This is a genomic window from Microbacterium sp. AG157 (genome assembly GCF_003385695.1).
Lineage (GTDB): Bacteria > Actinomycetota > Actinomycetes > Actinomycetales > Microbacteriaceae > Microbacterium > Microbacterium testaceum.
Window position 1 is genome coordinate 57672 of record NZ_QRDK01000004.1, and the last position, 115343, is coordinate 173014.

105 protein-coding genes, 5 tRNA genes and 1 other RNA gene (2 of these 111 cut by a window edge) are annotated in these 115343 nt (G+C 69.2%); 43 read left to right on the forward strand and 68 right to left on the reverse strand.

Annotated features, from left to right (window positions below):
- The 3 genes from DEU35_RS12990 to DEU35_RS13000 all read left to right on the forward strand — a co-directional run.
- A protein-coding gene (locus DEU35_RS12990; RefSeq protein WP_103209535.1) for a TetR/AcrR family transcriptional regulator crosses the window boundary here: on the forward strand, positions 1-559 show its 3' portion. 74 nt of this gene lie to the left of the window's left edge; 559 of the gene's 633 nt are visible here — the last part of the coding sequence; its start codon lies off the left edge, out of view; it ends in the stop codon at positions 557-559.
- 144 nt (positions 560-703) lie between these two features.
- A complete protein-coding gene (locus DEU35_RS12995) occupies positions 704-1597 on the forward strand; it encodes a shikimate dehydrogenase (RefSeq protein ID WP_116239763.1) in 894 nt (297 codons plus the stop codon).
- A 13-nt stretch (positions 1598-1610) separates the two neighbouring features.
- A complete protein-coding gene (locus tag DEU35_RS13000) occupies positions 1611-2930 on the forward strand; it encodes an MFS transporter (RefSeq protein ID WP_103209530.1) in 1320 nt (439 codons plus the stop codon).
- 233 nt (positions 2931-3163) lie between these two features.
- Here DEU35_RS13000 and DEU35_RS13005 read toward each other — a convergent pair whose 3' ends face one another.
- From DEU35_RS13005 to DEU35_RS13055, 11 genes are all read right to left on the reverse strand, one after another.
- The gene (locus tag DEU35_RS13005; protein ID WP_116239764.1) at positions 3164-3700 is read right to left on the reverse strand and encodes a GNAT family N-acetyltransferase; all 537 of its coding nucleotides are present in this window, start codon (positions 3698-3700) and stop codon (positions 3164-3166) included.
- Entirely contained in the window at positions 3697-4773 is a 1077-nt protein-coding gene (aroB, locus tag DEU35_RS13010) for a 3-dehydroquinate synthase (RefSeq protein WP_103209525.1), read from the reverse strand. The genes DEU35_RS13005 and aroB overlap by 4 nt, the downstream gene beginning before the upstream one ends.
- Positions 4770-5312 carry a shikimate kinase gene (locus DEU35_RS13015; RefSeq protein WP_103209522.1) on the reverse strand — a complete coding sequence of 181 codons (543 nt, stop codon included), beginning with the start codon at positions 5310-5312 and terminating at the stop codon, positions 4770-4772. Before DEU35_RS13015 ends, aroB begins: the two co-directional genes overlap by 4 nt.
- Positions 5299-6525 (reverse strand): chorismate synthase, encoded by a 1227-nt coding sequence (gene aroC / locus DEU35_RS13020; protein WP_116239765.1) that lies wholly within the window; start codon positions 6523-6525, stop codon positions 5299-5301. Before aroC ends, DEU35_RS13015 begins: the two co-directional genes overlap by 14 nt.
- Before the next feature lie 4 nt (positions 6526-6529).
- The gene (locus DEU35_RS13025) at positions 6530-7363 is read right to left on the reverse strand and encodes a shikimate dehydrogenase (protein WP_116239766.1); all 834 of its coding nucleotides are present in this window, start codon (positions 7361-7363) and stop codon (positions 6530-6532) included.
- Positions 7357-9339 carry an endolytic transglycosylase MltG gene (gene mltG, locus DEU35_RS13030; RefSeq protein WP_116239767.1) on the reverse strand — a complete coding sequence of 661 codons (1983 nt, stop codon included), beginning with the start codon at positions 9337-9339 and terminating at the stop codon, positions 7357-7359. Before mltG ends, DEU35_RS13025 begins: the two co-directional genes overlap by 7 nt.
- A gap of 1 nt (position 9340) precedes the next feature.
- On the reverse strand, positions 9341-9814 hold the full coding sequence (ruvX, locus tag DEU35_RS13035; RefSeq protein WP_103209511.1) for a Holliday junction resolvase RuvX: 474 nt from the start codon (positions 9812-9814) through the stop codon (positions 9341-9343).
- Entirely contained in the window at positions 9811-12480 is a 2670-nt protein-coding gene (alaS, locus tag DEU35_RS13040) for an alanine--tRNA ligase (RefSeq protein ID WP_116239768.1), read from the reverse strand. The genes ruvX and alaS overlap by 4 nt, the downstream gene beginning before the upstream one ends.
- 61 nt (positions 12481-12541) lie before the next feature.
- The gene (locus tag DEU35_RS13045) at positions 12542-12865 is read right to left on the reverse strand and encodes an ATPase (RefSeq protein ID WP_103209507.1); all 324 of its coding nucleotides are present in this window, start codon (positions 12863-12865) and stop codon (positions 12542-12544) included.
- 192 nt (positions 12866-13057) lie between these two features.
- Positions 13058-13687, reverse strand: a complete 630-nt coding sequence (gene rpsD, locus DEU35_RS13050) for a 30S ribosomal protein S4 (RefSeq protein WP_056231683.1) — start codon at positions 13685-13687, stop codon at positions 13058-13060.
- 184 nt (positions 13688-13871) lie between these two features.
- On the reverse strand, positions 13872-15263 hold the full coding sequence (locus tag DEU35_RS13055) for a replication-associated recombination protein A (RefSeq protein WP_116239769.1): 1392 nt from the start codon (positions 15261-15263) through the stop codon (positions 13872-13874).
- Between the two features lie 81 nt (positions 15264-15344).
- Here DEU35_RS13055 and DEU35_RS13060 point away from each other — a divergent pair, with 81 nt between their 5' ends.
- The 3 genes from DEU35_RS13060 to DEU35_RS13070 all read left to right on the forward strand — a co-directional run bounded on the left by DEU35_RS13060 (position 15345) and on the right by DEU35_RS13070 (position 18084).
- The gene (locus tag DEU35_RS13060; RefSeq protein ID WP_246078124.1) at positions 15345-15662 is read left to right on the forward strand and encodes a dioxygenase; all 318 of its coding nucleotides are present in this window, start codon (positions 15345-15347) and stop codon (positions 15660-15662) included.
- A gap of 132 nt (positions 15663-15794) precedes the next feature.
- Positions 15795-17447, forward strand: a complete 1653-nt coding sequence (locus tag DEU35_RS13065) for a DUF349 domain-containing protein (RefSeq protein ID WP_309545568.1) — start codon at positions 15795-15797, stop codon at positions 17445-17447.
- 64 nt (positions 17448-17511) lie between these two features.
- A complete protein-coding gene (locus tag DEU35_RS13070) occupies positions 17512-18084 on the forward strand; it encodes a hypothetical protein (RefSeq protein WP_116239770.1) in 573 nt (190 codons plus the stop codon).
- On the opposite strand, the gene DEU35_RS13075 is transcribed toward DEU35_RS13070, so the two are convergent.
- The 10 genes from DEU35_RS13075 to pdxS form a co-directional block, all read right to left on the reverse strand.
- Positions 18063-20312, reverse strand: coding sequence for a bifunctional (p)ppGpp synthetase/guanosine-3',5'-bis(diphosphate) 3'-pyrophosphohydrolase (locus DEU35_RS13075; RefSeq protein WP_103209499.1), 2250 nt, complete (start codon positions 20310-20312; stop codon positions 18063-18065). The two genes, DEU35_RS13070 and DEU35_RS13075, sit on opposite strands and share 22 nt — an antisense overlap.
- 100 nt (positions 20313-20412) lie before the next feature.
- On the reverse strand, positions 20413-21399 hold the full coding sequence (gene secF, locus DEU35_RS13080; RefSeq protein ID WP_116239771.1) for a protein translocase subunit SecF: 987 nt from the start codon (positions 21397-21399) through the stop codon (positions 20413-20415).
- Positions 21399-23108, reverse strand: coding sequence for a protein translocase subunit SecD (gene secD, locus DEU35_RS13085; protein ID WP_103209494.1), 1710 nt, complete (start codon positions 23106-23108; stop codon positions 21399-21401). The genes secF and secD overlap by 1 nt, the downstream gene beginning before the upstream one ends.
- A 48-nt stretch (positions 23109-23156) precedes the next feature.
- Positions 23157-23600, reverse strand: coding sequence for a preprotein translocase subunit YajC (gene yajC, locus DEU35_RS13090; protein ID WP_103209492.1), 444 nt, complete (start codon positions 23598-23600; stop codon positions 23157-23159).
- Between the two features lie 80 nt (positions 23601-23680).
- Entirely contained in the window at positions 23681-24727 is a 1047-nt protein-coding gene (ruvB, locus tag DEU35_RS13095; protein WP_103209489.1) for a Holliday junction branch migration DNA helicase RuvB, read from the reverse strand.
- Complete coding sequence (gene ruvA / locus DEU35_RS13100; protein WP_116239772.1) at positions 24720-25340, reverse strand: Holliday junction branch migration protein RuvA; 621 nt, start codon at positions 25338-25340, stop codon at positions 24720-24722. Before ruvA ends, ruvB begins: the two co-directional genes overlap by 8 nt.
- A gap of 9 nt (positions 25341-25349) precedes the next feature.
- On the reverse strand, positions 25350-25952 hold the full coding sequence (gene ruvC / locus DEU35_RS13105) for a crossover junction endodeoxyribonuclease RuvC (RefSeq protein WP_103209483.1): 603 nt from the start codon (positions 25950-25952) through the stop codon (positions 25350-25352).
- Positions 25953-26000: 48 nt separating this feature from the next.
- The gene (locus tag DEU35_RS13110; protein ID WP_103209481.1) at positions 26001-26759 is read right to left on the reverse strand and encodes a YebC/PmpR family DNA-binding transcriptional regulator; all 759 of its coding nucleotides are present in this window, start codon (positions 26757-26759) and stop codon (positions 26001-26003) included.
- Between the two features lie 187 nt (positions 26760-26946).
- Positions 26947-27558 carry a pyridoxal 5'-phosphate synthase glutaminase subunit PdxT gene (pdxT, locus tag DEU35_RS13115; RefSeq protein WP_103209478.1) on the reverse strand — a complete coding sequence of 204 codons (612 nt, stop codon included), beginning with the start codon at positions 27556-27558 and terminating at the stop codon, positions 26947-26949.
- Positions 27548-28432 carry a pyridoxal 5'-phosphate synthase lyase subunit PdxS gene (gene pdxS / locus DEU35_RS13120; protein WP_180993459.1) on the reverse strand — a complete coding sequence of 295 codons (885 nt, stop codon included), beginning with the start codon at positions 28430-28432 and terminating at the stop codon, positions 27548-27550. The genes pdxT and pdxS overlap by 11 nt, the downstream gene beginning before the upstream one ends.
- 116 nt (positions 28433-28548) lie before the next feature.
- Here pdxS and DEU35_RS13125 point away from each other — a divergent pair, with 116 nt between their 5' ends.
- The gene (locus DEU35_RS13125; protein ID WP_116239773.1) at positions 28549-29889 is read left to right on the forward strand and encodes an aminotransferase class I/II-fold pyridoxal phosphate-dependent enzyme; all 1341 of its coding nucleotides are present in this window, start codon (positions 28549-28551) and stop codon (positions 29887-29889) included.
- Positions 29886-30737, forward strand: a complete 852-nt coding sequence (gene pdxY, locus DEU35_RS13130; RefSeq protein WP_103209469.1) for a pyridoxal kinase PdxY — start codon at positions 29886-29888, stop codon at positions 30735-30737. Before DEU35_RS13125 ends, pdxY begins: the two co-directional genes overlap by 4 nt.
- 24 nt (positions 30738-30761) lie before the next feature.
- Here the strand turns inward: pdxY and DEU35_RS13135 are convergent, their stop codons facing one another.
- The 3 genes from DEU35_RS13135 to thrS all read right to left on the reverse strand — a co-directional run bounded on the left by DEU35_RS13135 (position 30762) and on the right by thrS (position 34029).
- Positions 30762-31367, reverse strand: coding sequence for a hypothetical protein (locus tag DEU35_RS13135; RefSeq protein WP_116239774.1), 606 nt, complete (start codon positions 31365-31367; stop codon positions 30762-30764).
- Positions 31368-31423: 56 nt separating this feature from the next.
- The gene (locus DEU35_RS13140) at positions 31424-31936 is read right to left on the reverse strand and encodes an HIT domain-containing protein (RefSeq protein ID WP_103209978.1); all 513 of its coding nucleotides are present in this window, start codon (positions 31934-31936) and stop codon (positions 31424-31426) included.
- Positions 31937-32043: 107 nt separating this feature from the next.
- On the reverse strand, positions 32044-34029 hold the full coding sequence (thrS, locus tag DEU35_RS13145) for a threonine--tRNA ligase (protein WP_116239775.1): 1986 nt from the start codon (positions 34027-34029) through the stop codon (positions 32044-32046).
- Between the two features lie 82 nt (positions 34030-34111).
- Here thrS and DEU35_RS13150 point away from each other — a divergent pair, with 82 nt between their 5' ends.
- Entirely contained in the window at positions 34112-35263 is a 1152-nt protein-coding gene (locus DEU35_RS13150; RefSeq protein ID WP_103209462.1) for an SLC13 family permease, read from the forward strand.
- A 4-nt stretch (positions 35264-35267) separates the two neighbouring features.
- Here the strand turns inward: DEU35_RS13150 and DEU35_RS13155 are convergent, their stop codons facing one another.
- From DEU35_RS13155 to DEU35_RS13180, 6 genes are all read right to left on the reverse strand, one after another.
- Entirely contained in the window at positions 35268-35660 is a 393-nt protein-coding gene (locus DEU35_RS13155) for a TIGR03618 family F420-dependent PPOX class oxidoreductase (RefSeq protein WP_103209460.1), read from the reverse strand.
- Between the two features lie 40 nt (positions 35661-35700).
- Positions 35701-36084, reverse strand: coding sequence for an ATP-dependent DNA ligase (locus DEU35_RS13160; RefSeq protein ID WP_103209457.1), 384 nt, complete (start codon positions 36082-36084; stop codon positions 35701-35703).
- A 187-nt stretch (positions 36085-36271) separates the two neighbouring features.
- Positions 36272-38071, reverse strand: a complete 1800-nt coding sequence (locus tag DEU35_RS13165) for a PPOX class F420-dependent oxidoreductase (RefSeq protein WP_116239776.1) — start codon at positions 38069-38071, stop codon at positions 36272-36274.
- 504 nt (positions 38072-38575) lie between these two features.
- Positions 38576-38650, reverse strand: a tRNA-Val gene (locus DEU35_RS13170).
- Between the two features lie 27 nt (positions 38651-38677).
- Positions 38678-38748: transfer RNA gene (locus DEU35_RS13175), tRNA-Cys, on the reverse strand.
- Between the two features lie 66 nt (positions 38749-38814).
- A tRNA-Gly gene (locus DEU35_RS13180) sits at positions 38815-38887 on the reverse strand.
- A 152-nt stretch (positions 38888-39039) separates the two neighbouring features.
- On the opposite strand from DEU35_RS13180, the gene DEU35_RS13185 reads away from it, so the two are divergent.
- Positions 39040-39112, forward strand: a tRNA-Val gene (locus DEU35_RS13185).
- A gap of 371 nt (positions 39113-39483) precedes the next feature.
- Here DEU35_RS13185 and DEU35_RS13190 read toward each other — a convergent pair.
- From DEU35_RS13190 to zapE, 6 genes are all read right to left on the reverse strand, one after another.
- Positions 39484-40740, reverse strand: a complete 1257-nt coding sequence (locus DEU35_RS13190) for a hypothetical protein (protein ID WP_116239777.1) — start codon at positions 40738-40740, stop codon at positions 39484-39486.
- Positions 40740-41060, reverse strand: coding sequence for a type VII secretion target (locus tag DEU35_RS13195; RefSeq protein WP_103209447.1), 321 nt, complete (start codon positions 41058-41060; stop codon positions 40740-40742). Before DEU35_RS13195 ends, DEU35_RS13190 begins: the two co-directional genes overlap by 1 nt.
- Complete coding sequence (locus DEU35_RS13200; RefSeq protein WP_103209445.1) at positions 41050-41430, reverse strand: YbaB/EbfC family nucleoid-associated protein; 381 nt, start codon at positions 41428-41430, stop codon at positions 41050-41052. The genes DEU35_RS13195 and DEU35_RS13200 overlap by 11 nt, the downstream gene beginning before the upstream one ends.
- A 127-nt stretch (positions 41431-41557) precedes the next feature.
- The gene (locus DEU35_RS13205; RefSeq protein ID WP_103209442.1) at positions 41558-42082 is read right to left on the reverse strand and encodes a type II toxin-antitoxin system PemK/MazF family toxin; all 525 of its coding nucleotides are present in this window, start codon (positions 42080-42082) and stop codon (positions 41558-41560) included.
- Between the two features lie 73 nt (positions 42083-42155).
- Positions 42156-43430 carry an ammonium transporter gene (locus DEU35_RS13210; protein WP_094734472.1) on the reverse strand — a complete coding sequence of 425 codons (1275 nt, stop codon included), beginning with the start codon at positions 43428-43430 and terminating at the stop codon, positions 42156-42158.
- A gap of 165 nt (positions 43431-43595) precedes the next feature.
- Positions 43596-44633 carry a cell division protein ZapE gene (gene zapE, locus DEU35_RS13215; protein ID WP_116239778.1) on the reverse strand — a complete coding sequence of 346 codons (1038 nt, stop codon included), beginning with the start codon at positions 44631-44633 and terminating at the stop codon, positions 43596-43598.
- Between the two features lie 118 nt (positions 44634-44751).
- Between zapE and DEU35_RS13220 the strand changes: the two genes are divergently transcribed.
- Both DEU35_RS13220 and DEU35_RS13225 read left to right on the forward strand, forming a co-directional pair.
- Entirely contained in the window at positions 44752-45654 is a 903-nt protein-coding gene (locus DEU35_RS13220) for a sulfurtransferase (RefSeq protein ID WP_116239779.1), read from the forward strand.
- A 34-nt stretch (positions 45655-45688) separates the two neighbouring features.
- A complete protein-coding gene (locus DEU35_RS13225; RefSeq protein ID WP_103209434.1) occupies positions 45689-46129 on the forward strand; it encodes a SufE family protein in 441 nt (146 codons plus the stop codon).
- Positions 46130-46163: 34 nt separating this feature from the next.
- Here the strand turns inward: DEU35_RS13225 and DEU35_RS13230 are convergent, their stop codons facing one another.
- Positions 46164-47369: a S9 family peptidase gene (locus tag DEU35_RS13230; RefSeq protein ID WP_103209432.1), complete on the reverse strand. Its 1206-nt coding sequence runs from the start codon at positions 47367-47369 to the stop codon at positions 46164-46166.
- 25 nt (positions 47370-47394) lie between these two features.
- On the opposite strand from DEU35_RS13230, the gene DEU35_RS13235 reads away from it, so the two are divergent.
- The 4 genes from DEU35_RS13235 (at position 47395) to DEU35_RS13250 (ending at position 52589) form a co-directional block, all read left to right on the forward strand.
- A complete protein-coding gene (locus tag DEU35_RS13235) occupies positions 47395-47985 on the forward strand; it encodes a DUF3000 domain-containing protein (RefSeq protein WP_170210645.1) in 591 nt (196 codons plus the stop codon).
- Positions 47978-49174, forward strand: a complete 1197-nt coding sequence (locus DEU35_RS13240) for an HRDC domain-containing protein (RefSeq protein WP_116239780.1) — start codon at positions 47978-47980, stop codon at positions 49172-49174. The genes DEU35_RS13235 and DEU35_RS13240 overlap by 8 nt, the downstream gene beginning before the upstream one ends.
- 71 nt (positions 49175-49245) lie before the next feature.
- On the forward strand, positions 49246-50454 hold the full coding sequence (locus DEU35_RS13245) for a thiolase family protein (RefSeq protein WP_103209424.1): 1209 nt from the start codon (positions 49246-49248) through the stop codon (positions 50452-50454).
- On the forward strand, positions 50451-52589 hold the full coding sequence (locus DEU35_RS13250) for a 3-hydroxyacyl-CoA dehydrogenase NAD-binding domain-containing protein (protein WP_116239781.1): 2139 nt from the start codon (positions 50451-50453) through the stop codon (positions 52587-52589). The genes DEU35_RS13245 and DEU35_RS13250 overlap by 4 nt, the downstream gene beginning before the upstream one ends.
- A 333-nt stretch (positions 52590-52922) precedes the next feature.
- Here DEU35_RS13250 and dxs read toward each other — a convergent pair whose 3' ends face one another.
- The 5 genes from dxs to dut form a co-directional block, all read right to left on the reverse strand.
- A complete protein-coding gene (gene dxs / locus DEU35_RS13255; RefSeq protein WP_103209419.1) occupies positions 52923-54872 on the reverse strand; it encodes a 1-deoxy-D-xylulose-5-phosphate synthase in 1950 nt (649 codons plus the stop codon).
- A 167-nt stretch (positions 54873-55039) separates the two neighbouring features.
- On the reverse strand, positions 55040-57880 hold the full coding sequence (gene acnA, locus DEU35_RS13260) for an aconitate hydratase AcnA (RefSeq protein WP_116240060.1): 2841 nt from the start codon (positions 57878-57880) through the stop codon (positions 55040-55042).
- Positions 57881-58013: 133 nt separating this feature from the next.
- Entirely contained in the window at positions 58014-58769 is a 756-nt protein-coding gene (locus DEU35_RS13265; protein WP_103209416.1) for a DUF3159 domain-containing protein, read from the reverse strand.
- Positions 58766-59410 carry a DUF3710 domain-containing protein gene (locus tag DEU35_RS13270; RefSeq protein ID WP_103209413.1) on the reverse strand — a complete coding sequence of 215 codons (645 nt, stop codon included), beginning with the start codon at positions 59408-59410 and terminating at the stop codon, positions 58766-58768. The genes DEU35_RS13265 and DEU35_RS13270 overlap by 4 nt, the downstream gene beginning before the upstream one ends.
- Positions 59407-59862 (reverse strand): dUTP diphosphatase, encoded by a 456-nt coding sequence (dut, locus tag DEU35_RS13275; protein WP_180993458.1) that lies wholly within the window; start codon positions 59860-59862, stop codon positions 59407-59409. Before dut ends, DEU35_RS13270 begins: the two co-directional genes overlap by 4 nt.
- Positions 59863-59874: 12 nt before the next feature.
- Between dut and DEU35_RS13280 the strand changes: the two genes are divergently transcribed.
- On the forward strand, positions 59875-60366 hold the full coding sequence (locus tag DEU35_RS13280; RefSeq protein ID WP_116239782.1) for a DUF3093 domain-containing protein: 492 nt from the start codon (positions 59875-59877) through the stop codon (positions 60364-60366).
- Here DEU35_RS13280 and DEU35_RS13285 read toward each other — a convergent pair.
- Positions 60341-60634 (reverse strand): DUF4193 domain-containing protein, encoded by a 294-nt coding sequence (locus DEU35_RS13285; protein WP_055837222.1) that lies wholly within the window; start codon positions 60632-60634, stop codon positions 60341-60343. The two genes, DEU35_RS13280 and DEU35_RS13285, sit on opposite strands and share 26 nt — an antisense overlap.
- 221 nt (positions 60635-60855) lie before the next feature.
- Between DEU35_RS13285 and sepH the strand changes: the two genes are divergently transcribed.
- Positions 60856-61884: a septation protein SepH gene (gene sepH, locus DEU35_RS13290; protein WP_116239783.1), complete on the forward strand. Its 1029-nt coding sequence runs from the start codon at positions 60856-60858 to the stop codon at positions 61882-61884.
- Between the two features lie 98 nt (positions 61885-61982).
- On the opposite strand, the gene DEU35_RS13295 is transcribed toward sepH, so the two are convergent.
- A complete protein-coding gene (locus tag DEU35_RS13295; protein ID WP_116239784.1) occupies positions 61983-63110 on the reverse strand; it encodes an alkaline phosphatase family protein in 1128 nt (375 codons plus the stop codon).
- A 71-nt stretch (positions 63111-63181) separates the two neighbouring features.
- Between DEU35_RS13295 and DEU35_RS13300 the strand changes: the two genes are divergently transcribed.
- A complete protein-coding gene (locus tag DEU35_RS13300) occupies positions 63182-65635 on the forward strand; it encodes a DNA topoisomerase (ATP-hydrolyzing) subunit A (protein ID WP_116239785.1) in 2454 nt (817 codons plus the stop codon).
- Between the two features lie 156 nt (positions 65636-65791).
- Here the strand turns inward: DEU35_RS13300 and DEU35_RS13305 are convergent, their stop codons facing one another.
- On the reverse strand, positions 65792-67864 hold the full coding sequence (locus DEU35_RS13305) for a type IIA DNA topoisomerase subunit B (protein WP_103209970.1): 2073 nt from the start codon (positions 67862-67864) through the stop codon (positions 65792-65794).
- A 162-nt stretch (positions 67865-68026) separates the two neighbouring features.
- Here DEU35_RS13305 and DEU35_RS13310 point away from each other — a divergent pair, with 162 nt between their 5' ends.
- Entirely contained in the window at positions 68027-68248 is a 222-nt protein-coding gene (locus tag DEU35_RS13310) for a hypothetical protein (RefSeq protein WP_103209401.1), read from the forward strand.
- Positions 68249-68305: 57 nt separating this feature from the next.
- Here the strand turns inward: DEU35_RS13310 and DEU35_RS13315 are convergent, their stop codons facing one another.
- Entirely contained in the window at positions 68306-69349 is a 1044-nt protein-coding gene (locus tag DEU35_RS13315; protein ID WP_116239786.1) for an alanine racemase, read from the reverse strand.
- Complete coding sequence (locus DEU35_RS13320; RefSeq protein ID WP_116239787.1) at positions 69346-69996, reverse strand: alanine racemase C-terminal domain-containing protein; 651 nt, start codon at positions 69994-69996, stop codon at positions 69346-69348. Before DEU35_RS13320 ends, DEU35_RS13315 begins: the two co-directional genes overlap by 4 nt.
- 44 nt (positions 69997-70040) lie before the next feature.
- On the opposite strand from DEU35_RS13320, the gene DEU35_RS13325 reads away from it, so the two are divergent.
- Complete coding sequence (locus DEU35_RS13325) at positions 70041-71063, forward strand: sugar-transfer associated ATP-grasp domain-containing protein (RefSeq protein ID WP_103209395.1); 1023 nt, start codon at positions 70041-70043, stop codon at positions 71061-71063.
- 232 nt (positions 71064-71295) lie between these two features.
- Here the strand turns inward: DEU35_RS13325 and DEU35_RS13330 are convergent, their stop codons facing one another.
- The 3 genes from DEU35_RS13330 to DEU35_RS13340 all read right to left on the reverse strand — a co-directional run bounded on the left by DEU35_RS13330 (position 71296) and on the right by DEU35_RS13340 (position 74500).
- Positions 71296-71994: a coenzyme F420-0:L-glutamate ligase gene (locus DEU35_RS13330; RefSeq protein WP_103209393.1), complete on the reverse strand. Its 699-nt coding sequence runs from the start codon at positions 71992-71994 to the stop codon at positions 71296-71298.
- The gene (locus tag DEU35_RS13335; protein WP_103209391.1) at positions 71991-73313 is read right to left on the reverse strand and encodes an RNA polymerase sigma factor; all 1323 of its coding nucleotides are present in this window, start codon (positions 73311-73313) and stop codon (positions 71991-71993) included. Before DEU35_RS13335 ends, DEU35_RS13330 begins: the two co-directional genes overlap by 4 nt.
- A 260-nt stretch (positions 73314-73573) precedes the next feature.
- On the reverse strand, positions 73574-74500 hold the full coding sequence (locus tag DEU35_RS13340) for a proteasome assembly chaperone family protein (protein WP_103209388.1): 927 nt from the start codon (positions 74498-74500) through the stop codon (positions 73574-73576).
- 84 nt (positions 74501-74584) lie between these two features.
- Between DEU35_RS13340 and DEU35_RS13345 the strand changes: the two genes are divergently transcribed.
- From DEU35_RS13345 to sucB, 3 genes are read left to right on the forward strand one after another with little or no spacing between them, the layout of a single operon-like run.
- Positions 74585-76051 (forward strand): leucyl aminopeptidase, encoded by a 1467-nt coding sequence (locus DEU35_RS13345; protein WP_116240061.1) that lies wholly within the window; start codon positions 74585-74587, stop codon positions 76049-76051.
- Complete coding sequence (gene lpdA, locus DEU35_RS13350; RefSeq protein WP_116239788.1) at positions 76048-77421, forward strand: dihydrolipoyl dehydrogenase; 1374 nt, start codon at positions 76048-76050, stop codon at positions 77419-77421. Before DEU35_RS13345 ends, lpdA begins: the two co-directional genes overlap by 4 nt.
- A 53-nt stretch (positions 77422-77474) precedes the next feature.
- A complete protein-coding gene (gene sucB, locus DEU35_RS13355; protein WP_116239789.1) occupies positions 77475-79196 on the forward strand; it encodes a 2-oxoglutarate dehydrogenase, E2 component, dihydrolipoamide succinyltransferase in 1722 nt (573 codons plus the stop codon).
- A gap of 17 nt (positions 79197-79213) precedes the next feature.
- Here sucB and DEU35_RS13360 read toward each other — a convergent pair whose 3' ends face one another.
- A complete protein-coding gene (locus DEU35_RS13360) occupies positions 79214-80221 on the reverse strand; it encodes a hypothetical protein (protein WP_116239790.1) in 1008 nt (335 codons plus the stop codon).
- 117 nt (positions 80222-80338) lie between these two features.
- Between DEU35_RS13360 and DEU35_RS13365 the strand changes: the two genes are divergently transcribed.
- A complete protein-coding gene (locus DEU35_RS13365; RefSeq protein WP_103209378.1) occupies positions 80339-81049 on the forward strand; it encodes a DUF4191 domain-containing protein in 711 nt (236 codons plus the stop codon).
- A gap of 56 nt (positions 81050-81105) precedes the next feature.
- On the opposite strand, the gene DEU35_RS13370 is transcribed toward DEU35_RS13365, so the two are convergent.
- A complete protein-coding gene (locus tag DEU35_RS13370) occupies positions 81106-81534 on the reverse strand; it encodes an RDD family protein (protein ID WP_258873562.1) in 429 nt (142 codons plus the stop codon).
- Between the two features lie 133 nt (positions 81535-81667).
- Here DEU35_RS13370 and glnA (DEU35_RS13375) point away from each other — a divergent pair, with 133 nt between their 5' ends.
- Positions 81668-83092 carry a type I glutamate--ammonia ligase gene (glnA, locus tag DEU35_RS13375; protein WP_103209374.1) on the forward strand — a complete coding sequence of 475 codons (1425 nt, stop codon included), beginning with the start codon at positions 81668-81670 and terminating at the stop codon, positions 83090-83092.
- Between the two features lie 95 nt (positions 83093-83187).
- On the opposite strand, the gene DEU35_RS13380 is transcribed toward glnA (DEU35_RS13375), so the two are convergent.
- The 3 genes from DEU35_RS13380 to DEU35_RS13390 are packed head-to-tail and all read right to left on the reverse strand — an operon-like array spanning position 83188 to position 84701.
- A complete protein-coding gene (locus DEU35_RS13380; protein WP_116239792.1) occupies positions 83188-83499 on the reverse strand; it encodes a DUF2277 domain-containing protein in 312 nt (103 codons plus the stop codon).
- Positions 83500-83526: 27 nt separating this feature from the next.
- Positions 83527-83862, reverse strand: coding sequence for a hypothetical protein (locus DEU35_RS13385; RefSeq protein WP_116239793.1), 336 nt, complete (start codon positions 83860-83862; stop codon positions 83527-83529).
- Complete coding sequence (locus DEU35_RS13390) at positions 83859-84701, reverse strand: GNAT family N-acetyltransferase (protein WP_116239794.1); 843 nt, start codon at positions 84699-84701, stop codon at positions 83859-83861. Before DEU35_RS13390 ends, DEU35_RS13385 begins: the two co-directional genes overlap by 4 nt.
- Before the next feature lie 88 nt (positions 84702-84789).
- On the opposite strand from DEU35_RS13390, the gene DEU35_RS13395 reads away from it, so the two are divergent.
- The gene (locus DEU35_RS13395; protein WP_116239795.1) at positions 84790-86490 is read left to right on the forward strand and encodes a long-chain-fatty-acid--CoA ligase; all 1701 of its coding nucleotides are present in this window, start codon (positions 84790-84792) and stop codon (positions 86488-86490) included.
- 46 nt (positions 86491-86536) lie between these two features.
- Here DEU35_RS13395 and DEU35_RS13400 read toward each other — a convergent pair whose 3' ends face one another.
- Genes DEU35_RS13400 through DEU35_RS13410 form a run of 3 tightly spaced genes read right to left on the reverse strand, consistent with a single transcriptional unit; the run spans position 86537 to position 91107 of the window.
- Positions 86537-89527, reverse strand: a complete 2991-nt coding sequence (locus DEU35_RS13400; protein WP_103209363.1) for a bifunctional [glutamine synthetase] adenylyltransferase/[glutamine synthetase]-adenylyl-L-tyrosine phosphorylase — start codon at positions 89525-89527, stop codon at positions 86537-86539.
- Between the two features lie 10 nt (positions 89528-89537).
- Positions 89538-90878: a type I glutamate--ammonia ligase gene (gene glnA / locus DEU35_RS13405; protein WP_103209965.1), complete on the reverse strand. Its 1341-nt coding sequence runs from the start codon at positions 90876-90878 to the stop codon at positions 89538-89540.
- A 25-nt stretch (positions 90879-90903) separates the two neighbouring features.
- Positions 90904-91107 (reverse strand): SPOR domain-containing protein, encoded by a 204-nt coding sequence (locus DEU35_RS13410; protein ID WP_174799662.1) that lies wholly within the window; start codon positions 91105-91107, stop codon positions 90904-90906.
- Between the two features lie 96 nt (positions 91108-91203).
- On the opposite strand from DEU35_RS13410, the gene ppgK reads away from it, so the two are divergent.
- Complete coding sequence (gene ppgK, locus DEU35_RS13415) at positions 91204-91989, forward strand: polyphosphate--glucose phosphotransferase (protein ID WP_116239796.1); 786 nt, start codon at positions 91204-91206, stop codon at positions 91987-91989.
- Positions 91990-91992: 3 nt separating this feature from the next.
- On the opposite strand, the gene DEU35_RS13420 is transcribed toward ppgK, so the two are convergent.
- The 4 genes from DEU35_RS13420 to DEU35_RS13435 all read right to left on the reverse strand — a co-directional run bounded on the left by DEU35_RS13420 (position 91993) and on the right by DEU35_RS13435 (position 95328).
- A complete protein-coding gene (locus DEU35_RS13420) occupies positions 91993-92283 on the reverse strand; it encodes a hypothetical protein (RefSeq protein WP_116239797.1) in 291 nt (96 codons plus the stop codon).
- 192 nt (positions 92284-92475) lie between these two features.
- An RNA gene (gene rnpB, locus DEU35_RS13425) (RNase P RNA component class A) lies at positions 92476-92843 on the reverse strand.
- 37 nt (positions 92844-92880) lie between these two features.
- Entirely contained in the window at positions 92881-94587 is a 1707-nt protein-coding gene (locus DEU35_RS13430; RefSeq protein ID WP_116239798.1) for a bifunctional 3'-5' exonuclease/DNA polymerase, read from the reverse strand.
- Positions 94588-94599: 12 nt separating this feature from the next.
- Positions 94600-95328, reverse strand: a complete 729-nt coding sequence (locus DEU35_RS13435) for a zinc ribbon domain-containing protein (RefSeq protein WP_116240062.1) — start codon at positions 95326-95328, stop codon at positions 94600-94602.
- Between the two features lie 263 nt (positions 95329-95591).
- Here DEU35_RS13435 and DEU35_RS13440 point away from each other — a divergent pair.
- Positions 95592-95664 (forward strand) — tRNA-Val (locus tag DEU35_RS13440).
- Positions 95665-95667: 3 nt separating this feature from the next.
- On the opposite strand, the gene DEU35_RS13445 is transcribed toward DEU35_RS13440, so the two are convergent.
- Positions 95668-96363, reverse strand: coding sequence for a DUF1345 domain-containing protein (locus tag DEU35_RS13445; protein WP_116239799.1), 696 nt, complete (start codon positions 96361-96363; stop codon positions 95668-95670).
- 250 nt (positions 96364-96613) lie between these two features.
- Here DEU35_RS13445 and aceE point away from each other — a divergent pair, with 250 nt between their 5' ends.
- The 6 genes from aceE to DEU35_RS13475 all read left to right on the forward strand — a co-directional run bounded on the left by aceE (position 96614) and on the right by DEU35_RS13475 (position 104265).
- Positions 96614-99340 (forward strand): pyruvate dehydrogenase (acetyl-transferring), homodimeric type, encoded by a 2727-nt coding sequence (gene aceE, locus DEU35_RS13450; RefSeq protein WP_116239800.1) that lies wholly within the window; start codon positions 96614-96616, stop codon positions 99338-99340.
- A 127-nt stretch (positions 99341-99467) separates the two neighbouring features.
- A complete protein-coding gene (locus DEU35_RS13455; protein WP_246078308.1) occupies positions 99468-100637 on the forward strand; it encodes a CdaR family transcriptional regulator in 1170 nt (389 codons plus the stop codon).
- 82 nt (positions 100638-100719) lie between these two features.
- Positions 100720-101640, forward strand: coding sequence for an ACP S-malonyltransferase (locus DEU35_RS13460; protein WP_116239801.1), 921 nt, complete (start codon positions 100720-100722; stop codon positions 101638-101640).
- Positions 101637-102641, forward strand: coding sequence for a beta-ketoacyl-ACP synthase III (locus DEU35_RS13465; protein WP_103209335.1), 1005 nt, complete (start codon positions 101637-101639; stop codon positions 102639-102641). Before DEU35_RS13460 ends, DEU35_RS13465 begins: the two co-directional genes overlap by 4 nt.
- A 68-nt stretch (positions 102642-102709) precedes the next feature.
- Positions 102710-102958, forward strand: a complete 249-nt coding sequence (locus DEU35_RS13470) for an acyl carrier protein (protein WP_022880558.1) — start codon at positions 102710-102712, stop codon at positions 102956-102958.
- 68 nt (positions 102959-103026) lie between these two features.
- A complete protein-coding gene (locus tag DEU35_RS13475; protein WP_116239802.1) occupies positions 103027-104265 on the forward strand; it encodes a beta-ketoacyl synthase in 1239 nt (412 codons plus the stop codon).
- 154 nt (positions 104266-104419) lie between these two features.
- Here the strand turns inward: DEU35_RS13475 and DEU35_RS13480 are convergent, their stop codons facing one another.
- From DEU35_RS13480 to DEU35_RS13490, 3 genes are all read right to left on the reverse strand, one after another.
- Complete coding sequence (locus tag DEU35_RS13480) at positions 104420-104923, reverse strand: DUF3145 domain-containing protein (protein ID WP_103209333.1); 504 nt, start codon at positions 104921-104923, stop codon at positions 104420-104422.
- Between the two features lie 159 nt (positions 104924-105082).
- Positions 105083-105952 carry a hemagglutinin gene (locus DEU35_RS13485; protein ID WP_103209331.1) on the reverse strand — a complete coding sequence of 290 codons (870 nt, stop codon included), beginning with the start codon at positions 105950-105952 and terminating at the stop codon, positions 105083-105085.
- Positions 105953-106029: 77 nt separating this feature from the next.
- Positions 106030-106566 carry a hypothetical protein gene (locus DEU35_RS13490; RefSeq protein WP_116239804.1) on the reverse strand — a complete coding sequence of 179 codons (537 nt, stop codon included), beginning with the start codon at positions 106564-106566 and terminating at the stop codon, positions 106030-106032.
- 142 nt (positions 106567-106708) lie between these two features.
- On the opposite strand from DEU35_RS13490, the gene DEU35_RS13495 reads away from it, so the two are divergent.
- Positions 106709-107383: a response regulator transcription factor gene (locus DEU35_RS13495; protein WP_116239805.1), complete on the forward strand. Its 675-nt coding sequence runs from the start codon at positions 106709-106711 to the stop codon at positions 107381-107383.
- Positions 107384-107385: 2 nt separating this feature from the next.
- Positions 107386-108807, forward strand: a complete 1422-nt coding sequence (locus DEU35_RS13500) for a HAMP domain-containing sensor histidine kinase (RefSeq protein WP_116239806.1) — start codon at positions 107386-107388, stop codon at positions 108805-108807.
- A gap of 23 nt (positions 108808-108830) precedes the next feature.
- Here DEU35_RS13500 and DEU35_RS13505 read toward each other — a convergent pair whose 3' ends face one another.
- Together DEU35_RS13505 and DEU35_RS13510 are read right to left on the reverse strand one after the other, a co-directional pair.
- Positions 108831-109172: an ATP-dependent DNA ligase gene (locus DEU35_RS13505; protein WP_174799694.1), complete on the reverse strand. Its 342-nt coding sequence runs from the start codon at positions 109170-109172 to the stop codon at positions 108831-108833.
- 135 nt (positions 109173-109307) lie between these two features.
- Entirely contained in the window at positions 109308-109925 is a 618-nt protein-coding gene (locus DEU35_RS13510) for a TetR/AcrR family transcriptional regulator (protein WP_116239807.1), read from the reverse strand.
- Between the two features lie 110 nt (positions 109926-110035).
- Here DEU35_RS13510 and DEU35_RS13515 point away from each other — a divergent pair, with 110 nt between their 5' ends.
- From DEU35_RS13515 to DEU35_RS13540, 6 genes are all read left to right on the forward strand, one after another.
- Positions 110036-110632 carry a DUF6230 family protein gene (locus tag DEU35_RS13515; RefSeq protein ID WP_103209317.1) on the forward strand — a complete coding sequence of 199 codons (597 nt, stop codon included), beginning with the start codon at positions 110036-110038 and terminating at the stop codon, positions 110630-110632.
- 11 nt (positions 110633-110643) lie between these two features.
- Entirely contained in the window at positions 110644-111078 is a 435-nt protein-coding gene (locus tag DEU35_RS13520) for a DUF6114 domain-containing protein (RefSeq protein WP_220340856.1), read from the forward strand.
- Positions 111075-111821, forward strand: a complete 747-nt coding sequence (locus tag DEU35_RS13525; protein WP_116239808.1) for a hypothetical protein — start codon at positions 111075-111077, stop codon at positions 111819-111821. The genes DEU35_RS13520 and DEU35_RS13525 overlap by 4 nt, the downstream gene beginning before the upstream one ends.
- A 170-nt stretch (positions 111822-111991) precedes the next feature.
- A complete protein-coding gene (locus DEU35_RS13530; protein WP_116239809.1) occupies positions 111992-113395 on the forward strand; it encodes a hemolysin family protein in 1404 nt (467 codons plus the stop codon).
- Positions 113392-114414: a CNNM domain-containing protein gene (locus DEU35_RS13535; RefSeq protein WP_116239810.1), complete on the forward strand. Its 1023-nt coding sequence runs from the start codon at positions 113392-113394 to the stop codon at positions 114412-114414. The genes DEU35_RS13530 and DEU35_RS13535 overlap by 4 nt, the downstream gene beginning before the upstream one ends.
- Before the next feature lie 146 nt (positions 114415-114560).
- Positions 114561-115343, forward strand: partial view of an SDR family oxidoreductase gene (locus DEU35_RS13540; RefSeq protein WP_116239811.1) — the 5' portion only. Its footprint extends 36 nt past the window's final position; the window shows 783 of its 819 coding nt (coding positions 1-783); its start codon is at positions 114561-114563; its stop codon lies beyond the right edge, outside the window.

The following is a 115343-nucleotide window of genomic DNA, read 5'->3' on the forward strand; positions in this document are numbered from 1 at the left end:
AGACGGCTACTCGGGTGCCCGCGTCGATGAGATCGCGGCCCGCACGCGCACCACCAAGCGCATGATCTACTACTACTTCGGCAGCAAGGACGGTCTGTATCGGGCCGTGCTCGAACAGGCCTACCGCGGCATCCGCGAGGCTGAGCGCGCGATCGACGTCGACCACGCCGACCCGGTGGATGCCATCCGCGCCCTCGCCGAGCTCACCTACGACCACCACGTCGGCCACGATGCTTTCATCCGCCTCGTCGCTATCGAGAACATCCACCGCGGGGCCTTCATTCGCCAGATCGAGGGGCTGCGGACCCTGTCGCAGCCCGCGAAGGGGCTGCTCGACGAGATCCTCGAGCGCGGGCGCGCGGCGGGGATCTTCCGGACCGACGTCGACGCGATCGACGTGCACCTCGTCATCAGCTCGTACTGCGTGTTCCAGGTCGCTAATCAGTACACCTTCGGGCACCTCTTCGATGTCGACCTCGCCTCGCCCCACCGGCGGACGCACCTGCGCGCGGTCATCGGCGACGTCGTGGTCGGGTGGCTGACGGCACCGTCGCGCTGAGGCGGTCCGGGTCTCTCGCCCCGCGCGCCGACCGCGGACAGCGGCAACGGCACCGGAATCGATCGTTGACACCGTCGGCGAGGCATGATTTCCTCTGAACGTACCGGTTAGTACATAATCGCCTCGCGGACACGAAGGAGTCCCGTGAACGACGCGCACCCGTATCTCGTCGGCCTCATCGGCACGGGGGTCCTGCCCTCGCTGACGCCGCCGATGCACATGGCTGAGGCTCGCGCCCTCGGAATCACGTACGTGTATCGCCCCCTCGACCTCACCGCCCTGGGGATCGCCCCCGACCGCATCGGCGACCTCCTCGCCTGGGCCGAGCGACTCGGGTACGACGCCGTCAACGTCACGCACCCCTGTAAGCAGAGCGTGCTCGCCCACCTCGACCGCGTCGATCCGGTCGCCGCCGCTCTCGGCGCCGTCAACACGGTCTTGTTCACACCCGCCGGCCGTGTGGGCTACAACACCGACACGACGGGCTTCGCCGCGGCCTTCGGTGACGGACTCCCCGGTGCCGGTACCCGACACGTCGTCCAGCTCGGCGCCGGAGGGGCTGGCTCGGCAGTCGCCGACGCCCTGTTGCGTCTCGGAACCACTCGCTTGAGCATCGTCGACCTCGACCCGGTTCGCGCGACGGCTCTCGCGGACGACCTGGGCCGGCGTCATCCGCTCGCCGCCGTCGATACGGCCTCTGCGGCCGATCTGCCCGCGGTACTCGCCGACGCGGACGGGCTCGTGCACTGCACCCCGGTCGGCATGGCGGAACACCCGGGCCTCCCCCTCGACGCCGACCTGTTGCGCCCCGAGCTGTGGGTCGCCGACATCGTGTACCGCCCGCTCGACACCGAACTTCTCGTCACCGCACGCGAGCGCGGGTGCCGCACCCTGAGCGGCGGACGCATGGCGGTCCACCAGGCCGTCGCCGCCTTCGCCCTCATCACCGGGACGCGACCCGATCCCGACCGTATGACCGCTCACTTCCTCGACCTCGTCGCCGCCGACTCCCCCGTCGATCCGGCCCTCGCCCGCTAAGGAGCACTCGTCCATGACCACCACCGCAACGACGCGGAAGACTCCCGTGAGGGCGGCCACGGCCAGCTTCATGGGAAGCGCCGTGGAGTACTACGACTTCTTCCTGTTCGGCTCCGCCGCCGCCCTCATCTTCCCGACGGTGTTCTTCCCCTCGGGCGACCAGGCGGCGCTGGTGATGTCGTTCGCGACCTTCGGGTTCGCCTACATCGCCCGCCCGTTCGGCGCGATCATCCTCGGCCACTTCGGCGACCGCATCGGACGCCAGAAGGTGTTGATGTTCACCCTGCTGCTGATGGGGCTGTCGACCTTCGTCATCGGCTGTCTCCCCGGGTTCGCGCAGATCGGCTGGTTCGCCCCCGTGCTGCTGGTGCTCTGCCGTCTCGCCCAGGGTCTCTCCGCCGCCGGCGAGCAAGCGGGAGCGTCGTCTCTCACCCTCGAGCACGCTCCGGATTCGCGGCGTTCGTTCTTCACCTCGTGGACGCTGACCGGCACCCAGGGCGGCCAGATCCTCGCGGCGTTGATCTTCATCCCGGTGGTCGCCCTGCCCGATGACATCAAGTTCTCGTGGGGCTGGCGCGTGCCGTTCTGGCTGAGCGCCGTCGTCGTGATCGTGGCGTTCTTCATCCGACGGAGCCTGCACGAGACGCCCGAGTTCGAGCAGGCCAAGGCCGACGGTCAGATCGCCCGCATGCCGCTGGTGCCGCTGCTGAAGAATCACTGGCGCGACGTGTTGCGAGTGATCTGCTGCGCGTTCATCGCCGCGGTGTCGACCGTCTTCGGCACCCTCGCGATCGCCTACGGCAAGGAGGAGGGTCTCGACGCGAGCGTCACGCTGTGGCTCGTCGTCGTGGCCAACGTGGTCGCACTGTTCACGCAGCCGCTGTTCGGCACCCTCGCCGACCGCATCGGCCGCAAGCCCGTCTTCATCTACGGGGCGCTGTCGTCGGCGGCCTTCATGCCGTTCTACATGCTGTCGATGGGCGCCGGGAACAACCTGGTCACTTTCGGTCTCGCGATCCTCACGTTCTCGTGCGGATACGCCGCGGCCAACGCCGTGTGGCCCTCGTTCTACGGCGAGATGTTCAGCGTCCGGGTCCGCTTCTCGGGCATGGCGATCGGCACCCAGCTCGGCTTCCTCATGGCCGGCTTCGCCCCGAGCATCGTCGCCGCCCTCGGCGGCGGATCAGCCGGCGGCTGGGTCGTCATCAGCCTCTTCACCGCCGTCATCGCCGTGATCGCCTCGGTGAGTGCCCTCACCGCCCGCGAGACGAAGGACGTCCCGACCGATCAGCTCGGTCTCGCCGCTGAGCGCCGCGTCGCCTCGACGGTCTGACCGACACGCGCACGCCCCGTCTTCTCCGGAGGGCGGGGCGTGCGCGGGTGATCTCGAAAGGCCGCGCTCGACGTCGGATTCGAGACGGAATCAGGACCGGATGCCACCGCCTCGGCAGTCGCGCGCCTCGTCGATCCGGAGATTCGCAAGGGGTTCGAAGACGGGGGCGGGGTGGCCCGATCACAGCGCGGTAATCCGACGTGCGCGCGGCCGTCCGCGCAGCGGAATGCGCGTCAGAGCGTGCGAAGCGACCGACTCATGGCGAGTTCGGCGCCGATGGGACCGGTGAAGGTCTCGCCCGTCGGAGCGAAGCCCGCGCGCCGGTACACGGCCTGGGCACGGGCATTGTCGACGTGCACGTCGAGAGACAGGGTCTCGAAGCCCTGGCCGGCGCTCCAGTGCGCGGCGGCGTCGAGGAGGGCGTCGATCGCCCCGCTCCCCCGCGCCTCGGGGGCGACGTAGACGCCGACGACGTCGGCGCGCCCCGTACCCAGCCGCCGCCCCGTGTGGTCGACATCTCCCACACGGCGCACCAGCACGGTCACCGATCCGACCCACGCGTCGCCGTCCTCGGCCACGAACATCGCCGCGGCCGATCCCGTGGCGCCGCCCGCCGCACGCTCGTCCCAGAAGGCCGGATCGCGATCCTGCTCCTCCTCGTAGCTGGTGAGGAAGGCGATGGATGCCACCGGGTCGCTGACCGCACGTAGTCGCAGCTCGCGCACGCGGCCGCCCTCATCCGCGCGCACGCGGCGCACGGCGATGCTCACGCACCGACCTCCTGGTATGCCGCGAACAGCAGCGATTCATCGGGCGCCTGCAGCACGGTGGGACGCGCGAGATCGTCGAGCACGATGAAGCGCAGCATGCTGCCGCGGCTCTTCTTGTCGCGCTGCATCGTCGCCTTGAGGGTCTGGAACGCCCCGGCCCGGTACGTCGTCGGAAGCCCGAGCGACTCCAGCACCGTGCGGTGGCGCTGAGCGACGTCATCCGAGAGCCGACCGGCGAGGCGCGACAGCTCGGCCGCGAACACCATGCCGACCGAGATCGCCGCGCCGTGACGCCAGCGGTACCGCTCGGCGTGCTCGATCGCGTGTCCGAGGGTGTGCCCGTAGTTCAGCACTTCCCTCAACCCCGCCTCGCGCAGGTCTTCGCCGACCACGCGCGCCTTCATGTCGATCGCGAGTTCGACGCAGCGACGGAAGCCGTCCCCGCGGGGGTTCACGATCCCCTCGGGATCGGCCTCGATCAGATCGAGGATCTCCGGATGCCAGATGAAGCCCGCCTTGACCACCTCGGCGAAGCCGGCGGTCGCTTCGTTCTTCGACAGCGTATCGAGCAGGTCGAGATCGCACACCACGGCGACCGGCGGCCAGAATGCACCGACGAGGTTCTTGCCCTCGGCGGTATTGATGCCGGTCTTGCCGCCCACCGCGGCGTCCACCATTCCCAGCACGGTTGTCGGAACCTGCACGAGAGCGACGCCGCGGAGCCACGTCGCGGCGACGAAACCGGCCAGATCGGTCACCGCTCCCCCGCCGAAGCCGACGACGACGTCGGTGCGGGTGAAGTCCGCCTGCCCCATGACCTGCCAGCAGAACGCCGCCACCTCGACGCGCTTTCCGGCCTCGGCGTCCGGGATCTCGGCCAGCAGCACCTGACGATCGCCCATGAGCTGGGCGCGAAGCTCCTCGGCCTGCTTCGCGAGCGTCGGCGGGTGGACCACCAGCACCTTCTGCGCGCCCGCGGGCAGCGTCTCGCCGAGCGAGGACAGAAGGCCCCGTCCGATCGTGATGTCGTAGCCGGGCTCGCCGGCGACGCTGATGGTGGTGGTGTCGGTCATGCCGTCTCTCCGGCCGGCACACGGCGTGCCCAGGCCACGATGTCGTCGACGACTCGCGCGAGCGGGCCCGACGAGGTGTCGAAAGCGATGTCGGCGGTCTGCTCGTAGACGGGCCGCCGTTCTTCGAAGATGCGCTGCCACCGTGCGGCGGGGTCTTCTCCCCCGAGCAACGGCCGTTCATCGCCGTGGATCCGGGATGCCACGACGTGCGGCGCCACGGTCAGCAGCACGACGCGGTGCGCGCGCAGACGTTCGCGCGTCAGCGGGTCGAGGACCGCTCCCCCGCCGAGCGCGACCACGCCGCCGCGACCCAGGGCCTCGACGACCGCCTCGCGCTCGAGGGCGCGGAAGTGCGGCTCTCCGTGGGCGACGAACAGCGCCGGGATCGGGCCGTGGTCGCGGACGACGAGCTTGTCGGTATCGGTGAAGGGCGTGCCCAGCGCTCGCGCCACGCGGCGCCCGACGCTGGTCTTGCCCGCGCCCATCGGACCGATGAGCACGACGGCAGGGCCGGCGGGGGGCTGCTCAGGCGAGGTCATGCGCGAGGAGCGCCGCGTCGGACGCGTCGGTCGTGCGCAGCGTCTCGGGCAGGTTCGCGAGATAGGTCTCGACGTTGCGGCGGGTCTCGACGATGTTGTCGCCGCCGAACTTCTCGAGCACGGCGTCGGCGAGGGTGATCGCGACCATGGCCTCGGCCACGACACCGGCTGCCGGAACCGCACAGACATCGGAGCGCTGGTGGTGTGCCGCCGCGGTGTCGCCGGTCGCCACATCGACCGTACGGAGGGCCTTAGGGATCGTCGCGATCGGCTTCATGCCGGCGCGCACGCGGAGCACGGTCCCCGTGGACATGCCGCCCTCGGTGCCGCCCGCACGGTCGGACGACCGTGTGATCCCGTCGCCCGTGGCGAACAGCTCGTCGTGGGCCTGCGATCCACGGCGGGTGGTGGTGAGGAAGCCGTCGCCGACCTCGACGCCCTTGATCGCCTGGATGCTCATGAGTGCCTGAGCGAGCCTGGCATCCAGGCGACGATCCCACTGAACGTGGGAGCCCAGCCCCGGCGGAAGGCCGTAGGCGAGGACCTCGACGACGCCGCCGAGGGTGTCACCGGACTTCTTCGCATCGTCGACCTCGTCCACCATGGCGGCGCTCGTCTCGGCGTGGAAGCAGCGCAGCGGATCGGCGTCGAGACGGTCGACGTCGTCGGGCGTGGGGAATTCCGCGTCGTCGGGGACGCGGACGGGACCGATCGAGAGGGTGTGGCTGACGAGCCGGATGCCGAGCTCGTTGAGGAACGAACGGGCGACGGCACCCAGGGCCACGCGCGCGGCCGTCTCGCGGGCCGAGGCGCGCTCGAGGATCGGGCGCGCCTCGTCGAAGCCGTACTTCTGCATGCCGACGAGGTCGGCGTGACCGGGGCGCGGCCGCGTCAGGGCGGCGCCGCGCCCGCGCGAACGGTCGGAGAGCTCGACGGGCTCAGGGCTCATGACCTCGGTCCACTTCGGCCACTCGGTGTTGCCGATGCGCAGCGCGATGGGGCTGCCGATCGTGAAGCCGTGCACGATGCCCGTGGACAGCGATAGTTCGTCCTCTTCGAACTTCATGCGCGAACCGCGGCCGTATCCCAGGCGACGGCGCGCCAGTTCGGCGCGGATCTGCGCCGAAGAGATGGGGACACCGGCCGGCATCCCTTCCATGAGGGCGATCAGCTCGGGGCCGTGGGACTCGCCGGCGGTGAGAACGCGAAGCATGGTCCTAGTCTCCCATGAGCGCGGTGCGCATTGCGGCCAGCACCTCGGCCTCGTGCTCCAGGGCGATCGCGGGGTCCCCTCCGACGAACACGCGCACCTGCAGCAGAGCCTGGTGCAGCAGCATCGAGAGACCGTCGTGCGCCTCGCCGCCCGCGCGTTCCCAGGCCTGAGCGAGCGGGGTCGGCCAGCCCCCGTAGACGACGTCGACGAGCGGGCCGGAGACGGATGCCAGCTGGTCGGCGACGCGGCCGAGGTCGGTGCCTCCCGGCAGCGCTGCGATCGTGGCGTCCACCGGTGCGAACTCGGGGTCGTCGAGGGCGACGACGCGAACGACGCCTCCCAGAGCATCGGCGAGGGCGACGAGGGGCGCGGCGGCCTCGGGCCGCCGGGCGCGTACCTCGATGAGCCCGGCTCCCGCACGGGCGGCGGCGACCACCGCGGAGGTCGCCGTCGCCCCGGCGCCGAGCACGCGGACCGCCTCGGGCTCGCGCACGCCGATCTCGTCGAGGGCGCGCGCCAAGCCGCCCACGTCGGTGTTGAAGCCTCGGGGCCCGCGTTCGGTCAGCAGGAAGGTGTTGACGGCGCCCGTGAGGCGCGCATCGTCATCGAGCGAGACGGCGGAGCGGGCGGCGGCATGCTTCAACGGCATGGTGAGCGAGAGACCGCGCCAGTCGGCATCCAGCCCCTCCACCGCGTCGGCGAAGCGCGCCTCGTCGACCTGCCGACGCCCGTACTCCCAGTCGAGGCCGAGCACGCCGTAGGCCGCCGCGTGCAGTCGGGGTGATCGCGAGTGCGCGATCGGGTCGCCCCAGACGGCGAGGCGGCGGCCGGTCAGCATCCGCCGTTCGGATTCTCGCGGCACCACTGCTGGAACTGCGCGACAGCCTTCTCTTGATCGGCGTAGGTGGTCGAGAACACGGTTTCGCCGGTCGACAGATTCACCGTCGTGAAGTAGTACCAGGGGCCGTCGACGGGGTGCATCGCGGCGTCGATCGCGAGGTCTCCGGCGTTGGCGATCGGCCCGACCGGAAGTCCCGGGTACTTGTAGGTGTTGTACGGGTTGTCGCTGTTCAAGGCGTTCGCGCTCGACGACGAGGCTCCAGCATCGAGTTCGTTCGCTCCGTACTGCGCGGTGGAATCCATCTGCAGCAGTCCGTGCGTCTCGGTGTTGTCGGGCTGCAGACGGTTCTCGATGACACGCGAGACCTTGTAGAAGTCTTCGCTGCTGCGGGCCTCGCGCTCGATGATCGAGGCGATCGTGAGGATTCGCTCCCGATCGTTCGGGGCGACGCCGGCTTTGTCCAGCGACTCGATCGTGCGCTTGACCATACGATCGATCACCTGCGAGGCGGTGACGCCGTCGTCGAAGTCATAGGTCGCTGGAAAGATCCAGCCCTCGAGGGTCGGGGCCGACACCCCGTAGGTCGCGGGGGTCGCGACCGCGGCGTCGAGGTCGGCTCGCGCGATGCCGGTCTGCTCCGAGATGATGTCGAGCGACTGCTTCAGGGTCAGTCCCTCGCGCAGCTGCACGGAGTTGTCGAGACGGTTGGCGGGGTCCCGGAGCGCGGCGATCACGGCCTCGGAGGTCATCTGCTGCTGGAGCTTGTAGACGCCGGGCTGGAACGTGAACCCCACGGCGTTGTCGACCATGTACTTGTAGAGCGAGTTGGACGCTTTCGTGACGCCCGCCTCGAAGAGCTTCGGCGAGACGGACTGGCCCGTGTCGCCCGACACGATCGTGACGCGTGCCTCACCGGTCGCCTGGCCGGCCTGGTAGTCGAGGGACTCGCCATTGCCGAGGAATGCCTGGATCCGTTCGCCGTAGGTGTTCCACAGGGCGAACCCGCCGCCGGCGACACCGCCGACGAGGATCAGCACGATCGCGAGGGCGATCCAACGACCGACATGACGCCGCCGTTTCGGGGGCTTCTGCGGTGCCCAGCCGATCTGCTGCGTGGTGGTCTCGCCGGTGAAGAGCTCTTCGAGGGATCCGGATGCCGCGGCTCCCGGCGCGGCGGAGGCGGCAGCCGCCGCGCCGGGACCGACGAGGGCGGGTTCGCGGTCGCGAGCCGGCTCGGTGCGGCGCGACGAGGAGGGAGCGTGAGGCGTCTCGGCGGAGCGGGGAGCGTCCGCGCGGCGGGCGGCGGCCTGCCAGGCGGCGGACTGCGTGTCGCGGGCGGGCTGCGCGGCGGCGCCGGAGGGCGTGTTCTGCGCGGATGTCGTGCGAGGCGCCTGATCTCGCACAGCGCGCGAGGCACGGCCCGCGACTGCCGGCTCCGTTGCCGCCGTGGAGGCCGCGGCAGAAGCACCGTTGCGGCGCGGCCCCGGCGCCGCCTCGTCGCGGCCGCCCGCGGCAGCGGTGTCGCGTGTCGTCTGCGATGACGGGTGATCGGCGCGTCGCGCGGGTGCGTGCTCTTCCGCTCGAGCTGCCGACTGCTCGGCTGCGGAACGAGGGGCGGGCGTCGAACCGCTGCGCGGGGCGTCAGCCGGCTCGGCGGGGAAGGCTCGCGGCCGCTCGGAGGAAGCGGCCGGGTCGAGAGGCGGCTGCGCGTCCGCGACTCGGGGTGCCGGCGCGGGTTCGGCTCCGCGCTCGGCAGGCACGGATGGCGCGACTTCGGCGGCCTGCTCCGGCGAGATCGTCGGCGTGGCCTCGGTCGCCGCTCGCCGGGCTTCACGAGCCGCGCGGCGCGACGGCGGGGCGTTCTCTCCCGAGGCGGCGGCGCGGCGGGAGGAGCGTGCTCCGGTGCGCGGGTCGGGCAGGCGACCGTAGAGATCCGCGAACGGATCGTTCTCGGGAGGCTGGTTCTCGGGCATGTCAGGCGGGCTCCTGTCCCGGTGTTACGGCGGGTCCGGCCGGCTCACCGGACTGTCGCTCCACGTCGAGTGCCTGCTGCAGAAGCACCACAGCGGCGACTTGGTCCACAATGCTACGAGAATCACGCTGGGAACGTCCTGCTTCGCGCAGAACACTCTGCGCCGAGACGGTGCTCAGGCGCTCGTCGACCAGACGGACGGTCATCGGGAGAGCCGCCGCCAATGCCGCGGCGAAGGCCCGGGCGTCGGTGGTCGACGGCGTGTCTTCGCCACGCAGGTTCAGCGGGAGCCCCACCAGCACTTCGAACGCCTCGTACTCTGACGCCAGGGTCGCAATACGGCGAATCGGCTCTCCCTTGCGGGGTACCGTCTCGACGGGGACGGCGAGCACCCCGTCAGGATCCGACCGGGCGACGCCCACGCGGGCGCGCCCGACATCGATACCGAACCGGATACCACGCCGGAACGCCGTCACGCGATCGTCGTCCGCACGTCCGAGACGATGCCCTCGAGCGCCTGGGGCAGGGCTGCGGCATCCGTTCCTCCGCCCTGGGCGACGTCGGGACGACCGCCACCGCCACCTCCGAGGACGCCCGCCGCGGCCTTGGCGAGGGCGCCCGCGGCAAGCCCTCGTTCGCGTGCCGCGTCGTTCGTGACGACGACCACTGTCGCGCGGCCTCCGGTGACGCTCGCGAGAGCGACGACTGCGGGGTCGCTGCCCAGGCGGTCACGCACCTGCAGCGCGAGCGAGCGCACGTCGTCGGCCGAGGCGCCCTCCCCCAGGCTCTGCGCGACCACGCGCACGGTGCCGACGGAGACGGCTGATTCGACCAGCTGCGGGAGGCGACCCGTCAGAGCCTGCGCTTCGAAGGCGGCGATCTTCTTCTCGGCGGCCTTGAGGTTCGCCGCCAGCTCGGCGATGCGCGTGGGCAATTGCTCGCGCGGCGTCTTCAGGCTCGAGCTGAGCTGGGAGACGATCGCACGCTCGGCGGCGAGGTCGCGGAAGGCGTCGAGGCCGACGAGGGCTTCCACGCGGCGATTGGACGCGCCGACCGACTGCTCGCCCACGAGGTTGACCAGGCCGATCTCTGCGCTGCGCGACACGTGCGTGCCACCGCACAGCTCGCGCGACCAGGGGCCGCCGATGTCGACCATACGGACGGTATCGCCGTACTTCTCACCGAACAGTGCCATGGCGCCGGCGGCTTTCGCCTCGTCGAGCGACATGACGCGCGTGGTGACCTCGAGGTTGTCGCGCACCGCGTTGTTGGCGATGTCTTCGATCTCGGTACGCGTCTCGGGAGAGAGCGCCGAGCCCCAGCTGAAGTCGAAACGCATGTAGCCGGCGCGGTTGAGCGAACCGGTCTGCGTCGCCGTCTTGCCGAGCGTGTCGCGGATCGCCGCATGAACGAGGTGAGTGGCGGTGTGGGCCTGCTGGGCGGCGTGGCGGTTGAGCGCGTCCACCACGGTGGTCGCGGGGGCACCGACCGACACCTCGCCGGTCGTCACTTCGACGGTGTGGCTCACGAGTCCCGGGACCGGGCGCTGCACGTCGAGCACCTCGAGCTCGTACCCGGGGCCGACGATGACGCCCTTGTCGGCGACCTGTCCTCCCGACTCGGCGTACAGGGCGGTCTCGGCGAGGATCACCTCGGCGATCTGGCCCTCGGCGGCGCGGTCCGTCCCCGCGCCCTGGATCAGGATGCCGAGCACCCTCGATTCCGTCTGCATCTCGGTGTAGCCGGTGAAGACGGTCTCGCCGTGGGCGCGGAACTCGCGGTAGGCGCTCTGGTCGGCGATCGTGCCCTTGCGGGCGCGTGCGTCGGCCTTGGCGCGCGTGCGCTGCTCGAGCATGAGCTGGTCGAAGGCACCGCGGTCGACGGTCAGCCCGGCTTCTTCGGCGATCTCGAGCGTCATGTCGATCGGGAAACCGTAGGTGTCGTGCAGGAGGAAGGCCTCGGAGCCCGACAGCGTCGTGCCCCCGCCGTTCTTGGCCTCCACGACCGACTGGTCGAGGATGGCGGAACCGGCCGCGAGCGTGCGGAGGAACGTCTGCTCCTCGGCGATCGCGTACGCCGAAAGGCGGGCGTAGTCGGTCTCGACCTCGGGGTAGGACTCCTTCATGGCGTCGCGCGAGGCGGCGAAGAGCTCGGGGAATGTGGCACCTTCGACGCCGAGCAGGCGCATCGAGCGGATCGCGCGACGCATGATGCGGCGCAGGATGTAGCCCCGGCCCTCGTTCGAGGGCGTCACGCCGTCGGCGAGCAGCATGAGCGAGGAGCGCACGTGGTCGGCGACGATGCGCAGGCGCACGTCGTCGTCGTGCGACTCCTGTCCGTACGCCTTGCCGGCCAGCTGTGCGGCCAGGTCGAGCACGGGGCGTACCTGGTCGGTCTCGTACATGTTGTCGACGCCCTGCTTGATGAACGCGATGCGCTCCAGGCCCATGCCGGTGTCGATGTTCTTTGCGGGCAGTTCGCCGACGATGTCGAAGTCGTACTTCGAGCGCACGTTCGTGATCTCGTACTGCATGAACACGAGATTCCAGATCTCGACGTAGCGGTCGTCGTCGGTGGCGGGGCCGCCGTCGACACCGTATTCGGGGCCGCGGTCGAAGAAGATCTCCGAGCACGGGCCGGCGGGGCCGGGCAGACCGGTCGACCAGTAGTTCGTGTCTTTGCCCAGGCGCTGGATGCGCTCGTCGGGCAGAGAGCTCAGCTTCAGCCAGAGCTCGCGCGCTTCGTCGTCTTCTTCGTAGACCGTGACCCAGAGGTCCTTCGGATCGAACGCGAGGCCGCCCTCCGCCTCGGGCGCCGTCAGCAGCTCCCAGGCGAAACGGATCGCGTCTTCTTTGAAGTAGTCGCCGAACGACCAGTTGCCGAGCATCTGGAAGAAGGTGCCGTGACGCGGGGTCTTGCCGACCTCTTCGATGTCGTTCGTGCGAATGCACTTCTGCACGTCGGCCGCACGCGGGTACGGCGGCGGAACGACCCCGCTGAGGTACGGGATGAAGGGCACCATGCCCGCCACGGTGAACAGCAGAGCCGGGTCGTCGGTGACGAGCGAGGCCGAGGGGACGATCGTGTGGTTCTTCTTCTCGAAGAAGTCGAGGAAGCGCTGGGCGATCTCGGCGGTTTTCATGGCGGGTCTTTCCGTACGCATGCGGATCCGCCCCACGGGTGGGGCGAGTGGCCGGTGGGGGTCAGTCGGAGGAGGAAACGGCCTTTTTGGCGGCGCTGGCGGCGTCGTCGACGACGTCGGTGGTCTTCTCGGCCGCGGAGGACGCGACGCTCTTCGCATCGTCGATGATCTCGGAGAGGCGGGTCTCCTGCGCGTGGTAGGCGTCGCTCATGCGGTCGGTGAACTCGCCGATGCGGGAGTCGAGCTGCGCGAGCACCTCCTGCCCGCGGGGGTCCTTGTTGACGAGGTGGGCGGCGACGAAACCGCCGACGATGCCCAACGCGAACCAGACGAGGCTTCTCACGATCACCACTTCTTCCTCGATACGACGCCGCGGTCGCGGCATCCCCCCATCGTAGGCGAGGGGCCCCGTGGAGCGCGCGTCCGCCGACGTGGCGCCCCGGTCACGTCGCATCGCTGCCGCACCTCGGCCGGTCCCTTCCGGTGCGGGGCGTGCCGAGTCCATCCGCGCGGAAGCGCTCCGCGAGTACCAGAAAGGGCGCCGGGAGAACCCGACGCCCTTCTGTGCTCGCTGAGGTCAGCGGGCGGCGTAGTACTCGACGACGAGCTGCACGTCACACGTGACGGGCACCTCGGCGCGCTTCGGGCGACGGACGAGCTTCGCCTGCAGCGTCGAGAGGTCGACCTCGAGGTAGCCCGGAACGGGGGGCAGCACTTCGGCGTGCCCACCGGCGGCGGCGACCTGGAAGGGCTCGAGACCCTCGCTCTTGGTCTTGACGTGGATCAGCTGACCCGGCTTCACGCGGAACGACGGGCGGTCCACGAGCTGGCCGTCGACCATGATGTGGCGGTGCACGACGAGCTGGCGAGCCTGCGCGGTGGTGCGGGCGAAGCCCGAACGAACGACGAGGGCGTCCAGACGCATCTCGAGCAGCTCGACCAGGTTCTCACCAGTCAGGCCGTCGGTGCGGCGGGCCTCGTTGAACGCGATGCGCAGCTGCTTCTCGCGGATGCCGTACTGCTCGCGCAGACGCTGCTTCTCGCGGAGGCGAACGGCGTAGTCGCTGTCGGCCTTGCGCTTGGTGCGACCGTGCTCACCCGGAGCGTAGGGACGCTTCTCGAGGTAGCGGGCGGCCTTGGGGGTGAGCGCGACGCCGAGGGCGCGCGACAGACGCACCTTGCGGCGGTCCTGAGACTTCGTGGTCACGAAGTTCTCCTTCCGATGACGCGGCCGCGCCTTTCGCGGCTCGCGGGCGTATCGCCCCCTTCCGCCCGATCCGGAGCGCACGCCGGGGCGCACCGGAAGGTGATCACAGGAAGGAGGGGATGCCCGAAAACCCTGTTTCGAGCCGGTTCATGCTATCAGAGCCGCCCGCACGGTCGTCGAGCGCCTACGCCCCGTCGAGGATGCGACGGATTTTCTCCAGGCGCGCGGAGACGTCGCGTTCGGTGCCGTGGTTCGTGGGCTCGTAGTAACGTCTGCCCGCGAGTTCGTCGGGAAGGTACTGCTGCGTCACGATCCCGATCTCGCTGTCGTGGGCGTACTTGTATCCCTTGCCGTGCCCCAGCCGCTTGGCGCCCGGGTAGTGCGCGTCGCGGAGGTGCATCGGCACACGCCCGAAACCGCCGGCGCGCACGTCGGCGATCGCGGCGTTGATGGCGTTGTAGGCGGCATTCGACTTGGCGGTGGTGGCGAGGTAGATCGTGGCCTCGGCGAGGGGGATGCGTCCCTCGGGCATGCCGATGAACGCGACGGCGTCGGCCGCGGCGACAGCGATCTGCAGGGCCTGGGGGTCGGCCATCCCGATGTCCTCGGCGGCGGAGATCACCAGGCGCCGAGCGATGAAACGGGGGTCCTCCCCCGCCTCGATCATGCGCGCGAGGTAGTGGATCGCGGCATCCGGATCCGAACCGCGCACCGACTTGATGAAGGCGCTGATCACGTCGTAGTGCTCGTCGCCCTGGCGGTCGTAGCGCAGCAGCGCACGATCGACGGCCTGGGCGATGTGGTCGGCGGTGATCACGGGGAGCTCTCCCCCGTCGCCGGCGAACGGGCCCGGGTCCTGCTCGTCGTCGTCGTCCGAGTCGGGCGACGTGGCACCGTCGTCCCCCGCGACCGATGCCGCCGCCTCGAGAGCGGTCAGAGCTCGACGGGCGTCGCCGGACGCCAGGCGCACCAGGGCGGCGCGCGCTTCGTCTTCGAGCACGACCCGGCCGGCCAGACCGCGCGGATCGGTCACGGCACGATCCACCAGGGCCCCGAGGTCGTCGTCGCCGAGCGGGCGAAGGGTGAGCAGGAGCGAGCGCGACAGCAGCGGCGAGATGACCGAGAACGAGGGATTCTCGGTGGTCGCGGCGATCAGGACGACCCACCCGTTCTCGACGCCCGGCAGCAGGGCGTCCTGCTGGGCCTTGGTGAAGCGGTGGATCTCGTCGAGGAAGAGGATGGTCGACTGCCCGTAGAGGTCGCGCTGGGTGAGCGCTTCTTGCATGACCTCGCGCACGTCTTTCACGCCCGCGGTGATCGCCGATAGCTCGACGAAACGGCGCCCCGACGACCGCGCGATCGCCTGGGCGAGCGTCGTCTTCCCGGTACCCGGCGGGCCCCACAGAATGACCGAGGCCGCGGTGACGGATGCCGAGGAGTCGGTGGTGGCGAGGGTGACCAGTGGTGACCCCGGTCGCAGCAGATGCCCTTGACCGGCGACCTCGTCGAGGCTCACCGGGCGCATGCGCACGGCGAGCGGCGTCTGGCCCTGGAAGAGGGCGGAGGAAGAGGTCACCCCTCCAGGCTAACCGCGGCCTCCGACACCGCGTCCGCGAGAGCGAAACCAGCGCAGGGGGCGGCCTTTTGTAGGATCGACGTGCCCGGACGGGCGGAGGAGGTCGATGTGGCGACGCGCGGGAAAGACCGGCAGACGCGGGAGCAGCGCGCGCGTGCTCGCGCGTATCAGGCACGGCTCGAGCTCCACGCCCGTCAGGGGCGGCGTCGCACGCGCGACAATCTGATCGGCGTCATCGTCGGTCTCCTCGTGATCGCCGGAGCGGTGGGGGCGCAGACCGCCTACTTCGTCGCGGGCCCCGGTGCGCCGACGCCGGCCCCCTCTCCGACGGAGAATCCCACGACACCGGTCCCCACGGAGATCCCCGCGCCCCTTCCGTCGCCCTCGTCCACTCCCTGACCGCCCACACGGGGCGGTCGTCGCGGCCGGGCGGTGATGCGCGCGCCTCGATCCTGTGTCGGAGGGGCCGCGCGTACTAGGCTCGGAGAGTCCTTCTCCCCCAGGCGGTTCTGCCGCGATGAGGTGCTACCCGTGACTTCCGTCCCCACTCCCGAGACCTCCGACCCGCGCGACGACGCGAGCGCCGTCGAGGTCGATCCCGCCGCCACGACCCCGGTCGAGGCGGAGACCGACGCTCCCGCAGCCGAGGGCGCGTTCCCCGATGAGGCCGCCGCTTCCGCCGAGGAGCACGAGGCTCCCGCCGCCGCTGCCCTCGCCGACGAGGCGCCGCGTCCAGACGAGTCGGCGGATGCCGCTGAGCCGGCGCCCGTCGACGAGGCCGGCGCCGACGAGGCTTCGGACGCTGAGCCCGCGGGAGACCATGCGGCCGCCGAGGTCGAGGCCGCCGCCGACGAGGCGGAGGCGCCCGGCGCCCAGCCCGCCGTCGTGCAGCCCGTCCTCCCGCGGCCCGGCGCGCGCATTCCCGGCCCGCCTCCGGGCAAGACCGCTTCCGCCGCGCCCGCTCAGCCGTGGGGCCGCGTCGACGACGAGGGAACCGTCTCGGTCCGCGAGGGCGACGACTGGCGTGTCGTGGGCCAGTACCCCGACGGCACGCCCGCCGAGGCGCTCGCCTACTACCAGAGAAAGTTCTCGGATCTCGCCAGCGAGGTCACGCTGCTGGAGACCCGCCACCGTCGCGGTGGTGCCTCGGCATCCGACCTCCGCTCGACGGCGAAGACGCTCCGCGGCAAGCTCGACGGCGCCGCCGCGGTGGGCGACCTTGCTGCCCTCATCGCTCGCGTGGATGCCCTCACCTCCGAGCTCGCCGAGGCGAGCGAGAGCGAGGCCGTCGCCGCCAAGCAGGCCACCGAAGAAGCTGTGCGCGAACGCACGGCGATCGTCGAAGAGGCCGAGGCCCTCGCCGCCCGTGATCCCCAGACGGTGCAGTGGAAGCAGATGACCGCAGACATGACGGCGCTGTTCGAGCGGTGGCAGGCCCACCAGCAGAACGGTCCCCGACTGTCGAAGTCGACGGCGCAGCAGCTGTGGCGCCGTTTCCGCGACGCCCGCGCCACGGTCGATCGTCACCGCCGCGAATTCTTCTCCTCGCTGGACGAGACCCACAAGTCCGCCCGTGAGGCGAAGACGCGTCTCGTCGAGCGCGCCGAAGCCCTCGCGCCTCGTGGCGAAGACGGCATCGGAGCGTACCGCGACCTTCTCGACGCCTGGAAGGCTTCGGGCCGCGCAGGGCGCAAGGTCGACGACGCACTCTGGGCACGCTTCAAGGCCGCCGGTGACGCGCTCTACGGTGCGCGTATCGAGCGCGAGTCGGCCGACGCTGAGGCCTCGAAAGAGAAGATCGAGCAGAAGCGTGCGCTCCTCGAGAAGGCCGCGCCGATCGTCGACGAGAAGAACCTCGCGACCGCCCGCCAGAAGCTGACCGCGATCCAGCGCGAGTGGGACGAGATCGGCCGCATCTTCCCGCGCGACAAGGAGCGCGTCCTCGACGACGAGCTGCGCAAGATCGAGCAGAGCGTGCGCACGCGCGAGGATGCCGACTGGAAGCGCAACGACCCCGAGCAGAAGGCGCGCGCGAACGACATGACGCGTCAGCTGACCGACGCGATCGACAAGCTCGAGGCCGAGCTCGCCGACGCCGAGTCGCGTGGTGACAAGCGCGCCGCGGCCCAGGCGTCGGAGGCCCTCGAAGCGCGCCGCACCTGGCTGCGCGCCCTTGGCGGCTGATCAGTTCTCCACAGGTAGACGGTTTCGGCCGTCACGGGCGACACTGCCCCGCCACACTGACGGGATGGTGTCGCCCTTTCTGTTCTTCCCCGGCGAGCGTCTCGCTCTGAGCGAGCTCAGTGCCGCGTGCCTCGACGGGCTCCTCGTGCCGCTCGGTGAGGGGTTCATGCCCGCCGACGCGGTCGAGACGGCGTGGATGCGCGCCCGAAGCCTCGTCCCCCTGTTGGGGGCTCGATGGGCGGGGGTACGGCTCACCGCGGCATGGGTGCACGGGGGGATGCCGACCGAGCCGATGCGGCACCACCTTCAGCGGGTGGCGAAGACACGGACGCGCGCGCACCACGTGACCCGCGCGGTCTTCCACGACGTGCGCCTGCCGCCGGCCGACACGGTGTCGCTCGCCGGCATCCACTTCAGCACGCCGGGGCGAAGCCTTGCCGACCTCGCCCGCTCCCAGGACGAGCAGCAGCGCGCCGTGGCGCTCGCGTGGGCGAGCTCCGACCCGCGTACGCGGAGGGAAGCGCAGGCCTGGCTCGATCGGCATCCGACATTCCCTCACGGCAGGCGTGGGACCGCGCTCCTCGCGAGCGTGACCGCCGACGGCGACCGCGAAGCCTACGACGAGGTGACGCGGTAGACGTCGTAGACGGCGTCGATGCGGCGCACGGCGTTGAGTACGCGGTCGAGGTGCACGGTGTCGCCCATCTCGAACACGAACTTGCTGAGGGCGAGCCGATCGTTCGTGGTCGACACAGTGGCCGAGAGGATGTTGACGTGGTGCTCGCTGAGCACGCGGGTCACATCGCTCAGGAGCCCCGAGCGGTCGAGGGCCTCGACCTGGATCTGCACGAGGAAGACGCTCTTGGTCGTGGGCGCCCACTCCACGTCGATCAGACGGTCGGGTTCTTCTTTCAGCGCCTTCACGTTGGTGCAGTCGCCCCGGTGCACCGAGACGCCGCTCCCGCGCGTCACGAAGCCGACGATCTCGTCGCCCGGCACCGGCGTACAGCACTTCGCGAGCTTGACGAGGATGTCGGGGGCACCGCGCACGAGCACACCCGAATCGCCACCGCGCGGGGCGCGGCTGCGACCGACGGGGATGTCGATGGGCCCGGTGTTCGTCTCTTCGACGTTGACGAGCGCGGTGACCTTCTCGATCACCGATTGGGTGGAGACGTGACCCTCGCCGACGGCGGCGTAGAGGGCGGAGACGTCCTCGTAGTGGAAGAGCCGGGCGACCTCGGTGAACGAGTCCTGGTTCATCAGGCGCTGGAGCGGCAGGTTCTGCCGGCGCATAGCGCGGGCGATCGAATCCTTGCCCTGTTCGATGGCCTCTTCGCGGCGTTCCTTCGTGAACCACCCGCGGATCTTGTTGCGCGCACGAGTGCTCTTGACGAAGCCGAGCCAGTCCTGGCTCGGGCCGGCGTCGGGGTTCTTGGAGGTGAAGACCTCGACGACGTCGCCGCTCTGCAGCGTCGACTCGAGCGGCACCAGGCGACCGTTGACCTTGGCCCCCATTGTGCGGTGGCCGATCTCGGTGTGCACGGCGTAGGCGAAGTCGACCGGGGTGGCGCCCGTCGGAAGCCCGACCACGCGCCCCTTGGGCGTGAAGACGTAGACCTCTTTCGCGCCGATCTCGAAACGCAGCGAGTCGAGGAACTCCCCCGGGTCGGCGGTCTCGGCCTGCCAGTCCGAGATGTGCGCGATCCACGCCATATCGGCGTCGACGGCCTTGGCGTCGGCCTTGCCGCCCGCCATCCGCTCCTTGTACTTCCAGTGCGCGGCGACGCCGAATTCCGCCTGCTGGTGCATCTCGTGCGTGCGGATCTGGATCTCGACCGTGCGACCGCCCGGTCCGATGACCGTGGTGTGCAGCGACTGGTAAAGGTTGAACTTCGGCGTGGCGATGTAGTCCTTGAATCGACCCGGCAGCGGCGTCCACCGCGCGTGTATGGCACCGAGCACGGCATAGCAGTCGCGCACGGTGCCGACGAGGATCCGGATGCCGATGAGGTCGTAGATGTCGTCGAACTCGCGACCCCGCACGACCATCTTCTGATAGACGGAGTACAGCTGCTTGGGTCGGCCCATCACCCGGCCGCGGACGCGCAGCTCACGCAGGTCGGCGTCGACGGCATCGATGACGTTCTGGACGTACTGCTCGCGCTGAGGCGTACGTTGCTTGACCAGGCTGTCGATCTCGGCGTACAGCTTGGGGTGCATCACCGCGAAGGAGAGGTCTTCGAGCTCGCTCTTGATCGCCTGGATGCCGAGGCGATGCGCGAGCGGCGCGTAGATCTCGAGCGTCTCGGTCGCCTTCTTCGCGGCCTTGTGCGGGGGCACGAAACCCCAGGTCCGGGCGTTGTGCAGGCGGTCGGCGAGCTTGATGAGCAGGACACGGATGTCTTTCGACATCGCCACGATCATCTTGCGCACGGTTTCGGCCTGCGCGCTGTCGCCGTACTTGACCTTGTCGAGCTTGGTCACGCCGTCGACGAGCATCGCGACCTCGTCGCCGAAGTCGGCGGCGAGCTCGTCGAGGGGGTATCCCGTGTCTTCGACGGTGTCGTGCAGCAGGGCCGCCGCGATGGCCTTCGGCCCCAGCCCGAGCTCGGCGAGGATTTGCGCGACGGCCAGCGGGTGCGTGATGTAGGGCTCGCCGCTCTGACGCTTCTGCCCGTCGTGCGCCTTGTCTGCGACGGCGTAGGCCCGCTCGATGATCGCGAGGTCGCCCTTGGGATGGTGCGTGCGCACCGTGCGCAGCAGCTTGTCGACGTCGTCACGACGGGCCGCGCGCGAGAAGATACGCGGAACGAGACGTCGCAAGGAGGACGGCGGCGGCGCGGAAGAAGTGATCTCTGCCATGTCACACCCCTTCCTTACGGCCAGTCGATCAAGTCTATGCCTCGCGGCAGGGGTCCACGGCGGGGTCCGCCGGCGGAACCCGAGGGGCGGGGCCCCGGCCTCAGGCCGGGACGCCCGCCTTCTCGCGGGCTGCCACGACGCGCGCGTCGCGCTGGGCGATCGGCTTCTCCTTCTCGCGCAGCAGGGCGTACATCGGCACAGCCACGAAGAGCGTCGAGTACGCGGCGACGATCGTGCCGACGAAGATCGACAGCGAGATGTCGCTGAGCGTGCGCGCACCGAGCGGTACACCGATGAAGAGGATCGCGCCGACGGGCAGGATCGCGACGACCGTCGTGTTGATGGATCGGATCAGCGTCTGATTGGCGGCGAGGTTCACCGACTCCGAGAACGTGCGACCGGAGATCTCCCCGTCCTCCCTGGTGTTCTCCCTCACCTTGTCGAAGACGACGGTGGTGTCGTACAGGGCGTAGGAGAGGATCGTCAGGAAGCCGATGACGGCGGCCGGCGAGATCTCGAAGCCGAAGACGGCGTAGACACCGACGGTGATGACGAGCACGTCGACGAGGCCGATGATCGCGGCGACCGACATCTTCCAGGTGCGGAAATAGAGCGCCAGGATCAAGAACGTCAGCGCGAGGAAGATCGACAGTCCCCACAGCGACTGACGAGTGACGTCGTTACCCCAGGTGGGGCCGATGAACGAGTTCGTGATCTCGGAGGCCGGCACGTCGTACGCCGTGGCCAGGGCGGACGAGACCGCCTGCGTCTGATCGTTGTCCAGCTGGTCGGTCTGCACCCGAACGGACTGGTCACTGATCGTGGTGACGCGGGTGGTGGCATCCGGGACGACCGAGGTCACGGCCTGCGTGGCCAGAGCCTGGTCGAACGTCGACGGGTTGGACACCGTGAACTGCGAGCCACCGGTGAACTCGATCGAGAACTGCACGGGCCGGAAGAGCGGCACGAGGGCCGCGCCGATCACCAGGACCGCGGCGATGATGAACCACAGGCGACGACGCTGCACGAAGGGGAAAGATGTCTTTCCCGAATAGAGGTCGTTGCCGAGCTGCGACATGGAGCGCATCAGTCGTCTCCCTCCTTCGTGGAGCGGCTATCGCCGCGGCTGGCGGCCGCCAGTTCGGCCTGCTTGCGTTCGGCGATCGTCTGCCGACGCTGCGCCTCGCCGCGGGACTTCTTCACCCGACCGGCGTCGACCACGGGAGCCCGGAACTGCGCGCGACCGCGGTACACGGCGCCGAGGGCGTTGGGGTCCATCCCTGAGAGGGGGTGACCCGAGCCGAAGAACCGGGTGCGAGCGAGCAACTGCATCACGGGGTGCGTGAACAGGATGAAGATCAGGATGTCGATCGCGGTCGTGAGGCCGAGCGTGAACGCGAAGCCCTTCACCGTGGCATCCGCGAGGATGTACAGCACGACGGCCGCGAGGATGTTGATCGACTTCGAGATGTAGATCGTGCGCTTCGCGCGCGACCAGCCGTCCTCGACCGCTGCGGTGATCGACTTGCCGTCGCGCAGTTCGTCTCGTATTCGTTCGAAGTAGACGATGAACGAGTCAGCGGTGAAGCCGATGGTGACGATCAAGCCGGCCACACCCGCGAGCGAGAGGCGGAAGCCCGCTCGCCACGCGAGGATGCACAGTGCCAGGTAGGTCAGCACCGCCATCACGCCGAGCGAAGCGATGATCACCGTACCGAGCGCCCGATAGACGATGAGCGAGTAGATCGCGACGAGACCCAAGCCGATGAGACCGGCGATGAAACCGACCTGCAACTGCTGCGAACCGAGCGTCGCCGACACGGTGTCGGAGCTCACGACCTGGAAGCTCAGCGGCAGGGCACCGTACTTCAGTTGATCGGCGAGGGCCTTCGACGACTCCTGCGTGAACGATCCCGTGATGCTGGGGCGGCCGTCGACGATGATGCCGTTCATCGACGGTGCCGACAGCACGGAGCCGTCGAGCACGAACGCGAACTGGTTCAGCGGCGGCTGCGCACCGTAGAGACGCTGGCTGATCTCGGCGAATTTCTGCGTGCCCTGGTCATTGAAGACGAGGTTCACGGCCCACTGGCCGGTGTTCTGCTCCTGGCCGTTGGTGGCGTTGGAGATGTCGGTGCCGTCGAGCTCGACGGGGCCGAGGATGTACTTCTGCCCGTCGTTCGTACCGCATGTGATCATCGGCTGATCTGCGGGCGCCTGGGCGGGGTTGCTCGGCGGGTTCGCGCAGTCGTACGCGAGGAACTGCGCCTGCAGGGCAGGGGTGATGTACGCCGGGTCGCTCGCATTGGTCGGCGAAGCCGTGGGCGTCGACGGCAGGCTCGGGTCGGGCGTCGGGTAGGGCGTCGAGACGCCGTCCTGACCCACGAACGAGGTCGCCGGCGAACCGGTGAACAGCACCGGGCGCAGCTGCAGCTGGGCCGAGCTCTGGATGCGCTGTCGCGTGGCCTCGTCGGCCTGTCCGGGGATCTGCACGACGATGTTGCGTCCACCCTCGGTGGCGACGTCGGCTTCACCCACGCCCGAGGCATCGACGCGCTGGCGGATGATCGTGACGGCCTGTGCCAGCTGTTCGCTGTCGGGCGCGGCGCCGTCGGTGGTCTGGGCTTGCAGGATGATCTGCGTGCCGCCCTGGAGGTCGAGCGCGAGCTCGGGGGTCCAGGAACTGGCGTTATACACGTACACGCCCAGCGCGTTGATGCCGAAGAGCACGCCGGTGATGGCGAGCAATCCGGTCAAAACGCGCCAGGCGTGACGGACGGGAGTCGAGGGCGCCACGGAGTCGGCTTTCTGTGCGGCGGTGAACGGAAGGGCGGGAGGGGGCGATCAGACCGCGGGGCGGTCCTTGTCGTCGCGCTCGGCGTCGGCGGCGTGCTGGCGGGCGGCGCGCTGGTCGTCGCTGATCGAGGTGATGTCGCCGTCGGCGACACCGGCGACGTACTCGGCCTCGGTCTCCTCGGCTTCGATGTACTCGTCCTCGGTCACCGTGCCCGCGGCGGGGTCGACGATGCGGAGGATGGCCTGGCTGTGCACCTTGATGACGACACCGGGGGCGATCTCGACGTGCGCCGGCTTGTCGAGGTCTTCGCCGTCGTACTCGACGATGGTGCCGTAGAGGCCGCCCTGCAGCAGCACCTCGGCGCCGGGGACCGTCTCGCGGGCCTTCTGCTCAAGCTCGGCCTTCTGCTTCTTCATGCGACGGCGGGAGCTCAGGAACATGAAGACGAGCAGACCCGCGAACAGAATGAGCAGGAGGAAACTGGAGTCCATGGAGGCGGTGCACCTTTCAGATCAGGCGCGCCGTGCGGCACTGCCTAGCGGGGGTCGGGGAATCCCCCGCCGAGTATAGGTCATGAGCCCCGGCTGAACCGGAGCATGCCGTCGGGATGGGGCGCTCCGAGGTGGTCGTACGCCTCGGGAGTCGCCACCCGCCCGCGGGGCGTCCGCCCCATGAATCCGATGCGCACGAGATAGGGCTCGACGACCGATTCGATGGTCTCCGGCTCCTCTCCGACGGCCACGGCGAGGGTGCTGAGGCCTACCGGTCCCCCACGGAAGCGGCGCACGAGGGCGTCGAGGACGGCCCGGTCGAGGCGGTCGAGGCCGATGGCATCCACGTCGTAGAGATCGAGAGCGGCGCCGACCGTCCGCACGTCGGCGTGGCCCTCGTCGGTCCCGGTCGACGGACCGTTCACCACGAGATAGTCCCGGACGCGCCGGAGCAGGCGGTTGGCGATACGGGGCGTTCCTCGCGAGCGGCGGGCGATCTCGGAGCGCGCGGTGCCCGGGAGGCCGACATCGAGCATGGATGCCGAGCGCGAGACGACCCGCTCCAGCTCTTCGGGCTCGTAGTACTCGAGGTGGGCGGTGAAGCCGAAGCGGTCGCGCAGCGGGTTCGGCAGCAGGCCCGCGCGTGTCGTGGCGCCCACGAGGGTGAAAGGAGCGAGGTCGAGGGGGATGCTGGTCGCGCCCGCGCCCTTGCCGACCATGATGTCGATGCGGAAGTCCTCCATCGCGAGGTACAACATCTCTTCCGCCGAGCGCGCCATGCGGTGGATCTCGTCGATGAAGAGCACCTCCCCCGGCGTGAGCGACGACAGCAGGGCGGCGAGGTCGCCCGCGTGCTGGATCGCGGGACCGCTCGACAGGCGGAGCGGCCGACCGCTCTCGTGCGCCACGATCATCGCGAGGGTGGTCTTGCCGAGCCCCGGAGGACCCGAGAGCAGGATGTGGTCGGGGGAACGCTGCTGGATCCGCGCTGCGTCCAGCAGCAGCTGCAGCTGGCCGCGCACCTTCTGCTGGCCGACGAACTCTGCGAGCGAGGTGGGCCGCAGGGCGCCCTCGATGGCGAGTTCGACCTCGTCGTCGGGCGTGCCGGCGTCTCGGACGTCAGCCACTCACGCTCTCCTTGCGGGCGGGGCCCAGCAGGGCGAGCGTGAGTCGGAGGAGCGCTTGGACCGAGGCGCGGTCGGCCTCGGAGGCGGTTTCGGCGACGGATGCCACGGCCTCGGCCGCCGTCCGTTCCGTCCAGCCCAGGCCCACGAGTGCCTGCGTCACCTGCACGGGAACCTGGCCGTGCGGCGAGGCGGCGGCGGGAGCGGCGGCGGGGGCGACCTGCAGCTTGCCGGCGAGCTGGACGACGATGAGTTTGGCGGTCTTGGGGCCGATGCCCGAGACGCGGCGGAACGGGGCGTCGTCGTCGTCGGCCACGGCTTGGGCGATCTGCGGCACGGTGAGCGACGACAAGACGCCGAGGGCGGACTTCGGGCCGACGCCGGTGACGCTGATCAGCTGGGTGAACACGGTGAGCTCCTCGCGGGCTTCGAAGCCGTAGAGCGACAACGCGTCCTCGCGCACGATGAGGTTCGTGTGCAGGTGGACGTCGTCGCCGACATGCACCGTCCGCGCGAGTTGCGCGGTCACGGCGACGGAGAAGCCCACACCTCCCACCACGATGACCAGCGAGTCGTCGGCGACGTGAGCCGCCGTACCGTGCAGCGAGGAGATCATCCCGACAGCCTACGCGCCCGTTCGTACATGTGTTCGAGCGACACGCGTCGGCGGAGTGCGCTTCTTCTCGGCATCCCTCCAGGCCTTCTGGGCGGGTGTCAGGGCGCCGTCTCCCGAGGAGGCGGCCGCTCCCCCGCGCCAGGCGTGGCACAGCGCAATCGCCAGGGCGTCGGCGGCATCCGCGGGCTGAGGGAGGGTGTCAAGCCGCAGGACCCGGGCGACCATCGTCTGCACCTGCAGTTTGTCGGCGGAGCCGTACCCGGTGATCGCGGCTTTCACCTCGCTGGGGGTGTGGGTCGCGGCGGTCAGCCCGTGCTCGGCTGCCAGCATCAGGGCGATGCCGCTGGCCTGAGCGGTGCCCATCACCGAGTGGAGGTTGTTCTGGGCGAAGACGCGCTCGACGGCGACGACGTCCGGCTGGTGTGCGACCAGCACCTCGCGGATGCCGGCGGCGATCGCCGCGAGACGCTTCTCGATCGGGTCCGTCGGCGCGGAGCGGGCGACGCCCACGTGCACGAGCGAGGCCGTGCGGTTCGGTGAGACGTCGACGACGCCGAGGCCGCAACGGGTCAGGCCGGGGTCTATGCCGAGGACGCGGAGGGAACGAGACACGGCCCCCACGCTAAGCGCAGGGGCCGTGTCGAGACGAAGGGCGCGCCCTTACTCGTCGTTCTCGAGTTCGGCCTGAACGTCGGCGCTCATGTCGAAGTTCGTGTAGACGTTCTGCACGTCGTCGCTGTCTTCGAGGGCGTCGATCAGGCGGAACACCTTGCGGGCGGTGTCGGCGTCGACCTCCACCTTGAGCGAGGGGACGAACTCGACGTCGGCGGAGTCGTACTCGATGCCGGCATCCTGCAGCGCGCTGCGCACCGACACGAGGTCGGAGGCCTCGGTGATGACACCGAAGCCTTCGCCGTGCGGCTCGACCTCTTCGGCTCCGGCCTCGAGGACCGCGAGCATGACGTCGTCTTCGGTCGTGCCCTCGGAGGGGACCACGATGACGCCCTTGCGGCTGAAGTTGTAGGCGACGCTGCCCGGGTCGGCGAGCGTGCCGCCGTTACGGCTGAGGGCGGTGCGCACCTCGGCCGCGGCACGGTTCTTGTTGTCGGTCAGACACTCGATGAGGAAGGCCACACCGTTGGGTCCGTAGCCCTCGTACATGATCGAGGAGTACTCGACGGCCTCGCCGCCGATGCCGGCACCGCGCTTGATGGCGCGGTCGATGTTGTCTTTGGGGACCGAGGTCTTCTTGGCCTTGAGCACGGCGTCGAAGAGGGTGGGGTTGCCCTGGAGGTCGGCTCCACCGAGCTTCGCCGCGACCTCGATGTTCTTGATGAGCTTGGCCCACGACTTGGCGCGACGGGAGTCGATGACCGCCTTCTTGTGCTTGGTCGTGGCCCATTTGGAGTGTCCGGACATGCTGCAACTTTATCGTGGCTTCCACGAGGGCGTTGGCGTGCAGGCGAGCTCGGTCTCTTGCGGCCCCGCCCAGGTCCAGGAACGAGACGAACTCACCCGCTGCGCACCTGGATCCCACTCCCGTCCGGCGCACCGCGACCGCGCGTCGCGATCGACGGACGCGAGCAGCTCCACCGCGGGTGCGGAGTCAGTGCGCGCGCATCCCGCGTCGGTTCGACACGTGGTCCAGGAACCGGCGATGGAACCGCGTCTCCCCCGTCGATTCGGGGTGGAACGCGGTACCCAGCAGGGCGCCCTGCTCGATCGCGACGACGCGCCCATCGGGAAGGGATGCCAGGGGCTCGGCATCCGGTCCCCATTCGACGACCGCGGGCGCACGGATAAACACCGCATGCACCGGCGGATCACCGAGGGCGGGGACGTCGAGGTCGGTCTCGAACGAGGCGGTCTGGCTGCCGAAGACGTTGCGGGCGACGCGCGCGTCGATGCCCCCGAAGGTCCGCTGGCCGGTGATGGCGCCGTCGATGCGGTCGGCGAGCAGGATGAGTCCCGCGCACGTGCCGTACATCGGCATGCCGTCGGCGATCGCCTCTCGGATCGGGTCGAAGAGATCGAAGGCGCGCGCGAGTTTGTCGATGACGCTCGACTCGCCGCCGGGGAGGACGAGGCCCTCCACGGCGGCGAGCTCCTCGGGTCGGCGCACCGGGTGGGCGTCGGCGCCGAGGGCGGTCAGGACCGCGAGGTGCTCCCGCACGTCTCCCTGGAGTGCGAGAACGCCGACGCGGGGATTACCAGCCACGCTCGGCGAGGCGGTGCGGCGCGGGGAGGTCGGCCACGTTGATGCCGACCATCGCCTCGCCGAGTCCGCGCGAGGCCTCTGCCACGACCTTGGGGTCGTCGTGGAAGGTGGTGGCCTTCACGATCGCGGCGGCGCGCTGGGCGGGGTTGCCCGACTTGAAGATGCCCGAGCCGACGAACACGCCGTCGGCGCCGAGCTGCATCATCATCGCGGCGTCGGCGGGAGTGGCCACTCCCCCGGCGGTGAACAGCACGACGGGGAGCTCGCCGGTCTCCGCGATCTCGGCGACGAGGTCGTAAGGCGCCTGCAGTTCCTTGGCCGCGACGTAGAGCTCGTCCTTGGTCTTCGCGCGCAGGGCGTTGATCTCGCTGCGGATGGTGCGGATGTGCTTGGTGGCCTCGGACACATCGCCGGTGCCGGCCTCGCCCTTGGAGCGGATCATCGCGGCTCCCTCGGTGATGCGGCGCAGCGCCTCACCGAGGTTGGTCGCGCCGCACACGAACGGCACGGTGAAGTTCCACTTGTCGATGTGGTTGACGTAGTCGGCGGGCGAGAGCACCTCGGACTCGTCGATGTAGTCGACGCCGAGCTCCTGCAGGATCTGCGCTTCGACGAAGTGGCCGATGCGGGCCTTGGCCATGACGGGGATCGAGACCGAGGCGATGATGTCGTCGATCAGGTCGGGATCGCTCATGCGAGCGACTCCGCCCTGGGCGCGGATGTCGGCGGGCACGCGCTCGAGCGCCATGACGGCGACGGCGCCGGCGTCTTCGGCGATGCGGGCCTGGTCGGCGGTGACGACGTCCATGATCACGCCGCCCTTGAGCATCTCGGCGAGACCGCGCTTGACGCGGGAGGTTCCGGTGTCGGTCATGTCCACTCCGTTCGGCGCCCGGGGGCGCGAGTTCCGCGCTTCGGGGCGCGATCATTTGGCTTAGGCCAAAACGTAGCATGGCTCAGGACATAGGCTGATCGAGACCGAGGGGGCCTATGACCATCGATATGACCGGCCGATCGGCATCCGGTATCGCCGCCGACCTGCGCGAACGCATCGAGCGGGGGGAACTCGCACCGGGCACGCTCCTGCCCTCCGTCCGGGCTGTGGCCGCCGACCTCGGCGTCAACCGCAACACGGTCGTCGCGGCCTACCGCCAGCTCGCCCAGGCGGGGCTCGTCGAAGCCCGCGGACGCAGCGGCACGCGCGTGGCCGACCGCACCGCCGTCGCACAGGAGGGCTATGCACCCGACACCGTGCTGCGCGACGTGGGCACCGGCAACCCCGACCCGACGCTCATCCCCGACCCCACGGCCGCCCTGGCGCGCTCGACTCGGCCCGTCCTCTACGGCGAGCCGGTCATCGACCCGGGCCTCGAAGCGTGGGCCCGCGGGTGGATGGCGGACCAGCTCCCCCACGACGACCTACTGATCACCGTCACAAGCGGCGCGAGCGACGCGATCGAGCGTCTGCTCGCCCAGGCCCTGCAGCGTGACGACGCCGTCGCGTTGGAAGACCCCTGCTTCTTGTCGGCTCTGCACACGGTCCGCACGGGCGGGTATCGCGCCGTTCCGGTGGCGGTGGATGCCGAGGGCATGACCGTCGACGGACTGCGCGACGCCCTGGAGGCCGGCGTTCGCGCCGTGATCTGCACGCCCCGCGCGCACAACCCCACGGGGGCGAGCCTCAGCGCCGAGCGTGCCGCAGCCCTGCGCGAGGTGCTCGCGGAGCATCCCTTCGTGCTCGTCATCGAGGACGACCACTTCTCGCTGTTGTCGCGTGCGCCCCTGCACTCGGTCATCGGCCCCGCGCAGCGTCGGTGGGCGCGCATCCGCTCGATGTCGAAGTTCCTCGGACCCGACACGTGCCTCGCCGTCACGGCATCCGACCCCGACACCGCCGATGGGCTCGCCGTGCGCCTCACGCCCGGCACGACGTGGGTGAGCCACATCCTGCAGCGCATGACGCTCGCCCTGGTCACCGACGACGCCGTCCGCGCTGACATCGAGGCCGCCGCCGAGCACTACGCCGGGCGCAACGCGGCGTTCGCCGCGGCACTCACCGAACGCGGACTCCCCGTCTCCCCGGGCGACGGACTCAACCTGTGGGTGCCGCTCCCGGTCCCCGCGGCGTCGGCGCGCGAGGAACTCATGCGCCGGGGCTGGCTGGTGAGGGAGGGGGACCCGTTCTTCCTCTCCCCCGACCACGCGGGCGCGTTCCTGCGCCTGACGGTGCACGACCTCGACGACGCCTCGACCACCACCCTCGCCGACGACCTCGCCGCCGCCGCGGGCGCGCTCCGTCCCGGCATCCGAGGTGGGAGGATCGAGGCATGAAGGTTCTCTCGATCCAGTCGGCCGTGGCGTTCGGGCACGTCGGCAACTCCGCCGCCGTCTTCCCCCTCCAGCGCATCGGGGTCGAGGTTCTCCCCGTCTACACGGTCAACTTCTCGAACCACACCGGTTACGGCGCCTGGCGCGGACCTCTCATCTCCCCCGCCGATGTCGCCGACGTGCTCGCCGGCATCGAGGACCGTGGCGTGTTCCCCGAGATCGACGTGGTGCTCTCGGGCTACCAGGGCGGTGAGGGGATCGCCGACGTCATCATCGATGCCGTCGCGCGCGTCAAGAAGGCGAATCCGGATGCCGTCTACGCCTGCGACCCCGTCATGGGCAACGCGAAGTCGGGGTGTTTCGTGGCCCCTGCGATCCCCGAACTTCTCCGCGAGCGCGTCGTACCTGTCGCCGACATCCTCACGCCCAACCAGTTCGAGCTCGGGTTCCTCACCGGCACCCAGCCCGACACCATCGACTCGACCCTCGCCTCGGCCGACATCGTGCGTGAGCGCGGCCCGCGGACGATTCTCGTCACGAGCGTCGAACGCCCCGATCGTGAGCCCGACACCATCGAGATGATGGTCGTCGACGACGCCGGCGCATGGATCGTGCAGACACCGCTGATTCCGATGAAGGCCAATGGGTCGGGAGATGTGACGGCGGCGCTTTTCACCGCCCACTACCGTCGGAGCGGCGACGCGGCCGATGCCCTGGCGCGCACGGCATCCAGCGTCTTCGATCTGCTCTCGAACACCTTCGAGTCGGGCTCGCGCGAACTGCGTCTCGTCGAATCCCAGGAGGCCTACGCGAACCCTCGTCTGCAGTTCTCCGTGCGCCAGGTGCGCTGACGCGGCTCCCTCGTTCGCGACGGGTCAGCCGCCGTACACCTCTTTGTACGCCGCGACCCAGGCGTCACCATCGGCAGGGCACATGAAGGTCGCGCCGAACACCATGACGCTCGCAATCGGCTTCTCGGCCTGCGTACGCGCGGCACCTTGCAGGTCGCTCGGGATGAGTTGGGCGAACAGCGGCGACGTCGCGACGTGCGTGTTCAGAGTCGTGGCGTCGACCCGATGACGGTTGAGGATGGCCGTTTCGCAGGCATCCCCGGCCAGGGCGAGGGCGAGGTTCTCGTCGGTGGACGTCCACGTCGAGCCCTGCTGCTCGACGTACGCCCGCTGCTCGGCGATGAACTCCTTCTGAGCCGGGGTCACGGCGACCAGGGGTGAACCGTCCATGGGGAGCTGCTGCTCTCGGAAGTACTCCTCACGTTCTGCGAAGACGTCGGATACATCGTCGGGAGCGACCGACGTCGATTCCCCGGGCGCCGGAGTCTGCGCGTCGTCGGGGACCGAGGTCGGCAGTCCCGCGGCGCCGTCGGGCCCGAGCGGGCTCGGCAGCGGGATGCAGGCGGTCGTGGCCAGGAGGACGGCGGCGAGAGTGAGAGAGAGAACCAGAGGGCGAGTCCGAGTGTTCATAGGCTCACGCTACCGAGGGCGCCGCGCACACGGAGGGGGCTTGTGGATAACCCGGTTCACGCATCCCAGGCGTCGGCGACCGCGCGGCGCACGTCACCGAGCAGCTGCGGCAGCGCCTTCGTCTTCGCGATGATCGGGAAGAAGTTCGCGTCCGACGCCCAGCGGGGCACGATGTGCTGGTGCAGGTGGCCGTCGACGCCGGCTCCGGCGATCGCGCCCTGGTTCATGCCCAGGTTGAAGCCGTCGCAGTTCGACACCGCCCGCAGCACCCGCATGCCGCGCTGTGTGAGCGCGCCGATCTCGGCGACCTCTTCGTCGGTGGCCTGGTCGTATGTCGCGATGTGGCGGTACGGACACACCAGCAGGTGCCCGGAGTTGTACGGGAACAGGTTCAGCAGCACGTACGCGGTCTTTCCTCGCGCGACGATCAGCCCGTCCTCGTCGGACTTCTCGGGAGCCGCGCAGAACGGGCAGTTCTGCTCCATGGGCTCCCGGCCCGCCGAGATGTACGCCATGCGATGCGGCGTCCACAGGCGCTGGAACTCATCGGGCACGCCCGGCAGTGTCATCGCGTCGACGAGCTCGGCGTCGGTCGTCACCGATCCGGACCCGTCCGCGGTGGGAGTCGGGCCGGTCACCGGCGACGAGCCCGCCGCGGCGGCATCCGGATCGGTGGTCACGCGAGGTCCTCGGCGGTGTTGACGAGCGTGCGGGCCGAGATCGCCCCGGTGATGCGGGCGACAGCCTCATCGACGGGGATGCCGTTGAGCTGGGTGCCGTCGCGGAAGCGGAACGAGACCGTGCCGCCCGCGCGGTCCTGCTCCCCCGCGATCAGCATGAGCGGCACCTTCTGCGTGGTGTGCGTGCGGATCTTCTTCTGCATGCGGTCGTCGCTGTGGTCGGCCTCGGCGCGGACGCCGCGGGTCTTGAGATCGGTCACGATGCCCTGAAGGTAATCGCCGTACCCCGCCGCGACCGGCACGGCCACGACCTGCACGGGCGCGAGCCACACCGGGAAGGCTCCGGCGTAGTGCTCGAGCAGGATCGCGAAGAAGCGCTCGACGGAGCCGAAGAGAGCGCGGTGGATCATGACGGGGCGGTGCTTCTCACCGTCGGGGCCGGTGTACTCGAGCTCGAAGCGCTCGGGCTGGTTGAAGTCGAGCTGAATGGTCGACATCTGCCACGTGCGGCCGATCGCGTCACGCGCCTGCACCGAGATCTTGGGGCCGTAGAACGCGGCCCCGCCCGGGTCGGGTACGAGGTCGAGTCCGGACGCCTCGGCGACCTCGCGCAGCGTCTCGGTCGCCTCGGTCCAGAGGGTGTCGTCGCCGATGAACTTCGGGTTGCCCTCCTCCTTCGTCGACAGCTCGAGGTAGAAGTCGTTCAGGCCGTAGTCGCGCAGCGTCTGCAGCACGAAGTCGAGGCTGTGGGTCAGCTCGCCCTTCACCTGATCGGCCGTGACGTAGATGTGCGTGTCGTCCTGGGTCATACCGCGCACGCGCGTGAGGCCCGAGAGGGTTCCGCTCTTCTCGTAGCGGTAGACCGATCCGAACTCGCTCAGACGCAGCGGCAGTTCGCGATAGCTGCGACCACGCGAGCGGAAGATCAGGTTGTGGAACGGGCAGTTCATGGGCTTCAGGTAGTACTCCTGGCCCTCGCGCGAGACGTGCCCGTCGGCGTCGACGACTTCGTCGAGCACCATCGGGGGGTACATGCCGTCGGCATACCACTGCAGGTGACCGCTCGTCATGAAAAGGTCGCCCTTGGTGATGTGAGGGGTGTTCACGACCTCGTAGCCGCTGGCGAGCAGGCGCTCACGCATGTAGCGCTCGATCTCGTAGCGGATGATTCCGCCCTTGGGGTGGAAGACCGCCAGCCCCGGGCCGATCTCGTCGGGGAACGAGAACAGGTCGAGTTCTTTGCCGAGCTTGCGGTGGTCGCGCTTGGCGGCCTCTTCGAGACGGTGCTGGTAGGCGCGCAGCTCGTCTTTCGTGGGCCACGCGGTGCCGTAGATGCGCTGCAGCTGCGGGTTCTTCTCGCTGCCGCGCCAGTAGGCGCCCGCGATGCGGGTGAGGTCCCAGCCGTTGCCGATCACCCGGGTGCCGGGAACATGGGGTCCGCGGCAGAGGTCCTTCCACGCGGTCTCGCCGTCTCGCGTGACGTTGTCGTAGATCGTCAGTTCTCCGGCGCCGACCTCGACGGACGCGCCCTCGGCGGCTTCGGCCGACCCGCCCTTGAGGCCGATCAGCTCGAGCTTGAACGGCTCGTCGGCGAGCTCGGCGCGGGCCTCGTCGTCGGTGACGACGCGACGCACGAACCGCTGGTTCTCGCGGACGATGCGCTCCATCTCTTTCTTGATGACTTTGAGGTCGTCGGGGGTGAAGGGCTCGTCGACCTGGAAGTCGTAATAGAAACCGTCGGTGACGGGCGGACCGATGCCGAGGTTGGCCTGGGGCTTGATACGCTGCACGGCCTGGGCGAGCACGTGCGCGGTGGAGTGGCGCAGGATCGACAGACCGTCGGCGCTGTCGATCGTGACCGGCTCCACCTGGTCATCGGCCGTCACGGTCGTGGCCAGGTCTTTCAGCTCCCCGTTGACGCGCAGAGCGACGACCGAACGGTCGGGGAAGAGGGCGAAGCCATCGGCGGGGAAATCAGTCACAGAACATCTCCTGAAGGGGTCGTTTCCAGGCTACCCGGCGGGCGTGGTCTCGACCGCACGCGACGTGCCCCATAGTGGAGCGGTGACTTTGGCCATCATCGGCGGCGTGCTCTGGGTCCTCGGGATCATCGCGCTGCTCACCGGCGTCTTCCCCGCCGACGCCGCTCTCGCCGTCGCCGACCGCGTCTGGCCCATCCTGCTGTTCGTCGTGGCGGTGACGATCGTCGCCGAGCTGGCATCCAAAGCGGGGCTCTTCGACGTCGTGGCCGCGCGCCTGGCCACGCTCGCTCGTGGGCGAACCGCGTTGCTGTGGGTGCTCGTGGTGGCGCTGGCGACGGTGGCGACGGCGTTCCTCTCGCTCGACACGACCGCGGTGCTGCTCACTCCCGTGGTGGTGTCGATGGCCGTGGCTCGCCGGCTCGATCCGCTCCCGTTCGCGTTCGTAACCGTCGTGCTCGCCAACACCGCCTCGCTGGTGCTTCCCGTGTCGAACCTCACCAACCTGCTGGCATCCGAGGCGCTCGGAGGCGGTCACGACCCCGTCGCCTTCCTCACGCTGCTGGGCCCGTCGGCGCTCATCGCCATCGCGGTGTCGGTCATCGTGCTCACGCTCGTGTTCCTGCGGCGCCTGCCCAAGACGTACCCGAATGCGGCCTCCCCCGAGATCTCGGACCGCCTCCTGCTGCGTGTCGCGGCCGTCGTGACCTTCGCCCTGCTACCCCTGCTGGTCGTCGGACTCGAACCCTGGATGCCGGCCACAGCCGCCGCCGTCGTCCTCGTCGCCGCGTTCGCCTGGCGCGCGCCGCGGGCCCTCGGCATCCGTCTCGTGCCCTGGTCGTTGCTGGTCTTCGCGGGCGGCCTGTTCCTGGCCGTCGGGGCCCTCGAAGCCCTCGGGATCGGACGGATCACCGCGGTGCTCGCCGGTTCCGGTGACGACCTGGTGTCGCTCTGGCAGCTGGCGGGCGTCGGCGCCCTCGCGGCGAACGGCATCAACAACCTGCCCGCCTACCTCGCGCTCGAGTCGGCGGCCGGCTCCCCTGCGCGCCTCGCCGCGCTGCTGATCGGAGTGAATGCGGGACCGATCGTGACGCCGTGGGCGTCGCTGGCGACCCTGCTGTGGCACGACCGCCTGGTCGCCGCGGGCATCGAGGTGCGGTGGAGCCGGTTCGTCCTGCTCGGTGCGGTGATCGCGCCGTTGATCCTGTTCCTCGGGGTGCTGCCGCTCGTCTGGTGAGCTTTCAGTCCTCGTACGTTCGCGACCAGGCCTTGTGGGGCTCGATGAACCACACAGCCAGTCCCGTGCGCAGGCCGTAGTCTTCGCCGGTGTACAGCCGAGAGATCCGGTCGACGTACGGCAGGGCCGCGTCGCCGTCGATCCGCTCCACGGCCACTCCCCGCACGAACGCCATCGAGTAGTTGTTGTCGGTCGCCGTGACCGAGATGGCGACGCGCGGGTCGCGCTGGAGGTTCCGGTCTTTCAGGGTGTCGACCTCGGTGAACAGCATGAGGCGTTCGCCGTCCACGCCGACCCAGAGCGGGATCGAGTGCGGAGACCCGTCGCGCATCAGTGTCGCGAGGTGCGCGACGGCGTCGGTCTCGAAGTACGGCTTGGTGGTGGTCCAGTCGCTCATACGCGATGCAACCGCAGGGGTGCCGGCATCCATTCCCTCCTCAGTCGCGGGGGGATCGGGGAGCCTGGTCGTTCGGAACCTCGCTGAAGATCATCTCTTCGCCTCGTGTGCTCTCGCGACGAACGAACTCGTCGGGCTCGGTCACGACGTAGAGTCCGCGGCCGGAGTTGGCGTTGTGCGTCAGCGCGTGCAACCACGCCGTGCTGAGCTGCGGGGTTCGGCTGCCGTGGAACTTGAACACCAGGGACACGTGCGGATGGATATAGACCGTCGTGCGTCCCCCGCCGGTGCTGATGTCGTCTTTCCACGTGAACGGGAAACTCTCACCGCGGCGGACCTTGGCCATGATGACGGCCTGCAGATGCGCGAGCAGCCGGTCTTCGAAATCGACCTTGACGTTGCCGTCGTAAATGAACTTGCCCATATCTCGCTCCCGTCACCGCCGCCTGCGGTCCGGCGCCTCTCGGCGAGAAGGGGAACGCGGGGCCCGGGGCGGCAACCGCTGTCTGTCTGCACGCTCTCGTGAAACCCCCTCGCGCGCAAACCTCCTCGCCGAGGACTGCGGTTTCGGGACAGCGGTGCGCGCACAGGGGACGAGCGGATGCCGTGGATCAGGCGCTGCGCGCGATGCGGATGATGACGCGGTCACCGGGCTTGCGCTGAATCCGCCGCACGAGCGCCTCGACGCCGAGGATCGCGCGGTACTGAAAGCCGTACTTGCGCTTGAGAGCGGCGTCTGCGCGGGCGTCGTCGGCGGCGGGTCCGGCGATGCGTCCCTCGGCCTCGACCCGGATGGCATCCGGTTCCACTGTGCCCATGCGGCTGCAGGGCTGCAGCGTGACGCGGGAGTCGTTGCGCAGGCGCTTGACCTTGCCCGTCGAGCGCTCGCTCGTGACGACCAGTTCGTCTCCGTCGCGCGCGATCCAGACGGGAACGGACACGAGGGCACCGTTGCGGCGATACGTGCCGAGAGAAACGAACGGCGAGGCGGCGATCTCTCGCCATTGGGCGTCGGGGACGGTCATGCTGTCACCGTAATGCGTGGGGACGTCCGTGGCGGTGGGTTGCGCATCGGGCCCGCCCCGGTCTCCGTACAGGTCGAGGACATCGGGAACGGATGCCATGTTCCCGATGCGTCCGTGCGCGAAGTCGCCCCAGAGGGCGCGGATGCTCCTTCCGACGGCGGCGAGCTCGTCGGCTCGTGCTCCCTCGTACGGAGGGAGGTGTGCGCCTATCGCCTCGGTACCGAACACGAACGGCACCTCGATCGCGTGGGACGCACGGTAGATGTCGTTCGCGCGCCAGCGGAAGACGTACCGCAGCACCGTCCCCCCGGCGCGGCGGTAGTCGCGGGCGAGGCGGCGGGCCGGGCGAGCGTAGACGATGGCGTTCATGGCCGTATCGAGGGCGGTCGACACGAGCGCGTACAACGTCGGGAAGGAGCGTAGGCCGTCGAGGACCGAGATGACGGGCAGGAAGAGTCGGGTCTCTTCGGCGGTCACGCCGATGAGCAGAGGGATGCCGGCAGCCCGCTCGAGCCACCGCTCGGTGATCTCGCTCTCGGAGGGGAGCGGGTCGTGACCCGGCTGCGGCGCGAACGGCATGAGAGAGAAGCGTCCGAAGCCGCGAGAGGCCCGCATCGCGTCCGCCTGGAGGCGCGCGAGCTCGCTCACCGGAGTGGTCGGCGTCAGCCCCGCGGATGCCGCGCTCATCGCCGCCGTGAGCGCGGCGCGACCGCCCATGGTGCCCATGGGTGCGCTCTGCACGATGGCGCGCGAGAACAGACCGCGGGCCCGATCGATGGCCATGAGGTGCAGGATCGCGTCCGCTCCGGCGGACTGCCCGAATGCCGTCACACGGGCGGGGTCTCCGCCGAAGCCGGCGATGTTGCGCTGCACCCATTCGAGGGCAGCGAGCTGATCGAGCAGGCCGAGGTTCGCCGGCCGCCCCGCGCCGTCGCCGAGATAACCGAGAACGCCGAGGCGGTACGTGACCGTCACGACGATGACGCGCTGTTCGTGAGCGAGGACGGCGGGGTCGTACACCGGGAGGTCGCCCGCGCCGCTGGTGTACCCGCCCCCGTGGATCCACACCATGACGGGGAGCGGGGCGGCGCGTTCGTGTCGATCCGCCGGCACGGTGACGGAAAGGTGCTGGCAGTCTTCGCGGAGCGGGAGTCCACCCGTCTGATCGCCGAGCGCGTCGATCAGCGGTGTCGGGGCTTGGGGCGACGCCGGCGAGGGCTCGAGCGCCTCGAGAACGTCGTTCGCGGCTCTGTCCTCGAGTGCCTCCGGCCGCCCGAAGCGCTCCGCGCGCGCATAGGGGATGCCGCGCGCCCGCAGCACCGAGCCATCACGGTACCCGCGGATCGGACCTGACGGGGTGGAGAAGAGGGGGGATTCACTGGTCACGGAGGCCTCGCTTCCTGCGCCGTCGGGGACGGTGGCGAACTCCTTCGGCGGCGGCCGAGGGGCGTGTGGTCACGATACTGAGCGTCGGCCATGCGCCCGCTGTGCGTGCTGCGCCTGAAGCGCAGACTGAGCGCAAGATCAGCGCAAGGACACCGCAAGAATCCATCGGACGTGTCCCCCAAACGGTGGACACGTCGTAGTGTCGTCTTGTCCCCGCCGCCAGGCACTCCGCAGCCCCCCTTTCTGGCGGCGGGGGCGACCACTCTCCCGGACGACTCCCCGCCTGACAGGCTCGGGAAAGCGTCGATCGGCGCAGCGCCTGATCTCCGGGCGCGTGACACCGACGTGTCCGTCAGTGAGCCGTCGCGCGACAGTCGTCCGATCGTTCTCCGCCACGAGGGTGGCCGCGGCATCCCGCCCGGCACGTGGCATTCATTCCGCCGGCCGGGTCGTGGGCTGCATCCGTAAACGACGAAACCCCCGGCGAACCGGGGGCTTCTCAGGTGGTGCGCGATACTGGGATCGAACCAGTGACCTCTTCCGTGTCAGGGAAGCGCGCTACCGCTGCGCCAATCGCGCCTATACAGGCTGTTCTATTGTGAGGCGAGGTGGCGACGGGATTCGAACCCGTGTAAACGGCTTTGCAGGCCGGTGCCTAGCCGCTCGGCCACGCCACCGTGATGTGGTTCGACCCACGTGTCGTGATGCTCCGTCGGTTTCCCAGACGGAGATCCCTCCACTCGAGCGGATGACGAGACTCGAACTCGCGACCCCAACCTTGGCAAGGTTGTGCGCTACCAACTGCGCTACATCCGCATTTCGTTCCCGGGGCTTGCCCCGAGCACTCGTAAGACATTACCCGATCTGAGCGTGCGCGCAAAACCAGGCGCGCCCCGCGCGTGTCTGCCGACACTGGTTCGAAGGACCTCTCGGTATCCGGTACGATCGATGAGTCCCGTTCGGGATGAGGGCGATTGGCGCAGTTGGTAGCGCGCTTCCTTCACACGGAAGAGGTCGTCGGTTCGAGTCCGGCATCGCCCACAGTTTCACCCCCGGTTCGCCGGGGGTTTTCTGTTTCTTCGCCGGTCTGCCTCCGGCGTCGCGTTTATCGCGCCACTTTCAGCAGTGAGTCGCCGGCGTCAGGACCGGACAAGAGCTGGTCGGCACCCCCTCGACCCCAACCCCGCACGACTGAGCTCTTCGATGCGTACGTCGTCGCCGCGGTTGCCCGCCTTCTCCCCACCCCTCCACCCGCAGCGCAACCGCCGGACCCGACACGCCGACTCGCCCCGCGACGATCCGCGCCGGCCCGAGCGGCTGTTCGATGTTCCTGCCGAGCGGCGCCCTCCGTGGTAACGCCCCGGCACTCGGCCGTCGTGAGGCCGGACGCCGGGGCGTCGTCGAATCGTGGGTCAATCGTCTTCGATCACCACGCGAAGATCACGACGGCGCTGACCGAGCTTCTGTCGGCTTCCCGCCCCTGCTCCGTGCTGGGTGCCGGCGCCTGCCATCGGAGGGCGCAGACCGCCGGGCCCGGTACCCTGCGCGGACGACAGGGAGGTGGCGGCCATGGCCGCTCCCCCGGTGGTCCCGCCGATGAGCGAGCCAGTGTTTCCGCCGTGCACACCGGCGAAGGTCTTGGCATCGAGCCCGGTCAGCCCACCGAGCGAGCCGCCCGCGCCGGCGGACCCGCCGAGGGAGGCCTGGCCGACGACCGCCCCATCGGGCGTGGGGGCTCCGGAGAGCGCCCCGGAGCCGCTGAGGTGGAAGTCCGCCGAGGCGTGCTCGCCCGAGACGGTGAAGGGGCGGTAGACGACCCCGTCTGCACGCTGACCCTTGACGGTGAGGTCGTGGGCGGCGCTGTTTCCGTAGCGGGTGGCATCTGACGCGTCGACGACGGCCCCCGAATCGATACGGATGGTCTGGGCGCTGCTCTGCAGGGCTGCAGCAGTCGTGGTCGACGTGCGGTCGAAGACACCGCGGAGCTGCTGCACGAGCCCGGTGAGGGCCTTGACCGATCCGAGCACGGCCCGCAGAGGGCGAACGACCTTGTTCACCATCTCGTTGACCTTCATCACGACGCGCGCGATGGCGTATCCCATGCCGAGACCGAACGAGGCGGCGACGACTGCCATGGCCTCGATCGCGGTGGCGACGACCTTGGAGATCGCCGACTTGACGACGCCCTGCATTTTGGTCACCAGGGTGGAGGCGGAGGTGAGTCCGCTCGCCGCGGCCTCGGCCCATTCACCCGAGGCGCCGAGGTGCTTCGCCGCGTCCGTGGCGAACCGCATGTACGCGGTGATGCTGCCGCCGGTCATGCCATCGAGATCGCTCAAGCGGCGGGTGAGGTCGGCGCCTGCTTGGCGCATCGATGACCCGGCAGAGACCCACTGCGATGCGACGGAGGCCACGTTGGAGGCGCTGCCGGCGAGCTGATCGAGCCAGGTGCTGAGGGGTTTGAGGTGCTCCATGACCCACCCGAGACCACACGCGGTCAATGTGCCGATGGGATCGGTGAGCGCGGCGGCCGCATCGCCCAGGGTGTCGAGGAACGCCATTCCTCCGTCGAGCCAGTTGCCGCTCTTGACGGCCTCGGCGAGGGCGCGGCCCGACTCGATGACGCGGCTGCCGGAGAAGGTGGTGCCGGGGGCGACGACGGTACTCATCACACCCCCATCGCAGACTCGAGGGACCGGATGGTCGCGATGGTGTCGCTTTCGAACTGCTCCCATTGGTCGGCGGTCTGCCGCAACTCGCCGGCGGTGCGCATGAGCAGTGACTGGTCCTCGCCGAGGAGACCGGTGGCGGCTGCCGACAACGCGAGTCCCGGCGGAACGAGGAATGCGCACAAGAGCCCGAAGGCTTCGGGAAGCAGGTTGCCGCCGCGAAGGACGGAGAGCGCCGATCCGACGTCGCCCACGAGGGAATCGACGAATGCGGCGTGCTGTCGGAGTCGATCGAAGTCGACGGCGATGTCATCGGCCATGAAGAGTCCTCTCGGGTGAGGCGGGTTCGGTGTCGCGTAGTTGCGCGACGATGGGATCGTCGGCGCCGAGGAGCTCGCTCACCGCGCGGAGCGTGCTCTCGCGGGCATCGACCTCGGCTTGACGGATGGTCGACAGGATCTCGGCGGACAGTCGCTGGGCGCCGCGTGCCAGGGCCGCCTCACTCAGCCGCAGATCGACGACCCGGCCGCCCGAGTCCACCTGGGCGATGACGTCGCGACCGCGGGAGCGACCGGTGCCGCGCACGGAAGCGACCGTCGCCTCGAAGACCGGCATCTGAGCGGCGCGCATCTCGGCACGACGAACGTCGGCTTCGACCTGAGCGAATGACTCTTCGGGATCCAACGGCACGGCAGAAATTTATCGACCTGGTTGCCGAGAACGAACGGTTCCCGGCAAGAAAACCCGGTAGATGAGAGGAATCTCACGTAGCTCTCACGAAGAGTTCCCCGTTCGGTGCGGCAATGAGCGCAGAGCGTCAGCCGCGCGACCAGCCGTAGCGCGCGGCGAGAGCGGCGGCGATCACGTCGAACCGCGCGCGGTCCAAGGCCGCTGCCTCCCGGCGCATCCCCGCGTCGTGGACGAGATAGAGCTGTTCGACGTCGATCCACGAGGGCCGACGCTGAGGGTCCCACTCCCCCGTCCCCAGCGACACGTACTGGCGGTCGCCGTCGTGCGGCTTACTGGTGAGTCTCACGGCGTAGGAGCGGGTGGCATCCGCTCGACCGAGGATGAGGACCGGCCGGTCCTTGCCCCGCCCGTCACGCTCCTCATACGGAACCCACGTCCAGACGATCTCGCCCCCGTCGGGGGCGTTGTCGCGTTTCGGCGCGTACGACAGGGTGAGGTGCCGCGGCGGATCGATCTCGACGGTCTCGCTCCCGCGAGGACCGGACGGACGCGCGGTCGGCGCGGCGGGAGCGGAATGACGAGCGGGCGGAGCCGTCGGCGTCGACCGGAACATGCCCAGTACGGCGGAAAGCAGACGAGAGGCGGTTCCCATTCCCCCACCCTAGGCACGACGAACGGGGCGCCACCGACGAATCGGTGACGCCCCGTTCGGGGTGAAGCGGGTGTCAGCCGCGAACGTCGGAGAGCACGTAGCCCTCTTCGCCGTGCACGACGGTGTCGATACCGGCGATCTCGTCTTCGTTCTTCACGCGGAAGCCGATGGTCTTCTCGATCGCGAAGCCGATGATGAAGGCGAGCACGAAGGAGTAGACCAGGACGGCGAGGGCGGCGATCGCCTGGACGATCAGCTGGTTGAACGAGCCGCTGTAGATGAGGCCGCTCGTGTTGGCGAAGATGCCCAGGTACAGCGTTCCGAGCAGACCACCGACGAGGTGGATGCCGACCACGTCGAGCGAGTCGTCGAAGCCGAGCTTGAACTTGAGCTCGATGGCGAGGGCGCAGACCGCGCCCGCGAGCAGGCCCAGCACGATGGCCCAGATCGGCGTCAGAGCGGCGCAGGCCGGGGTGATCGCGACGAGACCCGCGACGGCACCGGAGGCGGCGCCGACCGAGGTGGGCTTGCCGTCCTTGATCTTCTCGACGATCAGCCACGACAGGAGGGCTGCGGCGGGAGCGGCGATCGTGTTGACGAAGGCCAGGGCGGCGGTGTTGTCGGCGGCGAGCTCGGAACCGGCGTTGAAGCCGAACCAGCCGAACCACAGCAGGCCCGCACCGAGGAGGACGAACGGCGGGTTGTGAGGGACGTGGGCGCCCTTCTGGAAGCCGACGCGCTTACCGAGGACCAGAGCCAGCGCGAGGGCTGCGGCACCGGCGTTGATGTGCACGGCGGTACCGCCGGCGAAGTCGATCGCGCCGACGCCGAAGACGTCCTGCAGACCGTGGGTGATCCAGCCGCCGTAGCTGAAGGAGCCGTCTTCGGCCAGGCCGAAGTTGAAGACCCAGCTGGCGACGGGGAAGTAGACGACCGTGGCCCAGATGCCGGCGAAGATCATCCACGCGCCGAACTTGGCGCGGTCGGCGATCGCACCCGAGACGAGGGCGACGGTGATGATGGCGAAGGTGGCCTGGAAGGCGACGAAGGCGAGCGGCGGGTACGCGGCGCCCTCGGGGGTGGTGAGCACGTTGGCGAGGCCGAAGTCAGCGCCGTCGATGTGCCACGGGGCGTTGGTGACGCCGGCGTCGGTCGCGGGGAACGCGATCGCGTAGCCGTAGAGCACCCACAGGACGCCCATGAGCCCCATCGCGCCGAAGCTCATCATCATCATGCTGATGACGCTCTTGGCCTTGACGAGACCGCCGTAGAAGAACGCGAGTCCTGGCGTCATCAGCAGCACGAGGGCGGCTGCTATCAGGATGAATGCGGTGTTGCCTTGATCCATCTCGGAGGGAACCTCTCTGCAGGGACGCAGGTAAAGCGTCGGGTCCCCTCAGTGTCCACAGCCCCGGTTCCACGACCGTTCGCCCCGTGTTTCGTGGATGTTACAGCCGGGCCGCTCCGGTAAACATCGCGTTTCCTGCGCCCGCGAACCGGCGATGAACTCGCCTCAGGAGTGCGTGAGTGCGACGAGGCGCGAGACTGCGCGCAGGTATTTCTTGCGGTACCCGCCGCCCAGCATCTCGTCGCTGAACACGGTGTTGAGCGGGACGCCCGTGGCGCGGACCGGGATCTGCGCGTCGTATGCGCGATCGACGAAAGCAACCAGGCGCAGAGCCGCCGACTGGTCGTGCAGCACCTCCACCTCGCGCAGGCCGATCACGTCGACCCCGTCGATGAGGCGGATGAAGCGCGAGGGGTGCACGCGCGCGAGGTGGCCGACGAGGTCGAGGAAGGCGTCGTCGGACGCCACCGACCCGGAGGCCGCGGCATCCATCGCCTCTTGATACCCCTCGTCGGACAGGACCTTCGCTTCTCCGTCGATCGCGCGCTGACGGAAATCGGTGCCGTCGATGCGGATCGTGCGGAAACTGTCGGCCATCGACTGGATCTCGCGCAGGAAGTCCTGGGCCGCGAAGCGCCCCTCGCCCAGCGCGTTCGGCGGGGTGTTCGAGGTGGCGGCGAGCCGGGTTCCGGATGCCACCAGCTCGCCGAGCAGGCGCGTCATGACCATCGTGTCGCCCGGGTCGTCGAGCTCGAACTCGTCGATGCAGAGCAGGTCGGAGCCGCGGAACAACTCGACGGCCTTGGCGTAGCCGAGCACACCGACCAGCGCGGTGTACTCGATGAACGAGCCGAAGTATTTCCGGCGAGCCGGCATGGCGTGGTAGATCGCGGCCAGCAGGTGGGTCTTGCCGACGCCGAAGCCGCCGTCGAGGTAGACCCCCGGTTTCGCCGGTGCCACCTTCTCGGCACGGCGGAAGAAGCCGCCCTTCTTGGCCGGAGCCGCCTGCGCGCCGGCGAAGGCCTGGAGCAGCTCTTTTGCTTCCTGCTGCGAGGGGTAGGCGGCATCGGCGCGGTACGACTCGAAGGTCGCCCCGTCGAACTGCGGCGGCGGAACGAGGGCGCTGACCATGTCGGCGCCCGAGACGGCGGGCTCACGCTCGGTGAGGTGGATGAGGCCGGTCGTGGCGGGGGTCGAGGTCATGGCCGTCCTGTGTCCAAGTCTTACGGGGAGGGTGCGTGCTCCATGCCGCGGATCTAGGGTCGATGGTGCGGTGTCCACCCTATGCCGCGCCATCCATCGCCTTGACCGAGGAGTACCCGTGACCGTCGAGTTCGACACCACCTCCCCCAAGTTCGCCGACTACTCCGAGCCCGGCCGGCTCGTGACGGGTGCGTGGCTGGAAGAGCGTCTCGGTCGGGAGGGCCTCGTGGTCGTGGAGTCCGACGAAGACGTCTTGCTCTACGAGACGGGCCACATCCCCGGCTCGGTGAAGGTCGACTGGCACACCGAGCTCAACGACCCCGTCGTGCGCGACTACGTCGACGGCGCGGGCTTCGCCGAACTGCTGAGCCGCAAGGGCATCTCGCGAGACGACACGGTGGTCATCTACGGCGATAAGAACAATTGGTGGGCCGCGTACGCCCTGTGGGTGTTCTCGCTGTTCGGGCATGAGGACGTACGTCTGCTCGACGGAGGCCGCGACAAGTGGATCTCCGAGGGGCGTCCGATCACCACCGATAAGACGGTCGTCGAGCCCACCGACTATCCCGTCGTCGAGCGCGACGATTCCGCGCTTCGTGCCTACAAGGACGATGTGCTCGCGCACCTCGGCAACCCGCTGATCGACGTCCGGTCCCCCGAGGAGTACTCGGGCGAGCGCACCACCGCTCCCGCGTACCCCGAAGAGGGCGCTCTCCGAGCCGGTCACATCCCGAGCGCTCAGAGCGTGCCGTGGGGCAAGGCCGTCGCCGACGACGGTGGTTTCAAGACGCGGGAGGAGCTCGACGCGATCTACCGCGACGGCGCGGGCCTGGCCGACGGTGACAAGATCGTGGCGTACTGCCGTATCGGTGAGCGCTCGAGCCACACGTGGTTCGTGCTCAAGCACCTTCTCGGCTTCGACGACGTGCGTAACTACGACGGCTCGTGGACCGAGTGGGGCAGCGCGGTGCGCGTGCCCATCGTCGCGGGTTCGGAGCCCGGCGAGGTCCCCTCGCACTGAGCCCGGTCGACGCGAGCGTGGGAGGATGACGGTGATGTCCGACAACGCCCTCCCCGCCCGCCTCGCCGAGATCCGCGACGAGTTCCTCGAGCTCGACGAGCCCGATCGCCTGCAGCTGCTGTTGGAGTACTCGCAGGAGCTGCCCGAGGTCCCGACGCAGTACGCCGATCACCCCGAGATGCGCGAGCGTGTCGTCGAGTGCCAGTCGCCGGTGTACATCATCGTCACGGTCGACGAGGCCGACCGGGTTGCCATGCACGCCACGGCCCCCGCCGAAGCGCCGACCACGCGCGGCTTCGCGAGCATTCTGTCGCAGGGTCTCACCGGTCTCACCGCCGATGAGGTGCTCGCGGTACCCGACGACTTCCCGCAGAGCATCGGCCTGACGCGCGCCGTGAGCCCGTTGCGCATCGCGGGCATGACCGGCATGCTCATGCGCGCCAAGCGCCAGGTGCGCGCGAAGCGCGACGCCTGATCCTGCCGTCTCGCCGGGATGCCGGCATCCGGAATCACTCCCGGGAGAGGCCCTGTCGGCGCACCCAGTCCCGGATCGCCGTGGTCCACCGCATCTCGTCGTAGTTCCACAGCTTGGTGTGGCGGGCGACCGTGAAGGTCTCCATCGTGACGAGGTCGGGACGCGCTCTCGCGAGCGCGTGCGAGGCGTCGGAGGGGACGAAGCCGTCGTCGTCGCTGTGCAGGATGAGCACCGGATGCCGGAGCTCGGCGGCCCGTGACACGGCGTCGAGGCGATCGAGAGGGATGGGTTCTCCGCTGCGCAGCGCGGTGGCTCCCCAGGTGGAGGCGAGCGTGCGCTCCGCCAGCGCGATCACGGGGCGCGGCAGGCGCATGGCCCGTCCCTGGAAGGTGAGCACCGTGCGCCAGTCCGCCACCGGGGAATCGAGCACGAGCCCGGCGATGACGTCGGTGTGGGGTGATTCCAGGGCGGCCTGAAGCGACAGCGCTCCGCCCATCGACCAGCCCATCAGCAGCACGTGACGCGCTCCCCGTCGGCGGGCGTAGCCGATCGCCGCGTCGACGTCGCGCCACTCCGTCGCGCCGAGGGCGTACGTCCCCGAGGGGCTGCGGGGAGCATCGCCGTCGTTGCGATACGACACCACCAGGCTCGAGATGCCGAGCGCGTGGAACACCGGAACGGCGCGAAGGGTCTCCGACCTCGTCGTTCCGCGACCGTGCACCTGCACCACCCAGACATCGGAGTCGCGCTCGGCGGGGAACTCCCACGCCGGGCAGGCGCCCACACCGGTGTCGATGTCGAGAGAGCGGAACGGGAGCAACAGGTCGTCGGGTTTGTCGAAGTACCACCCGCTGAAGGCCGCCTCGGGGGCGAGATCGCCGTCAGCGGGGACATGTGTGAGGAGCTTGCGGGTGACGGTCGTCCCGTCTTCGCCGACGATCGAGCCCAGTCGCAGATACTCCACTGATCCGACGGTGAAAAGGCCGTAACGCCCGGGCAGCGTCGTGTTCGGCGTGCGCTCGAGGGAGATGGTCTGTGCGGCCGCGTCGAGACGGACGATGCGCGTGTCGGGGCGGCGTCCGGCCGGCCGGACGACCGTTCGCGCCATGCGGAACGAGACGGCTCCCAGGGCCGTGGCGGAGGCGGCGAGGGCCACACCGAGGGCGGAGAGGGTGACCTGCAAACCGGTGGTCGTGCGCTGCGATGCGCGAGAATCCGCGGCGCGCCTGGGAGCGTTCATCGAGGCCTCACTCTAGTCTGTGGCCGTGAGTGACCAGCGCCCGGCGGAGGCCGACAGCCCCTTCGCGCGAGCCGTGGAAGAGCTGCGCGACACGGCATTCCGCGACGACCTGATCGTTCGTCAGATTCCGTCGCCGTCCGGCCTGGCCCCCTTCTCCCTGGCGCTGGCGGGAGACGTGCGGCCCGAGGAGCACGCCACCGATTCACCCTTCGGCACGGGGCGGTTCATCCTGCTGCACGACCCCGAGGAGCCGGAGCCCTGGGGAGGTGCCTGGCGCATCGTCTGCTTCGCGCAGGCCCCCCTCGAGCCGGAGATCGGCGTCGACCCGCTGCTGGCCGAAGTCGCGTGGTCGTGGCTGATCGACGCTCTGGACTCGCGCGGCGCCCAGCGCCACTCCGAATCGGGCACCGCCACCAAGACCCTCTCGACCGGCTTCGGGGCGCTGGCCTCACAGGGCGAGGGGTCGCAGATCGAACTTCGCGCGTCGTGGTCGCCGCGCGGTCCCTTCCGCCCGCACCTCGAGGCGTGGGCGGAGCTCGTGTGCATGCTCGCCGGCCTCCCCCCGGGGTCGGAGGGCGTCGCTGTTCTTGGAGCCCGGAGGCCCACGCGTGGTTGAGTACATCGTCATCGAGGACGCCGAAGGCTTCCTCGCCGCCTGCGAGACCCTGGCCGCGGGGAGCGGTCCCGCCGCGGTCGACGTCGAGCGCGCTTCGGGCTTCCGCTATTCGCAGCGCGCCTATCTCATCCAGGTCTTCCGCCGAGAAGCCGGGGTCTTCCTCTTCGATCCTTCGACGATCGAGGACTTCTCGCCCCTTCAGAACGCCATCGGCCAGGTCGAGTGGGTGTTCCACGCTGCCAGCCAGGACCTTCCGTCGCTGCGCGAGCGGGGACTCGAGCCTCCGCGCATCTTCGACACCGAGCTGGGCTCGCGTCTGCTGGGTCACGAACGCGTCGGGCTCGGCGCGGTCGTCGAACAGACTCTGGGCATCACTCTGGCCAAGGCCCACTCGGCCGCGGACTGGTCGACGCGCCCGCTGCCGGCATCCTGGCTCGAATACGCCGCCCTCGACGTCGAACACCTCATCGACGTCCGCGACGTGCTCGATGCCGAGCTGGCCGAGCAGGGCAAGACGGAGATCGCGCGTCAGGAGTTCCAAGCGGTGCTCGACCGCGAGCCCAAGCCGCCGCGCGACGACCCGTGGCGTCGACTCAGTGGCCTGCACAGCGTGCGCGGCCGCCGGTCGCTCGCCGTGGCACGGTCGCTGTGGCAGGCGCGCGAGGACTACGCCCGCGAGCAGGACGTGGCCCCGGGTCGACTCGTTCCCGATCGCGCCCTCGTCGCGGCCGTGATCGCGGATCCGGCGACCAAGCAGGCGCTCGCGGGCGTCAAAGAGTTCAACGGTCGCGCCAGCCGTACTCAGCTGGACCGCTGGTGGAACGCGATCGTCGCCGGTCGGGAGTCGACGGACCTGCCCGCCGACCGTGTTCCCAGCGACACCCTCCCTCCGCCGCGCGCGTGGGCGGACCGCAACCCCGAGGCCGATCGTCGTCTGAAGAAGGCCCGTCCGGCCGTCGAGGCGCGAGCGGAAGAGCTGCGGATGCCGACCGAGAACCTGCTCACGCCCGAGACCCTCCGTCGTCTGGCCTGGGCTCCGCCGTCCGAGGTCACGGCTGATTCGGTCGGGACGGCTCTCGCGGAACTCGGAGCGCGGCCGTGGCAGATTGACCAGACCTCACAGGTGATCGCCGATAGCTTTGTAGCTTCCCTCAATGCCGACGAGGACGTGTCTGCCACGGATTCGTAGGTTCGGACAACCGATTCTTCCCACCGAATCGGTCTTCCTAGGCTGGGGTCATCCCAAACTTTGGAGGCAGAGTGGCCGAGATGACGGATGTCTTCTTCGTCGACGGAATGCGCACCCCCTTCGGGCGCGCCGGCGAGAAGGGCATGTACTGGAACACCCGCGCTGATGACCTGGTGGTCAAGGCGATCATCGGGTTGATGGAGCGCAACGGCGACGTGCCGAAGGATCGGATCGACGACGTGGCGATCGCCGCGACCTCGCAGACCGGTGACCAGGGGCTGACCCTCGGACGCACCGCGGCGATCCTTGCGGGTCTGCCGATGACCGTGCCCGGCCTCGCGGTCGAGCGCATGTGCGCGGGCGCCATGACGAGCGTCACCACCATGGGCGCCTCGATCGGCGTCGGAATGTACGACCTCGCCCTCGCCGGCGGTGTCGAGCACATGGGTCGTCACCCCATCGGCGGCAACGTCGACCCCAACCCGCGCTTCGTCGCCGAGAAGCTCGTCGACCCGGGCGCGTTGAACATGGGCGTGACGGCCGAGCGCATCCACGACCGGTTCCCGCACCTCACGAAGGAACGGGCCGACCGCTTCGGCGTGGCGAGCCAGCACAAGGTGCAGGCGGCCTACGACGCCGGCAAGATCCAGCCCGACCTCGTGTCGGTCGCGATCAAGGACGCCGACGGTGCCTGGGGGCTGGCGACCGAGGACGAGGGGCGCCGCCCCGAGACCACGCTCGAGGGCCTCGCGACGCTGAAGACACCGTTCCGTCCGCACGGTCGCGTCACCGCCGGCACGTCGTCGCCCCTGACCGACGGTGCAACGATCAGCCTGCTTGCGGGAAGCGATGCCGTGAAGGAGTTCGGCCTTGCGCCGAAGATGCGCATGGTGTCGTTCGCCTTTGCCGGCGTCGAGCCCGAGATCATGGGCATCGGCCCGATCCCCTCGACCGAGAAGGCCCTCAAGAAGGCCGGACTCACGATCGACGACATCGGCCTGTTCGAGCTGAACGAGGCGTTCGCCATCCAGGTGATCTCGCTCCTCGACCACTTCGGCATCGCCGACGACGACCCGCGCGTGAACCCGTGGGGCGGCGCCATCGCCCTGGGCCACCCGCTCGCGGCATCCGGAGTGCGTCTCATGATCCAGCTGGCCGCGCAGTTCGCCGAGCGTCCCGACGTGCGCTATGGCCTCACCGCCATGTGCGTGGGCCTCGGGCAGGGTGGCTCGGTCATCTGGGAGAACCCGTTCTTCGACGGAAAGAAGAAGCGCAAGTGACCGATTACACCTCGATCGACTTCACGCCCCTCGACGCCCTCACCGCCGACGAGGTGGTGACCCACTCCCCCGTCCGCGACGTGCGCCTGCCCTCGGGCAACGTGCTCGCGCTGATCACGCTCGACAACGGGCGCGACCACACGCGGCCGAACACCCTCGGGCCCGCGACGCTCGCCGAGCTCGGGCGCACGCTCGCGACGCTGAAGGAGCGCGCCGCGAAGGGCGAGATCCACGCCGTCGCGATCACCGGCAAGCAGTACATCCTCGCTGCGGGCGCCGACCTGTCCGACGTGGCGAAGCTCCCCTCGAAAGAGGTCGCGCGCCTGATCGCGCAGCGCGGACACCAGGTGATCGGCTCGTTGTCCGACCTGGGTGTGCCCACGTTCGCGTTCGTGAACGGCCTCGCGCTCGGCGGCGGTCTCGAGATCGCGCTGAACTCGACCTACCGCACCGTCGACGCCTCCGCCGCAGCCGTGGCGCTCCCCGAGGTGTTCCTCGGCATCATTCCGGGCTGGGGCGGCGCCTACCTGCTGCCGAACCTCATCGGCATCGAGAACGCGCTCGAGGTGGTCATCTCGAACCCCCTCAAACAGAACCGCATGCTCAAGCCGAAGCAGGCCTTCGACCTCGGGATCATGGATGCCATCTTCCCGGCGGCCTCGTACCTCGAGGACTCGCTCCGCTGGGCGGACGATGTGCTCACCGGTCGGGTCCGCGTCGAGCGCAAGAACGAGCCCGGCAAGCTCGAGCGTCTGACCAAGTGGCCCATCGCGATCAAGATGGCCCGCGGCATGCTCGAGTCGAAGATCGGCACCGTGCCCCGCTCCCCCTACGTCGCGCTCGACCTGCTCGACAAGGCGAAGAGCGGCACGAAGGCCGAGGGGTTCGCCCGCGAGGACGAGGCTCTCGCCGATCTCATCACCGGCGACCAGTTCGCGGCGTCCATGTACGCCTTCGACCTCGTGCAGAAGCGCGCGAAGCGTCCGGTGGGAGCCCCCGACAAGGCCCTCGCGAAGAGAGTCACGAAGGTGGGCGTCATCGGTGCCGGTCTCATGGCCTCGCAGTTCGCGCTGCTGTTCGTGCGCAAGCTGCGCGTGCCCGTGATCATCACCGACCTCGATCAGGGTCGGGTCGACAAAGGCGTGGCATCCATTCGTGAAGAGATCGGCAAGCTGGAGGCGAAGGGTCGTCTGGACGGCGACACCGCCAATCAGTTGCGCGCCCTCGTGCACGGCACCACCGACCGGTCGGAGTTCGCGGACTGCGACTTCGTGATCGAGGCCGTGTTCGAAGAGGTGGGCGTCAAGCAAGAGGTCTTCTCCGCCATCGAGAAGATCGTCGCCGCCGACGCGATCCTTGCCACCAACACCTCGTCGCTCTCGGTCGCCGAGATCGGTTCGGTGCTGCAGAACCCCGAGCGTCTGGTGGGCTTCCACTTCTTCAACCCCGTCGCTGTCATGCCGCTCATCGAGGTCGTGAAGACGGATGCCACCTCCGACGCGGCGCTGTCGACGGCCTTCGTGGTCGCCAAGGGTCTCGGCAAGAACGCCGTGCTCACCGCCGACGCCCCCGGGTTCGTCGTGAACCGTCTGCTGGCCAAGGTCATGGGTGAAGCGGCGCGAGCGGTGTACGAGGGGACACCGATCACGGTGGTGGAGAAGGCGTTCGCGCCGCTCGGTCTTCCGATGGGACCGTTCCAGCTCATCGACCTGGTGGGATGGAAAGTCGCCGCGCACGTGCAAGACACGATGGCGCACGCCTTCCCCGACCGATTCTTCTCGTCGGAGAACTTCCACGAGCTCGCCGCCCTCCCCGAGGTCGTCGAGAAGGACAAGGGCGGTCGTGTGACCGGGTGGACCAAGGCGGCTCAGAAGGTGCTCGTCACGGGAAAGACGCCGGTGGCGCCCGAGACGATCCTCGCGCGCGTGCAGAACGGTCTCGCGCAGGAGATCCACATCATGCTCGACGAGGGCGTCGTGCCCGAGGTGCAGGACATCGACCTGTGCCTCATCCTCGGCGCCGGGTGGCCGTTCATCGACGGTGGCGCCTCGCCCTACCTCGACCGTGAGGGGGCATCCCAGCGGGCTTTCGGTGACACGTTCCATCACCCGCCCATCCGGGGCATCGGAGGCTGAGCCCCCGCCTGACGACAGCGGCGCCGTCCCTTCGGGGGCGGCGCCGCCGTCGTGCGCGGAGACACCGCGTCACGAGAACAGGACGGGCGACGAGAACAGGTGGGTGTCGCTCGTTCCGGCCTGTTCCGGATCCATCCCCTGCTCTGGCGACGCGACGACCGGTGCGCCGCGGCAGGCCGGGTTGCCACGGGAACACCGGGCATGCGCCGAGAACAGGTCCCTCGCGCCCGGTTTAGCCTGTTCCTGCGGCATCCCCTGTCCTCGTGACGGGGCGCACACGACGAACGGGTCGGAATCCCCTCATCCCCGCCCGTTCTCGACCATGCCGCCGCGTCAGCGGCGCGACTTCTCCCACTCCTCGATCGTGGGGATCGAGCCGGTCGGGGTCTGGCGCGCCATGGGAACGCGGGTTCCGAGCACCTGCGCAACGACGTCGTGAGCGATCTTCGACGCAGTGAGGCCGGCGTCTTCGAGGATCTGCTCACGGGTGGCATGGTCGATGAACTCGTCGGGGATGCCGAGCTCATCGACGGCCGTGTCGACTCCGGCCTCGCGCAGCACCTGACGCACGCGCGTGCCGACGCCGCCCACGCGGATGCCGTCTTCAATCGTGATCACCAGGCGGTGCTCGCGTGCGAGCTCGATCACCGAGGGCTGCACGGGGATCGCCCAGCGCGGGTCGATCACCGTTGCGCCGATACCCTGCGCCTCGAGACGCTCGGCGACCTCGAGGGCCAGGTGCACCATCGGGCCGATACCGACCAGCAGCACATCCTCGCTCGCTCCGCGGCTCAGGACGTCGACACCGTCGTGCAGGCGCTCGACGGCCTCGACGTCGGCGTTGACCTTGCCCTTGGGGTATCGAACGACCGTGGGGGCGTCCTCGACGGCCGTGGCCTCGCGGAACTCCTCGCGCAAACGTGCGGCGTCGCGCGGAGCGGCGATCCGGATGCCGGGAACGAGCTGCAGCATCGCCAGATCCCAGATGCCGTGATGACTCGGGCCATCGGGACCGGTGACTCCGGCGCGGTCGAGCACGAAGGTCACGCCGGCCTTGTGCAGGGCGACGTCCATCATGACCTGGTCGAACGCGCGATTCATGAACGTCGCGTAGATCGCGACGACAGGATGCAGGCCGCCGAAGGCGAGACCGGCGGCGGATGCCACGGCGTGCTGCTCGGCGATGCCCACGTCGTACACGCGCTCGGGGAAGCGCTCGGCGAACTGCTGGAGACCGGTGGGGCGCAGCATCGCCGCGGTCATGGCGATGATGTCGTCGCGCTCTCCACCGACCTTCGTCAGCTCCTCGGCGAAGACGTCGGTCCACTGCAGACCACCGCCCGCGCCGATGGCCTCGCCCGTGACGGGGTCGATCTTGCCCACGGCGTGGAACTGATCGGCCTCGTCGCTCATCGCGGGGGCGTAGCCGCTGCCCTTGTCGGTGATGGCGTGCACGATGACGGGGGCACCGTACGACTTGGCGAGCTCGAGCGTCTCGATGAGCGATTCGAAGTCATGCCCGTCGATGGGACCCAGGTACTTGATGTCGAGGTTGCTGTAGAGCGCCTCGTTGTTCGTGAAGCGCGACAGGAAGCCGTGGGTGCCGCCGCGCACGCCACGGTAGACGGCGCGCGCGGCCGGACCCAGGCGACGGAAGAGCGTGTCGGAGCCGCGGTGCAGCGTGCGGTACGCGTCGTTGGTCCGCACGCGATTGAGGTAACGCGCCATCCCGCCGATGGTCGGCGCATACGATCGCCCGTTGTCGTTCACGACGATGACGAGATTGCGCTCGTTGTCGTCGCTGATGTTGTTGAGTGCTTCCCAGGTCATCCCGCCGGTGAGTGCGCCGTCGCCGACCACGGCGATGACGTGGCGGTCGCGGCGACCGGTGCGGCTGAAAGCCCGCGAGACGCCGTCGGCCCAGCTGAGGGAGCTCGAGGCGTGCGACGACTCGACGACATCGTGCTCGCTCTCGGCACGCTGCGGGTAACCCGCCAGGCCTCCGCGGGAACGCAGGGCCGTGAAGTCCTGACGGCCGGTGAGTATCTTGTGCACGTACGACTGGTGTCCGGTATCGAAGATGATCGGGTCGGACGGGGAGTCGAAGACCTTGTGGAGAGCGATCGTCAGCTCGACGACGCCGAGGTTCGGGCCGAGGTGCCCGCCCGTGCGGGAGACCTTCTCGATGAGGAATGAGCGGACTTCCGCGGCCAGCTGCCGCAGTTGGTCGGGGGTCAGCCCATCGAGGTCACGGGGACCGTGAATGCCGGGTAGGAGAGCCATCAGACTCCTCTCGTGCGATGCGCGCGGGGTCCGCGCGTACGGGTCAATTCTAGTCTCCGGAGAGTGAACCGGCCCGGCAACGGCTTGCGCAGATCGCGTCAGCGTGGTCTAGGTCGAAAGCGAAGTGCCCCGGAAGCACGGGGCTTCCGGGGCACTTCCGTCGCGGGTCAGACCAGCGAACGCAGCACGTACTGCAGGATTCCGCCGTTGCGGTAGTAGTCGGCCTCACCGGGGGTGTCGATGCGGACCACGGCGTCGAACGACACGGTCTGCTTGCCCTCGGGCGAGAACTCGCTCGGCTCGGCGGTGACCTTCACCGTCTTGGGCGTGACGCCCTCGTTGAGCTGCTCGAGGCCCTCGACCGAGACGATCTCGGTGCCGTCGAGGCCCAGCGACTTCCAGCTCTCGCCGGCCGGGAACTGCAGCGGAACGACGCCCATACCGATGAGGTTCGAACGGTGGATGCGCTCGAAGCTCTCGGTGATGACGGCCTTGACGCCCAGCAGGTTCGTGCCCTTGGCCGCCCAGTCGCGCGAGGAGCCGGAGCCGTACTCCTTGCCGCCGAAGATCACCAGCGGGGTGCCCTGATCCTGGTAGTTCTGGCTCGCGTCGAAGATGTAGGACTGCGGGCCACCCTCCTGGGTGAAGTCACGCGTGTAGCCGCCCTCGACGACCGTGCCGCCGTTGACGGCCGCGGTGAGTTCGTTCTTCAGGCGGATGTTGGCGAAGGTGCCGCGGATCATGACTTCGTGGTTACCACGGCGCGATCCGTAGGAGTTGAAGTCCTTCTGGGCGACTCCGTGCTCCATCAGGTACTGCGCGGCGGGGGTGCCCGCCTTGATGTTGCCGGCCGGGCTGATGTGGTCGGTGGTGACCGAGTCGCCGAGCGTCGCCATCACGCGAGCGCCGGTGATGTCGCGCACCGCGTCGGGCTGCATGGTCATGCCGTCGAAATAGGGAGCCTTGCGCACGTAGGTGGAGTCGGCATCCCATTCGAAGACCGGACCGGTCGGGGTGGGGAGGTTCTTCCAGCGCTCGTCGCCCTCGAACACGGTGGCGTACTGCTGGATGAACTGCTCGCGCGAGATCGACGCGTCGATGATCGTCTGCACCTGGTCGGGGGCGGGCCAGATGTCCTTCAGGAAGACGTCTTCGCCGTTCTGATCCTTGCCGAGCGCGTCGGTCTCGAAGTCGAAGTTCATCGAACCGGCGAGAGCGTAGGCGACCACCAGCGGCGGCGAGGCCAGGTAGTTCATCTTCACGTCGGGGCTGATGCGTCCCTCGAAGTTGCGGTTTCCCGAGAGGACGGCCGTGACGGCGAGGTCGTTCTCGTTGATCGCCTCGGAGACCTCTTCGATCAGAGGGCCCGAGTTGCCGATGCAGATCGTGCAGCCGTAGCCGACCGTGTAGAAGTCGAGACCCTCGAGCGCCTTGTCGAGGCCGGACTTCTCGTAGTAGTCGGTGACGACCTTCGAGCCCGGGCCGAGCGTGGTCTTGACCCAGGGCTTGCGCTTGAGGCCCTTGTCGACGGCGTTCTTGGCGAGAAGGCCGGCCGCGATCATGACCGAGGGGTTCGAGGTGTTCGTGCACGAGGTGATGGCTGCCAGAGTGACCGCGCCATTGTCGAGCAGGTACGACTGGCCCTCCGGCGTGGTGACGCGCACCGGGTTGGAGGCGTTCGCGGGGTGGCCCGACGAGACGAGCACCTCGGTCTCGGTGACGTGCTCGTGCTCTTCCCCGGGGACCGAACCGGGGTCGGACGCCGGGAACGTGCCGTCGACCTCGAGGTCGACGACGGAGTCCGAGGTCGCGCCGCCGGCGTAGTTGAGGATGTCCTTTTCGAACTGCGACTTCGCCTCGGACAGCAGGATGCGGTCCTGCGGACGCTTCGGGCCGGCGATGGAGGGGACGACCGTCGAGAGGTCGAGCTCCATGTACTCGCTGAAGACCAACTCACGGTCGGCGTCGTGCCAGAGCTTCTGCTCCTTGGCGTACGCCTCGACGAGGGCGACCGTCTGCTCGTCGCGACCGGTCAGGCGCAGGTACTCGAGCGTGACGTCGTCGATGGGGAACATCGCGGCGGTCGAGCCGAACTCGGGGCTCATGTTGCCGATGGTGGCGCGGTTGGCGAGCGGAACCGAGGCGACACCCTCGCCGTAGAACTCGACGAACTTGCCGACGACGCCGTGCTTGCGCAGCATGTCGGTGATCGTCAGAACGACGTCGGTCGCGGTCACGCCCGCGGGGATCTCGCCCGAGAGCTTGAAGCCGACGACGCGCGGGATGAGCATCGACACGGGCTGGCCGAGCATGGCCGCCTCGGCCTCGATGCCGCCGACGCCCCAGCCGAGCACGCCGAGGCCGTTGACCATGGTGGTGTGCGAGTCGGTGCCGACGCAGGTGTCGGGGTACGCACGGAGCACACCGTCGACCGAGCGGTCGTAGATGACCTTTGCCAGGTGCTCGATGTTGACCTGGTGCACGATGCCGGTTCCCGGGGGGACGACCTTGAAATCGTCGAAGGCCGTCTGGCCCCAGCGGAGGAACTGATACCGCTCGCCGTTGCGCTCGTACTCGATCTCGACGTTGCGCTCGAGAGCGTTCTCGCTGCCGAACAGGTCGGCGATGACCGAGTGGTCGATGACCATCTCGGCGGGCGAGAGCGGGTTGATCTTGTTGGGGTCCCCGCCGAGGGCGGTGACGGCCTCGCGCATGGTGGCGAGGTCGACGATGCACGGCACACCGGTGAAGTCCTGCATGACCACGCGGGCCGGAGTGAACTGGATCTCGGTGTCGGGGTCGGCCGTGGGGACCCACGAGCCGAGCGCCTCGATCTGCTCCTTGGTGACGTTGGCGCCGTCCTCGGTGCGCAGAAGGTTCTCGAGCAGCACCTTGAGGCTGAACGGGAGCTTCTCGTGACCGGCGACCGTGTCGATGCGGAAGATCTCGTAGTCGGTGCTGCCGACCGTCAGGGTGCTCTTGGCACCGAAGCTGTCAACCGTGGACACGATCGTCTCCTTCGTCGGCGAATGCGCAGGCGTCAGCCCGCATTTCTCCATCTTCCCCGCGGGGAGAGGCCGATTCCAGGAAGGTGGACCTAACCGCTCGAGGCGACGGATTTATCTTGATGTCAAGATAATATCAGGACTCGCGACGAGGGTGGAGAGCGCGGACGACGAGCCACGTCACCGCCAGCATCGGGGCGAACAGCGGCAGGCCCATGACGATCTTGAGCGTCCCCAACGCCGTCACATCTCCCGCGAAGTACAGCGGCAGCTGCACCGCGAGGCGGGCGGCGAACAGGGCCGCCCACGCGATCGAGAGCCAGGTGTAGGCGCGGCGCTTGCGACGGTCGCCGCGCCAGCGGGTGCCCTCGCCCAGCAGATATCCCGCCGCCAGACCGATCAGCGGCCAGCCGATGAGCGCCGACACGAGAAAAGCCGTTCCGTACGCCCCGTTGGTGAAGAACCCGAGCACGAAGTTGTCCTGCCCGCGTCCCGTCACGAGCGAGAGCACGGCTGCGCCGGCGGTCGCGAGAAGTCCGCCGATCGCCGCGCTGGGGGGCGACTTCGCGATCAGACGCGCGAGCGTGAAGACGACAGCGAGCCCGACCGAGACGCCGAGACTCACCCACAGGTTCCCCTGGCGTGTCTCGGGGTCGATCGTGACCGTGAACAGCACCACGAACGCGAGAGAAGGAAGAACGGATTCCAGGATGCCGCGCACCCCGCCCATCGCCGACCACACTGCCGCGCCGGTCGAGGTGTGCTTCGCCGGGTCGAGGCCCGCGCGGCGTGCGGCGTTTCCGAGAGCCGCGCTCACGCTCTCCGCCGCGGACGGCGGATCGAGGGGGACGCGGTCGTCTTCTCGCGCCGCGCGGGTGGGGTCGTCGCTCATGCCGTTCCGGGGCTCGACGGCATCCGGAGGGGGATGAGATCACGCGGAGGCATCGGGGACGACCCGCGCACCACGACGATCGAGCGGAAAAGATCCTCGACGGCCGCGGCGGCCTCGACGTCGTTCGTCGCCGCTCCCCCGACGACGCCGCGGAGGAACCAGCGGGGCCCGTCGACACCGACGAAACGAGCGAGGCGTTTGCTCGCACCGTCCGCACCGGCGACGGGAACCTCGGCGAGCAGTTCGGGGCCGAGCGGTCCCTCGCGCTCCTCGACACGGCCGCCCTGCTGCTTGACCTGCTGGCGGATCTGGTCGCGCGTCTCTTCCCACAGACCGCTCGAACGCGGAGCGGCGAACGGCTGCACCTGCAGAGTCGAATCGGCGTAGTCGAGGCCGACGGCCACGATGCGCTTGGTCTGCTCTTCGACCTCGAGGCGGAGGTTCAGACCCTCGCGCGGGAGGATCTTGATCGCGCCCAGGTCGATGTAGGGGCGGACGGGGTTGGCTTCGGCCTCGTCGAACGGTCCCGCGGTCTCGCGGTCCGCCGGGGCGCTCTTCGTCGCCTGCGCGGCTTCGGTGCCGGGATCGACGGCCTCGGTATCGGTGTTCTCGGGCGTGGTCTGCGACTCGTCGTCGGTCATCGGGTGCTCCCTTGCAGAGTCTGGTATCCGCTCGATCCGAAGCCGCCTTGACCGCGCACGCTGTCGGGCAACTCGTCCACGGGGACGAAGCGCACGGTGGGGACGGGCATCACGATGAGCTGGGCGATGCGGTCTCCGACCGCGATGTCGTAGGGCTGGTCGAGGTCGGTGTTGAGGAGGGCGACCTTGATCTCGCCGCGGTAGCCGGCGTCGATCGTCCCGGGCGAGTTCACGATCGTGATGCCGTGCTTGGCGGCGAGACCGCTCCGCGGAACGACGAATGCGGCGTACCCCTCGGGAAGCGCGATGCGTACCCCCGTCGAGACGAGAGCGCGGCGTCCGGGCTCGAGGCGAAGCGCCTCCGCGGCGGTCAGGTCGGCTCCGGCGTCGCCGGGGTGGGCGAAGACCGGAGGCTCGGATGCGACAATGAGGACGTCCACCGTTTCGGTCACCCCACGAGGGTAATGCAGAAGAGGGGGTGCGGCATCCGCACCGCAGCCGAGTATCGAGAGCGTCTGAGCCCGTCGCTGTGGGCACTGGTCGCCGCAGCCGTGTGCGGTCCCATGGCGGCGGTCGTCTTCTCGCCGCTGGACACGACTCTGGCCCTGTTCATCGGGCTTCTCGTGTCGGTGGGGATCGTGTCGGGTCTGCTGGCGATCGCGCCCGTCATCGAGATCCGCGACGGAGAGTTGCGCGCGGGACGCGCCCACATCCCGGTCGATCTTCTGGGCGTTCCTGCCGGCGCCGTCGCCGAGGAGGCCCGCACGGCCCGAGGGAGTGGTCTCGACCACCGGGCGTGGCACGTGATCCGGGGTGGGATCGATGGTGTGGTCACGGTTCCCGTGACCGATCCAGACGACCCGACCCCGTCGTGGGTGGTGTCCACCCGCACGCCGGATCGCCTGGTGGCGGCGATCCAGCGTGCTCAGGTCAGGCTGCGCACTCCAGGCAGATGAAGCCGGGGCCGCTCTCTTCCGCGATCTGGGAACGATGCTTCACGAGGAAGCAGTTCATGCAGGTGAACTCGTCTTCCTGAGCGGGAAGCACGACGACATCGAGCTCGATGTCGGAAAGGTCGGCGCCGGGCAGTTCGAAGCCCGAGGGGTTGTCGGCATCCTCGTTGTCGATCGACCCCGACGCCTTGTCGGGCACGCGCTCCTTGAGGGCCTCGATCGACTCGCTGTCGTCCTCGGTCTTGCGCGGTGCGTCGTAATCGGTTGCCATGCGTGCAGGTCTCTACTTCCGGATTTCGTGGTGCTGTGCCCCATCGGGTGCCCGATCGGGCGGCCATAGTTTGCATGACCCGTCCTCGATAAGCAAATGCTCCGGGAGGGGCGAGCGTGTCAGGCCTGACGGGAAACTCGCGGCGCGCCCGCGATATTCCCGTCTGCGGGCGACGCGCGTGACAGCATGAACGCTGACCGCAGATCGGAGGGGTGTTTCGTATGGAACAGCTCAAAGTCATCGGAACCGAAGATGACGTCCTCGTCGTGGCGACGCAGGCGGGCGAACGTTTCGCCCTCGCGCTCGATGAGGTGCTGCGCGCCGAGGCGCGCCGTGCGCGTCGGGACCGCGAGGACGACGACCGTGCCCCGCGCCCGAGCCCCCGAGAGATCCAGGCGCACATCCGCGCAGGCATGTCTGCTCGCGAGGTGGCGGCGCTTCTGAACGCCCGTGTCGAGGACGTCGAGCGTTTCGAGGGTCCCGTCCTCGCCGAGCGCGAACACGTCGTCGCGCAGGCCCTGGCCGTGCCGGTTCTGCTGGGCGGCACCCTCGAGCACGACTCCCCCATCACCTTCGGTGCGGCCGTGCGCGCGAAGCTGACCGAAGCAGGCGCCTCCGCCGAGCGCTGGACGAGCTGGAAAGAGAGTTCGGGCTGGTCCGTCAAGCTCGAGTTCACGGCCAACGGCATCGACCGTGACGCGCGCTGGAGCTTCGACCCGCGTCGCAGCGTCCTCTCGCCGCAGAACTCCGATGCCATCCAGCTCTCGCGCCAGGGATCGCTACCCGAGGGGCTGATCCCCCGCTTGCGCGCCCTCGACAACGTTTCCAAGGACGACTCGCGCTTCGACAGCGGAGCCTTCGGCCCTCGCCGCATCGACATCGACGACGAGCCGGGCGTGGAAGCGACCGGACCTGTCGCCACCGCCGTTCAAACGGCTGCGATCAAGCGCTCGCCGGACGCCCCCGTGACGTCGGCCGAGACCGCGGACCTTCTCGAGGCACTGCGCCGCCGCCGTGGACAACGCGAGCCGCTGCCCGGCGCGTCCGAGGCCGTGGAGCCCGAGCCGCGTCCCTCGAGCCCGCCGGTCGCCCTGTTCGACGCCGTCGAGCCGGGGTACGCCGACGAGGCCGACCAGACGCAGAACGAGTCGGAGCGCCCGCCGGCCGACAACGGCCGGCGCACCAAGGGTCGTCCCTCGATGCCGTCATGGGACGAGATCGTGTTCGGCGCCCGCTCCGACGAGAGTTGACGACGGCTCGTCCGGTCCGCGGAGTCGACCGGGACCGGTCGACCGCCCTCATTCATCCCGGGAGAACGGATGCCGGCGCGCCGGCCATCGAATCCCCCTCAGGCGAAGGCGCCCAGACGCAGGAGCGGCACCGTGCGCTCCTCGTCCGTGAGTGAGCCGTGCTGGCCCACCATGCGCTGCGGGCGCTTGTCGGCCTCGCGGTCGTCGTAGTAGGCGAAGCGTCCGCGTGCGGCAACGAGCACGTCCCCGATGCGCGGGCGCACCTCGTCGTCGACGGCGCCGAACAGCCCGGCCGCGATTGCTTCGTCGCGCGTGAGCACCCAGGCTCTCGCGGCCTCGGTCTCGCGCCACAGCGCGGCCACGGCATCCGCTCGCCCCTCGTTCGTGTAGAGGTGGAGCATGCGGGGCTCACCGCCGATGAGGGCGACACCGTCGAGCAGCGGGTCGCCCTCGCGCAGCAGCACGTGCTTGTGCGCGGGGACGTCGACCATTCCATGGTCGGCCGTGATGACGATGCCCGTGCGCGGGTCGATGGTCTCGGCGAGGCGTCGGGCGGCGGCATCCACCCGCTCCAGGGCGTCGGTCCATCGGTCGGACTCCCACCCGTCGCGGTGCCCCGCGGTGTCGAGCTCGGGTGCGTAGAGATAGGTGAGGGATCCCGGATGCCGCGCAGCCAGATCGGCGGCGAGGTCCACGCGCTCGTCGAGGTCGTCGGACGAGACGAATTCCGCCCCGCGCAGCGTCGCCTCGGTGAAGCCGGTGCCGGTGTAGCTCGGGCGCGAGACGACGAAGCTGGGCAACCCGGCCTCGGCGCGCGCGGCGAAGTGGGGCGTGCGTCGTTGCCAGGTGAGGGGGTCGAGGCCGTCGGTCTCCCAGCCGTGCAGTTGATTCGATGCCACGTCGGTGTGCGGGATGCGGGTGCGGTACCCCACGATGCCGTGGCTGCCGGGCTCCGCGCCGGTCAGGAGACTCGTGAGGGCAGCCGCCGTGGTCGAGGGGAAGACGGTACGGGCGACGTCTTTGCGGCCCCCCACGGTGCCGAGGAACCGCGCGTGTCCGCGTCGGGACGCCAGGTTGTGCGCTCCGAGCCCGTCCACGAGCAGCACGATCGCGCTGCGGGCCGGAGCGAACCATTCCGATTCACCCGTCAACGCGGCGATCGACTGGGTCACCACACCGGTGAGGCTCCGAGAGCGCGGCGGGTCCGCCGGTAGGCTGAAAGTCATCGGGCCCAGTCTTCCACAGGAGTCCCGATCCCCGTCGAGACGCGACGCCCGCCCGACCCGAGGCCGTATCCATGCCCGATTCCCGTTCCTCCTCGCCCGTGACCGAGCGCATCGAAGACGTCGATGTCTCGACCGAGATGCAGGGGTCGTTCCTCGAGTACGCCTACTCGGTCATCTACTCGCGTGCCCTTCCCGACGCCCGAGACGGGCTCAAGCCCGTGCAGCGCCGCATCCTCTACCAGATGGCAGAGATGGGCCTGCGTCCCGACCGCGGGCACGTCAAGAGCGCGCGCGTCGTGGGCGAGGTCATGGGAAAGCTCCACCCTCACGGCGACGCCCCGATCTACGACGCGCTCGTGCGCCTGGCGCAGTACTTCTCGCTGCGCGTTCCCCTGGTCGACGGGCACGGCAACTTCGGTTCGCTCGACGACGGTCCCGCCGCCCCTCGGTACACCGAGGCGCGCCTGGCGGCAGCGGCTCTGGCGCTCACCGAGAACCTCGACGAGGACGTCGTCGACTTCATCCCCAACTACGACGGCCAGTTCCAGCAGCCCGAGGTGCTCCCGGCGGCGTTCCCCAACCTCCTCGTCAACGGGGCGACGGGCATCGCGGTCGGTATGGCCACGAACATGGCGCCTCACAACCTCATCGAGGTCGTCGCGGCCGCCATCCACCTCCTGCAGCACCCCGACGCCACGGTCGAAGAGCTCATGGAGTTCGTCCCCGGTCCCGATCTGCCCTCGGGCGGCATCATCGTCGGCCTCGACGGCATCAAGGACGCCTACACGAACGGTCGCGGCACGTTCCGCACGCGGGCGAAGGCGTCGATCGAGTCCCTCGGACCACGGCGCACCGGCATCGTGATCACAGAGCTTCCCTACCTCGTCGGCCCCGAGCGCGTGATCGAGAAGATCAAAGACGCCGTGCAGGCGAAGAAGCTCACCGGCATCGCCGACGTCACCGACCTCACCGACCGCAACAACGGTCTGCGCCTGGTCATCGGTATCAAGACCGGGTTCGATCCCAAGGCCGTGCTCGAGCAGTTGTACCGACTGACCCCGCTCGAAGACTCCTTCGGTATCAACAACGTCGCCCTGGTCGACGGGCAGCCGCAGACGCTCGGTCTGCGCGAGATGCTGCGCGTCTACATCGATCACCGCATCCGCGTCGTCACGCGACGCAGCGAGTACCGTCTCGCGCGCAAGCGCGAACGTCTGCACCTGGTCGAGGGCCTGCTCATCGCGATCCTCGACATCGACGAGGTCATCCAGGTGATCCGCTCGTCCGACGACGGGGAGCAGGCGCGCACGAAGCTCCAGGAGGTCTTCGACCTCTCGCACCCTCAGGCGGAGTACATTCTCGAACTTCGCCTGCGTCGCTTGACCAAGTTCTCGCGCATCGAGCTCGAGGCAGAGCGCGACCAGTTGAACGCCGAGATCGCTCAGCTGGTCGAACTCCTCGGCAGCGAGACGCTGCTGCGCCAGCAGGTGGCGAGAGAACTGGATGCCGCGGCAGAGGCGTACGGCACGCCGCGGCGCACCATGCTGCTCAACGGCGGTCCCGTCCAGCCGCGCTCGGCGAAGGCCGCGGCCGCGGCGGACCTGCAGATCGCGGACGCCCCCTGCCGGGTGTACCTGTCGGCCACGGGCCGCATGGTGCGCGCCGAGCTCGTCGCCGACGCTCCCGCCGGTGGCGTGGTCGCGCCCGCGCGTCGGTCGAAGCACGACGCCATCCGCTCGTCCGTCGACACGACCACCCGCGGCGACATCGCAGCGGTCACGTCGGCCGGACGCCTCGTCCGCTTCTCCCCCGTCGACCTGCCCTCGGTTCCCGCCAACTCCGTGCAGGTCGCTGCCGGTACCAAGGTCGAGCAGTACCTCGCTCTCGGGAAGGGCGAGAAGGTCGTGGCTCTCGTGCCGATGGTCGACTCCCCCACGATCGCCCTCGGCACCGAGCAGGGGGTCGTCAAGCGCGTCGCAGCGACCGAGCTGGGTACGAAGGACGAGATCGAGATCATCTCGCTCCGCGACGGTGACCGTGTGGTCGGCGCTGCCCCCGCCGGCGACAACGCCGAGCTCGTCTTCGTCGCGAGCGACGCGCAACTGCTGCGTTTCGAGGCCTCATCCGTGCGACCGCAGGGACGATCCGCGGGAGGTATGGCCGGTATCCGTCTTTCCGACGGCGCCCGGGTGATCTCGTTCGCCGTGGTCGGTGCCTCGGCGTTCGACGCCGTCGTGGTCACGGTCGCGGGTTCGTCGGATGCACTCCCGGGCACGGACACGGGCAGCGCGAAGGTGTCGGCGTTCACCGAGTTCCCCGCGAAGGGCCGAGCCACCGGTGGTGTGCGTGCGCAGCGTCTGCTGCGCGGCGAAGACGCGCTCGTGCTCGCCTGGGTCGGCACGGAGCCGCGCGCGGTCGGCGCCGATGGTTCGGTGCGGGCGCTGCCTGAGTCGGGCGCGAAGCGCGACGCGTCGGGCCAGCCGCTCGAGGCCGTCATCGGTGCTGTCGGCACCGTCGTCCGCTGAACCTGCTGCTCCGTCGGGGGCGGCTCGGGTGCCGTCGTGCGGAGTCCATCGGCGGCGCGCTGGGCCGGGGGCCTCGCGCGCGACGCCGCCGGGGCTCGAGTCCGTACGGCGGTACACGTCGAGGCGGACCCGGGCGGGGCGCCGGCGAAGTGGGCCTCAGACGTCGATGCGCTCGCGTGCGAGACGGTCGCTCGAGTCGATGATGAACTCACGGCGCGGGGCGACGTCGCTGCCCATGAGCAGGTCGAAGACGGATGCCGCGGCCTCCATGTCCGTCACGCGCACCCGGCGCAGCATGCGGCCGGCGCGATCCATGGTGGTGGTCGCCAGCTGGTCGGCATCCATTTCGCCGAGCCCCTTGTACCGCTGAACGGGTTCCTGCCAGCGCTTGTTGCCGCGCTTGAGCTTGGTGAGCAGCGTGTGGAGCTCCTGCTCGCTGTACGTGTAGATGGTCTCGTTCGGCTTCGTGCCCGGGTTCATGACGATCACGCGGTGCAGCGGCGGTACGGCCGCGAAGACCCGGCCCTCTTCTACGAGGGGACGCATGTACCGGAAGAACAGCGTGAGCAGCAACGTGCGAATGTGCGCGCCGTCGACGTCGGCGTCGCTCATCAGGATGATCTTGCCGTAGCGGGCGGCGTCGAGATCGAACGATCGGCCGGAGCCGGCGCCGATGACCTGGATGATCGAGGCGCACTCGGCGTTCGACAGCATGTCGCTGATCGAGGCCTTCTGCGTGTTGAGGATCTTGCCGCGGATGGGCAGGAGCGCCTGGAACTCGCTGTTTCGCGCGAGCTTGGCCGTGCCGAGAGCGGAGTCGCCCTCGACGATGAACAGTTCGGAGTCGTTGACGTCGTTCGATCGGCAGTCGACGAGCTTCGCGGGCAGTGACGACGACTCGAGGGCGTTCTTGCGACGCTGCGTCTCTTTGTGAGTGCGCGCCGAGATGCGCGCCTTCATCTCGGAGACGATCTTCTCGAGCAATTGCGCAGTCTGCGCTTTGTCGTCGCGCTTGGGAGAGGCGAAGCGGGCCGCGAGTTCTTTCTGGACGACGGATGCCACGATCTGCCGCACCGCGGGAGTTCCGAGGATCTCCTTCGTCTGGCCCTCGAACTGCGGCTCGGGCAGGCGCACGGTCATGACCGCGGTGAGACCGGCGAGCAAGTCGTCTTTCTCGATCTTGTCGTTACCGACCTTGAGCTTGCGGGCGTTCTGCTCGACCTGCGAACGGAGCACCTTCATGAGGCCTTGCTCGAAGCCCTGCTGGTGCGTGCCGCCCTTGGGCGTGGCGATGATGTTGACGAACGAGCGGGTCGTGGTGTCGTACCCCGTGCCCCAGCGCACCGCGATGTCGACCTCGCACGCGCGTTCGACATCGGTCGGGATCATGGATCCGCCGGGCTGCAGCACGGGGACGGTCTCGGTGAAGGTGCCGGTGCCGGTGAGACGCCAGGTGTCGGTGACCGCGGCGTCGGGTGCCAGGAACTCCGCGAACTCCGAGATGCCGCCGTCGAAGCGGTAGCTCGTCTCGACGCGCTCCTCGCCCCGTTCGTCCTGCACGACGATCTCGAGACCGGGGACGAGGAACGCGGTCTGACGCACGCGTTGGACGAGCTCGTCGAGGCCGAAAGCGGCGTCTTTCGTGAAGATCTGGCGGTCGGCCCAGTAGCGGATGCGCGTTCCCGTGACACCGCGCGGAGCTTTGCCGACGACGCGCAGCTCGCTCTTGCGCTCGAACGGCGTGAATGTGGAGTCGGGGGCGTCGCCCGCGAAGATGCCGGGCTCGCCCCGGTGGAAGGACATCGCGTAGGTCTTGCCGCCGCGGTCGACCTCGACGTCGAGACGCTCGGAGAGGGCGTTGACCACCGAGGCGCCGACGCCGTGCAGGCCGCCCGACGCCGCGTACGAGCCGCCGCCGAACTTGCCGCCCGCGTGCAACTTGGTGAAGACGACCTCGACGCCGGTCAGCCCGGTGCGGGGCTCGACATCGACCGGGATGCCGCGAGCACGGTCGCGCACCTCGACACTGCCGTCGTCGTGCAGCACGATGTCGATGCGTGAGCCGTGACCGCCGAGGGCCTCGTCGACGGAGTTGTCGATGATCTCCCACAGGCAGTGCATGAGACCGCGGGAGTCGGTGGACCCGATGTACATGCCCGGGCGCTTGCGCACGGCTTCGAGGCCCTCGAGGACCTGCAGGTGATGGGCGGAGTACTCGGAGGTCACGATCTCCCAGCGTAATCGGAGGCGCCGACATCGCCTGCCAGACACACAGCGAGGTCGGGTCACCGTACGCGCACAGCGAAATGTGATCAAGCCGCGGCATAGGGGAAACATCCGCGTGGTTGTATATGGAGACTCGCCCACGACCACCTGAGGAGGGCACCCGACATGACCACCACGACTGCACCCGAAGCGTCAGCCGTCCTCGATCACCGCCTGACGGCGGCCGATCGCTGCGACTCCTGCGGCGCACAGGCGTACATCGCCGCGACGGTCAACGGCAGCGAGCTGCTGTTCTGCGCGCACCACGGCCGCAAGTACGAAGAGAAGCTCCGTAGCGTCGCCACCTCGTGGCACGACGAGACGGCGCGACTCAGCGCCGCCGAATAAGACCATTCCGTCAGAACGGGCCCCGTGCACCTTGTGCGTCGGGGCCCGTTCTTCGTATCAGGCGTGCGCGCTGACGTATACGCGAGGGACGGTGGGCGAGATACGCAGGGCGATCTCTTCGCCGATCGTGTCGACGAGTTCGGCGAGGTCGGTGACTCCGAAGAGCGCACCGGGGCCGAAGAGGGCGATCTCATCGCCGGGTGCGGCGTCGGCCCACGGGGCGAGCACCGTGTCCGTCGGGCCGATGGCCTCCACGCGCCGCGGCCCCTCGGGCGTCAGCACGTCGAAGCGCCCGGCCAGGGTGCTCGGCAGCCCGTGCAGGGCGCCGATGTCGAGGTGCACGCCCGCGAGATCCACCGCCGTCACGGTGGCGGAGAGCCGGCCGATCGGTTCGATCCCCAGCTCGCCCTCGCTCGGCCCGCCGGCGGGACGGATGCCGTACGAGAACGCCCCCACGCGTACGAGATCCTCCCGGAACTCCCCGCGGGCGAAACCGGCGGCACTCGCGGCGAGGTGCGAGAAGCGCGGGTCGAGTCCCGCGGCGCGCGCCGTCTCTCGTGCGGCGAGGAAGACCGCACGAGCGTCGTCGTCGTCGGCATCCGAGGCCTCCGAGATGTGCGACCAGATCCCCTCGAAGGCGGCGTGACCGTCGGCGACCAGCGCGGAGGTCTGCGCCAGGGCGGCCTCCCACCGCTCGGGGCGGATGCCGTTGCGATGCAGGCCGGTGTCGATCTTGAGGTGCACCCGGGCCGGGTGCTCGACGGGGAGCCCCGCGAGGTCGGCGAGCAGCGCTTCGTCGCCGATGCCGAGATCGAGATCGACGGCGACGCCGGCGGCCAGGTCGTCGCGTCCGCCGATCAGCCAGACGAAGATGCGCACGTCGGGCCCGGCGATGCGGCGCACCGCGGCCCCCGTGGCCACGTCGAAGGCGCCGATCCACCGCACGCCTTCCGCGACGGCGCGCCTCACGATCGGTTCCAACCCGTGAGCGTAGGCGTCGTCCTTGACGACGAGCATGGGGGCGGCGGGGGCGACCGCTTCGCGCACGCGGGCGAGGTTGCGGGCGAGAGCGTCGAGGTCGACGCGGTAGACGGCGCTCATCCGGTCACTCTCCGATCGGCACGGACGCCCACCACGGCGACGATTTCTGCGGCGCCGAGGCCTGTGGCATCCGCCCACTCCTCCACCGAGGGGTGGCCATCGGCCGGGTCGCCGAAGTAGACGACCTCGGTCCCGCGCGGCACGGTCTGACCCTCGACGTCGACGACGCAGACGTCCATCGCGACGCGCCCGACGATGCGATGCCGCCGACCGCCGATCGAGACCGTCGCCGTGTTGCCCAGCGACCGCACGACTCCCTGGGCATAGCCGCCCGTCACGAGGGCCACGGTGGTGTCGCGGGGCGCGCGGTGGGTGTAGCCGTACGAGACGCCCTCCCCGCGCAGAAGCGGCTTCGTGCCGAGGGCCCGACCGTGCAGCGACATCACGGGCCGTGCGTGGGAGCCCGGCAGACCGAACAGGACCGCGGCGTCGAGGGGTGCGGCATCCATCCCCAGATCCGAGAGCACGGATGCCACCCACTCGGCGCCGTGGCCCCACGCGTCGGCGGCGAAGACGTCGTCGGCACCGGAGCCGGTACCGGCCGCGAGGGCGAGAGGGGCGTTCCGGCGCAGGGCGGACTCGGAGATGCGGGCTACGGGCGACACTCCCCCGGCCGCGGGCAAGCGGGCAGAGAGCGTGGAGGACACCCCTTTAGACTAACGGGGTCCTCCTTCCCCGACCCCGGAGCCACATGCCTCAGCAGGGTTTCTCTCCCGTCACGCGCCTCCGCTACCTCGCCGGACGCGCCCGCCGCATCGATGTCGGATCCGTCGTCGAACGAGCCAAAGAGGCCTCCGCCCAGCACGGCAAGGCCCTGCCGCTCGTCGTCGCCGACATGCTGTACCAGGCGGGTGTGAAGAACGTCGGCTTCCAGGACTACATCGACTACGACTTCGCGATCCTCACCCCCGCCGAGCGCGCCACCTACATGACGCACCCGGTGTCGAACCAGATCTCGCAGAAGTACGACCACCCCGACTACCGCGGCCTGTTCCAGGACAAGGTCGAGTTCGACCGGACGTTCAGCGAGTTCCTGCGCCGCGAGTGGATGGTGGTGGATGCCGGCAACGCCGACGACCTGCGCGCCTTCACCGAGCGCCTCGGCACCATTGTCACGAAGGAGCCGGTCGGACAGGCCGGAACGGGCGTGCACCGCTACCACGCGGCCGACGTCGAGGACTGGGGCTCGTTCCACCGCGGACTGCTCGAGCGCGGGGAGATACTCGTCGAAGAGGTCATCCGCCAGCACGACGACCTCGCGGCCGTCTGCCCGGGTACCGTGAACACCACGCGCGTCACGGCGTTCTTCGACGGCGAGAAGACGCACATCCTGGCGATGGCCCAGAAGTTCGGCCGGGGGGCGGTCAGCGACCAGATGACCTTCGGCGGTTTCTACACGATGCTCGACGAGAACGGCCACGCCCTCGGCGCCGGCTACGACTCGCACGGGCACGTGCACGAGCTGCATCCCGACTCGGGCGTGCGCATCGCCGACTTCCAGCTGCCGATGATCGACGAGGTCACGGCCTTCGTCGACCAGGTCGCGCGTGTCGTACCGCAGGTGCAGTACGTGGGCTGGGACATCGTCGTGGGCCCCGAGGGCCCTGTGCTCGTCGAGGGCAACTGGGGCGCCGGCGTCTACGAGAACAAACCGAGCGTCACCGGCATCCGCACCGGACACAAGCCGCGGTATCAGGCGGCCATCGGGTTCTGATCCCGGATGCCGAGAGGCCCGTCCCCCGCGGGGGGCGGGCCTCTCGGCATCCGGGGGCGTCGACGGGCTCAGCTCCGTGCCTGCGGAGGGTCCTGAGTGTCTCGAAAGTCCGGAGTCGTGGCAGGGGTGCCGGGGGGGACTGATGGCCTCAGCCATCGCGCGGCGTCGCGAGCCGGCATCCCGATACCGAAAAGGCCCGCCCCGAGAACGGGACGGGCCTTTCACGCGGCTGTCAGCCGTGGCGCACGATGCCCAGCGGCGTGGACTCGTGCCCCTGGCCGAGCGGGTTGTCCTTGAGAATCGCGACGAGGCGCTTCTCGCCGGCCTTGTCCATCGTGGAGCCGAGGATGTTGCCGCCGAGGTCGTTGATGTCGACGACGGCGACCTGCAGGTCGCCGCCGAGCAGCGACTTCAGACGAGCGGCGACCTCGCGGGGGCGCTCCGGGCCGAGGACGACGGCCTGGTTGTACGGCGGGATCGTGCCCTTGGTGGGGCCGTCGATCGCGCGTGCCTTGTCGCCCGCGATGCGGTAGAAATCGCCCTTGCGTCCGAACGCTTTGGTCACGGCCGAGACGGCCGCGGCGAACAGGATGCGGGGCGTTCCGCACTCGCGCAGCGCCATCTCCATCGTCTCGGGCATGCCGAGGCCGATACCGTACGGCGTGCGCGTGACGTACTTCGACAGGAACAGCGCGAGCTTGCGGGGCGCGATCGTGTCGAGCTTGAACGACCGGCCCTGGGTGATCGCGACGATCTTCTCGGTGACGAACAGCAGGTCGCCCGGCTGCACGGCATCCTTCGCGTATTCGAGGATGAACGCGTCGAGGTCGTCGCCCGGCATGACGACCCGCGTGCGGATCGGGATGCGGGCGTACGACGTCCCCTCGACGGTGACGGTGAGCGCCTTGCCGGCATTGGCCTCGCCGCTCATTCGAGGTAGTCCCGAAGCGACTGCGAACGGCTCGGGTGACGCAGCTTCGCCATGGTCTTGGATTCGATCTGACGGATGCGCTCGCGCGTCACGCCGAAGGTGTCGCCGATCTGGTCGAGGGTCTTGGGCTGACCGTCGCCGAGGCCGAAGCGCATGCGGATCACGCCCGCCTCGCGCTCGCTGAGCGAGTCGAGGAGCGACTCGAGCTGGCGCTGCAGCATGGTGAAGCCCACCGCGTCGGCAGGGACGACGGCCTCGGTGTCCTCGATGAGGTCGCCGAACTCGCTGTCGCCGTCTTCACCCAGGGGCGTGTGCAGCGAGATGGGCTCGCGGCCGTACTTCTGGACCTCGATGACCTTCTCGGGGGTCATGTCGAGCTCGCGGCTGAGCTCTTCGGGCGTGGGTTCGCGACCGAGGTCCTGCAGCATCTGGCGCTGGACGCGGGCGAGCTTGTTGATGACCTCGACCATGTGCACCGGGATGCGGATGGTGCGGGCCTGGTCGGCCATGGCGCGCGTGATCGCCTGACGGATCCACCAGGTGGCGTAGGTCGAGAACTTGAAGCCCTTGGTGTAGTCGAACTTCTCGACCGCACGGATCAGGCCCAGGTTGCCCTCCTGGATGAGGTCGAGGAACTGCATGCCGCGCCCGGTGTAGCGCTTGGCGAGCGAGACGACCAGGCGAAGGTTGGCGCCGAGCAGGTGGCTCTTGGCGCGCTGACCGTCACGGGCGACCCACTGCAGATCGAGACCCAGTTGGCTCGTCTTCTCGGCCGCGGTCATGTTCGACAGCTTCTCTTCGGCGAACAGACCCGCCTCGATGCGCATGGCGAGTTCGACTTCTTCGGCCGCGTTCAACAGCGGCACCTTGCCGATCTGCTTCAGGTAGTCCTTGACCGGGTCGGCGGTCGCGCCGGTGATCTGGGCGGAGTAGACGGGGACGTCGTCCTCGTCGCTCGACGAGATGACGATCGCGCCGGTGGGGAGGGCCTCGGCGGGCGCCGCCGGGGTCTCGTCCTCGTCGTCGTCGTCGGACTTCTTCGCGTCTGTCTTGGCCGCGTCGTCGGAGTCGTCGCTGTCGTCGGCGTCGTCGATCTCGACATCGCCCACTTCGACGTCTTCCTCGTCTTCTTCGAGGTCGTCGTCTTTCTTGGCCTTCGTCTTCGCCTTGGCGGGGGCCGCCTTGGCCTTGGCGGGGGCCTTCTTCGCGGGGGCCTTCTTGGCGGCCGTCGTCTTCGACGCCGTCACGGTCTCCTCGGAGTTCTCGAGTTCGGTGTCCTTCGCACTCCGGGAGCGGGTCTTGGTTGTCGTGTCTGCCACGTTTCGCCTTTCACCGGGAACGTACGCTGCACGGCCACCGGTCGTTCTCGGACACTAGTAAGACCCTTGTCAAGTCCCGAACCGAGGAGCGGGGGCTCCTGGTCCGGTTGACAACGGGTCAGGTTCTTCATTATCTCACATCCCCGGACCGGGACTTGACGTGGGCCGGGTTTATATGTGTAGACAACGTCCGCGAGGGCGGAGGCATTCCCGGATGCCGAGCCTTCGGCATCCCATCGACCTGGGCGGCGAGGCTGCGGTCAGCCGAGCTTGCCGCGGCGGTCGTCGTCGCCGGGGCGGGTGGCGAGGAAGCGCTCCAGCTCGGCGGCGAGCTCGTCGGCGCTGGGGAGGTCACCCGTGTGGATGATCGGCGTGGCCTGCGTCGAGCCGGCCATATAGGCGTCGTAGCGTTCCTCGAGGTTCTCGAGCATGCGGGTCAACTCGTCACTGCCCTCGACCTGCTCAGTGACCTTACCGAGGAACTCGCGGTTCTCTTCGCGCAGGACCTCGCCCGCGAACACCAGGCCGGTGGCAACCGTGAGACTGTCGAGCGCCGCGAGGGTCGCCGCGGGATATTCGGTATCGCCGAGATAGTGCGGAACGAGGAGGGCGAAGCCGACGACCTTCGCTCCGGCTTCCGCGAAACGGTACTCGAGCAGGTGGCCCGCCGTGGAGGGAACCTGCGTGTGGGGGCGCCAGACCGAGTGCGCTTCGGCCAGGTCGGGGCGGGTGCCGCTCACGGTCGTTCCGATCGGACGCGTGTGAGGGACCGGCATGGGGATCGCGTGCACCCACGTGACCGACGACACCTGAAGACCCGCCGACAGCTCGAGGACGGTCTCGGCGAAGGCCTCCCACAAGAAGTCGGGCTCATAACCCGCAAGAAGAAGGAACGGTTGTCCGAGTGAGTCGTGCGCGAGCGAGAGCTCGAGGCGCGCTGGCCGGAAGTCGGTGAGGTGATCCTCGACGAACGTGATCGCGGGGCGACGTGCCCGGTAATCCAGCAGCGAATCATTGTCGAAGACGAAGAGGGCGTTGGGCTGCACGTCGTTGCGGAAGTACTCGACCAGGCGGGTCACCGCGCCACCGGCATCCGTGAACCCGGTGAGGGCGATCACGAGCGGCAGGCCCGACGGCACGGGCGGCGCCGCGGGGGCGCGGTCGTACAGCGGGGCAGAGGAACGCATACGTCCACTCTACGAGCGTGCCGGATGCGACGGCGGCGGTGCGTCCCGCTCCTAGCGAACACGCTCGAACCTAGGATGGATGCCATGCCGTTTCCCTCAGTGGCGTACACCCACGCCCCCGCTCTCGAGTCCGACGCCGATGCGATCCTGCTGATCGTCCCTACCGTTTCGGAGGGAGCACCGGATCCGGCGGGCTGGGACGGGCTCACGGCCGCGCTGTCTGCGGTCGGTTTCACGGGTGCCGCCGGATCGTTCCAGCGCGTCCACGTGCCGGGAGTCTCGACCCCCGTCGCCGTGGTCGGTGCGGGCGCCGACCCCGCCGCGGCCCAGCTGCGGGATGCCGCGGGAGCGGGCCTGCGTCAGCTGACGGGCTTCGAGCACGTCGCGGTGCAGTCGCTCGCCCCTTCCGCGTGGCGGCCGCTCGCCGAGGGCGCTGCCCTGGGCGGTTATCGCTTCGCCGACTACAAGAAGAAGGCGTCGAAGGTGCGCGCCACCCGCGTGACCGTCGTCGCCGAGGATGCGCCCTCGGACGCCGACACCGCGGCGGTTTCCGCCGTCGCCGGGGCCGTCGCCCTGGTGAAAGACCTGGTCACCACCCCGGCCGAGTGGCTCGGCCCCGCCGACTTCGCTGAGGCGGCGGTCACGGCCGTCGAGGGTCTTCCCGTCGAGGTCGAGGTGCTCGACGAGGACGCCCTCCGCGAGGGCGGCTACGGCGGCATCCTCGGCGTGGGACAGGGTTCCGACCGCCCGCCGCGCATGGTGCGTCTCGATTACTCTCCCGCTGGTGCCGAGCGTCACGTCGCTCTGGTCGGCAAGGGCATCACGTTCGACACCGGCGGGCTCTCCCTGAAGCCGCCGGCATCGATGGTCGGGATGAAGTACGACATGTGCGGGGCTGCGACGGTGCTCGCGGTTCTGAAGGCCGCTGCCGAGATGCAGCTGCCCGTCCACGTCAGCGCGTGGCTCTGCATCGCCGACAACATGCCGTCGGGCCGCGCCACCCGCCCGGGTGACGTGCTGCGCACTCTCGACGGCACCACGGTAGAGGTGTTGAACACCGACGCCGAGGGTCGCCTCGTGCTCGCGGACGGTCTCGCCGCAGCGAGCCGCGAGAACCCCGACCTCATCGTCGACGTCGCGACCCTGACCGGAGCGATCACCGTCGCCCTCGGCAACCGTCACACGGGTGTCATGGGCGACGACGACGCCGTCGCCACCTACCTCGCCGCCTCGGCCCGCACCGCTGAGCTCGCGTGGCAGCTGCCGCTTCCCGACCACATGGTCGACGATCTCGACTCCCCCATCGCCGACCTGCAGAACGCCAAGATCGGTGACCCCGCCGGTGGCTCGCTGTTCGCCGGGCTCTTCCTGCGTCACTTCGTCGGCCGTGTCTCGGCGGACGCCGATGCTCCGCGCATCCCCTGGGTGCACCTCGACATCGCCGGAGTGGGCATGAACAAGTCCGCACCGTTCGGCTACACCGACAAGGGCGTGACGGGAGCAACGGTCCGCTCGCTCGTCGAGATGCTGGCCACGGACGGCGCACGGTGACCGAATACACCGCCGACGTGGTCGTTCTCGGCGGCGGAAGCGGCGGCTACGCCGCGGCTCTCCGCCTCGCCGAGTTGGGCAAGGACGTGGTGCTCGTCGAGAAGGACAAGCTCGGCGGAACGTGCCTGCACCGCGGCTGCATCCCCACCAAAGCGCTGCTGCATGCCGGGGAGGTGGCTGACGCCGCTCGCGGTGCGTCCGACATCGGGGTACGGGTGACCTTCTCGGGAATCGATCCCGCGCGGGTGCGGTCCTATCGCGAGGGCATCGTCGCGAAGAAGTTCAAGGGTCTCGAAGGACTGATCTCGGCTCGCGGCATCCGGGTGGTCCGCGGAGCGGGTGCACTCGAGGCCGGACCCGCGGTACGCGTCGGCGACGACGTCTACCGCGGCACCGATGTCATCCTCGCGACCGGTTCGTACAGCCGCAGCCTGCCCGATCTCGAGATCGGTGGACGCGTGCTGACGAGCGAGCAGGCCCTCGACCTCGATGTGATCCCCGAGCGGGTGATCGTGCTCGGGGGCGGCGTCATCGGCGTCGAGTTCGCGAGCGTGTGGCGTTCATTCGGCGTGGACGTCACGATCGTCGAGGCGCTTCCGCATCTGCTGCCGGCGGAGGACGTGGCATCCAGCAAGGCTCTCGAGCGCGCTTTCCGCAAGCGCGGGATCGCCTTCCAGCTGGGTCGACGCTTCGCCTCCCTCACTCAGACCGCGGACTCCGCGACCGTGACCCTCGACGACGGGTCGGAACTCGTGGCCGACTACGTTCTGGTCGCCGTGGGTCGCGGTCCCGTGACGGCCGGCCTCGGTTACGAAGAAGCCGGTGTCGTGCTGGAGCGCGGCTTCGTCCAGACCGACGAGCGCCTGCGCACCGCGGCCGCCCACGTGTGGGCGGTCGGCGACATCGTGCCCGGCCTGCAGCTCGCGCACCGCGGATTCCAGCAGGGCATCTTCGTCGCGGAAGAGATCGCGGGGCTCTCCCCCGTCCTCGTCCCCGACGTCGACGTCCCCCGCGTCGCCTACTCCCACCCCGAGGTCGCGTCTGTCGGACTGACCGAAGCGCAGGCTGCGGATCGTTACGGATCCGATGCCGTAAAGGCGTACGAGTACAACCTGGCCGGGAACGGCCGCAGCGAGATCATCGGCACCTCGGGGATCGTCAAGATCGTCCGGCGCGTCGACGGGCCCGTCGTCGGCGCCCACCTGGTGGGCGATCGCGTCGGCGAGTTGATCTCGGAAGCTCAGCTCGCGGTGGGCTGGGAGGCCCACCCCGAGGACATCGCGCCGTTCGTCCACGCACACCCCACCCAGAGCGAGGCGCTCGGCGAGGCCTTCCTGGCCCTCGCCGGCAAGCCCCTGCACGCACTCTGACCACAACCGGTCACTAAGCTAGGTACCGCATCCGGTACGAAGGAGACATACCCATGAGCACTTCCGTCGTCCTCCCCGCTCTCGGCGAGAGCGTCACCGAGGGAACGGTCACCCGCTGGCTCAAGCAGGTCGGTGACACCGTCCAGGAGGACGAGGGTCTGCTGGAGATCTCGACCGACAAGGTCGACACCGAGATCCCCTCGCCCGTCTCGGGCGTGATCGAGGAGATCCTGGTCCAGGAAGACGAGACCGTCGAGGTCGGCGCGGTCCTCGCGAAGATCGGTGACGGCTCGGGTGCCGCGTCGTCCGACGACGCCCCCCAGGCCGCCCCGGCCGAGCAGGAGTCCGCGCCCGCGGAAGAGGCGGCTCCCGCCGAGTCCGCTCCGGTCGAGCAGGCCGCTCCCGCCGAGCAATCGGCTCCGGCCGCCGGTGGTGACTCGACCGAGGTGAAGCTTCCCGAGCTCGGTGAGAGCGTTACCGAGGGCACCGTCACCCGCTGGCTGAAGGCCGTGGGCGACGACGTCGCGGTCGACGAGCCCCTCCTCGAGATCTCGACCGACAAGGTCGACACCGAGATCCCGTCGCCGGTCGCCGGCACTCTGCAGGAGATCCTGGTGCAGGAGGACGAGACGGTCAACGTCGGTGCCGCCCTCGCGCGCATCGGCAGCGGTGCGGCCCCGGCTGCGCAGCCGGCGGAGCCCGCCCCGGCTCCCGCCGCTGAGGAGAAGCCCGCCGCTCCCGCCCCCGCTGCCGAGCAGAAGCCGGCCGAGCAGCCGGCCCCCGCCGCGGAAGAGAAGCCCGCCGCTCCCGCCGAGAAGCCGGCCGGGCAGGCCCCCGCCGCATCGTCGAACGACGACGTCACGTACGTGACGCCGCTCGTGCGCCGCCTGGCGCAGCAGCAGGGCGTCGATCTAGCCTCGGTCAAGGGCAGCGGTGTCGGCGGACGTATCCGCAAGGAAGATGTGCTCAAGGCCGCCGAGGCCGCGAAGGCGGCTCCGGCCGCGTCGTCGGCTCCCGCCGCCGCAGCTCCGGCTGCTCCCGCCCCCGTGGAGGTCTCGCCCCTGCGCGGCACCACGCAGAAGATGTCGCGTCTGCGCAAGGTCATCGCGGAGCGCGCCGTCGCATCGATGCAGGCGACCGCTCAGCTGACCACCGTCGTCGAGGTCGACGTGACGAAGCTCGCCGCGCTGCGCGATCGCATGAAGGGCGAGTTCCAGCAGAAGACGGGCGACAAGCTCTCGTTCCTGCCGTTCTTCGCCATCGCGGCCATCGAGGGCCTCAAGGCGTACCCGATCATCAACTCCACGGTCGAGGGCGACGAGATCGTGTACCCGGCTCACGAGAACGTCTCGATCGCGGTCGACACCGAGCGCGGCCTGCTGACGCCGGTGGTCAAGGACGCCGGCGACAAGAACATCGCCCAGCTCGCGCGCGAGATCGCCGACCTCGCTGCCCGCACGCGCGACAACAAGCTGAAGCCCGACGAGCTCGCCGGTGGCACCTTCACGCTGACCAACACCGGTTCGCGTGGCGCGCTGTTCGACACGCCCATCGTGTTCCTGCCCCAGTCGGCGATCCTCGGCCTCGGCGCCGTGGTGAAGAAGCCGGGGATCGTGTCGGTCGACGGGAAGGACGCCATCGCGGTGCGCTCGTACGTGTACCTCGCGCTGTCGTACGACCACCGCATCATCGACGGCGCCGACGCGGCCCGCTTCCTGGGCACCGTCAAGGCCCGTCTCGAGGCGGCGCAGTTCGAGGGCGACCTCGGGATCTGATCCCACCGAGCACCAGCTCATGATGGCTGGTCCGCGACCGTTCTGGCGGCGCGGACCAGCCATCTCTCGTTCTGCCGCACGAGAGTGACGTACTGCGTCGATCCTGCGGCGTCGACGCGTACGACGGTCACTCCCCCGAAGTCGTCGACCACCTCGATCTCCCCCGCGGCGGCATCCGCGAGGAGAGGCTCCCGCGGGAACACCGAATTCTCCTCGTAGGACGACGCGCAGGCCTCGTCGTCGCGGCATCCGGCGATGTCTGTGAAGAGCCTCCGCGCGATCTCTTCGACGTCATCGGAGAGCGGGCGTCTTTCGTCGACCGGCGGCGGGTCCGACAGCCACGGCGTGGAGGAGGTCGGTGCGGGATCCATCAGCACCTGTTCGGATGCGGCCGGCTCCGAGTTGTGCTCGGCCGGAATGAGCGAAAAACCGATGACCGCTAGCACTGCGAGGCCCCCTCCGACGGTCGCGAGTCGAAGCATCCGGGACGTGCGCCAGCGCTCCCGGATGTCCTCGAGAGCGATGCGCGAAGCCTCGGCCAGATCGGCGTCGACCAACTCGAGCACACGCGCCACCGCACCCTCGCGCTCGGGTGAAGGCGGTGCTGCGTCGACGGACGGGATGAGCGGGCCGAGGACGAGAGGCAGAGGCGCCGCGTGCGAGAAGAGGCGTCTTTCCACGGCATCCCAATCCCGGGGAGGGCGGGTCAGGACGCTCTCTCGTGCTCGACCGAGGATGTCGCGGGTGGGCGGGTCTGCGGCGATCTCGGCGAGGTGCGCGAGGCTCTCCGCCGTCGCGGCGACGCCGTCCGGTCCGGCCGGGTCGTCCACGGCCACGGGGCAGCCGGTCGCCGTCAGCCACCAGGTCGTTCCCTCTCGAGCGGCTGCTGCCTCGCGGCAGCCGCGAAGGAGGCCGACGGCCGCGGTCACCGCCTCCCCCGCGGTGAGAGGGACGGTGCTGCGCGCGCGGCGCCGCAGGTATGCGTCGAACGGTTCGGCGAGAACGGATGCCGTGGAGCTGCTCATCCCGCGATGGTGGCGGAACAGCTCCGATCGCGTGTCGAGAAATGTCGGATGCGGGGACCACCCGACGGAACAGTCCGCTGGGGAGGAAGGTCTCGCGGCAAAGATAGAATCATCTTCATGGCCGCTCGCACCACCACGCCCGAGAAGCGTCCGGGCTTCTTCTCGCAGCTGAAAACCCTGTACACCTTCACTCAGAAGGAGTACCGGTGGCTGCCGTTCCTGCTGGCCGGTATCGTACTGCTGGGCATCGCCCTCGGCGTGCTCGTCGGCTTCCTCATCCCGCCGCTGGCGGCGTGGAGTGTCATCCTCTGGGGCGTGACGGGTCTGCTGGCCGGCATCCTGGCCTCGATGATCACCATGACCCGTCTGTCGACGACGGCCATGTACAAGAAGATCGACGGTATGCCCGGGGCGACCGGTCACGTGCTGTCGTCGTCGCTCGGCCGTAACTGGCAGGCCTCTGAGGCCCCGATCGGCGTCAACCCCCGTACGCAGGAGGCCGTGTACCGCGCGATCGGTCGCGGAGGTGTCGTTCTCATCGGTGAGGGCAACCGCAGCCGACTGACGCGTCTGGTCGGCGAGGAGCGTTCCCGCGTGACGCGCGTCGCGGCCGGCGTCCCCGTCACCGTGCTCTACGTCGGTCATGGCGACGACGAGGTGCCGATCGCCAAGCTGGCCTCGACCATCAAGGCGCTGCCCAAGAAGGTCGATCGCTCCACGATGGCCGCCGTCATCAAGCGCGTGTCGTCCGTGTCGCAGGGGCTGTCGTCGCTGCCGATCCCGAAGGGCGTCGACCCGACGAAGATGCGCTCCCCGCGTCCCCGCTGACTCCGCGACAAAGGCCCCCGCTCAGGCGGGGGCCTTTGTCATCGGTGCCGACGGGTTCAGGTGCGGACGAGAACCGTGCCGACCACCTTGTCGTGCAGACCCCGCTGGTCGGCGTCCCAGACCACGGCGGGGATGATGAGCGCGAGCAGCACGGTGCGGACGATCGGGCGCCAGACGCCCACCCAGCCTCCGGATGCCAGCTCCAACCGCATTCCCATGATCCGGTGCCCCGGGCTCCCGCCCAGGAGGGGGATGAAGAGGATCTGCACGGCGAAGAAGATGAGGTTCGTCGCGATCGGATTCGCGAACGGGACGCCCGTCACGGGGTCGGGGGCGGAGAAGAAGGCATATCCGATCAGGCCGGCGCTGGCGACGTCGATCAGCAGGGCCGCGATGCGGCGCCCCGGGCGGGCGATGGAGCCGCGACCCTCGCGGGGAAGGCCGAGCCGCTGGCCCGGATACTCGTTCTCGGCGGGGAGGCTCACGACATCCAGCGTAATCGGCGCCACGTAACATCCCCGAAACATGCGAGATATGACCGGGACACCGGTTCTGGGTAGGGTCGAGGAGGCTGGCCGAGGCCGGCATGATCCCGAATGTTCTACCTCTGGAGTCTTCATGTTCAAAGATTCGTCCGAGGTGCTGAAGTTCATCCAGGACGAGGACGTCAAGTTCCTCGACATCCGTTTCACGGATCTTCCTGGTGTGCAGCAGCACTTCAACATCCCCGCCTCGACCGTCGACGAGGAGTTCTTCACCGTCGGACAGCTGTTCGATGGCTCGTCGATCCGCGGGTTCGCGAACATCCACGAGTCGGACATGCAGCTGATCCCCGACGTGACCACGGCGTACGTCGACCAGTTCCGCGAGGCCAAGACCCTCGTCATGATCTTCGACATCTACAACCCGCGCAACGGTGAGATCTACGGCAAGGACCCGCGCCAGGTCGCCAAGAAGGCCGAGAAGTATCTCGCCTCCACCGGCATTGCCGACACCGCGTTCTTCGCCCCCGAGGCCGAGTTCTACATCTTCGACGACGTGCGTTACGAAGTGAAGCAGAACTCGAGCTTCTACTCGGTCGACTCCGAGGAAGGCGCCTGGAACACCGGTCGCGAAGAAGAGGGCGGAAACCTCGCCAACAAGACCCCGTACAAGGGCGGCTACTTCCCCGTCTCCCCCGTCGACAAGACGGCGGACCTCCGCGACGACATCACCCTCAAGCTGATCGAGGCGGGCTTCGCTCTCGAGCGCTCGCACCACGAGGTCGGCACCGGTGGTCAGCAGGAGATCAACTACCGCTTCGACACGATGCTGCACGCGGCCGACGACATCCTGAAGTTCAAGTACATCGTCAAGAACACCTGCGAGCAGTGGGGCAAGGTCGCGACCTTCATGCCCAAGCCGCTCTTCGGCGACAACGGCTCGGGCATGCACACCCACCAGTCGCTGTGGAACGACGGCAAGCCGCTGTTCTACGACGAGACCGGATACGGCGGGCTCTCCGACATCGCCCGTTGGTACATCGGTGGCCTGCTGGCGCACGCGCCGGCCGTCCTCGCCTTCACCAACCCGACCCTCAACAGCTACCACCGTCTGGTGAAGGGCTTCGAGGCGCCGGTCAACCTGGTGTACTCGGCCGGTAACCGCTCCGCTGCCATCCGCATCCCGATCACGGGCACCAACCCCAAGGCCAAGCGCATCGAGTTCCGCGCGCCCGACGCCTCGGGCAACCCGTACCTCGCGTTCGCGGCTCAGCTCATGGCCGGTATCGACGGCATCAAGAACCGCATCGAGCCGCACGAGCCCGTCGACAAGGACCTCTACGAGCTCCCCGCCGAAGAGGCCAAGAACATCCCGCAGGTTCCGAACTCGCTGCTCGACTCGCTCGAGGCTCTGCGCGCCGACCACGAGTTCCTTCTCGCCGGTGGCGTCTTCACGCAGGAGCTGATCGACACCTGGATCGAGTACAAGATCGAGAACGAGATCCAGCCGATCGCCCAGCGCCCGCACCCCTTCGAGTACGAGCTGTACTTCGGGGTCTGATCGCCCGATCATCCACGTCGACGCCCGTTCCCGCCGTTTCGCGGGGGCGGGCGTCGTCGTTCGCCGGGATATGCCAGGAGTGGCGGCATCCCGTCTCAGTCCGCGCGCGCCGCGCGCTTCTGCTCCTGGAACAGGCGAATCGCCTCGTACCGTTCGGCGGAGCGGGCCTGACGCTTCGCCGCTTCGACCTCGCGCACCTTCGGCGGGGCATTCGTCACCAGGTCATCGAGCAGGTGCCGGACGGATGCCGAGATCTCAGCCACGGCACGATCGAAGACGTCCGTATTCGCCCGCGACGGCGACGTCGACCCCACGATCTTGCGTACGAACTGCAGCGCTGCGTCGTGGCACTCGGTATCCGTCGCCGGGGGCGTGAAGTTGTGCAGGGGAACGATGTTGCGGCACATGCCCGACAGGCTAGGCCGATCGACCGCTCACCGCGAGGGGCGTCGCGTGCCCTCGCGCGGGACGTCGTGCCAGGTGCGGGCCAGGCGGACGGCCAGCGCGGCGCCATAGACGAGGCAGAGAGCGGCGAACGGTCCGCCGATCCAGACCATGACCCCGGCCGGGATGTGCCGCCGACCCGAGCCGAGGGCCTCTCCCCATTCGAGGGTGCCGGAGCCGAGCTCGGCGAGGATCGAGAGCACGTACCCGCCGAGCGCCGCTCCGAACACGATGGCGCCGATGACCAGGAGCAGCGCCCGCGTGCGCCCGCGCGCACGCAACTGGCGATCCAGCTCGCGCGTCCAGCGCCCTCCGGCCCGGCTCACGGGGCGGGGATCTCGACGAGGCGGAACCAGCGCCCGGGCGGGGCGAGGCGGGACAGCGCGGGGAGGAAGTGCGGGTCGCTCACGTGTCCGTCGAAATCGACGAGGGTCAGACCCCGGTGCGCGAGGCTCGCCATCGCGCGGCGGATGCATCCCTCGACGAGGTGCTCGCCGCCCGGCTGATCGCGCGTCGTCGTCTCGGCGACGATGAGCGCCGGGTCCGTATCGACGAAAGTGAGAGCCAGAGCCAGCATGCCCCCCGAGTCGTCCACCGCAACGGCGGACGCATCGGCATCGAGGTCGTCCCAGAGCCCCTCGACAAGAGCGTGTTCGAAACCGTCGCGCACCGGGCTCCAGTTCTCGTGCGTCCAGCGGTACATCGCGGCGAAGGCTGTCTCGACGTGGGACCGGGCGACTCCCGCGAGCGGTTGCACGTCGGCGTGGGGACGCAGCTCCCTCCGGAGATCGAGGGCCGCACGTGCGGGCGGCACGATCTGGATCGTGCGGGCACCGAGCGCGTCGGCGAAACGCATGGCTTCGTCGTCGACGTACCCACGGGCCATGAAGGGCAGATCGCGTGATCGCAGGGTCGACAGATGCCCTACCAGGGCGGTGCCGATGCCACTGCGGCGCCTCGCGGGATCCACGACGACCTCGAGCCAGAAACGGTCCTCGTGCACGCGTGACAACCAGATCGCTCCCGCGGCCACGACCACGTCGCCGTCGAGAGCCACAGCAGAGCGCGTCTCGTCGTTTCGCCAGCGGTCCCCATCGAGAGAGCGGCCGCCCCACCATGACGGCGAGGCGTCGAGGTCGTCGTCGGTCAGTGGTCGGAAGTGCACTCCCCCATCGAATCAGGTCGTCGGCTTCCCGGCATCCCCCCAGGTCAAGCGCCGCCGGGATGCCCGAGGGGCACGGGAGGATAGGACTATGCCGGAGTCTCCTTACGCGTCTCGTCCGTGGTCGTCCTCCTACGCCGAGGGTGTGCCCCTCGATATCGACGAGCCCTCGCAAACGCTTCCCGACATGCTGGCGGCATCGGTCGCCCAGTTCGGCAAGAAAACCGCCCTCGAGTTCTTCGGGGCGCCCACCACCTACCGTGAGCTCGGGGACCAGGTGTCCCGAGCCGCCGAGGGACTACGGCGCCTCGGTGTGCGGGCAGGTGACCGCGTCGCTCTCGTGCTGCCGAACTCCCCGCAGCACGTGGTCGCGTTCTACGCCGCGCTGCGGCTCGGGGCCATCGTCATCGAGCACAACCCGATCTACACCCCGCGTGAGCTCCGCCACCAGTTCGAAGACCACGGAGCGCGGTTCGCGATCGTGTGGGACAAGCTGGCCGACACCGTCGCCGAGTTCCCCGCCGACCTGGCGCTCGAGAAGATCATCAGCGTCGACATCACGGCCGCGCTCCCCCTCGCCAAGCGACTGGCACTGCGTCTGCCCATCGCGAAGGCCAAGGCCGCCCGCGAGCAGCTCACGAGCACCCCGCGCTCGAAGCGGCCGCTCGCGTGGGAGAAGCTGCTGACGCACGGCACGCTCTCGCGTAAGCACGCGGGGCCGGTTCTCGACGACATCGCACTGTTGCAATACACCAGCGGCACCACAGGTACGCCTAAGGGTGCGGTCCTCACGCACTCCAACCTCCGCGCGAACGCGATGCAGGGTCGCGCGTGGGTACCCGGCCTGCGCGACGGTGAAGAGACGTTCTACGGTGTGCTCCCGCTCTTCCACGCCTACGGACTCACGCTCTGCCTTACGTTCGCGATGAGCATCGGCGCGAAACTCGTGCTGTTTCCCAAGTACGACCTCGACCTGGTGTCGGCGGCGGCGAAGAAGAGTCCGCCGACGTTCCTTCCGGCGGTTCCCCCCATCTACGATCAGCTCGCGCGCGCGGCAGCGCGCGGCACCCTCGATCTGAGCAGCGTGCGGTTCGCGATCTCAGGCGCGATGAGTCTGCCTGTCGCCACCGTGGATCGCTGGGAGGCCGCCACCGGCGGATTGCTCGTCGAGGGCTACGGCATGACGGAGTCCTCGCCCGTGGCCCTCGGCAATCCGATCGGACCGTCGCGCCGACCCGGAACGGTGGGCGTGCCGTTCCCCAGCACCGACATCCGCGTCGTGGACCCCGACGACCCCACCGTCGACCGGCCCCAGGGCGAGGCCGGCGAGCTGTTGCTGCGTGGTCCGCAGGTCTTCCAGGGCTACTGGAACCGTCCGTCCGACACGGCGGAGACGCTGCTCGACGGCGGCTGGCTGCGGACGGGCGACATCGCCACGGTCTCGCCCGACGGATTCGTCACCATCGTCGACCGACTGAAAGAGATCATCATCACCGGCGGCTTCAACGTCTCGCCGAGCGAGGTCGAAGACGTGCTCACCTCGCACCCCGACATCGCGGGAGCGGCCGTGGTCGCTCTTCCGAAGTCCAGCGGCCAAGAAGACGTCGCCGCGGCGATCGTGCTGCGCGAGGGCGTGCACGTCGAGCCCGACGCCATCCGCGACTTCTGCAAGACGCGTCTCGCGGCCTACAAGGTTCCGCGCCGTGTCGTGGTGGTCGACGATCTCCCCCGTTCGCTCATCGGCAAGGTGCAGCGCCGTGAGGTTCGCGAACGCCTGATGTCCAAAACATGAGAGGAAGGGATGCCGCTGTCTCGCGGCATCCCTTCGCTTGCGGCCGTCAGCCGTAGAACAGCTTGTCGAAGACGCGGCGGGCGCGTCGGGTCACGCCGAAGTAGTCTTCCTCGACCTGCGTCGCGGAGCGCGGCGCATACTCCAGGATGCGGCCGATGCCGTCGAGTTTGGCGCGGTCGACGGGGAGGACGTTACTCGTCTGCCCCGAGAGCAGCGTGTTCGCGGACCGCAGGCGGCTCGCCAGGTGCCACGCGGCGGCGAGCTTGTCGGCTGCCTCGCCCTCGATGTGGCCCGCATCGACGGCGGCCTCGAGCGCTTCGAGGGTGGACGTCGTGCGCATCGCCGGGGTCGCGCGGGCATGCTGCAGCTGCAGCAATTGCACCAGCCACTCCACGTCGCTGATCGACCCCGGGCCGAGTTTGAGGTGTCGCGCAGGGTCGGCTCCCTGCGGCAGGCGCTCGTTCTCGACGCGCGCCTTGATGCGGCGGATCTCGCGCAGACCGTTCTGGTCGGCCGTGACCGGGTAACGCACCTCGTCGGCCAGTTCGAGGAACGCTCCGATGAGTTTGACGCTGCCGGCCACGCCGCGTGCGCGAAGCAGCGCCTGAGCCTCCCACGACAGCGACCATCGCCGGTAGTACTCGGCGTAGGCGTCGAGTGAGCGGGCGAGAGGTCCGCTGCGCCCCTCGGGACGCAGCTCGGCGTCGAGGTCGAGCGGTAGACGGTGGTCTTCGGAGTGCTCGCGCAGGCCCGCGACGAGCTTGAGAGCGAGTTGACTCGCCCGCTGCGGGTCGATGCCGTTGGCGCGGTAGACGTACATGACATCGGCATCGGAACCGAAACCGAGCTCCCGGCCGCCGAAGCGCCCCATCGCGATGACCGCGAAGTCGAGGTCGTCGTCCTCGGGGGGTACGACGATCCGGCGCACGGCGCGCAGAGTGGCCTGGATCGTGACCTCGGTGATGGTCGTCAGGGCGTCGGAGAGCTCCTCCAAAGACACCGTGCCGAGCACCGCGGCCATCGCGACGCGCAGCATCTCGCGGCGACGCAGGGCACGCACCGAGCGCATCGCGTCGTCGATGTTCTGCCAGCGCGTCTGAATCGCTCGGGCCTCTTCTTCGAGGGCCTTGCCGGAGCGGGGACGCAGCAGGGCATCGTCGTCGAGCCAGGCGACCGACTCGGGGATCCACTCCATGAGCTCGCCGATGTACCGCGAACCGGACAGCACGCGCGTGAGGCTCTCGGCGGCACCCGCTGAGTCGCGCAGCATCCGCAGGAACCACGGGGTGTTGCCGAGCCGCTCGCTGATGCGACGGAAGACGAGCAGTCCGTAGTCGGGATCGACGCCATCGGCGAACCATCGGATCATGATCGGCATGAGATGCCGCTGGATCGTGGCCTTGCGACTCAGTCCGCTGGTCAGCGCCGCGATGTGTCGCAGGGCGCCGGCCGGGTCGCGGAAGCCGATCGCGGCCAACCGGTCGCGCGCTTGCTCGGTCGAGAGCGTCCGTTCCTCCTCGGGAAGGGCGGCGACGGCCGAGAGCAGCGGACGGTAGAACAGGCGCACGTGGATATCGCGCACCTCGCGCTTGATGCCCTCCCACACCGCCTGGACCCCGGATGCCGAGTCCGCGAGCCGGGACGCCCGTGCGAGCACCCTCAGGTCGTCGTCCTTCTCGGGGAGGAGAGCCGTCCTGCGCAGTCCGCGGAGCTGAAGGCGGTGCTCGAGCAGCCGAAGGAGGCGGTAGTCGCGACCGAAGGCCTCGGCCTCGCTCCGACCGATGTACCCCTCGGCGACCAGGGCATCGAGCGCCTCGAGCGTGCCGCGCTGACGGATGCGCTCGTCGGTGAGACCGTGCACGAGCTGGAGGAGCTGCACGGTGAACTCGACATCGCGAATACCGCCGGGGCCGAGCTTGAGCTGCCGGTTGACCTCGGCGGCGGGGATGTGGTCGGTGACGCGCTCGCGCATGCGCTGCACGCCCTCGACGAAGTTCTCACGTGCGGCGCTGTGCCAGACGAGCGGCTGGACCGCCGCGACGTACTCGGCGCCGAGCGTCGCATCACCCGCGATGGCGCGGGCCTTCAGCAGCGCCTGGAACTCCCAGCTCTTTGCCCACCGGGCGTAGTACTGCTCGTGGGAGGCGAGGCTGCGCACCAGGGCGCCCTGCTTGCCCTCGGGGCGCAGGTTCGGGTCGACCTCCCACAGGGGCGGCTCGATCTCGGGTCCCGAGATGCCGCGCATCGTCTGCACGGCGAGGCGCGTGCCGATGTCGATCGCCCTCGCCTCGGAGACCACCTCTTCGTCGGCGGAACCGCCGACGAAGATCACGTCGACGTCGCTGACGTAGTTCAGCTCGCGCGCACCGGTCTTGCCCATCGCGATGATCGCGAACCGGGTCGCCTCGACCTGGTCACGGGGAAAGGACCCCGGCCCCGGAGAGGAGACCCGCGCGCGAGCCACGCTCAGCGAGGCTTCGAGGGCAGCCCCCGCGAGGTCCGCCAGCGCGGAGGCCACGACGGGGATGGCCCCGGCCGGGTCGTCTTGGCCGAGGTCGTAGGCGGCTATCCGGGCCAGCAGACGGCGGTAGCGAACGCGCAAAGCGACCCAGGCGGCATCCGACGAATCCGCGGCGAAGCCCTCGACATCGCCGACGGATGCCAGAAGCTCGGCGCGCATGGAGGGCTCATCGGGCACCGTGAGCCCCGCCCCCGACAGATGAACGATCTCGTCGGGATGACGCAGATAGAACTCGGCGAAGCCGTCGGACGCGCCGACCAGATCCCAGAGGGCACGCCACGCGCCCGCGTCCGCGGCGGTCGCGCGAACAGCGTCGCGATCACGGCGGGCGACCTGCAGGATCGACAGGAGCGCGCGGTCGGGATCCGCGACGCGCTGCGCGAGCTGCATGGCATCCGCCCGCTCGACTCCCACCGACTCCTCGAGCTCACTGAGCAGGGTGTCTGCTTCGGTGAGCCGCGAGAAGCCGGTGCGAGCGAGGGCGGTGAGCGCGGTGGAGCGATCGCCCGACGTCATGGAACGACCGTCAGAGTGCTTCGAGGTTGCTCGCGAGCTCGAACGGCGTCACCTGGGCGCGGTACTGCTGCCATTCGCGACGCTTGTTGAGCAGCACGTACTTGAAGACCGTCTCGCCCAGCGTCTCGGCGACGAGCTCCGACTCCTCGAGGTACTCGAGGGCGTGGTCGAGGCTCGCGGGAAGCGGCGCGTAGCCGAGGGCACGGCGCTCGGTGTCGCTGAGCGACCACACGTTGTCCTCCGCCTCGGCGGGGAGCTCGTACTCCTGCTCGATGCCCTTGAGGCCGGCCGCGAGCATGAGCGCGTACGACAGGTAGGGGTTCGCGGCGGAGTCGAGGGCGCGGTACTCGACGCGGGTCGACTGGCCCTTGTTGGGCTTGTACAGCGGCACGCGCACGAGAGCGGAACGGTTGTTGTGGCCCCAGCAGATGAAGCTCGGTGCCTCGTCGCCGCCCCACAGGCGCTTGTACGAGTTGACGAACTGGTTCGTCACGGCCGAGATCTCGTTCGCGTGGCGCAGCAGCCCCGCGATGAAGTGGCGACCGACCTTCGAGAGCTGGTACTGCCCGCCCTCTTCGTAGAAGGCATTCATGTCGCCCTCGAAGAGCGAGAGGTGCGTGTGCATGCCGCTGCCGGGCTGCCCACTGATGGGTTTCGGCATGAACGTGGCATACACGCCCTGCTCGATCGCGACCTCCTTGACCACCGTGCGGAAGGTCATGATGTTGTCGGCCGTGGTGAGGGCGTCGGCGTACCGCAGGTCGATCTCGTTCTGGCCGGGGCCGCCCTCGTGGTGGCTGAATTCGACCGAGATGCCGAGGTCTTCGAGCATGCGCACCGAGCGGCGGCGGAAGTCGTGCGCCGTGCCGCCGGGGACGTTGTCGAAGTATCCGGCCGAGTCGACGGGCTGCGGGCGTCCGTCCGCGCCGAGCTGCGACGACTTCAGCAGGTAGAACTCGATCTCGGGGTGCGTGTAGAACGTGAACCCCGCGTCGGCCGCCTTCGCGAGCGTGCGCTTGAGAACGTGTCGCGGGTCGGCGACGGCGGGTTGGCCGTCGGGCGTCGTGATGTCGCAGAACATGCGCGCCGTCGGGTCGATCTCCCCGCGCCACGGAAGGATCTGGAAGGTCGTGGGATCGGGGTGCGCCAACAGGTCGGACTCGTACGAGCGCGTGAGACCCTCGATCGCGGAGCCGTCGAAGCCGAGCCCCTCGGCGAAGGCGCCCTCCACCTCGGCGGGGGCGATCGCCACCGATTTGAGCGTGCCGACCACGTCGGTGAACCAGAGGCGGACGAACTTGACGCCCCGTTCCTCGATCGTGCGCAAGACGAAATCGCGCTGCTTGTCCATCGTCATCCCTCGTTTCGGTGGGCGTTCAGCGGGTGGAGCCGGAGCCCCAGTCGTCGCGGGCCTCTTCTTCGGCCCACTGCTTCGACCGCTCCTTCATGAGCTGCGGCGCGTTGGCCGCTTCTTCTGCGGTGTCGAAGGGACCGGCGCGATCGACCGCGGGCGACTCGTACCCCTGCTCGACCTTCCCGGTCTCGAGGTTGTACCAGTACTTCTTGTCTTCGTCGCTCACGATCGCTCCTCACGTGGATCTCGCGTCTCGGCGCGAACCGCCGGTGCTCCCCTGATCCTACTGATCCCGACCGTGCGGCTGGATAGGCTGAGGGGTATGGCAACGAATGCGTCTCGTGCGGTCGGAGTGGACATCGGCGGAACCGGCATCAAAGCGGGAATCGTGGATCTGGATGCCGGGGAGCTCGTCAGCGACCGCGTCAAGGTCGCAACCCCCGCGGGCGCGGAGCCTGCCGACGTGCTGGAGGCCGTGCACCAGGTGCTCGAGACCCTCGAGGCGCCCGCGGATCTGCCGCTGGGCGTGGCCTTCCCGGCCATCGTGAAGGGCGGTCGCACCCTGTCGGCCGCGAACGTGTCGAAGTCGTGGATCGGCTTCGAGGCCGAGAAGTTCTTCGAGCACGGGCTCTCGCGCGACATCCACTTCGCCAACGACGCCGACGTCGCCGGCATCGCCGAGGTCCGCTACGGTGCGGCGAAGGGCGTCGACGGTCTCGTCATCCTCACCACGCTCGGCACCGGTATCGGGTCGGCGATGATCTACGACGGCGTGCTCGTGCCCAACAGCGAGCTCGGTCACCTGCAGCGCGCCGGCCACAAGAAAGACGCCGAGCACTTCGCGGCCTACTCCGCGATGGAGCGCGAAGAGCTGTCGTGGGAGAAGTGGGCGAAGCGTCTGCAGTGGTACTACGACTACGTCGAGTTCCTCTTCAGCCCCGACCTCATCGTCGTCGGCGGCGGCGTGTCGAAGCACTCCGAGAACTTCTTACCCCTGCTGAAGCTGCGCGCTCCCATCGTTCCGGCGAAGCACCGCAACAACGCCGGCATCATCGGCGCGGCCTCGCTCGCGGTCCCCGTGCCGGAAGCCCTGCCCGCGGTCAAGTAGCGCTCACGCGGCGTTCTCGATCCGTCGGACGCTGACCGCGTTGCGCCACACGACGGGCGCCCAGTGCCCGCCCGCGCAGGGCACCTCGAGCATGACGACACGGTCGTTGCCACCCGTCGCCCAGGCGGGCTCGCGGGTCGCGGCGCGGTTCGGCCAGGTCACCCATGCCCACACCGGGCGCTTCTGCGGATACCAGTCGATCGCTCGCGCCCCCCACGTCTCGGGTTGGAGCGTGCAGGGGGCGATGGATGCCAGCACCCGGGCGACCATCTCGTCGCTGACCCCTGTACCCATGCACCGGACCCCTTCCCCGGCCGTGCTCGAGTGTAGAACAGACATCCGACACCAGACATCGGTTCGACGAGCCGATGGTCTCGCGGTCGAACTCGGCCTCGACGGCCCTCCGGCGCGCGTGCCCCTCGCGCGACATCTCTCCGGGCCAGCTCTGCGGCGACGCCGCGATCGTCCGCCGATCGTCCCGGTGTGCGAATGGGCCGACCTGTACGCCGGGTTCTGTCCGGGGGTCGAAACCCCGTGGACGGTCATCTCTCTCGGCGACACGTTGCCGTGCCGCTCCAGCGGCCTACCCGGGGACTCGGCGAGCCGCGTCGTCATCCCCTGTCTGGCCTTGCTCCGGACGAGGTTTACCTCGCGGGTCGTGTCACCACGACCCCGGTGGTCTCTTACACCACCCTTTCACCCTTACCCCGCACCCCGAGGGGTCGAGGCGGTCTGCTCTCTGTGGCACTGTCTCGCGGATTGCTCCGGGTGGGCGTTACCCACCGTCCTGCCCTGTGGAGCCCGGACGTTCCTCGGCACGGGAGAACCCGTGACGCGACCGTCCAGCCGACCCATTCGCGTCGACCAGTCTACCGGCGCACTCTTTCGCTTTCAGCCCTTCTCGGCCGTCTCGCCGATCCGCAGATCGAGCGGGAAGTCGATGGGGAAGGTGCCGAACAACAGCCGCCCCGCCGAGGCCGCCGATTCACGCACGGCATCCGCGACGGCTTCGGCGTGCTCGAGCGGCGTGTGCACCACGATCTCGTCGTGGAGGAAGAACGCCAGGTGCGGAGAGCGTGCGAACACCGGACCCGATGCGGCCGCAGCGCGGGCGGCATCCACTTCGGGGAGCCTGGCGAGACGGGAGCGGAGGTCGGCCAGCCACGCCAGCGCCCACTCGGCCGCCGTGCCCTGCACGACATAATTGCGCGTGAACCTGCCTCGGTCTCGGGCGGAGCGGCGCGCGCGTGTCTCGTCGATTCCGGATGCCGCGGCGTCGCTCGCCCGTGACTGCAAGTCGCGCCACGAGTCGCCGGCCGTGGGAGACGTGCGGCCGAGCCAGGTGTGCACGACCCCGCCCTCCTCCCCCGTGCGCGCGGCGTCGTCGACGAGCTGCATCGCGCGCGGGAAGGTGCGCCGAAGGCGCGGCAGGAGCCGCCCACTCTCTCCCGTGGTGGCGCCGTACATCGCCCCCAGCATTGCGAGCTTCGCCTCGGCGCGGCTGCCGACGGCGCCGCGCTCGACGATGCCGGCGTACAGGTCGCGACCGGACGCCGCTTCGGCCAACGCCGTGTCGCGCGCCATTGCCGCGAGGACCCGGGGCTCGAGCTGGGCGACGTCGGCGGTTACGAGCGTCCACCCCGGGTCGGCGCGGACGGCGGTGCGCAGCGCCCGCGGAATTTGCAGCGCTCCCCCGCCGGATGATGCCCAACGGCCGGTGACGACGCCTGCGGCGACGTAGACGGGGCGGAACCGGTCGGCGCGTACCCATTCGTCGAGCCACGCCCAGCCGTTCGCGGTGTAGAGCCGCATGAGCTTCTTGTACGAGATGAGGGGGCGCACCACCGGGTGATCGTGCTCGGCCAGTTCCCACCGGCTGGTGGACTGCACCAGCAGGCCAGCGCGGTGCAGCGAGCGCAGCAGCCGCGGCTGCGAGTCGAGCGAGGCGGCGGGGTCGCCCAGTGCCGCGCGGACCGTGGTGGCGGCCTGCTCGATGCGGGTGGGCAATCCTCCCCCTCGCCGCGCGCCGAGTTCTTCCTCGAGCAACGCTTCGTGCGCGGCGCGGCTCCAGGGGACGCCGGCGGCGTGCAGCTCTTCGGCGATGAGCGCTCCGGCCGATTCCGCCGCGCAGAGCAACCGCAGCGCCCCCGGATTCGTCGACGATCCGATCGCCGACACCTGTCGGCGGTACTCGCCGAGGGCCGCGTCGGCGCTCTCGGGAATCCCGGATGCCGACTCTCCCAGCTCGAAGAGCGTGTCACCGCCCGCGGGGGCCGAGGTGGCGGCATCCCAGCCCGTGGCGGCGCGCAGTCCGTGGTCGTCGCGGACGGCGGCAGCGTCGCGGAGGATGGCGTGGACGAGACGCAGGTCCCACGCGCGAGCCACGCGCACCCCGGCCGTCAGGAGCCGGGAGTACACCGTCGTCGAATCGGCCCACACCCAGCGGACATCGCCACCCGCTTCGCGCAACGAGACCGCGGAGGCCAGTGCCTCAGCGTCGATCTCGACCGTGCGCGACGGCGCACCATCGGCATCCAGCTCGGTCAGGGAGACCCGCCCCGAGGGGGCGCTGCCGACGACGACCGTGTCAGACGGCACGGCCGTCTCGGGTCATCGGGACTCTTCTGTGCGGACCAGGATGGCGCCGCACTCGGGGCAGAACACGACCTCGTCGGTCTGGGCGCGGCGTACCGTGGCCAGGTCGCTCGGCGGAAGGACCATACGGCACGCCTCGCACGCGCCGGCGCGGAGGAGTCCCGCACCGTTTCCACGGGCTGCGAGACGCTCGTACAGGCTGAGCAGGTCGGTGGGAACGGACGCAGCGACGGCGTCGCGATCGCGGCGCGCACCCTCGAGACGCGTCGTCGCGTCAGACACGGTGGTCTTCGCGTCGGCACTCAGTTGTGCGCCCTGGGCGTTCGTCTCGGCGATCAGAGCCTCTTGCTCGGAGACCGCGGCATCCGCCGTCTCGAGGCGCTCCATGAGCGCGATCTCCATGTCTTCGAGGTCGCTCTTGCGCCGCGTCAGCGAGGCGAGCTCGCTCTCGAAGCCCTGTGCCTGCTTGGGGTTCGACGACGCGGCGAGCCGTTCGGTATCGCGCGCGATACGGGCGTCGACGACGGCGACATCGGACTCGAGACGCTTCAGCTCCGCGGTGATGTCGTCGCGCGCGTTGGCGCGGCTCGACAGCTCTTGCGTGAGCGTTGCCCGCTGCGCGAGGAGCTCGCGCACGCGCTCGGCCTGCGGCGGGTTGGCCGAGACCTTCTCGTCGCGACGGATACGGGCGTCGAGGTCGGCGAGGTCGAGCAGTTTGCGCTGGTCGGCGGGATCGGCATTCACGGGCTCCACGCTACCCCGGGGCTCCGACATCGGCGGTACGCGATCGCCGCGCGACCGGGCGGGGTCTGTGGTGCGCGGGGGCCGGAGCTGTCGATGGGCCAGATCACGGGGCCTCGTCGACGAGCCGCGGCCGTGAGAGGGCCAGATCACGTGACCTGGGCGAGGACGCATGACATGCCCTGTGCCCTCGCCCGGTTCACGTGACCTCGTGGCGACATTGGCGCGGGCCAGGAGCCGGGCGGACGCTAGACTCGATGCATCCAGGGCCTTTAGCTCAGCTGGTAGAGCGCCACGTTTACACCGTGGATGTCGTCGGTTCGATCCCGGCAGGGCCCACCTCTAGTTCAGGATGTTCACGCTTCGCGAGATCACGAGCGCGAGCAGGATGAAACCCGACACCGCCTGAACCATCATGAACAGCTTCGCTCGCGTGCTGAGCGGCATCACGTCGGTGGGGCTGAACGCCATGGCGTTGGATGCCGAGAAGTAGAGGTAGTCGATGTACCCGGGCGCCCAGTCCTCGGTCTCGGAGGAACGGCGGGCCACCTCGCTCACCGCGTCGCGGTCGGAGTCCTGAGGAAACTGGAAGTCGGCAGGCGGAAGGGCGTCGCGCGGGTCGCGGCGGCGCGCGATGGGCCCTCCGCGGTCCATCTCCCAGTAGACGACGGCATAGCCGATGACATTGATCGCCCACACCTGTGCCGCCCCGAGCAGGGTGCCGGCCCCGCTTCCTTCCCCGCGCAGCAGTTGCTGGATGAGCAGGAAGAACGCGACCTGGTTCGCCACGAGCAGCACTGCGGTGAACGCGAGCGCGAAGCCGCGGCCGACCGCCGATTCGCGCGACAGTCGGGAGGGGTTCGTCACGACCATGGGGATCGCACACAGCACACCCGCGATGACCACGACGTAGCGCAGCACGCCCGACGCCTCGTTCGGAAGCACCGCGTACAGTCCGGTGCCGACGGCCAGGGCGATCAAGACCGGCCAGCGGTGCTCCGGCCGGGTGCGGAAACCCTCGCGTTCGTGCGTGCTCACGCGCTCAGGCTAGACCTGCGCATGGGCGTTCTCCGCTCGCACGCGGTATCCCCGGTGGTTCTGACGGGGCTGAGCTCGCTTCGACGTCGAACTGTCTGTGCGATGGAGGCGAGCCGTCGCGGGCGGGGCGCATCCGATGTCGCCGCGACTCGCTAGGCTGGACGCTGGTTGATTGTGCGGAGCAGACAAGGGTTGCCGCACTCGTATGGCGATTCTCTGGCATGACCTGCCAGACGACGAAAGGTCTTCCGTGACTGTTCACGACCAGGATCCGTATTCGCAGGGGCCGCAGGACAGCGACCCGGAAGAGACCGGGGAGTGGCAGGAATCCCTGCGACAGCTGGTCCAGGCGAAGGGTCCGGCTCGCGCTCGCGAGATCATGTTGAGCCTTCTGAAGGGCTCCAAGGAACTCCACCTGAATGTGCCGATGGTTCCGACCACCGACTACATCAACACCATCTCGCAGAAGAACGAGCCCGAGTTCCCCGGTGACGAGGAGCTCGAGCGGCGCTACCGCAAGTGGATCCGCTGGAACGCCGCGGTCACCGTGCACCGCGCCCAGCGCCCCGGCATCGGTGTCGGCGGCCACATCTCGACCTACGCGTCGTCGGCAGCGCTCTACGAAGTGGGCTTCAACCACTTCTTCCGCGGCCTCGACGACCCGTCGGGCGGCGACCAGATCTTCATCCAGGGCCACGCCTCCCCCGGTGCCTACGCCCGGGCGTACCTCGAGGGTCGTCTGACCGAGGCGCAGCTCGACGGCTTCCGTCAGGAGAAGTCGCAGGCGCCCAACGGCATCCCGTCGTACCCGCACCCGCGCCTCATGCCGGAGTTCTGGCAGTTCCCGACCGTGTCGATGGGCCTCGGCCCGATCAACGCGATCTACCAGGCGATGTCGAACAAGTACCTGTCGAACCGCGGCATCAAAGACGTGGGTGACTCGCACGTCTGGGCGTACCTCGGCGACGGCGAGATGGACGAGGTCGAGAGCCGCGGTCAGCTGCAGGTCGCAGCCAACGAGGGCCTCGACAACCTGACCTTCATCGTCAACTGCAACCTGCAGCGCCTCGACGGCCCGGTCCGCGGCAACGGCAAGATCATCCAGGAGCTCGAGAGCTTCTTCCGCGGTGCCGGCTGGAACGTCATCAAGGTCGTCTGGGGCCGCGAGTGGGACGAGCTCCTCGCCCGTGACACCGAGGGCGCGCTGCTCAACCTCATGAACAGCACCCCCGACGGCGACTATCAGACCTACAAGGCCGAGAACGGCGCGTACGTGCGCGAGAACTTCTTCGGTCGCGACCCCCGCGCCCTCGAGCTCGTCAAGGACTACACCGATGAGCAGGTCTGGGGCCTCAAGCGCGGTGGTCACGACTACCGCAAGGTGTTTGCCGCATTCAAAGCGGCCAAGGAGCACAAGGGCCAGCCCACCGTCATCCTGGCGAAGACCATCAAGGGTTACGGCCTCGGCCCGCACTTCGAGGGCCGCAACGCGACCCACCAGATGAAGAAGCTGACGCTCGACGATCTCAAGGCGTTCCGTGACGCGATGGACATCCCCGTCACCGACGCGCAGCTCGACGAGAACCCGTACCAGCCGCCGTACTACAACCCCGGTGAGCAGGACGAGACGATCAAGTACATGCTCGAGCGTCGCCGTTCACTCGGCGGCTTCCTGCCCGAGCGTCGCACCACCCACGTCGGTCTCGAACTGCCGGGGGATGCCGCGTACGCGCTGCCCAAGAAGGGTTCGGGCACGCAGGAGATCGCCACGACCATGGCGTTCGTGCGTCTGCTGAAGGATCTGCTGCGGGTCAAGGACTTCGGTCACCGCATCGTGCCGATCATCCCCGACGAGGCGCGCACGTTCGGTATGGACGCGTACTTCCCGACGGCGAAGATCTACAACCCCAAGGGCCAGCACTACACCTCCGTCGACCGCGAGCTGCTGCTGGCGTACAAGGAGAGCCCGCAGGGCCAGATCGTGCACGTCGGCATCAACGAGGCGGGCGCCCTGGCGGCGTTCACCGCGGCGGGCACGGCCTACTCGACGCACGGCGAGCCGCTGATCCCGGTCTACGTCTTCTACTCGATGTTCGGCTTCCAGCGCACGGGCGACGCCCAGTGGGCGGCGGGCGACCAGATGGCTCGCGGCTTCATCATCGGCGCCACGGCCGGTCGCACCACCCTGACCGGTGAGGGCCTGCAGCACGCCGACGGTCACTCGCAGCTGCTCGCGTCGACCAACCCGGCCACGGTGTCGTACGACCCGGCGTTCGGCTACGAGATCTCGCACATCGTGCGCTCGGGTATCGAGCGGATGTACGGCGGGAACCACCCCGACCCCAACGTCATGTACTACATGACGGTCTACAACGAGCCCTACGTGCAGCCCGCCGAGCCCGACGGGGTCGACGTCGACGGCATCGTCCGCGGCATCCACCACATCTCCTCGGGCGAGGGCGACGGCCCCCGTGCCCAGCTGCTCGCCTCGGGCGTCGGTGTGCCGTGGGCTTTCGAGGCCCAGCGTCTGCTGAAGGACGACTGGGGCGTGGTCGCCGACGTGTGGTCGGTCACCTCATGGAGCGAACTGCGCCGCGACGGCCTGGCCGCCGACGAGCACAACTTCCTGCACCCCGAGGAAGAGGCTCGCGTGCCGTACCTCACCGACAAGCTGAAGGAAGCCCAGGGCCCGGTCATCGCGGTCAGCGACTGGATGCACGCGGTCCAGGACCAGATCCGTCAGTGGGTCCCGCAGAACTACTGGACCCTCGGGGCCGACGGCTTCGGCTTCTCGGACACCCGTGCCGCCGCACGTCGCTTCTTCAAGATCGATGGTCCCTCGATGGTCGTCCGCACCCTGCAGGCGCTGGCCGAAGAGGGCAAGGTCGACCGCGCGGTCGTCGGACAGGCGATCGAGAAGTACCGTCTCCACGACGTCAACGCCGGAACGACCGGCAACGCGGGCGGCGAGGCCTGATCACGTGACGAGCACCACCGACGGGTCCGGTTCCGCCTCCACGGGCGGGGCCGGACCCGACCGGTCTGCGGGCTCGGTCGCCGCCGCCGCGCAGGAGAAGGCCGACACCCTCACCTGGCTCCGGCGCATCTCGGGCGACCTCGCCACGGCGACCATCCAGCGCCTCGAAGAGACCCTGCCCTGGTACGCCGAGATGCCCCCCGCGCGGCGATCGGCCGTCGGGCTCGTCGCCCAGGCGGGGATCACCTCGTTCCTGCAGTGGTTCGAGGAGCCGGCATCCACTCCCGCCATCGCGTCCGACATCTTCGCCGCCGCTCCCCGTGAACTGCTGCGGAGCGTCAGCCTCACCCAGACGCTGCAGCTCGTTCGCGTGACCGTCGAGGTCATGGAGGAGCGCGTAGCCGGGCGCAGCGAGAAGGTGCGCGAGGCGATGCTGTCGTACTCGCGCGAGGTCGCTTTCGCCGCGGCAGACGTCTACGCACGTGCCGCCGAGGCGCGAGGGCTTTGGGATGCGCGCCTCGAAGCCCTCGTCGTCGACTCGATCCTCACCGGCGAGGCCGACGACGAACTCCCCAGCCGTATCGCCGCGCTCGGCTGGCACGGCCACGGAGAGGTCGCCGTCCTCGTGGGCACGACTCCCCCGCAGCTCGACGTCGATCAGGTGCGACGTACCGCGCGCAAGCTCGGTGTCGACGTGCTGATCGGTGTGCAGGGGTCTCGTCTCGTGCTGGTGGTCGGCCGCGCCGACCTCCCCGCCCGCGCCGGCGAAGAGAACGCCGAGCTACCGTTCCCCGAGATCGCGAAGCGCCTCGAACCGGGCTTCGGCGCGGGTCACCTCGTCTTGGGGCCCGCCGTGCCCGCCCTGGTCGACGCCGGTCAGAGTGCCCGCGCGGCCCTCGCCGGGTTCGCCGTGGCCCGTGCGTGGCGCCACGCCCCGCGCCCTGTCGAGGCCGACGATCTGTTGCCCGAGCGCGCCCTCGCCGGCGACGCCGTGGCCAAGCAGACGTTGGTCGACCGGGTCTACCAGCCGTTGCAGGCGCACAGCGCCGATCTCGTCGCGACGCTGTGGAGCTACCTCGACAACGGCCGCTCTCTCGAAGCGACGGCCCGCGAGCTCTACGTGCATCCCAATACGGTTCGTTACCGTCTCAAGCGCGTGTCGGAAGTCATCGGATGGGATGCCACGGGGCCGCGCGAAGCGCTCATCCTGCAGACCGCGCTGATCCTCGGATCGATCGGAACGGACGCCACACGTCGACGTGGTCCGGTGGGTCGTCGGTCGTCGTTCGTGCGCTGATGCACGGCGCGCACAAAGACACGCCGTATTTCTGTGTCGATATCTCCAGAAGCACGTGCCCGATCCTTGACAGGATGGAAGAGTGATCATCGCCGTCTTCCCCGGACAGGGTTCTCAGACCCCCGGGTTTCTCTCGCCATGGCTCGAGCTCGACGGGGCGCGTGAGCGTCTCGCCGCCTACTCCGAGCAGGCGGGCGTCGACCTCATCGCTGCCGGCACCGAGTGGGACGCCGACCGCATCCGCGATACGAGCGTGGCGCAGCCGCTGATCGTGGCGGCAAGCCTGCTCTCGTGGGGTGCTCTCGGTGACCGCTCCAGCTCGTCGGTCAGCGGTGTCGCGGGGCACTCCGTCGGCGAGATCGCCGCGCTGGCGGCATCCGGTGTGCTCTCCGACGATGACGCGCTGCGTCTGGTCGGACTCCGCGGCCGCGCGATGGCCGAGGCCGCCGCCGCGGTCGAGACCGGCATGAGCGCCGTCGTGGGCGGGGACGAGCAGGCGGTGCTCGAGCGGCTCGACGCTCTGGGCCTCACCCCCGCCAACTACAACGGCGGCGGTCAGATCGTGGCGGCCGGTGAACTCCCGGCATTGGCGGAACTCGCCTCCGAGGCGCCGCGCGGTGCGCGTGTCATCCCGCTGCAGGTCGCGGGAGCGTTCCACACCCGTTTCATGGAGCCCGCCGTCGAGACCCTCCGCGCCGCCGCCGCCGACGTCGCGGTCTCCGAGCCGAGCACGACGCTGTGGACGAACTCCGACGGCTCCGTCGTCTCCGACGGGCGCCGCGCCCTCGACCTCGTCGTCGCCCAGGTAGCGTCCCCCGTGCGGTGGGACCGCTGCATGGCCTCATTCGCTGAGCACGGCGTGACCGGCATCATCGAGATGTCCCCCGCCGGCGCCCTCACCGGACTCGCCAAGCGCGCCCTCCGCGGCACCCCGACCGTCGCGGTCAAGACCCCCGACGACCTCGACGCGGCCGTCTCCCTGCTGAAAGAAGACCAGGCATGAGCACTCCCATCCTCCGCCAGCTGCAGGGGCCCGCGCACACGCGCATCTACTCGTACGGAGCCGCCCGCGGCGAGAACTTCGTGCCGAACGACGACCTCGTCGGCCCGATCGACTCGAGCGACGAGTGGATCCGCCAGCGCACCGGGATCGTCACGCGTGTTCGCGCGAACAAAGAGACGGATGCCATCGACCTGGCCACCACGGCCGCGCGCGAGGCGGTCGAGAAGTCGGGCGTGGCGCCCGAAGACATCGACGCCGTGATCGTGGCGACCATCAGCAACCCCAAGCAGACTCCGTCCGCCTCGGCCATCGTGGCCGACCGGATCGGTGCGAACCCCGCCGCCGCCTACGACCTCAACGCCGCGTGTGCGGGCTTCGCCTACGGAGTCGGTCAGGCCGACGCGCTCGTGCGGGCCGGTCTCGCGAAGCACGTCGTCGTGGTCGGCGCCGAGAAGCTCAGCGACGTCGTCGATCCCACCGATCGCAGCATCTCGTTCCTGCTCGGCGACGGCGCGGGCGCCGTGGTCGTGGGCCCGAGCGACACCCCCGGTATCGGCCCCACCATCTGGGGCTCGGACGGCTCGAAGGCGGATGCCGTGGGCATGAACGCCACCCTGACCGACTTCCGCGACGGCGTCGCGGCCTGGCCGACCCTGCGCCAAGAGGGTCCCACGGTCTTCCGCTGGGCCGTCTGGGAGATGGTGAAGGTCGCGCGCCAGGCCATCGAGGCCGCGGGTATCGAGCCCGCCGACCTCGCCGCGTTCGTGCCGCACCAGGCGAACATGCGCATCATCGACGAGTTCGCGAAGCAGCTCGGGCTGCCCGAGACCGTCGTCATCGGTCGCGACATCGAGACCACGGGCAACACGTCCGCGGCATCCATCCCCCTCGCCACCCACCGCCTGCTCGAGGAACACCCCGAGCTCAGCGGCGGCCTCGCGCTGCAGATCGGCTTCGGAGCCGGACTGGTGTTCGGCGCGCAGGTCGTCGTGCTGCCCTGACGCAGCGCCGTCGAACTCTAGACTGATCGGGGCCCGACAGGCCCCGCCCCCAAGAAACAGGAGACATCATGGCATTCACCAACGACGAGGTTCTCGCCGGCCTTGCCGAGCTCATCACCGACGAGACGGGCATTTCGGCCGACGAGGTCGCGCTCGAGAAGTCCTTCACCGACGACCTCGACATCGACTCCATCTCGATGATGACGATCGTGGTCAACGCCGAAGAGAAGTTCGGTGTCACCATTCCCGACGACGAGGTCAAGAACCTCAAGACCGTCGGCGACGCCGTGACTTTCATCACGTCGAACCAGTCCTGACACCTCCCGGTGGGGGCTCCGGCCCCCACCGGTCACGACCTGTCGGCCGCACCAAGGATTTCTCGCTCATGAGCACACCCCGCATCGTCGTCACCGGCATCGGAGCCACTTCGCCCATCGGCGGCACGGCGCCCGAGAGCTGGTCCGCCCTGCTCGCCGGAACCTCCGGCGCCCGTTCCCTCGAGCACGAGTGGGTCGAGCAGTACAACCTGCCCGTCACCTTCGCCGCCGAGGCCCTGGTGCGCCCGGAGACCGTGCTCGAGCGCCCCGTCGCCAAGCGCCTCGACCCTTCGTCTCAGCTCGCGATGGTCGCGGCGAAAGAGGCCTGGGAAGACGCCGGTTCCCCCGACATCGACCCCGACCGTCTCGGCGTCGACTTCGCGACCGGTATCGGTGGCGTCTGGACGCTGCTCGACGCGTGGGACACCCTGCGCGAGAAGGGCCCGCGGCGTGTCATGCCGATGACGGTGCCCATGCTCATGCCCAACGCGGCGGCCGGCAACCTCTCCCTCCATTTCAATGCCCGCGCGTTCGCCCGCACGGTCGCCTCGGCCTGCGCCTCGAGCACCGAGTCGATCGTGAACGCCGTGCAGCACATCCGCGACGGCCTGGCCGACGTGGTGATCGCCGGCGGCACGGAGTCGGCGATCCACCCGATCACGATCGCCTCGTTCGCGTCGATGCAGGCGCTGTCGAAGCGCAACGACTCCCCCGAGACGGCGTCCCGCCCGGCCAGCATCGACCGCGACGGCTTCGTCATGGGCGAGGGCGCCGGCGTCCTCATCCTCGAGACCGAGGAGCATGCCAAGGCTCGCGGGGCGAAGATCTACGCCTCGATCGTGGGCGGCGGCGTGACGGCCGACTCGTACCACATCACGGCGAACGACCCCGAGGGTCATGGCGCCGCGCGCGCCGTGCACATGGCACTCGAGATGGCCGGAGCGTCGGTCGACGACGTCACCCACATCAATGCGCACGCCACCTCGACCCCCGTGGGCGATCCGAACGAGTACAAGGCGCTTCGCGCCGTGTTCGGCGACCGTGTCGACGAGATCCCCGTGTCGGCCACCAAGGCCTCCACCGGTCACCTGCTCGGTGGGACAGGTGCTCTCGAAGCGATCTTCACCGTGCTGGCGCTGCAGAATCGTGTCGCTCCGCCGACGATCAACCTGACCGAACAGGACCCCGAGGTTCCGTTCGCGCTTTCGGGTTTGCCCGTCGAGCTCGGCGCCGGCGATCAGCTTGCGATCAGCAACTCCTTCGGCTTCGGCGGGCACAATGCCGTCGTCGCCATCGCCTCGGTCTGAGCGCGATCTCTGCTCCGACGAAAGCCCCCTGGCATCCCTCCGACTGCGATCGGGGATGCCAGGGGGCTCTCATCTCGTCAGGTGAGGGATACGCGGTCCCGGTGCCGGGTGTGGTCACCGACCTCCGGTAGTGGCGCCTCCCCCGCTGACGGTCTCATCCGACCTTGTGCAGCCACACGATCTGCTGGTCGTCGCCGGCGTGGCGGAAGGGTTCGAGCTCTTCATCCCAGGCGGAGCCCAGGGCGACATCGAGTTCGCGTTGCAGCTCGAAGGGATCGCCCGCGGCGACCTCCATCGCGTAGCGCACGCGGTCCTCGGCGATGACGACGTTGCCGGCGGAGTCGGTCTGGGCGAAGTGGATGCCGAGACCCGGTGTGTGCATCCAGCGGGCACCATCGCTTCGCGGCGTCGGGTCTTCGCTCACCTCGAAACGAAGGTGTTCCCAGCCGCGGATCGCACTCGCCAGCGCCGCGCCGGAGCCGACTGGCCCCTCCCAGTAGAACTCCGCACGACGGCTGCCCGTGAGTACGGGCTGCTCGGTCCAATCGAAGTTGACGGCGCGGCCGAGGGCACGTCCCACCGCCCACTCGAGGTGGGGGCACAACGCGCGGGGCGCGGAGTGGATCAGGATCACTCCGCGCGAAGACGTGATCGCCATGATTTCTCCTTCGTCAGGTACGTCTTCCCCTACGACCTGTGATGGAGTGCCGGCGATTGTTCGGTTGTCCGGCAATTATCGCCCCTGCATAACGAAATCACAACACTGTGATTTCCCCGCACCTCCCGCGTGTCGGGTCGCGCCCTTAGCCGGACTCGATCATCCGAACCACAGCGCCCAGTAGAGCGCGAAATTGCGATTGCCGTACGCCGAACAGGCGTCGCCGGTCCCCCACCGCGCGGCGAGGGCGGCGGCGTTCGGCTGGTACGGCGTGTAGTTGTACAACGCTGCGGTGGCGGCATTGGCGATGGTCACGTCGGACCCACCGCACGAGGGATCGGGAGAGTAGGCGAGGTAGTGCGTACCCGGTTGCCGCATGAAGTCCGACGCACTGTACGACTTCAGGTCGGTCGCCGCCTGGGCCACCTGCGCCCCGAAGCCGGCGGCCCCGGCATCGCATGGAGCGGTGTCGGGGCACCGGGCGCCCATTGCCGCACCGAGCTGCGCGGGCGAGGGCGCACGGGCGGTGCGCCCCGAGATGAGGCTCTGCTCCTTCTGGAGAGTGACCAGCAGAACCTTCGCCGAGATCCCGCACGCCCGCTGCAGACGGTCGATGATCTGGGCGGCAGTGAGCACGCCCCCGTCATACCCCTCGCAGATCGTTCGCCCCGTGGCGTCGGAGACGATCGGCCCCCGGGCCGGGAGCTCGGAACGCAGAAGAGACAGACAGGCGTCGTTTCGGCACTCCCCCACCTGGTCGTCGAGGAACGCCTGGATCTGGTCGGCGGTGAGAGCGTCACCGTCGTAGAACTGGTCGTCGTCGATGAGGTGGCCCGGATCGAACGACGTGAGGTCGATGGCCTCGCGTCGCGCCTCGGTGTTCCACGCGGTGGCCAGTGAGACGAGCGGGACGACCGCGAGGACGACGAGGCCGACGAGCACCGCCGCTACCGCAGCGAACGCGAGGCGTCGCCGCCGGATCAGTCGATCCCGAGGTGTGCGACGGCGCCGCGTGCGTGTTCTCGCCACCCGTCGATCGTGCCTCACCGCGCTGACCGCGCGCTGCACGCGAGGGGCGTGGCGCGGCGGTCAGCGCGGAGCGCGGGTCAACTTCCCGGCGTGGCGGGAGGCGTCGGCGCGGTTCCGTCGGCCGGCGGGGTCGGAGCCGTGCCGTCCGTGGGCGGCGCGGGCGGCGTGGGCTTCTGCCCGTCGGCCGGCGGGGTGGGGGCGGTCCCCTCGGCGGGCGGTGCGGGCTTGGAGGCATCGCCCTTCGGAGCGCCCGGGCCGCCGGGGCCGCACTCGGCCGGTCCCTTGCCGCCACCGGGGGCAACGGGAGCCGTGCCGTCGGCAGGAGGGGTGGGAGCCGTTCCGTCGGCGGGGGCGGAGGGGGTCGAGCCCGGGGTGGGGGCCGTACTGCCGGCGCCGGTCGAGCCGCCGTCGGCGCTCGGCGCCGAGGTCGTCGAGGCCGCGAGGGGGCCGGTTCCGCTGCTCTGCGCCGCGAGGGCGGCGGTTCCCCCGGTCAGGCCTGCGGCCACGATCACGGCGCCGGCGATCAGCGCTGGTCCGCGCCACGAGCGGCGGCGGGGTTCGGGAGTCTCCTCCTGACGCGGCAGCGGCAGGGTGGGGTTGTCGTCTTTCATCATTCTCTTCCCGTCCGGTGTCGGTCACCGGCTCTGAGACCAGACTTCGAGCCGGGACTGAAGCGAACCTGAAGTCGGATCCCCCGCCCGCCACGCATACGCAAGCCATAACCCGCATTCAGCCCGCGACCGTATCGTCGCTCGGATGTCCCATGCTGCCCGCGTGCTCGTCCTCGACGACGACGAGACGATCCGCGTCGCCGTCACCACGGCCCTGCGCGCCGATGGTTTCGTCGCAGAGGCGGCCCCGGACGGCACGGATCTCAGTGAGAGACTGGCGTCTTTCCGCCCCGACCTCGTGATCATCGACTGGATGATGCCCGGGCCGAGCGGCATCCGGTTGCTCCCGACCGTGCGAGCCGCGGGCGACACGGCGGTGATCATGCTGACCGCGCGGGATGAGGTGGACGATCGTCTCCGCGGGTTCGCCGAAGGGGCCGACGACTACGTCGTGAAGCCGTTCACCATGGCCGAACTCGTTGCACGGAGTTCAGCGGTGCTGCGGCGACGCGGGCGGCTGCCGCAGACGGTGTCCGTGGCCGATCTCGTGGTGGATCCGGATGCCGCGACCGCACATCGAGGTGGGGTGTCGCTCGAGCTCACGGCCACCGAGTTCCGCCTGCTGCAGCTGCTCGCGGAGAGTCGCGGACGGACCCTCTCCAAGGCGCAGATCCTCACCCAGGTGTGGGGGTACGAGGATTACGACCCGAACCTGGTCGAGGTGCACCTGAGCGCCCTGCGACGCAAGATGGAGCAGCGCGGGCCGCGGCTGATCCACACCGTCCGCGGCATGGGATACCGCCTGAGCGAGGAACGGTGAGCGTGTCGCCGCCGCTGAAGTCGGGGTCGCTGCGCCGGCGCACGATCGTCGCGGTCGTGGTCCTCGTCGCTCTGCTGCTCGTCGTGCTCTCCGTCGTCGTGGACGTGGCACTGGGCGCACGCCTCCGCGGCCAGATCGAGGAGCGCCTTCGCGATCGCGCGGCTGCCGCCGCGTCGCTCGTGGGAACGGTCGACGATGCGGATCTCGCCGAGCGGCTGTCGGATCAGGGGCTCGCCGTCCGTATCGTCGGCGCAAGCGGGGACTCGGTGGTCGCCGGTCCCAGCCCCGAGCAGCTGCGCGACGCTCCCCCGGGTGGACCCGGTGGCCCCGGCGCGGGGCCCGCTGCCCGGTCGACGCCACAGCCGACCGCATCGAGCGATGTGAGCGTCGTCGCCTCCGAGGTCACGGGCGACGACGACCTCGTCACGCTCCGCTCGACGCTCAGCGACGGCTCCACCTTGACGCTGACGGCATCGGCCGCCGGCATCGGTGACACGCTCGCCCAGGTGCGCTGGATCATGGCGCTGTCGTCCATCGGTGTCCTCGTCCTGGCCGCGGGCGCGGTGACTCTCGTCGTGCGCCGAAGCCTGCGGCCCCTCGACCAGGTCTCTCGTGTCGCTCGCGCGATCGGCTCCGGCGAGCGGCAACGGCGTCTTCACCCCACCCGGTCCGACACCGAGATCGGGCGCGTCGCCACCGCCCTCGACGACATGCTCGACGACGTGGTGGGCGCCGAGCAGGCCGCTCGAGACGCCGAGCAGCGCCTTCGTGCGTTCCTCTCGGACGCAGCGCACGAGTTGCGCACGCCGGTCGCCGGCATCCGTGCCGCGGCCGACACGCTGGTACGTGCCGACCTCGACGGACCCGAGCGCGAGATGCTCGCCGCACACGTCGCGCGAGAGGCGGCACGGGCCTCGCGCCTCGTCGACGACCTGTTGACCATGGCCCGCGTCGATCGCGGTCTCGAGCTCTCTCGCGCCGTCCTCGACCTGCGTTCGCTCGTCGAGGCCGAGGTGCACCGGGTCCCGCTCGTTCACCCCTCGCTGCGGGTTCGGGCCCTGCTTCCGGATGCCGCTGTCCCAGTGCACGCCGACCCCGACCGACTCGCGCAGGTGCTTTCGAATCTGGTCGAGAACGCGTCGCGAGCGACCGGGCGAACCGGACATGTCACCCTGGCGGTCTCGACGCGCGGCGAGGACGCGGTGGTGTCCGTCGCCGATGACGGGCCGGGTGTCGCGCCGGCCGATCGCGAGCGCATCTTCGAGCGCCTCGTTCGTCTGGACGCGGCACGGGCGGCATCCGGCGGGGTGGGACTCGGTCTGCCGATCGCGCGCGGAATCGCCCGGGCGCACGGCGGCGACGTACGGTGCGTCGACACCGAGCACGGCGCCCGGTTTGAGGTCACTCTGCCGTCGCAAGGGTGAGGAGCGGGGACGCCCCTCCGCGCTCAGGCCGAGCGCCCGCCGACCGGCTGCCGAGGCGGCGTCGTGGTCACCGGGGCGATGCCGGCGGCGGTCAGTGTCAGCCCGTCGGCGCCACTCGCATCGTGCATCATCTGATCCACGAGCGCGCGGTCGATCGCCGGCTCCCGTCCACCGTAGAACTGCATGACGAGCGCATTAGAGGCGTGTATCCAGAGGCTGGCCTGTCGCACGCCTTCGTTGACGGGCAGCTGCAGCATGAAGCCCTCGTTGCGTCGTAGCTTGTTCATCACGACGATGCGGAGGTGCGCGAGGATGCGGTCGTCGATGTCGAACGACGCACGGTCACGGTAAATGAGACGTCCCATCACAGGTCCTTTTCCGGCTCGACGAATCGAACCTTGTTTCTGGGGGACCGCGCTGGGGCGCAGCAATGGGGGCTCTCCCATTGTGCCACCCATCACCTACAGGGGGGGCGTTGGGCGAGCGGACGCCCGGCGGGATCACTTCCGAGGCGGCGAGGGGACGGCGTCCCCCGTCACGGAGGCCAGGACGCCGAAGGCCGATCGAGAGAGGAAGGCGACGATCTCCGCCGCGGGCATCTCGGTGCCGAGGGCGAGTTCGACGAGAACCTCCTCGGCGAAGTTCACCCACGAACGAAGCGCCACACGCAGCAGCGGGGACTCTTCCGCCCCGAGTTCGAGGAATCCGTCCGTGACCCAGCCCGCGGTGACGTCGCGGGCACGGTCGACTTCGTGCCGCACCTCGGGGTCGCCCGAGGCGACGCCTCGGACGAGCGAGTAGAAAGTGCCGCGGTGCTCGCGGACGAAGGCGACGATGCGGGTGAGCGTGTCGTCGAGACGCTCACGCGGGCCGAGGTCGTCACGCGGAACGGATGCCGCGAGGAGCGCTGCGGCAGCCGTGATCACGACCTCCCGGTGCAGGCCCTGGCGGGAGCCGAAGTAGTGGAACAGCAGCCCGCGCGAGACGCCGACTCGTTGCGACAGGACCTCCATCGTGAGGTCGTCGAGGGGCTTCTCGGCGAGGAATGCGACTCCCGAGGCGACGAGCTGGGCGCGCCGCTGGTCCGGCGTGAGGCGCGTGCGGCGATCGCTCGACATGAGGAAACTCTAACGAAGCGATGCCGGACCAATCTATTGACACACTGTCAATGAGGCGTAGCCTGGGCTCGCTCGGCGCCGTCGCCGGGCTTGCTTAAGCAGGAGGATCGATGAAGTTCCGCAGCCTGACCCGCTCCCGTACCGGCCGGGTGGCCCTCGCCACCGTTCCCGTGGCCGCCGTCGCGAGCCTTCTTCTCACCGGCGTCGCCCAGGGCGCCGTGCCGGTTTCGTTCGCCGTCTCCGGCAGCCAGTTCCAGATCAGCGCGTCGCAGCTCGAAGGCACCGGCTTCTCGCAGTACGCGGGCGTCACGAACGACACCGCGGGCGGCCAGCACAACGTCGCCATCGCGAATATCAAGTCCGCCACCCTCGCCGACCTCTGTCAGTCGGTCGTCAGCGACACTCCCCTGGGCAAGGTGGGCGTCCTCATCACCGCCGGAGGCGGCGGTGCCCCGGCCTCGGCCTCCGACCTCCAGATCGGCATGACCGGGTTGAAGGGCGACTCCTCGTTCGGCAACATCCGCATCGGCGTCGACGCGTCGACGGTCAACACGTCGGCGAAGGGCACCGCGGGTGATTTCGCTCAGGATGCCGACACCATCTCCATCAAGGGTCTGCAGCAGACAGCCTGGAGTACGCAGGCCTCGGTGTTCACCCTCACCGGCATGAAGCTCGAGCTGACCGACGGCTCGAAGACCTGCTTCTGATCGGAGTAGCCATGACCCCCTCCGACATGCTCGCTCGAGCGCGCTTTCACGAGTGGCGCCGCAGCCGTCCCCTGGTGGGCGGACTCCTCGTCGCGCTCGGCGGTGTCGAGATGTTCTTTTCCAGCCAGCTCGACATCGGGCGACTGCACATCCAGCTCGGGATCGAGGGGCTTCAGGCCACGGTGATCCCCGTCGTTCTCGTGCTGCTCGGCATCCTGCTCATCCTCATGCCGGCGCACCGCATCTTCTACGGTGTCATCGCCTTGGCAGTTGCGGTGTACTCGCTGGTCGGTGTCAATCTCGGCGGTTTCCTGCTCGGGATGCTGTTGAGCGCGGTGGGCGGGATCATCGCCGTATCGTGGGCGCCGGCTCGTGCAGAGTCGGATGCCGCTCCTCCGTCGCGTATCGAGGAGGCGGAGAACGCGTCGACGGGGGTCGAGCGATGAAGCGGGTCCGGGCCGCGGCCGCGCTGACCGCGGCGATGCTGGTGCTCGGCGGGGCGACGGGAGCGGGAGCCGCGTGGGCGGACGACGGACTGCGCCCGGCCCGCCTGTGCATTCCGATCCTGTTTCCCTGCAGCGCCCCCACGCCCGCCCCCACATCGACGCCGACTCCCACCCCGACACCGGGGCTCACCCTTCCCGGCCTGCCGGCAGTTCCCGATGCGGGATCCTCGGCACCCGGTGCGCCGTCTACGCCCGCACCCTCGGTACCGCCCGCCGACGAAGGGACGACGCCGCCGGCACAGGCGGCCGTCGCCGATCGGGATGCTCCCGTCTTCACGCAACCGTCGGCACAGCTCGGGGCGCAGTCGCTATCGTTCCGCGGCATCCCGCTCGTCAGCGTCGTCACGGTGCCGCTGGCCGATGGTACGCGCATCACCGCGTTGAAAATGACGGCGGATCAGATCACGATCGAGGGGTTCGCGCTGACGGTTCGGCGCGAGACGGGACCTGCGCTGGTCACGACCGCCGACCGCATGACGCTGTCGGGGCACGTGTCTGTGTACCTGAACTCGCTGTCGGCCACCACCGCGGACGGCAAGACTCTCACTCTCGGGGCCGACACTCCCCCGCCGGCAGACGGCATCGCGCCGGGCCTGGCGCGACTGACTCTGGGGTTGGTGGGAACCACGGCCGACTCGATCGTGTACACGAACACCGACCAGAAGATCACCGAGGCAGGGTGATCGCGCAGTCGGGGTGAATCCCCAGCCTCGCGGGGTTCCCGCTCGATAAAGTCGGTGCGATCACTGATCATCGACCCACGAGAGAGAAAATCCGTGAGCCATCACCGCACCTCCACCGACCAGGAGGGCCGATCTTCGAGCCCCCTCTTCCAGAGAGGGGGTGAGATCTGATGCTGGCTGCGGCCCTGACACTGCTGTTGGGCATCGTCGTGACTCTGGCGATCATCGTCGCCTGCGGCTTCTTCGTCGCACAGGAGTTCGCCTACATGTCCGTCGACCGGTCGCGGATGGCGGCGAAGGCCGAGAAGGGCGACGCGCAGGCCAAGCGCGTGCTGGCGATCACCAAGCGCACCTCCTTCATGCTGTCGGGTGCCCAGCTGGGCATCACCGTCACGGGCCTTCTGATCGGCTACGTGGCCGAACCGCTGATCGGTGAGTCGCTCGGTACGCTCCTCGGCGGGGTCGGCATCGACCCGGCCGTCTCGGTACTCATCGGCACCATCGGCGCCCTGCTCCTGGCCACCGTCGTCACGATGATCTTCGGAGAGCTGTACCCGAAGAACCTGGCCATTGCGAGCCCCGAGCCCCTGGCCCGTGCGCTGGCCGTGCCGACGCGCATCTACCTGCTGCTTTTCGGCTGGCTCATCACCGTGTTCGATGTGGCCGCCAACGCCCTGCTACGCCTGCTGCGCATCGAGCCGCTCGAAGACGTCGACGAGAGCGCCACCGCGCGCGACCTCGAAGCGATCATCGAGGAGTCGCGCGTGAGCGGCGACCTGCCCGACGACCTGTCGATGATCATCGACCGCATCCTCGATTTCCCGCAGCGCGACGTCGAGCATGCGATGGTGCCGCGCTCCCAGGTGGGTTCGGTGAGCCCCGACACCACGGTCGGCGAGGTTCGCGCGCTCATGGCAACCGGTCACACCCGCTACCCCGTGATCGGCGACGAAGACTCTCCCGTCGGCGTCGTCGAACTGATCGATGTCCTCCGCGAGCAGCCCGCGGACGATGCCCCCGTGGCCTCCGTCATGCGCGCCGCCGTCGTGATTCCGACCTCGATGCTTCTGCCCGTCGCCCTCGACCGCATGCGCCGTTCGCGGAACGAGCTCGCCTGCGTCGTCGACGAATACGGCAATTTCGACGGCATCCTGACGATCGAAGACCTGACCGAAGAGGTCATCGGCGAGCTGTCCGACGAGCACGACGTCGAGGTCGCCGAGGTCTCGGCCGACGGAGACCATGCCTGGACGGTCCCCGGCGACCTGCACCTCGACGAGCTCGAGCGCCTGATCGGTCTCGACCTCGCCGTCAGCGACGTCGAGACCGTGGCCGGACTCGTGATCGAGACCCACGGGGATCTTCCGGCCGTCGGGACGATTGTGCGGATCGACCTTCCCGAGCGGGCGTCCGAGACGGTGCAGGGGCTCGACATCGAGCGCTGGCTCGCCGTCGAGGTCGTCGAGGTGGACCGGCACGTCCCCTCTCAACTCACGGTCCACCTGCACGAGGTGGATCGGGATGCCGATGCCGCCGACGAAGCTCCTGCCGTCGATGAGGAGGTGGCCCGATGAACGGCTGGACCGTCGCGCTCATCACCACCGCGCTGATCATCGCGAGCGCGTTCTTCGTCATCGTGGAGTTCGCTCTGCTCGCCGCTCGTCGGCACCGTCTCGAAGAGGAGGCCGCCACCAGCGCCTCGGCGCGTGCCGCCCTTCGCGGGGTCAACGAGCTGACCGTCATGCTGGCGTTCGCGCAGCTCGGCATCACGGCATGTACCTTCCTGCTCGGTGCCATCACCAAGCCCGCGATCGACTACGCGTTGGCGCCGGCCTTCGAGGCCTGGGGCCTGCCCTACGTGCTCGCCGACATCATCGCGTTCATGCTCGCGCTGATCGTCGTGACCTTCCTGCACCTCGTGATCGGCGAGATGGCGCCGAAGTCGTGGGCGATCGCGCATCCCGAGACCGCGGCGAAAGCCACCGGCATCCTCGCCCGCGCTCTCACCTGGCCGCTGCGTCCGTTCCTGCTGTGGATCAACCACATCGCGAACCGCCTCGTGAAGGCCTCGGGCGTCGAGCCGGTCGACAAGGCCGCCGCGGGCGGACAGGACGCCGACACGATCCGCGAGCTCGTGGCGCACTCACGTCAGGCGGGCACGCTCGAGAAGCAGTACTCCGAGCCGATCGCACAGGCGATCGCGCTCGGCACCCTGACCGTGGGTGACATCGTCCGCACCGACCGTTCCCCCACGAGCGTGCCCGCAGATGCCACGGTGGCCGACGTCCAGGCCGTCGCCGCCTCGTCTACGCACTTGCGCATCCTCGTCGGTTCGGGCGCCTCGTCGCGCGTCGCGCACGTGCGCGACGCGCTGACGGTCGACCCGGCTACGCCGGCGCTCGAGATCGCCCGCGATCCGCTGGTTCTCGAGCCCACGGCATCCGCGTACGACGCCCTTGCACGGATGCGCCGCGGTCGTGTGCAGCTGGCGACGGTGGTCGAGGGTGAGAGTCTGCTCGGTGTCGTGACGCTCGATGACCTTCTGCGCGAGATCCTGCCCGGGCCGGGAGAGCTGGCGACCGCCGCTCGTTGACCCTCGTGTCGCGAAGGCCCCGTCCGTTCATCGCGGGCGGGGCTTTCCGATGGTGGCGCGAGCGTGGGGTGTCAACCCGAGGAGTTTCTGATCGCCGCGGCGTACCGTCGCCCGCGTTCACCCCCACATCTCTTCGGAGGACACTCATGAGCAAGACCTGGTTCATCACCGGCGCATCAAAGGGCTTCGGCCGCGAATGGGCCGAGGCAGCCCTCGAACGCGGCGACAACGTCGCGGGCACCGCCCGCAACCTCGACGACGTGAAAGAGCTGGTCGACGGTTACCCCGACACGTTCTTCCCCCTTCAGCTCGACGTGACCGACCGCTCCGCCGACGTCGACGCCGTGAAGAAAGCACACGAGAAGTTCGGTCAGCTCGATGTCGTCGTCAACAACGCCGGCTACGGGCACTTCGGCATGGTCGAGGAGCTGACCGAGGACGAGGTGCGCGCGCAGCTCGAGACCAACTTCTTCGGCGCCCTCTGGGTCACGCAGGCGGCCCTGCCGATCATGCGCGCGCAGGGCTCGGGCCACATCATCCAGGTGTCGAGCATCGGCGGCATCAGCGCGTTCCCGACTGTCGGCGCCTATCACGCGTCCAAGTGGGCGCTCGAGGGGCTGTCGCAGTCTCTTTCGCAGGAGGTTGCCGGCTTCGGCATCCACGTGACCCTCATCGAGCCCGGCGGGTACTCGACCGACTGGTCGGGCCCCTCTGCTCAGCGCAGCGACGAGATCGACGCCTACGCCGACGTGCGAGAGCAGGCGGCCAAGCGCCCCTCTGCTGCCGACCCCGGCAAGCCCGAGGCGACGCGCGCGGCGATCTTGAAGGTGGTGGATGCCGAGAACCCGCCGCTGCGCATCTTCTTCGGCAAAGCGCCGCTCGGAATCGCTGAGCGCGACTACGAGTCGCGGCTGCAGACGTGGCGCGAG

Coding starts and splice junctions, on each gene's coding strand:
- DEU35_RS13000 (WP_103209530.1), top strand. CDS start 1,611: ATGACCACCACCGCAACGACGCGGAAGACTCCCGTGAGGGCGGCCACG.
- aroB (WP_103209525.1), bottom strand. CDS start 4,773: ATGACCGACACCACCACCATCAGCGTCGCCGGCGAGCCCGGCTACGAC.
- DEU35_RS13015 (WP_103209522.1), bottom strand. CDS start 5,312: ATGACCTCGCCTGAGCAGCCCCCCGCCGGCCCTGCCGTCGTGCTCATC.
- aroC (WP_116239765.1), bottom strand. CDS start 6,525: ATGCTTCGCGTTCTCACCGCCGGCGAGTCCCACGGCCCCGAGCTGATC.
- DEU35_RS13025 (WP_116239766.1), bottom strand. CDS start 7,363: ATGCTGACCGGCCGCCGCCTCGCCGTCTGGGGCGACCCGATCGCGCAC.
- mltG (WP_116239767.1), bottom strand. CDS start 9,339: ATGCCCGAGAACCAGCCTCCCGAGAACGATCCGTTCGCGGATCTCTAC.
- alaS (WP_116239768.1), bottom strand. CDS start 12,480: ATGAAAACCGCCGAGATCGCCCAGCGCTTCCTCGACTTCTTCGAGAAG.
- DEU35_RS13045 (WP_103209507.1), bottom strand. CDS start 12,865: ATGCCGCGACCGCGGCGTCGTATCGAGGAAGAAGTGGTGATCGTGAGA.
- DEU35_RS13070 (WP_116239770.1), top strand. CDS start 17,512: ATGGTGTCGCCCTTTCTGTTCTTCCCCGGCGAGCGTCTCGCTCTGAGC.
- DEU35_RS13075 (WP_103209499.1), bottom strand. CDS start 20,312: ATGGCAGAGATCACTTCTTCCGCGCCGCCGCCGTCCTCCTTGCGACGT.
- secF (WP_116239771.1), bottom strand. CDS start 21,399: ATGCGCTCCATGTCGCAGCTCGGCAACGACCTCTATTCGGGAAAGACA.
- yajC (WP_103209492.1), bottom strand. CDS start 23,600: ATGGACTCCAGTTTCCTCCTGCTCATTCTGTTCGCGGGTCTGCTCGTC.
- ruvA (WP_116239772.1), bottom strand. CDS start 25,340: ATGATCTCCTCGCTGCACGGTACGGCGGCTCACGTCGCCGACGACTCG.
- DEU35_RS13110 (WP_103209481.1), bottom strand. CDS start 26,759: ATGTCCGGACACTCCAAATGGGCCACGACCAAGCACAAGAAGGCGGTC.
- pdxS (WP_180993459.1), bottom strand. CDS start 28,432: ATGACCGACACCGGAACCTCCCGCGTCAAGCGCGGTCTCGCCGAGATG.
- DEU35_RS13125 (WP_116239773.1), top strand. CDS start 28,549: ATGACCATCGATATGACCGGCCGATCGGCATCCGGTATCGCCGCCGAC.
- pdxY (WP_103209469.1), top strand. CDS start 29,886: ATGAAGGTTCTCTCGATCCAGTCGGCCGTGGCGTTCGGGCACGTCGGC.
- DEU35_RS13135 (WP_116239774.1), bottom strand. CDS start 31,367: ATGAACACTCGGACTCGCCCTCTGGTTCTCTCTCTCACTCTCGCCGCC.
- DEU35_RS13140 (WP_103209978.1), bottom strand. CDS start 31,936: ATGACACTGCCGGGCGTGCCCGATGAGTTCCAGCGCCTGTGGACGCCG.
- DEU35_RS13155 (WP_103209460.1), bottom strand. CDS start 35,660: ATGAGCGACTGGACCACCACCAAGCCGTACTTCGAGACCGACGCCGTC.
- DEU35_RS13160 (WP_103209457.1), bottom strand. CDS start 36,084: ATGGGCAAGTTCATTTACGACGGCAACGTCAAGGTCGATTTCGAAGAC.
- DEU35_RS13190 (WP_116239777.1), bottom strand. CDS start 40,740: ATGAGTACCGTCGTCGCCCCCGGCACCACCTTCTCCGGCAGCCGCGTC.
- DEU35_RS13195 (WP_103209447.1), bottom strand. CDS start 41,060: ATGGCCGATGACATCGCCGTCGACTTCGATCGACTCCGACAGCACGCC.
- DEU35_RS13205 (WP_103209442.1), bottom strand. CDS start 42,082: ATGGGAACCGCCTCTCGTCTGCTTTCCGCCGTACTGGGCATGTTCCGG.
- DEU35_RS13210 (WP_094734472.1), bottom strand. CDS start 43,430: ATGGATCAAGGCAACACCGCATTCATCCTGATAGCAGCCGCCCTCGTG.
- zapE (WP_116239778.1), bottom strand. CDS start 44,633: ATGACCTCGACCCCCGCCACGACCGGCCTCATCCACCTCACCGAGCGT.
- DEU35_RS13225 (WP_103209434.1), top strand. CDS start 45,689: ATGTCCGACAACGCCCTCCCCGCCCGCCTCGCCGAGATCCGCGACGAG.
- DEU35_RS13230 (WP_103209432.1), bottom strand. CDS start 47,369: ATGAACGCTCCCAGGCGCGCCGCGGATTCTCGCGCATCGCAGCGCACG.
- dxs (WP_103209419.1), bottom strand. CDS start 54,872: ATGGCTCTCCTACCCGGCATTCACGGTCCCCGTGACCTCGATGGGCTG.
- DEU35_RS13265 (WP_103209416.1), bottom strand. CDS start 58,769: ATGAGCGACGACCCCACCCGCGCGGCGCGAGAAGACGACCGCGTCCCC.
- DEU35_RS13270 (WP_103209413.1), bottom strand. CDS start 59,410: ATGACCGACGACGAGTCGCAGACCACGCCCGAGAACACCGATACCGAG.
- DEU35_RS13280 (WP_116239782.1), top strand. CDS start 59,875: ATGCAGAAGAGGGGGTGCGGCATCCGCACCGCAGCCGAGTATCGAGAG.
- DEU35_RS13285 (WP_055837222.1), bottom strand. CDS start 60,634: ATGGCAACCGATTACGACGCACCGCGCAAGACCGAGGACGACAGCGAG.
- sepH (WP_116239783.1), top strand. CDS start 60,856: ATGGAACAGCTCAAAGTCATCGGAACCGAAGATGACGTCCTCGTCGTG.
- DEU35_RS13295 (WP_116239784.1), bottom strand. CDS start 63,110: ATGACTTTCAGCCTACCGGCGGACCCGCCGCGCTCTCGGAGCCTCACC.
- DEU35_RS13300 (WP_116239785.1), top strand. CDS start 63,182: ATGCCCGATTCCCGTTCCTCCTCGCCCGTGACCGAGCGCATCGAAGAC.
- DEU35_RS13310 (WP_103209401.1), top strand. CDS start 68,027: ATGACCACCACGACTGCACCCGAAGCGTCAGCCGTCCTCGATCACCGC.
- DEU35_RS13315 (WP_116239786.1), bottom strand. CDS start 69,349: ATGAGCGCCGTCTACCGCGTCGACCTCGACGCTCTCGCCCGCAACCTC.
- DEU35_RS13325 (WP_103209395.1), top strand. CDS start 70,041: ATGCCTCAGCAGGGTTTCTCTCCCGTCACGCGCCTCCGCTACCTCGCC.
- DEU35_RS13330 (WP_103209393.1), bottom strand. CDS start 71,994: ATGAGCGGCGAGGCCAATGCCGGCAAGGCGCTCACCGTCACCGTCGAG.
- DEU35_RS13340 (WP_103209388.1), bottom strand. CDS start 74,500: ATGCGTTCCTCTGCCCCGCTGTACGACCGCGCCCCCGCGGCGCCGCCC.
- DEU35_RS13345 (WP_116240061.1), top strand. CDS start 74,585: ATGCCGTTTCCCTCAGTGGCGTACACCCACGCCCCCGCTCTCGAGTCC.
- sucB (WP_116239789.1), top strand. CDS start 77,475: ATGAGCACTTCCGTCGTCCTCCCCGCTCTCGGCGAGAGCGTCACCGAG.
- DEU35_RS13360 (WP_116239790.1), bottom strand. CDS start 80,221: ATGAGCAGCTCCACGGCATCCGTTCTCGCCGAACCGTTCGACGCATAC.
- DEU35_RS13365 (WP_103209378.1), top strand. CDS start 80,339: ATGGCCGCTCGCACCACCACGCCCGAGAAGCGTCCGGGCTTCTTCTCG.
- glnA (WP_103209374.1), top strand. CDS start 81,668: ATGTTCAAAGATTCGTCCGAGGTGCTGAAGTTCATCCAGGACGAGGAC.
- DEU35_RS13380 (WP_116239792.1), bottom strand. CDS start 83,499: ATGTGCCGCAACATCGTTCCCCTGCACAACTTCACGCCCCCGGCGACG.
- DEU35_RS13395 (WP_116239795.1), top strand. CDS start 84,790: ATGCCGGAGTCTCCTTACGCGTCTCGTCCGTGGTCGTCCTCCTACGCC.
- DEU35_RS13400 (WP_103209363.1), bottom strand. CDS start 89,527: ATGACGTCGGGCGATCGCTCCACCGCGCTCACCGCCCTCGCTCGCACC.
- glnA (WP_103209965.1), bottom strand. CDS start 90,878: ATGGACAAGCAGCGCGATTTCGTCTTGCGCACGATCGAGGAACGGGGC.
- ppgK (WP_116239796.1), top strand. CDS start 91,204: ATGGCAACGAATGCGTCTCGTGCGGTCGGAGTGGACATCGGCGGAACC.
- DEU35_RS13420 (WP_116239797.1), bottom strand. CDS start 92,283: ATGGGTACAGGGGTCAGCGACGAGATGGTCGCCCGGGTGCTGGCATCC.
- DEU35_RS13465 (WP_103209335.1), top strand. CDS start 101,637: ATGAGCACTCCCATCCTCCGCCAGCTGCAGGGGCCCGCGCACACGCGC.
- DEU35_RS13470 (WP_022880558.1), top strand. CDS start 102,710: ATGGCATTCACCAACGACGAGGTTCTCGCCGGCCTTGCCGAGCTCATC.
- DEU35_RS13475 (WP_116239802.1), top strand. CDS start 103,027: ATGAGCACACCCCGCATCGTCGTCACCGGCATCGGAGCCACTTCGCCC.
- DEU35_RS13480 (WP_103209333.1), bottom strand. CDS start 104,923: ATGGCGATCACGTCTTCGCGCGGAGTGATCCTGATCCACTCCGCGCCC.
- DEU35_RS13490 (WP_116239804.1), bottom strand. CDS start 106,566: ATGATGAAAGACGACAACCCCACCCTGCCGCTGCCGCGTCAGGAGGAG.
- DEU35_RS13495 (WP_116239805.1), top strand. CDS start 106,709: ATGTCCCATGCTGCCCGCGTGCTCGTCCTCGACGACGACGAGACGATC.
- DEU35_RS13505 (WP_174799694.1), bottom strand. CDS start 109,172: ATGGGACGTCTCATTTACCGTGACCGTGCGTCGTTCGACATCGACGAC.
- DEU35_RS13510 (WP_116239807.1), bottom strand. CDS start 109,925: ATGTCGAGCGATCGCCGCACGCGCCTCACGCCGGACCAGCGGCGCGCC.
- DEU35_RS13515 (WP_103209317.1), top strand. CDS start 110,036: ATGAAGTTCCGCAGCCTGACCCGCTCCCGTACCGGCCGGGTGGCCCTC.
- DEU35_RS13520 (WP_220340856.1), top strand. CDS start 110,644: ATGACCCCCTCCGACATGCTCGCTCGAGCGCGCTTTCACGAGTGGCGC.
- DEU35_RS13525 (WP_116239808.1), top strand. CDS start 111,075: ATGAAGCGGGTCCGGGCCGCGGCCGCGCTGACCGCGGCGATGCTGGTG.
- DEU35_RS13530 (WP_116239809.1), top strand. CDS start 111,992: ATGCTGGCTGCGGCCCTGACACTGCTGTTGGGCATCGTCGTGACTCTG.
- DEU35_RS13535 (WP_116239810.1), top strand. CDS start 113,392: ATGAACGGCTGGACCGTCGCGCTCATCACCACCGCGCTGATCATCGCG.